This window comes from Pseudomonas fluorescens group sp. PF-1 (genome assembly GCF_054481335.1).
The window spans coordinates 2,592,327-2,705,120 of sequence record NZ_JBTMNG010000002.1 but is presented as its reverse complement, the minus strand read 5'-3'; the positions used below and the strand labels follow the sequence as shown (position 1 = coordinate 2,705,120).

Annotated in this window: 108 protein-coding genes and 3 pseudogenes (2 of these 111 running past the window's edge); 71 read left to right on the top strand and 40 right to left on the bottom strand. The window is 59.5% G+C overall.

The window, feature by feature from the left end:
• From ACX3YD_RS27350 to ACX3YD_RS27335, 4 genes are all read right to left on the bottom strand, one after another.
• Positions 1-229: the beginning of a GNAT family N-acetyltransferase gene (locus ACX3YD_RS27350; RefSeq protein WP_458961516.1), read on the bottom strand. 494 nt of this gene lie to the left of the window's left edge; only the first 229 of its 723 coding nucleotides appear in the window; the start codon lies at positions 227-229; its stop codon lies off the left edge, out of view.
• Between the two features lie 175 nt (positions 230-404).
• Positions 405-1,457 (bottom strand): DUF2235 domain-containing protein, encoded by a 1,053-nt coding sequence (locus ACX3YD_RS27345; protein ID WP_458961515.1) that lies wholly within the window; start codon positions 1,455-1,457, stop codon positions 405-407.
• Between the two features lie 2 nt (positions 1,458-1,459).
• Complete coding sequence (locus ACX3YD_RS27340) at positions 1,460-2,062, bottom strand: YceI family protein (protein WP_458961514.1); 603 nt, start codon at positions 2,060-2,062, stop codon at positions 1,460-1,462.
• Between the two features lie 165 nt (positions 2,063-2,227).
• Positions 2,228-3,589, bottom strand: coding sequence for an MATE family efflux transporter (locus tag ACX3YD_RS27335; RefSeq protein ID WP_458961513.1), 1,362 nt, complete (start codon positions 3,587-3,589; stop codon positions 2,228-2,230).
• A 470-nt stretch (positions 3,590-4,059) separates the two neighbouring features.
• Here ACX3YD_RS27335 and ACX3YD_RS27330 point away from each other — a divergent pair, with 470 nt between their 5' ends.
• From ACX3YD_RS27330 to ACX3YD_RS27315, 4 genes are all read left to right on the top strand, one after another.
• The gene (locus ACX3YD_RS27330; protein ID WP_103406839.1) at positions 4,060-4,872 is read left to right on the top strand and encodes a substrate-binding periplasmic protein; all 813 of its coding nucleotides are present in this window, start codon (positions 4,060-4,062) and stop codon (positions 4,870-4,872) included.
• A gap of 720 nt (positions 4,873-5,592) precedes the next feature.
• The gene (locus ACX3YD_RS27325) at positions 5,593-5,781 is read left to right on the top strand and encodes a DUF3606 domain-containing protein (protein WP_458961512.1); all 189 of its coding nucleotides are present in this window, start codon (positions 5,593-5,595) and stop codon (positions 5,779-5,781) included.
• A 324-nt stretch (positions 5,782-6,105) separates the two neighbouring features.
• The gene (locus tag ACX3YD_RS27320; RefSeq protein ID WP_458962087.1) at positions 6,106-6,846 is read left to right on the top strand and encodes a COG4705 family protein; all 741 of its coding nucleotides are present in this window, start codon (positions 6,106-6,108) and stop codon (positions 6,844-6,846) included.
• Positions 6,847-7,249: 403 nt separating this feature from the next.
• Complete coding sequence (locus tag ACX3YD_RS27315) at positions 7,250-7,909, top strand: carbonic anhydrase (protein ID WP_103406840.1); 660 nt, start codon at positions 7,250-7,252, stop codon at positions 7,907-7,909.
• Between the two features lie 151 nt (positions 7,910-8,060).
• On the opposite strand, the gene ACX3YD_RS27310 is transcribed toward ACX3YD_RS27315, so the two are convergent.
• Both ACX3YD_RS27310 and ACX3YD_RS27305 read right to left on the bottom strand, forming a co-directional pair.
• Entirely contained in the window at positions 8,061-9,542 is a 1,482-nt protein-coding gene (locus tag ACX3YD_RS27310) for a DUF1254 domain-containing protein (protein WP_458961511.1), read from the bottom strand.
• A gap of 354 nt (positions 9,543-9,896) precedes the next feature.
• On the bottom strand, positions 9,897-10,439 hold the full coding sequence (locus ACX3YD_RS27305) for a DinB family protein (protein ID WP_458961510.1): 543 nt from the start codon (positions 10,437-10,439) through the stop codon (positions 9,897-9,899).
• Between the two features lie 381 nt (positions 10,440-10,820).
• On the opposite strand from ACX3YD_RS27305, the gene ACX3YD_RS27300 reads away from it, so the two are divergent.
• From ACX3YD_RS27300 to ACX3YD_RS27290, 3 genes and pseudogenes are all read left to right on the top strand, one after another.
• The gene (locus ACX3YD_RS27300) at positions 10,821-11,039 is read left to right on the top strand and encodes a hypothetical protein (RefSeq protein WP_458961509.1); all 219 of its coding nucleotides are present in this window, start codon (positions 10,821-10,823) and stop codon (positions 11,037-11,039) included.
• 135 nt (positions 11,040-11,174) lie between these two features.
• Complete coding sequence (locus ACX3YD_RS27295; protein WP_458960030.1) at positions 11,175-12,188, top strand: IS110 family RNA-guided transposase; 1,014 nt, start codon at positions 11,175-11,177, stop codon at positions 12,186-12,188.
• A gap of 615 nt (positions 12,189-12,803) precedes the next feature.
• Positions 12,804-12,995, top strand: a pseudogene (locus tag ACX3YD_RS27290) (LysE family translocator); the annotation flags it as partial.
• A gap of 55 nt (positions 12,996-13,050) precedes the next feature.
• On the opposite strand, the pseudogene ACX3YD_RS27285 reads toward ACX3YD_RS27290, so the two are convergent.
• The 4 genes and pseudogenes from ACX3YD_RS27285 to ACX3YD_RS27270 form a co-directional block, all read right to left on the bottom strand.
• Positions 13,051-13,146, bottom strand: a pseudogene (locus ACX3YD_RS27285) (metallophosphoesterase family protein); the annotation flags it as partial.
• Between the two features lie 161 nt (positions 13,147-13,307).
• Positions 13,308-14,309: an NAD(P)H-quinone oxidoreductase gene (locus ACX3YD_RS27280; RefSeq protein WP_458961508.1), complete on the bottom strand. Its 1,002-nt coding sequence runs from the start codon at positions 14,307-14,309 to the stop codon at positions 13,308-13,310.
• The gene (locus tag ACX3YD_RS27275) at positions 14,306-14,644 is read right to left on the bottom strand and encodes a carboxymuconolactone decarboxylase family protein (protein ID WP_047527810.1); all 339 of its coding nucleotides are present in this window, start codon (positions 14,642-14,644) and stop codon (positions 14,306-14,308) included. Before ACX3YD_RS27275 ends, ACX3YD_RS27280 begins: the two co-directional genes overlap by 4 nt.
• 11 nt (positions 14,645-14,655) lie before the next feature.
• Positions 14,656-16,092 (bottom strand): NAD-dependent succinate-semialdehyde dehydrogenase, encoded by a 1,437-nt coding sequence (locus ACX3YD_RS27270; protein WP_103406906.1) that lies wholly within the window; start codon positions 16,090-16,092, stop codon positions 14,656-14,658.
• Between the two features lie 323 nt (positions 16,093-16,415).
• Between ACX3YD_RS27270 and ACX3YD_RS27265 the strand changes: the two genes are divergently transcribed.
• Both ACX3YD_RS27265 and ACX3YD_RS27260 read left to right on the top strand, forming a co-directional pair.
• The gene (locus ACX3YD_RS27265) at positions 16,416-17,345 is read left to right on the top strand and encodes a LysR family transcriptional regulator (protein WP_458961507.1); all 930 of its coding nucleotides are present in this window, start codon (positions 16,416-16,418) and stop codon (positions 17,343-17,345) included.
• An 84-nt stretch (positions 17,346-17,429) separates the two neighbouring features.
• A complete protein-coding gene (locus ACX3YD_RS27260; RefSeq protein WP_458961506.1) occupies positions 17,430-17,750 on the top strand; it encodes an isochorismate lyase in 321 nt (106 codons plus the stop codon).
• A 181-nt stretch (positions 17,751-17,931) separates the two neighbouring features.
• Here the strand turns inward: ACX3YD_RS27260 and ACX3YD_RS27255 are convergent, their stop codons facing one another.
• On the bottom strand, positions 17,932-18,426 hold the full coding sequence (locus ACX3YD_RS27255) for a cupin domain-containing protein (protein ID WP_103406909.1): 495 nt from the start codon (positions 18,424-18,426) through the stop codon (positions 17,932-17,934).
• Positions 18,427-18,704: 278 nt separating this feature from the next.
• Here ACX3YD_RS27255 and ACX3YD_RS27250 point away from each other — a divergent pair, with 278 nt between their 5' ends.
• Positions 18,705-19,262 (top strand): hypothetical protein, encoded by a 558-nt coding sequence (locus ACX3YD_RS27250; protein WP_458961505.1) that lies wholly within the window; start codon positions 18,705-18,707, stop codon positions 19,260-19,262.
• Positions 19,263-19,594: 332 nt separating this feature from the next.
• Here ACX3YD_RS27250 and ACX3YD_RS27245 read toward each other — a convergent pair whose 3' ends face one another.
• The 4 genes from ACX3YD_RS27245 to ACX3YD_RS27230 all read right to left on the bottom strand — a co-directional run bounded on the left by ACX3YD_RS27245 (position 19,595) and on the right by ACX3YD_RS27230 (position 25,657).
• A complete protein-coding gene (locus ACX3YD_RS27245; RefSeq protein WP_458961504.1) occupies positions 19,595-20,419 on the bottom strand; it encodes a DUF6708 domain-containing protein in 825 nt (274 codons plus the stop codon).
• A gap of 429 nt (positions 20,420-20,848) precedes the next feature.
• Positions 20,849-22,027: a hypothetical protein gene (locus tag ACX3YD_RS27240; RefSeq protein WP_458961503.1), complete on the bottom strand. Its 1,179-nt coding sequence runs from the start codon at positions 22,025-22,027 to the stop codon at positions 20,849-20,851.
• On the bottom strand, positions 22,020-25,448 hold the full coding sequence (locus ACX3YD_RS27235) for a toxin VasX (RefSeq protein WP_458961502.1): 3,429 nt from the start codon (positions 25,446-25,448) through the stop codon (positions 22,020-22,022). Before ACX3YD_RS27235 ends, ACX3YD_RS27240 begins: the two co-directional genes overlap by 8 nt.
• The gene (locus ACX3YD_RS27230) at positions 25,445-25,657 is read right to left on the bottom strand and encodes a hypothetical protein (RefSeq protein WP_458961501.1); all 213 of its coding nucleotides are present in this window, start codon (positions 25,655-25,657) and stop codon (positions 25,445-25,447) included. The genes ACX3YD_RS27235 and ACX3YD_RS27230 overlap by 4 nt, the downstream gene beginning before the upstream one ends.
• A 288-nt stretch (positions 25,658-25,945) precedes the next feature.
• On the opposite strand from ACX3YD_RS27230, the gene ACX3YD_RS27225 reads away from it, so the two are divergent.
• The 14 genes from ACX3YD_RS27225 (at position 25,946) to ACX3YD_RS27160 (ending at position 37,673) form a co-directional block, all read left to right on the top strand.
• On the top strand, positions 25,946-26,194 hold the full coding sequence (locus ACX3YD_RS27225) for a DUF4287 domain-containing protein (RefSeq protein WP_103406269.1): 249 nt from the start codon (positions 25,946-25,948) through the stop codon (positions 26,192-26,194).
• Between the two features lie 216 nt (positions 26,195-26,410).
• Positions 26,411-27,967: an ArnT family glycosyltransferase gene (locus ACX3YD_RS27220; RefSeq protein WP_458961500.1), complete on the top strand. Its 1,557-nt coding sequence runs from the start codon at positions 26,411-26,413 to the stop codon at positions 27,965-27,967.
• Positions 27,968-28,213: 246 nt separating this feature from the next.
• Positions 28,214-29,740 (top strand): DUF3300 domain-containing protein, encoded by a 1,527-nt coding sequence (locus ACX3YD_RS27215; RefSeq protein WP_458961499.1) that lies wholly within the window; start codon positions 28,214-28,216, stop codon positions 29,738-29,740.
• A gap of 80 nt (positions 29,741-29,820) precedes the next feature.
• Positions 29,821-30,663, top strand: coding sequence for a DUF2950 domain-containing protein (locus ACX3YD_RS27210; protein WP_458962086.1), 843 nt, complete (start codon positions 29,821-29,823; stop codon positions 30,661-30,663).
• A 230-nt stretch (positions 30,664-30,893) separates the two neighbouring features.
• Positions 30,894-31,178: a hypothetical protein gene (locus tag ACX3YD_RS27205; RefSeq protein WP_458961498.1), complete on the top strand. Its 285-nt coding sequence runs from the start codon at positions 30,894-30,896 to the stop codon at positions 31,176-31,178.
• Positions 31,179-31,314: 136 nt separating this feature from the next.
• Complete coding sequence (locus tag ACX3YD_RS27200) at positions 31,315-31,614, top strand: DUF7693 family protein (RefSeq protein ID WP_458961497.1); 300 nt, start codon at positions 31,315-31,317, stop codon at positions 31,612-31,614.
• A gap of 83 nt (positions 31,615-31,697) precedes the next feature.
• Positions 31,698-32,267 carry a chorismate mutase gene (locus ACX3YD_RS27195; RefSeq protein WP_458961496.1) on the top strand — a complete coding sequence of 190 codons (570 nt, stop codon included), beginning with the start codon at positions 31,698-31,700 and terminating at the stop codon, positions 32,265-32,267.
• 197 nt (positions 32,268-32,464) lie between these two features.
• On the top strand, positions 32,465-32,827 hold the full coding sequence (locus ACX3YD_RS27190) for a hypothetical protein (RefSeq protein ID WP_458961495.1): 363 nt from the start codon (positions 32,465-32,467) through the stop codon (positions 32,825-32,827).
• A 107-nt stretch (positions 32,828-32,934) separates the two neighbouring features.
• A complete protein-coding gene (locus ACX3YD_RS27185) occupies positions 32,935-33,666 on the top strand; it encodes an SGNH/GDSL hydrolase family protein (RefSeq protein WP_458961494.1) in 732 nt (243 codons plus the stop codon).
• A 26-nt stretch (positions 33,667-33,692) separates the two neighbouring features.
• Positions 33,693-34,121 (top strand): nuclear transport factor 2 family protein, encoded by a 429-nt coding sequence (locus tag ACX3YD_RS27180; protein ID WP_103406263.1) that lies wholly within the window; start codon positions 33,693-33,695, stop codon positions 34,119-34,121.
• A 198-nt stretch (positions 34,122-34,319) separates the two neighbouring features.
• The gene (locus ACX3YD_RS27175; protein ID WP_458962085.1) at positions 34,320-35,303 is read left to right on the top strand and encodes a FecCD family ABC transporter permease; all 984 of its coding nucleotides are present in this window, start codon (positions 34,320-34,322) and stop codon (positions 35,301-35,303) included.
• Positions 35,303-36,070 (top strand): heme ABC transporter ATP-binding protein, encoded by a 768-nt coding sequence (locus tag ACX3YD_RS27170; protein WP_458961493.1) that lies wholly within the window; start codon positions 35,303-35,305, stop codon positions 36,068-36,070. Before ACX3YD_RS27175 ends, ACX3YD_RS27170 begins: the two co-directional genes overlap by 1 nt.
• Positions 36,071-36,117: 47 nt before the next feature.
• Positions 36,118-37,002, top strand: a complete 885-nt coding sequence (locus ACX3YD_RS27165) for a ChaN family lipoprotein (RefSeq protein ID WP_458961492.1) — start codon at positions 36,118-36,120, stop codon at positions 37,000-37,002.
• 227 nt (positions 37,003-37,229) lie between these two features.
• Complete coding sequence (locus tag ACX3YD_RS27160; protein WP_103406259.1) at positions 37,230-37,673, top strand: potassium channel family protein; 444 nt, start codon at positions 37,230-37,232, stop codon at positions 37,671-37,673.
• An 89-nt stretch (positions 37,674-37,762) separates the two neighbouring features.
• On the opposite strand, the gene ACX3YD_RS27155 is transcribed toward ACX3YD_RS27160, so the two are convergent.
• The gene (locus ACX3YD_RS27155) at positions 37,763-39,223 is read right to left on the bottom strand and encodes a DUF2252 domain-containing protein (RefSeq protein WP_256590384.1); all 1,461 of its coding nucleotides are present in this window, start codon (positions 39,221-39,223) and stop codon (positions 37,763-37,765) included.
• 344 nt (positions 39,224-39,567) lie between these two features.
• On the opposite strand from ACX3YD_RS27155, the gene ACX3YD_RS27150 reads away from it, so the two are divergent.
• Positions 39,568-39,945, top strand: coding sequence for a c-type cytochrome (locus tag ACX3YD_RS27150; protein WP_458961491.1), 378 nt, complete (start codon positions 39,568-39,570; stop codon positions 39,943-39,945).
• 67 nt (positions 39,946-40,012) lie between these two features.
• Here the strand turns inward: ACX3YD_RS27150 and ACX3YD_RS27145 are convergent, their stop codons facing one another.
• The gene (locus ACX3YD_RS27145) at positions 40,013-40,171 is read right to left on the bottom strand and encodes a MerR family DNA-binding transcriptional regulator (protein ID WP_458962084.1); all 159 of its coding nucleotides are present in this window, start codon (positions 40,169-40,171) and stop codon (positions 40,013-40,015) included.
• A gap of 152 nt (positions 40,172-40,323) precedes the next feature.
• Here ACX3YD_RS27145 and ACX3YD_RS27140 point away from each other — a divergent pair, with 152 nt between their 5' ends.
• From ACX3YD_RS27140 to ACX3YD_RS27125, 4 genes and pseudogenes are all read left to right on the top strand, one after another.
• The gene (locus ACX3YD_RS27140) at positions 40,324-40,950 is read left to right on the top strand and encodes a formyltransferase family protein (protein ID WP_458961490.1); all 627 of its coding nucleotides are present in this window, start codon (positions 40,324-40,326) and stop codon (positions 40,948-40,950) included.
• Positions 40,947-41,996, top strand: coding sequence for a pseudaminic acid synthase (gene pseI / locus ACX3YD_RS27135; protein ID WP_458961489.1), 1,050 nt, complete (start codon positions 40,947-40,949; stop codon positions 41,994-41,996). Before ACX3YD_RS27140 ends, pseI begins: the two co-directional genes overlap by 4 nt.
• A 461-nt stretch (positions 41,997-42,457) precedes the next feature.
• Complete coding sequence (locus tag ACX3YD_RS27130; protein WP_458961488.1) at positions 42,458-42,892, top strand: DUF2721 domain-containing protein; 435 nt, start codon at positions 42,458-42,460, stop codon at positions 42,890-42,892.
• A 98-nt stretch (positions 42,893-42,990) separates the two neighbouring features.
• Positions 42,991-43,143: pseudogene (locus ACX3YD_RS27125) on the top strand (tyrosine-type recombinase/integrase); the annotation flags it as partial.
• Between the two features lie 73 nt (positions 43,144-43,216).
• On the opposite strand, the gene ACX3YD_RS27120 reads toward ACX3YD_RS27125, so the two are convergent.
• From ACX3YD_RS27120 to ACX3YD_RS27105, 4 genes are all read right to left on the bottom strand, one after another.
• Positions 43,217-44,911, bottom strand: coding sequence for a sensor domain-containing diguanylate cyclase (locus ACX3YD_RS27120; RefSeq protein ID WP_458961487.1), 1,695 nt, complete (start codon positions 44,909-44,911; stop codon positions 43,217-43,219).
• 430 nt (positions 44,912-45,341) lie between these two features.
• Positions 45,342-46,415: an NAD(P)/FAD-dependent oxidoreductase gene (locus tag ACX3YD_RS27115; RefSeq protein ID WP_458961486.1), complete on the bottom strand. Its 1,074-nt coding sequence runs from the start codon at positions 46,413-46,415 to the stop codon at positions 45,342-45,344.
• Positions 46,416-46,569: 154 nt separating this feature from the next.
• Positions 46,570-47,271 carry an alpha/beta fold hydrolase gene (locus ACX3YD_RS27110; RefSeq protein WP_458961485.1) on the bottom strand — a complete coding sequence of 234 codons (702 nt, stop codon included), beginning with the start codon at positions 47,269-47,271 and terminating at the stop codon, positions 46,570-46,572.
• A gap of 227 nt (positions 47,272-47,498) precedes the next feature.
• Complete coding sequence (locus tag ACX3YD_RS27105; protein ID WP_103406238.1) at positions 47,499-47,888, bottom strand: c-type cytochrome; 390 nt, start codon at positions 47,886-47,888, stop codon at positions 47,499-47,501.
• Positions 47,889-48,119: 231 nt separating this feature from the next.
• On the opposite strand from ACX3YD_RS27105, the gene ACX3YD_RS27100 reads away from it, so the two are divergent.
• Positions 48,120-48,425 (top strand): NIPSNAP family protein, encoded by a 306-nt coding sequence (locus ACX3YD_RS27100; protein WP_047527771.1) that lies wholly within the window; start codon positions 48,120-48,122, stop codon positions 48,423-48,425.
• A gap of 28 nt (positions 48,426-48,453) precedes the next feature.
• Here ACX3YD_RS27100 and ACX3YD_RS27095 read toward each other — a convergent pair whose 3' ends face one another.
• The 5 genes from ACX3YD_RS27095 to speB all read right to left on the bottom strand — a co-directional run bounded on the left by ACX3YD_RS27095 (position 48,454) and on the right by speB (position 55,080).
• Complete coding sequence (locus ACX3YD_RS27095) at positions 48,454-48,912, bottom strand: GNAT family N-acetyltransferase (protein ID WP_458961484.1); 459 nt, start codon at positions 48,910-48,912, stop codon at positions 48,454-48,456.
• Between the two features lie 196 nt (positions 48,913-49,108).
• Positions 49,109-50,797: a choline dehydrogenase gene (betA, locus tag ACX3YD_RS27090; RefSeq protein ID WP_458961483.1), complete on the bottom strand. Its 1,689-nt coding sequence runs from the start codon at positions 50,795-50,797 to the stop codon at positions 49,109-49,111.
• 3 nt (positions 50,798-50,800) lie between these two features.
• The gene (locus ACX3YD_RS27085; protein ID WP_458961482.1) at positions 50,801-52,369 is read right to left on the bottom strand and encodes a purine-cytosine permease family protein; all 1,569 of its coding nucleotides are present in this window, start codon (positions 52,367-52,369) and stop codon (positions 50,801-50,803) included.
• Positions 52,370-52,516: 147 nt separating this feature from the next.
• Positions 52,517-54,028 carry an aldehyde dehydrogenase family protein gene (locus ACX3YD_RS27080; protein WP_458961481.1) on the bottom strand — a complete coding sequence of 504 codons (1,512 nt, stop codon included), beginning with the start codon at positions 54,026-54,028 and terminating at the stop codon, positions 52,517-52,519.
• 53 nt (positions 54,029-54,081) lie between these two features.
• The gene (gene speB / locus ACX3YD_RS27075; RefSeq protein WP_090323432.1) at positions 54,082-55,080 is read right to left on the bottom strand and encodes an agmatinase; all 999 of its coding nucleotides are present in this window, start codon (positions 55,078-55,080) and stop codon (positions 54,082-54,084) included.
• Positions 55,081-55,230: 150 nt separating this feature from the next.
• On the opposite strand from speB, the gene ACX3YD_RS27070 reads away from it, so the two are divergent.
• The 7 genes from ACX3YD_RS27070 to ACX3YD_RS27040 all read left to right on the top strand — a co-directional run bounded on the left by ACX3YD_RS27070 (position 55,231) and on the right by ACX3YD_RS27040 (position 65,341).
• Entirely contained in the window at positions 55,231-56,154 is a 924-nt protein-coding gene (locus ACX3YD_RS27070) for a LysR family transcriptional regulator (RefSeq protein WP_458961480.1), read from the top strand.
• 76 nt (positions 56,155-56,230) lie between these two features.
• A complete protein-coding gene (locus ACX3YD_RS27065) occupies positions 56,231-57,739 on the top strand; it encodes a sigma-54-dependent transcriptional regulator (protein ID WP_458961479.1) in 1,509 nt (502 codons plus the stop codon).
• Between the two features lie 333 nt (positions 57,740-58,072).
• The gene (gene gcvH, locus ACX3YD_RS27060; RefSeq protein ID WP_047527756.1) at positions 58,073-58,456 is read left to right on the top strand and encodes a glycine cleavage system protein GcvH; all 384 of its coding nucleotides are present in this window, start codon (positions 58,073-58,075) and stop codon (positions 58,454-58,456) included.
• A 9-nt stretch (positions 58,457-58,465) separates the two neighbouring features.
• Complete coding sequence (gene gcvP / locus ACX3YD_RS27055; RefSeq protein WP_458961478.1) at positions 58,466-61,315, top strand: aminomethyl-transferring glycine dehydrogenase; 2,850 nt, start codon at positions 58,466-58,468, stop codon at positions 61,313-61,315.
• Between the two features lie 159 nt (positions 61,316-61,474).
• A complete protein-coding gene (gene glyA / locus ACX3YD_RS27050) occupies positions 61,475-62,731 on the top strand; it encodes a serine hydroxymethyltransferase (protein WP_458961477.1) in 1,257 nt (418 codons plus the stop codon).
• A 155-nt stretch (positions 62,732-62,886) separates the two neighbouring features.
• Positions 62,887-63,876, top strand: coding sequence for a lipoyl synthase (lipA, locus tag ACX3YD_RS27045; protein ID WP_458961476.1), 990 nt, complete (start codon positions 62,887-62,889; stop codon positions 63,874-63,876).
• Between the two features lie 37 nt (positions 63,877-63,913).
• Positions 63,914-65,341, top strand: coding sequence for a M15 family metallopeptidase (locus ACX3YD_RS27040; RefSeq protein ID WP_458961475.1), 1,428 nt, complete (start codon positions 63,914-63,916; stop codon positions 65,339-65,341).
• 131 nt (positions 65,342-65,472) lie between these two features.
• Here ACX3YD_RS27040 and ACX3YD_RS27035 read toward each other — a convergent pair whose 3' ends face one another.
• Together ACX3YD_RS27035 and ggt are read right to left on the bottom strand one after the other, a co-directional pair.
• On the bottom strand, positions 65,473-66,006 hold the full coding sequence (locus ACX3YD_RS27035) for a cysteine hydrolase family protein (protein WP_103405080.1): 534 nt from the start codon (positions 66,004-66,006) through the stop codon (positions 65,473-65,475).
• Positions 66,007-66,073: 67 nt separating this feature from the next.
• Positions 66,074-67,801, bottom strand: a complete 1,728-nt coding sequence (ggt, locus tag ACX3YD_RS27030) for a gamma-glutamyltransferase (RefSeq protein ID WP_458961474.1) — start codon at positions 67,799-67,801, stop codon at positions 66,074-66,076.
• 136 nt (positions 67,802-67,937) lie between these two features.
• On the opposite strand from ggt, the gene ACX3YD_RS27025 reads away from it, so the two are divergent.
• Entirely contained in the window at positions 67,938-68,456 is a 519-nt protein-coding gene (locus ACX3YD_RS27025; protein ID WP_458961473.1) for a methylated-DNA--[protein]-cysteine S-methyltransferase, read from the top strand.
• Positions 68,457-68,578: 122 nt separating this feature from the next.
• On the opposite strand, the gene ACX3YD_RS27020 is transcribed toward ACX3YD_RS27025, so the two are convergent.
• Positions 68,579-69,169, bottom strand: coding sequence for an NUDIX domain-containing protein (locus ACX3YD_RS27020; RefSeq protein ID WP_103405077.1), 591 nt, complete (start codon positions 69,167-69,169; stop codon positions 68,579-68,581).
• A 63-nt stretch (positions 69,170-69,232) separates the two neighbouring features.
• The gene (locus tag ACX3YD_RS27015) at positions 69,233-69,670 is read right to left on the bottom strand and encodes a hemerythrin domain-containing protein (protein ID WP_103405076.1); all 438 of its coding nucleotides are present in this window, start codon (positions 69,668-69,670) and stop codon (positions 69,233-69,235) included.
• A 144-nt stretch (positions 69,671-69,814) separates the two neighbouring features.
• Here ACX3YD_RS27015 and ACX3YD_RS27010 point away from each other — a divergent pair, with 144 nt between their 5' ends.
• Entirely contained in the window at positions 69,815-70,240 is a 426-nt protein-coding gene (locus tag ACX3YD_RS27010; protein WP_103405075.1) for a GNAT family N-acetyltransferase, read from the top strand.
• Between the two features lie 146 nt (positions 70,241-70,386).
• Here the strand turns inward: ACX3YD_RS27010 and ACX3YD_RS27005 are convergent, their stop codons facing one another.
• Positions 70,387-70,737: a hypothetical protein gene (locus ACX3YD_RS27005; RefSeq protein WP_090468442.1), complete on the bottom strand. Its 351-nt coding sequence runs from the start codon at positions 70,735-70,737 to the stop codon at positions 70,387-70,389.
• Positions 70,738-70,885: 148 nt separating this feature from the next.
• Between ACX3YD_RS27005 and ACX3YD_RS27000 the strand changes: the two genes are divergently transcribed.
• The 9 genes from ACX3YD_RS27000 (at position 70,886) to ACX3YD_RS26960 (ending at position 75,878) form a co-directional block, all read left to right on the top strand.
• Complete coding sequence (locus tag ACX3YD_RS27000; protein WP_047527719.1) at positions 70,886-71,152, top strand: hypothetical protein; 267 nt, start codon at positions 70,886-70,888, stop codon at positions 71,150-71,152.
• Positions 71,153-71,154: 2 nt separating this feature from the next.
• Positions 71,155-71,484: a DUF6388 family protein gene (locus ACX3YD_RS26995; RefSeq protein ID WP_047527717.1), complete on the top strand. Its 330-nt coding sequence runs from the start codon at positions 71,155-71,157 to the stop codon at positions 71,482-71,484.
• Positions 71,485-71,510: 26 nt separating this feature from the next.
• The gene (locus tag ACX3YD_RS26990) at positions 71,511-72,215 is read left to right on the top strand and encodes a YoaK family protein (protein ID WP_103405086.1); all 705 of its coding nucleotides are present in this window, start codon (positions 71,511-71,513) and stop codon (positions 72,213-72,215) included.
• Between the two features lie 192 nt (positions 72,216-72,407).
• The gene (tusD, locus tag ACX3YD_RS26985; protein WP_458961472.1) at positions 72,408-72,800 is read left to right on the top strand and encodes a sulfurtransferase complex subunit TusD; all 393 of its coding nucleotides are present in this window, start codon (positions 72,408-72,410) and stop codon (positions 72,798-72,800) included.
• A gap of 1 nt (position 72,801) precedes the next feature.
• Entirely contained in the window at positions 72,802-73,164 is a 363-nt protein-coding gene (gene tusC / locus ACX3YD_RS26980; protein WP_090468439.1) for a sulfurtransferase complex subunit TusC, read from the top strand.
• On the top strand, positions 73,164-73,457 hold the full coding sequence (tusB, locus tag ACX3YD_RS26975) for a sulfurtransferase complex subunit TusB (protein WP_103405072.1): 294 nt from the start codon (positions 73,164-73,166) through the stop codon (positions 73,455-73,457). Before tusC ends, tusB begins: the two co-directional genes overlap by 1 nt.
• Complete coding sequence (locus ACX3YD_RS26970) at positions 73,454-73,789, top strand: TusE/DsrC/DsvC family sulfur relay protein (RefSeq protein WP_103405071.1); 336 nt, start codon at positions 73,454-73,456, stop codon at positions 73,787-73,789. Before tusB ends, ACX3YD_RS26970 begins: the two co-directional genes overlap by 4 nt.
• The gene (locus ACX3YD_RS26965) at positions 73,786-74,787 is read left to right on the top strand and encodes a glycosyl transferase family protein (RefSeq protein ID WP_458961471.1); all 1,002 of its coding nucleotides are present in this window, start codon (positions 73,786-73,788) and stop codon (positions 74,785-74,787) included. Before ACX3YD_RS26970 ends, ACX3YD_RS26965 begins: the two co-directional genes overlap by 4 nt.
• A gap of 89 nt (positions 74,788-74,876) precedes the next feature.
• On the top strand, positions 74,877-75,878 hold the full coding sequence (locus ACX3YD_RS26960; RefSeq protein ID WP_458961470.1) for a glutathione S-transferase family protein: 1,002 nt from the start codon (positions 74,877-74,879) through the stop codon (positions 75,876-75,878).
• Positions 75,879-75,993: 115 nt separating this feature from the next.
• On the opposite strand, the gene cysG is transcribed toward ACX3YD_RS26960, so the two are convergent.
• From cysG to ACX3YD_RS26930, 6 genes are all read right to left on the bottom strand, one after another.
• Complete coding sequence (gene cysG / locus ACX3YD_RS26955; RefSeq protein ID WP_458961469.1) at positions 75,994-77,388, bottom strand: siroheme synthase CysG; 1,395 nt, start codon at positions 77,386-77,388, stop codon at positions 75,994-75,996.
• Positions 77,389-78,669 (bottom strand): serine--tRNA ligase, encoded by a 1,281-nt coding sequence (gene serS, locus ACX3YD_RS26950; RefSeq protein ID WP_458961468.1) that lies wholly within the window; start codon positions 78,667-78,669, stop codon positions 77,389-77,391. It abuts the gene before it with no gap.
• 15 nt (positions 78,670-78,684) lie between these two features.
• On the bottom strand, positions 78,685-79,059 hold the full coding sequence (crcB, locus tag ACX3YD_RS26945) for a fluoride efflux transporter CrcB (RefSeq protein ID WP_047527706.1): 375 nt from the start codon (positions 79,057-79,059) through the stop codon (positions 78,685-78,687).
• Complete coding sequence (locus tag ACX3YD_RS26940; protein ID WP_458961467.1) at positions 79,059-80,381, bottom strand: replication-associated recombination protein A; 1,323 nt, start codon at positions 80,379-80,381, stop codon at positions 79,059-79,061. Before ACX3YD_RS26940 ends, crcB begins: the two co-directional genes overlap by 1 nt.
• A 150-nt stretch (positions 80,382-80,531) precedes the next feature.
• Complete coding sequence (gene lolA / locus ACX3YD_RS26935; RefSeq protein WP_047527704.1) at positions 80,532-81,152, bottom strand: outer membrane lipoprotein chaperone LolA; 621 nt, start codon at positions 81,150-81,152, stop codon at positions 80,532-80,534.
• 66 nt (positions 81,153-81,218) lie between these two features.
• Positions 81,219-83,630 carry a DNA translocase FtsK gene (locus ACX3YD_RS26930; protein WP_081997843.1) on the bottom strand — a complete coding sequence of 804 codons (2,412 nt, stop codon included), beginning with the start codon at positions 83,628-83,630 and terminating at the stop codon, positions 81,219-81,221.
• Positions 83,631-83,948: 318 nt separating this feature from the next.
• On the opposite strand from ACX3YD_RS26930, the gene trxB reads away from it, so the two are divergent.
• The 4 genes from trxB to infA all read left to right on the top strand — a co-directional run bounded on the left by trxB (position 83,949) and on the right by infA (position 86,759).
• A complete protein-coding gene (gene trxB / locus ACX3YD_RS26925; RefSeq protein ID WP_458961466.1) occupies positions 83,949-84,908 on the top strand; it encodes a thioredoxin-disulfide reductase in 960 nt (319 codons plus the stop codon).
• A gap of 63 nt (positions 84,909-84,971) precedes the next feature.
• Entirely contained in the window at positions 84,972-85,652 is a 681-nt protein-coding gene (aat, locus tag ACX3YD_RS26920) for a leucyl/phenylalanyl-tRNA--protein transferase (protein ID WP_458961465.1), read from the top strand.
• Between the two features lie 69 nt (positions 85,653-85,721).
• Positions 85,722-86,429 (top strand): arginyltransferase, encoded by a 708-nt coding sequence (locus ACX3YD_RS26915; RefSeq protein WP_047527699.1) that lies wholly within the window; start codon positions 85,722-85,724, stop codon positions 86,427-86,429.
• 111 nt (positions 86,430-86,540) lie between these two features.
• Positions 86,541-86,759, top strand: a complete 219-nt coding sequence (gene infA / locus ACX3YD_RS26910) for a translation initiation factor IF-1 (RefSeq protein ID WP_002553999.1) — start codon at positions 86,541-86,543, stop codon at positions 86,757-86,759.
• 235 nt (positions 86,760-86,994) lie between these two features.
• Here infA and clpA read toward each other — a convergent pair whose 3' ends face one another.
• Both clpA and clpS read right to left on the bottom strand, forming a co-directional pair.
• Positions 86,995-89,265 (bottom strand): ATP-dependent Clp protease ATP-binding subunit ClpA, encoded by a 2,271-nt coding sequence (gene clpA / locus ACX3YD_RS26905; protein WP_047527693.1) that lies wholly within the window; start codon positions 89,263-89,265, stop codon positions 86,995-86,997.
• Between the two features lie 30 nt (positions 89,266-89,295).
• The gene (gene clpS, locus ACX3YD_RS26900; RefSeq protein WP_015094394.1) at positions 89,296-89,658 is read right to left on the bottom strand and encodes an ATP-dependent Clp protease adapter ClpS; all 363 of its coding nucleotides are present in this window, start codon (positions 89,656-89,658) and stop codon (positions 89,296-89,298) included.
• A 224-nt stretch (positions 89,659-89,882) separates the two neighbouring features.
• Here clpS and cspD point away from each other — a divergent pair, with 224 nt between their 5' ends.
• Complete coding sequence (cspD, locus tag ACX3YD_RS26895) at positions 89,883-90,152, top strand: cold shock domain-containing protein CspD (RefSeq protein WP_103405064.1); 270 nt, start codon at positions 89,883-89,885, stop codon at positions 90,150-90,152.
• Positions 90,153-90,220: 68 nt separating this feature from the next.
• Here the strand turns inward: cspD and icd are convergent, their stop codons facing one another.
• Complete coding sequence (gene icd / locus ACX3YD_RS26890) at positions 90,221-91,477, bottom strand: NADP-dependent isocitrate dehydrogenase (protein WP_047527687.1); 1,257 nt, start codon at positions 91,475-91,477, stop codon at positions 90,221-90,223.
• A 493-nt stretch (positions 91,478-91,970) separates the two neighbouring features.
• Here icd and ACX3YD_RS26885 point away from each other — a divergent pair, with 493 nt between their 5' ends.
• The 18 genes from ACX3YD_RS26885 to nuoJ all read left to right on the top strand — a co-directional run.
• Positions 91,971-94,196, top strand: coding sequence for an NADP-dependent isocitrate dehydrogenase (locus tag ACX3YD_RS26885; RefSeq protein WP_458961464.1), 2,226 nt, complete (start codon positions 91,971-91,973; stop codon positions 94,194-94,196).
• 142 nt (positions 94,197-94,338) lie between these two features.
• Complete coding sequence (locus ACX3YD_RS26880) at positions 94,339-94,785, top strand: NUDIX hydrolase (protein WP_090468419.1); 447 nt, start codon at positions 94,339-94,341, stop codon at positions 94,783-94,785.
• Positions 94,786-94,844: 59 nt separating this feature from the next.
• Positions 94,845-95,990, top strand: coding sequence for a tRNA 2-thiouridine(34) synthase MnmA (gene mnmA / locus ACX3YD_RS26875; protein WP_458961463.1), 1,146 nt, complete (start codon positions 94,845-94,847; stop codon positions 95,988-95,990).
• On the top strand, positions 95,987-96,610 hold the full coding sequence (hflD, locus tag ACX3YD_RS26870) for a high frequency lysogenization protein HflD (protein ID WP_103405061.1): 624 nt from the start codon (positions 95,987-95,989) through the stop codon (positions 96,608-96,610). Before mnmA ends, hflD begins: the two co-directional genes overlap by 4 nt.
• Positions 96,611-96,737: 127 nt before the next feature.
• A complete protein-coding gene (purB, locus tag ACX3YD_RS26865) occupies positions 96,738-98,108 on the top strand; it encodes an adenylosuccinate lyase (protein ID WP_458961462.1) in 1,371 nt (456 codons plus the stop codon).
• A gap of 86 nt (positions 98,109-98,194) precedes the next feature.
• Positions 98,195-99,364, top strand: a complete 1,170-nt coding sequence (locus ACX3YD_RS26860) for a ribosomal protein uL16 3-hydroxylase (protein ID WP_458961461.1) — start codon at positions 98,195-98,197, stop codon at positions 99,362-99,364.
• Positions 99,357-99,782 (top strand): GNAT family N-acetyltransferase, encoded by a 426-nt coding sequence (locus ACX3YD_RS26855; protein WP_047527672.1) that lies wholly within the window; start codon positions 99,357-99,359, stop codon positions 99,780-99,782. The genes ACX3YD_RS26860 and ACX3YD_RS26855 overlap by 8 nt, the downstream gene beginning before the upstream one ends.
• 168 nt (positions 99,783-99,950) lie before the next feature.
• On the top strand, positions 99,951-100,712 hold the full coding sequence (locus tag ACX3YD_RS26850) for a secretin N-terminal domain-containing protein (RefSeq protein WP_047527670.1): 762 nt from the start codon (positions 99,951-99,953) through the stop codon (positions 100,710-100,712).
• A 503-nt stretch (positions 100,713-101,215) separates the two neighbouring features.
• Positions 101,216-102,541 (top strand): isocitrate lyase, encoded by a 1,326-nt coding sequence (gene aceA, locus ACX3YD_RS26845; RefSeq protein ID WP_103405058.1) that lies wholly within the window; start codon positions 101,216-101,218, stop codon positions 102,539-102,541.
• A gap of 647 nt (positions 102,542-103,188) precedes the next feature.
• Entirely contained in the window at positions 103,189-103,602 is a 414-nt protein-coding gene (locus ACX3YD_RS26840) for an NADH-quinone oxidoreductase subunit A (RefSeq protein WP_003223812.1), read from the top strand.
• A gap of 10 nt (positions 103,603-103,612) precedes the next feature.
• The gene (locus ACX3YD_RS26835) at positions 103,613-104,287 is read left to right on the top strand and encodes a NuoB/complex I 20 kDa subunit family protein (RefSeq protein WP_047527662.1); all 675 of its coding nucleotides are present in this window, start codon (positions 103,613-103,615) and stop codon (positions 104,285-104,287) included.
• Positions 104,288-104,360: 73 nt separating this feature from the next.
• Positions 104,361-106,145: an NADH-quinone oxidoreductase subunit C/D gene (nuoC, locus tag ACX3YD_RS26830; protein ID WP_047538433.1), complete on the top strand. Its 1,785-nt coding sequence runs from the start codon at positions 104,361-104,363 to the stop codon at positions 106,143-106,145.
• Positions 106,146-106,147: 2 nt separating this feature from the next.
• Positions 106,148-106,645 carry an NADH-quinone oxidoreductase subunit NuoE gene (gene nuoE / locus ACX3YD_RS26825; RefSeq protein ID WP_007970445.1) on the top strand — a complete coding sequence of 166 codons (498 nt, stop codon included), beginning with the start codon at positions 106,148-106,150 and terminating at the stop codon, positions 106,643-106,645.
• A complete protein-coding gene (nuoF, locus tag ACX3YD_RS26820) occupies positions 106,642-107,997 on the top strand; it encodes an NADH-quinone oxidoreductase subunit NuoF (protein WP_103405057.1) in 1,356 nt (451 codons plus the stop codon). The genes nuoE and nuoF overlap by 4 nt, the downstream gene beginning before the upstream one ends.
• A 137-nt stretch (positions 107,998-108,134) precedes the next feature.
• Positions 108,135-110,849 (top strand): NADH-quinone oxidoreductase subunit NuoG, encoded by a 2,715-nt coding sequence (gene nuoG / locus ACX3YD_RS26815; RefSeq protein ID WP_458961460.1) that lies wholly within the window; start codon positions 108,135-108,137, stop codon positions 110,847-110,849.
• Positions 110,846-111,853, top strand: a complete 1,008-nt coding sequence (nuoH, locus tag ACX3YD_RS26810; RefSeq protein ID WP_047527655.1) for an NADH-quinone oxidoreductase subunit NuoH — start codon at positions 110,846-110,848, stop codon at positions 111,851-111,853. The genes nuoG and nuoH overlap by 4 nt, the downstream gene beginning before the upstream one ends.
• 12 nt (positions 111,854-111,865) lie before the next feature.
• Positions 111,866-112,411, top strand: a complete 546-nt coding sequence (gene nuoI, locus ACX3YD_RS26805; protein ID WP_178132024.1) for an NADH-quinone oxidoreductase subunit NuoI — start codon at positions 111,866-111,868, stop codon at positions 112,409-112,411.
• 9 nt (positions 112,412-112,420) lie between these two features.
• A protein-coding gene (gene nuoJ / locus ACX3YD_RS26800; RefSeq protein ID WP_047527652.1) for an NADH-quinone oxidoreductase subunit J crosses the window boundary here: on the top strand, positions 112,421-112,794 show its 5' portion. 130 nt of this gene lie beyond the right edge of the window; 374 of the gene's 504 nt are visible here — the first part of the coding sequence; the start codon lies at positions 112,421-112,423; the stop codon falls past the right edge of the window.

Below are 112,794 nucleotides of genomic sequence, written 5' to 3'. Positions count from 1 at the left end.
CCAGATCGGTGGCGACCAGCAACTCCACATCAATCCCTTTCGCCCCGTTCAATGCTTCGAGATACAAGTGCACCTCATAGCCGATCGCATACTGGTAGACGTTGTACAACAGGTTGCTGGGCGGGATCGCAACCATGCTGATGTCGGTCAGGTTATCGACCACCATCTGCAGGATCTGGCTGTTGATGTGCTCGGGGCACGGGGTTTTGAAGTGGCTGATCTGGGGCATTGCGCGGGCTGACTCCGGGGGCTGGGGTGAAGCGTTGATCGCGGGGCTGCCTATCATAACGTGCCCGGGCGCCTTACTGGCCTGCGTTGATCGATCGGCTGGAGGCGTTGCGGTATCGGGGCTGACATGCTCAATCAGCCGCACGCCGCCCCCCCGCTTCCATTGCCACCCTGAATCAACTGATCTTGTTCACAGGCCGGTAATCACCCGATAAAAACACTCCTACCGGATTCTTGGGCCGATACGTGGCCACGGTCGTTACGCGCTGCTGCACGCTGTCATCGATGCATTCCTCGCCGAACGTTTTAGTGCCGACGGGCCGAAAATACCGGGCATTGAGCAAGCGGTAGGTTCCACCGAGGAAATCACTGTAGGAGTCGGTGATATCAGGCAGGGTTTTGGGTTGCCGGGGAATTTTCATCGGGTCCAGCTCCAACCCGCAGTCCATGGCCTTGTTGGCCATCCAGCGCAGCGGTATATCCGACAGGTTGTTATCGGCATAACCGCCTCCGACGTTGGCGTGGGCCCCACAGAACCACAGCTGCTCCATGACCTGATTGGGCTTGGCGATCGGGTCCCACAACGTGCACTCGTAATTTTCCCGATGTTCATCGATGGCCACGGCATGAAAGGCATTGCGCACAATCCCGCTGAGCTCCGTGTCGTGAAATTCGTAATATTTGTGGTTGAACCACTCGGCCGATTTGAACGGAACACCCAACGCCCCGACCGTGTCCCAGACGCCCAGGAAGTGGATTTCGATTTCCCGCGAGTAACTTTGTCGAAAGTACTGGGCGTTTTCGGTGTCGGCACTGGAGTCACGGGTGCGGTACAGGCTGTAGGCCTCATCGATACGATTGACGTGTCTTTTGGTCAGCAACCCGACGTTTCGAATCAGCCCCACCAGGCTACGCGCAGAATAGGCGCCACGACTGAAGCCGATGATGTACACCTGATCACCGTCTTCGTAGCTCTTGGCCAGGGCCAGGTAACCTTCCTTGATCTTCTTCGACAGGCCCACTCCGAAGGCGCCGCCTTCAAGTTTGTCGTACCAATCGGTGCCCACACCGGGGATATACACCGCCAGTTGGACCGTGCCGTCCTTGTGCGCGGGCAGGATCGCATCATGTAACTTAACGACGTTGGTGCTGGAGTCGCCGTCGATTTCCGGTGCCTGATCCGGCAGGTTCCAGGTGCCATCAAAGGCGATGATGATTTTTTTTGGCATGACTATCTCCCTTCAGTAACGGGCATTGCTTGATCGCTGCGTTGCGGCGCGACCATGCGAAACCGGATGTTGATGTCGTCGGAAACCACACCGCTGGCGAACTCCCCTTCGCCGATGTTGAAGTCACTGCGTTTAAGCGTTAACTGACCGTCGAAAATGCCGATGGCGTTCTCCGCCTTCAGCAGAACCGGCACCGCCACCTCCCGTGTTTGCCCCCGGAGCGTGAGGTGGCCGGTGATCTGATAGCGGTTGTTGCCCAGGTCTTTGGCGCCGATCGACTCAAAAATCGCCTGCGGATAAACCGCCGTATCGAACCAGGCGGTTTTCTTCAATTCGCTGTTGGCGTCGCTGCTGCCGGCATCGATGCTGTCGAGCTCGATGATCAACCTGGCATGGGCCGATTCGGGCCTGACCGTGTCGAAATAGAGGCTGCCTTCGAACCTGGAAAAGGTGCCATACACGCTCGCCCCCATCTGGTCATAGGTAAAGCTGATGGTACTGGCCGTGGTGTTGACATCGGCGTACTCCGCCGCCTCGGCGACGGGCTGGGCGCCCGCCGCGAAGAGGGCCGCCACGAGGGTGAAACGAGGGAATCGAAAGTTCATGGAACGCTCCGGGCCAGCGCCTCCTCAGGGGTTGAGGTGGCCAGCGCACGCCAGCCGGCAACAGATGGACTAAAGCAAAGAACGGCGCTTTATTCCACCTCACACCCGCTGTGGCGGATCGCCAGCATTCGCGATGCGCCAGACGTCAGGCGTATTCCGACATACCTACACCAACCGCTCAATCTTCCGGTGCTTCCACACCTGTTTGTAGTACAGCGTCTGCAACGCCAGCATCCCCAGGTACGCCAGCGGAAACGCCATCCACACCCCCGGCAGCCCGAACCGCGCATCCAGCAGGTACGCCGACGGCAACTGCACGCCGACTACGCACACAATGGAAATCCCCACCGGCACCATCACCGTGCCACTGGCGCGCATGATGCCGCCGATGACCGCCTGGAAGCCGAACACCAGCAAGCTCCAGAGCATGATGTGCAACAGGTGTTCGGCCATGCTTCGCGTCGCCTCTTCGGTGAGGAACAGGCCCAGCAACCAGTGCGACAGCACATAGCTCAACACCACCAGGCCGCCGGTCAGGCACAGGCTGATCATCAGCCCCGTGCGCAAAATCGAGCCGATGCGTTCAATGCGCCCTGCCCCAATCGCCTGCGCGCCGAGGATCGACGCCGCGATCGCAATCGACAGCGCCGGGAACTGCACGTAATTGACGATCTGCGTCACCGCGCCATACGCCGCCGTCGCCTGGGAACCGTGCTGGTTCACCAGCGCCAGGATCACCAGCTCCGACAGCGACAACACCACCATCTGCAACCCGGTAGGCAAGCCGATGCGCAGCACCTTGCCAAGGATCGCCCAGTCCAGCTTCATCGCCGCGAATAACTCCCGGTCGGGCGCCAACGGATGCCCCCTGCGAATCAGGCGCCACGCCAGCCAGCCCATCGCCGCCAGGTTACTGACCAACCCGGCAAACGCCGCACTCTGAATCCCCATCGGCGGCAACCCCACCCAGCCGCGAATCAACGCCGGCGTCAGCGCCAACCCGATACAGGTCGAGACCACCAGCGCCAGCAGCGGCGACAAGGTATCGCTCACCCCGCGCAGCAACTGGGTGAACAGCACGAACACCAGCAGCGTCGGCATGAACCACAACATCACATGGGCATACGCCACCGCATCGTCCAGCACATCCGCTGGCGTCCCCAACCCCACCAGCGACGCCCGCGCAAACACACTCCCCACCACTGCCGCGACCAGACCGATCAACAAGCCCAACAACAAGGTCGACCCGGCGATGGCCTTCACCAAATGCTTCTCCCGTGCGCCCCAGGCCTGCCCGATCAACACCCCCGCCCCCGCGCCGAGGCCGATGATCAGGGCGATGAAGAAAAACACGATGGGGAACATGCCGGACACGGCGGCCAGGGCCTGAGTGCCGAGCATTTGGCCGATGTAAATGCTGTTGACGGTGCCGGACATGGCCTGAAGGAAATTCGACAGGACCATGGGGGCGAGAAACAGGAGGTAGGTTTTCCAGAGGGGGCGTTGGGGTTGGGCGGGGGTTTGCATGGGGTGGAGGTCCATCTCGACGGCGTGAGGATTGATAGGGATAGCTTCGGTGAGTTACGAGCCAGGGGCAATGAACATTTGAGGGTTGGGTTTGGATTTCTGGCGTGGGGGGCGAAAGGTCTGAGGTTTCGTCGTCGTGGGTCCTACAAAAAGCTCGGAATGGCTCACCTACCGCGTGGATTCCATGCCGTTTGTAGTCTGCGCCGTCACCCAAATGGCGATTCGGGTTTGGCGACCAGACAACAGACGGACGTTGGTTTGGGCCAAAAAAGCAGGCCGTCGTTGCGGGTCGCCAGGGTGAAAATGGCTCCGGTTCTTGAACAAGGCCAAGTATCTGCATAGTCTGGCCGGGCGTTTCCATCAATAGCCATTGGCGCCTATTGATCGTCGACTGGGAAGTGGGGCTGCGATCGACCTGTGCTCGAGGTATCGACCTACTGTTATGAGGGACGACCGTTCAATGAGGAAACATGCATTCAGCAAAGATGAACTCAAGCAAGTGGCAGTCCAGACCGATGCTGCTGATGTGCCTTCTTTATCTGCTGGCTCCTAGCACCGTCGCTGCGCTGGAAACGCGTGAGACGATGACGATCCTGGCAGAGGATGCAGCCCCGCCATGGTCGGAGCATGACGGCACGGGTTACGCCAATGACGTAGTGGTCGCCGCCTTCAAGGAAATGGCGGTCGACGTTCAGCTCAAAGTCGTACCCTACGCCCGTTGCAAGTACATGGTGCTCAATGGCACGAACATGGCTTGCTTCAACATGAGTTGGTCGCCCGAATTCGAGGGCAAGGTCAAACTGGCCGCGCAACCCATCTATACGGTTAACAATGACATTTTCGAACAGGTGAACGCGCCCTTGCCCAAGCCAAGCAAAGGCACATGCACCTTGCCGCCCGGCACGGTAGTGGGCTCGGTCAGAGATTACGAGTACTCGACCCAAGCCACAGCGCTACGGTCCGCGGGAATAGTGTTCGAGAGCGCCGAATCTGATGGGCAGAACCTTCAGAAGCTCGCTGCTCGCCGCCTGTCTGCCGCCTTGATAGTGACCAGTGACCTGGAAGCAAAAGAGCAGAAGGCCAAACTGGCGGGCACAGAAGACGCTGTTCGGTTTGCCTTCAGCTGTGGAGTGGTAACCGCGACCATAGGCTTCAGCCTGAGCCACCCTGACGGATTGCGGGCGTTGAAGATCTATGAGGAAGGCTATCGGCGCATACAGGCAAACGGCGTGCTCAAGCAAATCCATATCCGCAGGTTCCCCTCGCAACCTGTCGTTGATTGATGACGGGAAAATGGGGGCGGATCTATTTCTTCACTGCACTAAATAAAGTCGTCACCATTTTTCCCCCTGATTCCCTAAACCTATCTGATTGACTGCATTTGACCGTTTGCTGCGCGTCGCGAGAATCGGAAACGCCCCTTATCTGCCGGTCAGCATTGGCTAAAATTGACTGTCTCTGCCAATCATGGTTACCAAGCGTGCCGGTCAAATGCAAACAGGCAGCCACGTGGATAACAACTTCGCAGTGTCCCTCAAAAGGCACCTTAGGCAGACACATCACTATCCCTCAGTCTCAGCTAAGTATTGCCTTGTATCTTTTCTTTCACGCAAGTACAGCCTCGCTTGTCCTGGTCAAAAATCGGGGGGGACAACGTTATCCGTTATACCGCCGCTGGCGGGCGAGTCGACTAGAGGGTCGGGTTGGCGCAGGGGAACCGGTGAAGCAAGGGCTTGGCTCGCGATGTGGATTATGTGTTTCGGCCTGGTTAAAAAGGCATGTTCTTTAAGTTTTGTTAATTTTTCATGAGTGGCCCTTAAACCATAGACTTCGACATTGGAAGTAAATCAATCTCGGCTGAGCGCATGGGCATCACCACGTCAAAACATTAATCAGGACTGGCATTGGCAGTGCGCGCAACTCATATGTACCTCATAAAAATCAACGGAATTTCTTGAGTGCAAACTCGTGTTTTGCATCATTAAAATGGCATAGCTAGCAAAATGAAAAAGAAAAGAACCAATCATGGTAATGACGCGATCATAGTTAATATTTTGGATGGAACTGAACTTAGGTATTGGACTGAAAAATTGGGATGTACAAGGGATGAGATTCGATCAGATGTCAAACAGTCGGGTGATTCGTTGACCGCAGTCCAGCAGCATCTTGCCTTGGCGCATAGCTTGCCCTGAAACTAAATATACGCTCCCGCAAACAATTTGTTTTCAAGGTTCATGGCGAAGTGACACGAAGAATAAATGGCCATGCGATGTTTTGCTCCAGTTCCAAATCAATGATCGAGTGTACTCAGCGCCAATAGCGATTCTTGTTAAATAGCGTTTTTATTTTGTTTTAACGGTTTTTTGACCTTTTCGCTGCGCAACCTGCGCCCGCCCATAACATCGCGGTACAGCTTGCTGGTTGTCTCCATGCACTCATGGCTGATTCCTCTGCGTGATACCCATATACCCTCACCTCATCAGGAGCGTGTTTTCTTAATGAGCACCCATATCAATCTGAACAAGCTGCCGGAAATAACCCTGGCTTTCTGGGTTATGAAAATCTGTGCCACCACCCTCGGCGAAACCGCCGGTGATCTGCTGTCAATGACCCTGAATGTAGGCTACGCCATGAGTTCGTTGATCCTGATCAGCGCCTTTCTGGTGACGCTTGGTTTGCAGCTGTTTTCCAAGAATCATAATCCGGTGCTGTACTGGATCGTGATTCTTTCCACCAGTACCGCGGGCACGACAATGTCGGACTTTATGGACCGCACCCTCGGCTTGGGCTATGCCTCGGGCTCGCTGATTCTGATCAGCCTGTTGATCACGATTTTCGCGGTTTGGCGCCTGAGCGAAAAAAGCCTGTCGGTAGACAGCATCCACACCACTAGGGGCGAGTTGTTCTACTGGGCCGCCATTCTGATTTCCAACACTCTGGGTACGGCGCTAGGTGACTATTTGGCGGATGACTCCGGCCTGGGCTTTGCCGGTGGCGCACTGCTGATTGGTTCGGCGATCATCGCCGTGGTGCTGGCCAGGTTTTACACCCGTATCTCCGGTGTACTGCTGTTCTGGATGGCATTTGTCCTCACCCGTCCGTTCGGTGCGACCCTCGGCGACTTCCTGACCAAGCCCCATGAAAAAGGCGGCCTGGACTTTGGCACCGTAGGTTCCTCGTTGGTACTTGCCGCGGTCTTGGTAGTCCTGGTGGCCTTCGCCGCAAAAGCCCGCCGAGTGGAAGAAGTGTACGGTTAACGCCCAGTATGCGTAGACCGTTACCGGGTGAGAGGCTATAGCGATAACTTTACCTTGGTAACTGACCAGAGAGCCCGCAAACGCGGGCTTTCTGCTTTCTGCGTCAATTGGCGCAGCACATGTCTGCAAGTTGTACGGGTGCCCCTCATGACACTGGCAGCGTCTGAACGAACCCTCATTTTTAGGACATTGAATGACTGCATTTGGCCGGTTTCGGGCCGGCGAAAGATCAATGGCGGCTGCCAGCAGGCATCGGACACCCGCTGCGCTGGTCGTGTCTCGAAGTGCATCGTTGATCGAGTAAAGCCAACGCGCATGAGGTCTGCGATAATGACGACCACTGCGGCGCGATGGCATATCGATTGCTCGTGCCACCATCCGCTATTCGGGTTTGGAGGATTCCATGCGTGACATTATTGACGGCTTTCTGCGCTTTCAGCGCGAGGTTTATCCGCAACGCGTCGAGCTTTTCAAGCAGCTCGCGACGACACAAAATCCGAAGGCGTTATTCGTCACCTGCTCAGACAGTCGTGTTGTGCCCGAACTCCTTACACAGCGCGAACCGGGCGAATTGTTCGTGATTCGCAACGCCGGCAACATTGTGCCGTCGTATGGTCCAGAACCCGGCGGCGTCTCGGCCACCGTCGAATATGCGGTCGCAGTACTCGGCGTACAGGACATCGTGATCTGCGGTCACTCAGACTGCGGAGCGATGGGCGCGATTTCACGCTGCACGTGTCTGGATCATCTTCCGGCGGTTGCTAACTGGCTACGTCACTCGGACGCCGCGAAAGCGATTAACGCGGCGCATGAGTTCGACACGCCCCGCGCGAAACTCGATGGCCTCGTGCGCGAGAACGTGATCGCGCAACTGGCGAATCTGCGTACGCATCCATCGGTGGCTCTCGCGCTCGAGCAGGGGCGCATGAATCTGCACGGCTGGGTCTACGACATCGAGGCGGGGTGCATCGATGCGCTGGATGGCGCGACACGACAGTTCGTTTCACTTGCTGACTCGCCGACCACCGTGGCGATCGCTGCGCGCAACGGCAGACAGATGTAATGGCGACAGACAAGTGAGGGTGGCCGCATGACTGCCGGTCCTTCGTGAATGTCTGTTTTAAACCAATAGCTGCCCTTCATGATCGGCAGCTATTGGCGACAAGCAGCACCTGCCGACACCAACCTGCAGCGAGTGTCGGCAATAGGTCGCACTACTTCGAAACCACCAGCGCCGGTGGCTGCCAGCTGCCTTCGCCAGCGGGAAGAATCGAAGGCGGTGCGGTCTTCGGCCAGTAGAGACGCATCACCAGATAGACCGTATCGTCAGGCGCCGGCAGCCAGTTGCTTTCCTTTGCCTTGCCGGGGGAGTTCTTCTGGATGTACAGCGTCAGTGAGCCATCCGCGTTTTTCTTCATGGCCGACAGCATCGGCGAATTGATCAGGTAACGGTTGAGCGGGTTGTTGATCAGCAACTGGCTCTTGCCGTCGTACAGGGTCACCGACCAAAAGGCATTCACTGGCGGCAGCTTGCCCGCCGGGAAGGTCAGCGTGTAATTGCGCTTGCTGGTATCCAGCGTCTGGCCTTTACCGTCGGTGCGGGTATAGGGGTACATCGCCTCAACGGCGTCATTGCCGTAAAGGCCGCCCTTCGCGGCGCCGGCACGCATCAGCCAGTCGCCCTTGTAGAACGCCTGGTCGCCAAAGAACGCGCCGACGTTCCAGCCGTTGATGTTTTTCATGCCGCTGGAGAGAAACTTGTCGACCTTCTCATCGCCAGCTTTCATCCCCAACAAGACCACCGCCTTGTGTTCGAGCGAGAGGTCTTTGAATTCGAAGCGCCGGCCGGGGCCTACGCCGATGCTGGCCAGCTTCGACCGAATCGCCTTGTCGTCGGCCGATGGCGGCACATACTCCAACGCGGCCGACAGGTACTCGAAGAAATTGTCCTTGATACCAGCCGTGGTGGCCGGTACGAAATCAATCTTCGGGGCCGCGAGCGGCGCTGGTTGATGGAGGAAGGCTGAAAGCGGCTGGACCTTGTAACCCGCCTGAACCTTCTCGACATTGGGCATGTCGGCTGGATTGAACAACTGGGTCCGGATCAGCGTCAGTGAGAAGGGAGTCGTGGAGTTGAACACTTTATCGATGCCAGGCGGTGTCGCCCCTTTCCAATCGGGGCCTGCAATCAGATAGCTCCCGGGGGCACTTGCAGTTGCCCGGCTGCCGATGTAGCCGTAGTTATAGGTGTTGCCGTCGATTAGCTGCACCGAGTAGTAGCGCTTTTTGGAGACTGCCGGCACGGTGATCACGAGAGGCTCTGCGCGCAGGTCGGCCCAGAGTATCGAGTAGGGGGTGTCACTGTTTGGCGTGATGACGGCGGTATCAGCGGGTGTCGCGACCCGATGCTCGTTATGCAGTTGATTGAAGGGGGCCTTGAACTGGCTGGATTTGGTGTCCACCGCGAACTCGTTCATCACGGCGTAGTTCATGACCAGCGGCAAGCCGTAAATAAAGCCTTCCTCGGCGATCGCCTTGGTTTGCTCGAGGCTCGGCGCGGGTACGCCCTTGGCCACGTCCGCCTTGTCTGCCTGTGCGATGGGGTCGTTCTTGCTCGCACACCCCATGAAAAACGTTGAACCCACCACGACGAGTGCCGCAGCTATTGTCCAGCCCCGGTTAGACTTCCTGTTCATTTTCACCTCGTTTGTTCTGAGCAACGTTTTGCTGTCGACTGGCATGCACCACCCAGACCGCGCCCCAACTGAAACTCTGGCTGTCTCTTTACCTGGCGACTGAGTAACTCCTGCGGCGAAGCGCCAACTCACCCGCCCCGGGAGTGTAGATCACAATAAGCCAGCATCCCCTTGCACAGCCAAGATCGTGCCCGTTATCTGTACGCCTTGTCGCCAGGCCCCATACGAGAGGATGTTCAAATTCCGTTAGGTCACACGCACTACATAAATCCGCCCCCATTTCAGTCATTTGAGATGGCCACGCTGGTTGACCGGCATGACATGAAAATCCCGGTCTAGTGCTTGGATATTAGATTATGCGCGGGACTCGTAAGGAATGAGGGCTACCAGATCAGTATCGCCGACGTCGACACCACCTTGTGACAGCAAAGTCGTAGCTTGGCCTCGGTGATGAGTCTGGTGGTTGAAGAAATGCATGACCAAGCCATAAAAGCACTTGTCAGCGGGAGCTCCTTTCATGCTTGTGTAATTGAGGGTGTAATCTAAATCTGACTCGGTAATGGAGCGAGACCACTCGACAATTAACTGATCGAGCCAAACGCGATATGTCGAAAGTTCTCGGATATTTGAGAGCAGTAACTGGTCGAGGCTTTGGGGGTCAGGAAGCTGTCGAATCGGCTCCAGAGCCAAGTAATTCGCTGGGTGCTGGGCAAATCGCTTCAGCCAGATTGTGTCCCCGACCACCAGGTGGTTTAACGTCCCGAGAATAGAACCAAAGTATGCTTTCCTGTCCACTGACAGCTCTTCATCTGTCAGACTTCTGGCCGCTTCATAAACCTTTGCGTTCATCCAGTCGTTATAGATCGCCATCAGGCAGATATGGTCGATGCGGCCCATCGTGTTCATCCTTTGAATGAGTACTTGACAAGCGATCCACGCTCATTTGGGGGCCATTCTAGAGCAGGGCTTTTTAAATCGCCCCTGATTTCGCAGGCACATTGAGTGTGCGAACTGCCGGGCGGGCCCCTGCAGAATATTGGATTTATCGGTTTTTTTTCGGCATATCGGTAGTTACGACCCTGACATCTGCTCAGGACTCCCGGCCATTCTGACGGCAAGGCTTTTATCGACTGCGCACTCCGCCGGGTGATGACACACCTCTCTGTATTACTCAACGGAATCATTAAGTTATTGAGTAGTCATACCCTGGGTTAAACGCTGTCCGAATGAAATTTTCGGGCAGCCACCGTCTCATCCCCTGACCTTTAGGACATGCAAATGAATCGCGCAGTAATGATGATCCTGGCCATTTCCAGCTCGCTCTTGCTGGCAGGCTGCGGCCCTCACTGGGATGATGGAGAAAGGTATGGCCGATATCATGATCATCGCCACGGATATGACCAAAGGGATGACTATGATCAGGGTTATGACCATCGCGACCATGACCGCGATGGCCGTCATTATCGTTATCGCGATCGTGACGACAGAGACGACTGATACATCCATCGAAAATGGGAACGGATCTATTTTTTCCTATATAAATCTGAGAATCATCTGGCCGGCCTCCCCATCTCACGGAGGTGGCGCAAAATTCAAGGTGCGAACTTAGACTTTTGCTGTGAGGAGGCCGTGATGAAATTCTGTGGCATAGACCTGCATTCGAACAACAGCGTTGTTGTGGTTACCGACGAAACGGACCGAGTTTTGATCAGCCGACGCTGCCCCAATGAGCTGACGCAAATCCTCCCGTTACTCGAACCACATCGTAGAGAATTGCTCGGCGTCGTGGTCGAGTCTACGTACAACTGGTATTGGCTGGTCGACGGCCTGAAGGCGGCAGGCTTCGAGGTAAAACTGGCCAACCCGGTGGCGATGCAACGCTACAACGGTTTAAAGCATTCCGACGATAAGGATGATGCAGCGTTCCTGGCGCATTTACTGAGGCTGGGGATATTGCCCACTGGCTATATCCATCCGCCACAAGAGCGAGCGCTGCGCGATCTGGCACGTAAACGGATTCAATTGGTACGCAACAGGACACAGCACATTCTGGCCGCTGAAAACATCATGGCGCGTCAGTCTGGCCACCGCCTGACCTGTAATGAAGTCAAAAGCCTGTCAGCCACCTCCGTGGACAGGCTGGGCCTGTCCACGGAGGTGGCTTTGGCGATGAAAGCCAATGTCGCCATTGTCCAGGCATTACAGACTCAAATTGATGTTCTCGAGGAGCGATTGCTGCATGAAGTCAGCCTGCGCCCCGAGTTCTGTTTATTGAAAACAATGCCTGGAGTTGGCGAAGTCTTGGCCACGGTCATCATGTTGGAAACCGGCGATATCGAGCGCTTTGCCGATGTCGGCAACTTCGCCTCTTATGCCCGCTGCGTAAAGAGTGCGCATTACTCCAACGGCAAGAAAAAGGGCGAAGGTAACACCAAGAACGGGAACGCTTACTTGATCTGGGCCTTTATCGAAGCGGCCAATTTTGCGCGACGCTTCAGTGCGGACGCCAAACGCTTTTTTGAGAAAAAGAAAGCCAAGACCAACGCCGTGGTCGCTACCAAAGCACTGGCGCACAAACTGGCGCGGGCGAGTTACCACATTTTGAAGGAGAAACAGCCTTTTGATGCCAAGCGCTGTTTCGCCTGAAGGGCGAGTTAAGGTGATGGCCGATCAACCAAAAAGGGACTGGCGTAAGCCATAAAATCTGAGTGGCGGCCGGCTGTCACCGCCTGAGTGTGTTGTAACCGGGTCGTCTGCCAAATGAGCCCGTCGAGACTGGACGTGCTTTTGCACGAACCACAGATCTGTGACATCTTTTTGGACATTTGGCGGCACCAACGTTTCTCTGGGGCAGTTGACTGCCAGGGCGGTGCTGGGTGTATCGCTACCGCTTGATCCACATGGGTGTCAGGCACGACTCGGTCGTAGCCAGCGATGAGGAAACGGATACGACGGGTTCAACCAGTCGGGTTTAGTGATAGGAGAAAACCCCGCAGCAAGAGCTGCAGGGCAAGTTGGCTTTTAGCCTTGACTCGAGACCGGCTAATGGGCGTCCCCATTATTCTGAGCTTAGTTAACCTGTCTGGCATCGGGAAACTTCCACGCGTCACTGAGAACCTCCGCTTTTGGCCGATACAATCGCACGGTGCAAATCCAGCCTTTCATGGTCGACAAGCAATTGGCGGTCTTCAAGTCACAGCCACCGAACTGAATGGTGATCGAACCTCCATTCGATTTTTTCGCCGTCAGATTGTTCAGCGTAAATTCATGATCCTGACCGCGATTTTCATGGCGCTTTCAGTGTCGTCGTTGAGCCTGTATGCCGCGCTGGCCTCACGCGCCAAGGGCCTGCTGGTAGGACCCGAGTTGTCCCGCTGGGTTAGCCGGGTGGTGGAGGTCACATTCATCGGGTTTGGCGCTGCGCCTCTCGCTATACGCCGGCAGACGGCCTGAGACTTGAGTATCGGCAGAGGCTTCCAGATGCAGATTTACCGAACCTGCCGCCCCCTCATTCCAACAACGAAACCCATCGCGGCTCAATCGCGCCCTTTTCCACTTCCAGCAACGCCAACGTCACCGGCAACTTGAACCGTCGCGGCCCTGCAACGTCCACAATAGAACGGCAAGCGCGGGACGTCAGCAAACCGGATCTGCGTCTGATTCGGCAGGAAAAGCCAGACCCGACAATAGAAACACTTCACAAGTGAATGCCTGCCTGGATTACGCAAGGTAACTTTGGCAGGCACTTCTCGCAGAAGACCAGACTTAGAGCAAGTCCGCAGGCTGCATTGTGAGAATGATCTTCCCGACGTTTTCGGACGACTCCATCCTGCGATGGGCATCTGCGGCGCGTGACAGGGGGAAGGTACTGTCGACTACCGGCTCCAGGCATCCTCCCCCTTCGAACCGTTCAAGCCAATGCTCGCGGAATCGCTTGATCATGTCGTGCTTCTCCGGCGGGGTACGGGATTTCATGACCGTGCCGATGATTTGCAAGTGACGGTAGAGAATATGCTCCAGCTCCAGGGCGACCTTCCCGCCACCGCCAAGGATGCCAACCTGGATCAGCCGCCCGCCGTTAGCGAGTGACGCCAGGTTGCGGGCGAAGTAAGGTTCGCCGACGAAATCGATGATGACATCGACACCCCGGCCATCGGTTTTGCTGGCGATGACTTCGGCGAAATCACTGTTCTTGTAGTCGATGGCAACATCGGCACCCAAATGCTCGACGCGGGATAACTTGCTGCCATCGGTTGTCGCATAAACCGTCGCACCTGTGGCGTAAGCGAGCTGCACCGCAGCGGAGCCAACACCACCCGCGGCGGCATGAATCAAGACCGAGTCACCTGGCTTGAGTCGAGCCAGATGCATCAGCGCCTCATGAGCGGTGACAAACACCTCGGGAATCGCCGCCGCGTGCACGTAATCCAGTTGAGCAGGAATTGGCATGGCCATGCGGTAGTCAATGCGTGCCAGCTCGGCATACGCCCCGCCACCCACCACGCCCATCACCCGATCCCCCACTTCGAAACCAACGACGGCATTGCCTTTTTCGATGACCTCGCCTGCGATCTCAAGCCCGATGATGGGCGAATCTCCGAAATCAGGACGCCCGTAGCCACCGGTGCGATGCGTCAGATCCGCGCGATTGACACCGGCCGCATAGACCCGCACCAGCAAGTCGGCAGGGCGTACTAGCGGGTCGGGAACATCGCTCAACTTCAGTACGTCGGGGTTGCCGAATTCTTCAATGGTGATGGCTTTCATGGTTGCTTCGCCTGCGATTGAGTGAATGTGGCATTGGCAATGGCGGACGCGGTGATGGCGGCCGGGAAACCTGCATAGAACGCCAGGTGGGTGATCGCTGCGGATATTTCGTCATGGGTGACCCCATTGCTGACCGCGCGCCGCAGGTGCGCAGGCAGCTCTTCGGAGTGACCACCGGCAATCAATGCAGCCACCGTTATCAGGCTGCGGTCACGTGGAGACAGTGCCGGATCGCTCCAGATTTGCGGATAGAGCGTAGCGTCGACGAACTGCGCCAGCTTTGGGGTGAACGCTCTGGCCGCTTCACGAGGGCTGCTGAAATTGATGTTCGACATTTCGGGCGTCCTTAAATCTGGCTGATGAATTTGTTGGTCAGATAGTGTTCGATGCCTTCAATGCCGCCCTCTGAGCCATGACCGCTCTCCTTCATGCCGCCAAAGGGAAGCTCAGTAGCAACAATTCGGTATTGATTGATCCCGATCATTCCGGCCTCGAGGCCATCTGCGACGTCAATGGCGGTCCGGGCGTTGGCGGTAAAGGCGTAGGCAGACAACCCGTAGGGAAGGCGGTTGGCCTCTTCCAGGCCGTCGGCCAACGTATCGAAGGGCATCAAAATCGCGATCGGGCCGAAGGGTTCTTCATGCATGACCCGAGCGTCCATGGGCACATCAGCCAAAACGGTGGGCTGGAAGAAAAAGCCTTGTCCTGGCAGGCATTCGCCACCGGCAAGCACCCGCGCGCCTTTCTCGACGGCGTCAGCCACCAGTTCTTCCATCTTTGACAATTGCCTTGGGTTGGCGAGTGGCCCGACCTGAGTATCGGGATGCAGGCCGTTGCCGATTCTCAGGGCGTTGGTTGCCGCAACAAAGTGATCAGTGAACGCCTGATAAGCACCACGCTGGATCAGGAAGCGTGTTGACGAGATACAGACTTGCCCTGTCCCCCGGAACCGATTCGCCACGCCTTCCACTGCCGCCCTTTCAATGTCGGCGTCTTCAAACACCAGCACAGGGCCGTGGCCACCCAGTTCCAAAGTGATTGGCTTGACGCCTGCGGCTGCCCTGGTCGACAGCAGTCGCCCAATTGGTACGGAACCGGTAAAGGTCACCTTGCGAATGATCGGCGAGGCAATCAGGTGGCTGGAGACTTGATCGGGCACACCGAAAACGACTTGCAAAACGCCTTTGGGCAAGCCCGCATCATCAAGGGCGCGAGCAAGGGCCAGCGCCGTGGAAGGGCTCTCTTCACCGGGTTTGAGAATGACGCTGCAACCTGCCGCCAAAGCAGCTGACAACTTGCGAGCCGGAGTAATGGCCGGAAAGTTCCAGGGCGTGAAGGCTGCGACCGGGCCGATAGGCTGGCGCTTCACCAGTTGCAACACGCCTGGGCGGTTGGCCGGCACGACGCGGCCATCGATGCGGCGGGCGCTTTCGGCGAACCATTCAAAATACTCTGCTGCACGCGTGACCTCGTCCATGCTTTCGCCAAGGGGTTTGCCCTCCTCCAGCGTCATCTGGGATGCGATGTGCGGCGCTCGCTCCAGGATAAGATCAGCGGCACGTTTGAGAATTTTTGCGCGTTGATCCGGCACCGTCTGGCGCCACGTCTGGAAGCTGAGCCGGGCGACTTCAAGGGCGTGGTCAAGGTCGGCTGAAGTGGCCAGCGGCACACGTCCGATTTCACTTGCTGTAGCTGGGTTTATGACGGCTGCGGTGTCGCGCCCTTCAGCGCTGATCCACTCACCCCCAATGAAAAGATAGAGCGCGTCGTATGGCGTATTCATCGATGTGGCCTTCACTTGATTGTCAGGAATCGGGCCGAAGCGCGTTGCGTAAATCCTCGCTTCGGTGGTTTACGACAGAGCCGGTTCAGGCGGCCCGTGCAATCAAGTCTATGGAGGGCGACAGGTTTGATTTAGATAGCCACGAGGGAATCATTGTTGTGTGCAGAGGGAAGATCACGCGCCGTCGTCGAGTTGTGTCCTCAACATTCAACGTCCATGATGCGGGGTCGGTGGGTGGTGGCGTTGCGCTCACGAGCACTGAACAGCCTCAGTGGATTTTCTCTGTAATTTGAGCGTTAAACCGGTAGAAAAGGACGGTAGGGATGGACAAATTTTCAAATATGTCTGTGTTCGTAAAAGTCGTTGAGATGGGCACCTTCACTGCAGTGGCCAACCATCTGGACTCGACGGTCGGCAATGTGTCCCGTGCCGTCTCTGCGCTCGAAACAATGCTCGATGCCCGCCTGCTGCAAAGGTCCACTCGCCGCCTTTCCGTGACTGACGCCGGTCGACGATTTTACGAGCGCTGTACGGCAATCCTGGCCGACCTCGAAAACGCTGAAGCCGAAGCAAGTGATTCGATCCTGGAACCCATGGGCACGCTACGGGTGCATAGCGTGCCCGGCCTTGCGCGTCATCTGGTGACCAGCGCCGTCCTTGAGTACCGCAAGGAGTTTCCGGCAGTCACAGTAGATTTGCTGCTATCCCAACGGATGCCGAACCTGCTGGAAGACCAACTGGATGTTTCAATTCTGATTGCCAGAACGCTGCCGGATTCAGCGTACGTCAGTCAAAAGATTGGGGTCAGTCATTGCGTGCTGGTCGCGTCCCCTGCCTACCTGGCACAACATGCACCGCCGGCGACGCCTGAAGACCTCAACGATCATCAGTGCCTGTTGCTGGGAACCGTTGATTACGCACGGGATGAATGGCAACTGAGAAGCAAATCCGGCACCGCCACTTTCGTACCCACCGGGCCGAGCTTTAGCGTAAATGATATGGATGCAATGGCAGTCGCCGTTCGATCCGGAGCGGGGATTGGCTTATTGGCCGGATTCTCGGCCATCGACGATCTGCGCTCGGGAAAACTCGTGCGTGTTTTGCCGGAGTACCATACCTACGAGCGCAATGTTTATGCCGTTTACACGTCCCGACAGTTTGTCGATGCGAAGATAACCCGCTTCATAGAAACGCTAAAAGCACGGGTAGGTAGCCAATTGGCAGACACTGCAAGAGAGCTTATCGGTAGGTAACCGGCTCGAGACACTCGGGAAAGGCAGACCCTGAATAACACATCAGCCGTTTCACAATTTATTTCAGCAAAGGGAGTGACTCACATGGACGTTTCCAATCAATTGCAACCCTCAGAATGCGCCGGAATGGAGGACATCAGACGCGAGATCGATGCCCTCGACCGGGCCGTCATCAAGCTGTTGGGCAAGCGTTTCCAGTACGTGCTTGCGGCTTCGAAATTCAAGACCTCGGCGGCCTCGGTGCGGGCCCAGGAGCGATTCAATGCCATGCTCGCGACCCGCCGCGAATGGGCAGAGGCCGAAGGCCTGAGCCCGGATGCGATCGAAAAGTTGTATAGCGACTTGGTTAACCATTTCATTGCCGAAGAGATGAAACACTGGTCGGCGCAATTGCCCACTACGTAATCCCGGATTATCGAATACCCAGCCTAGCGCACCGGGCGTGTCTCCGTGGTGCACCAGGTTGTGTGAAAACGCGGGCTGCCTGATGGCGCCCGCTTCGTTGGCAATCGGGCACCTGCGACGCCCTCGGGTTTTTCGCGAGCAGGCTCGCTCCTACAGGGGTATTGACCTGGGCGCGGCGTTGTCACTTCGACGCGTTGCGCGGATCATCATGGCTATCGATGTATTCAAGCCCCAGCGGCCCCGTTCCGTAGACTTGCGAGATGTACTCCCCTGATTTCGCCCAATGAAAGTGCGGCGTATTGGCCGGGAGTATCACCACACTCCCCGGACCATAGGCCACCAGTTTGTCTGGATCGAAAACAGTGCCAAAGCCGATGTAGAACACACCGGACATGACGGTGTAGATACGATCTTCCGGATGGGTATGGGGCATTAATTTGATGCCATTGGGCACTTTGACTCGCACTACATAAGGTGCAGGTTTACTGGGGTCGCCGGCGATTACAGCGAGTTTCACTTCTTTCGGGAAAGCCGGAAAGTTGCGCCATTCCACGTCTTCATTATGCAAGGCACCGACTTTATCGAGTGGCAAGGGTTGGGCCTGGGCGAGTGGCATTGCCGCGCTTGCGACAAGCAGGGCCGCCAGCCCCGCCGTTTTGATCATGCTCTGAATCATGAGAGGCACCTTAACTGCGCAGAAGACAACATCGTCAGGCGGACTCTATTTCTGATTGGCTTTACTGATAACGGCATGATCGCGAATTACAGTTGATACCCAATGTAATCAATGTGCCGCTGCATAGGCTTCGCCTCTTCATCACGCTCACCAGCGGTGTTCTGCTCGCCCTATCAATCCCGTCGATGTTCACAATCACCTCAATGAAGTTCTCTTAAAAATACCGCGGCGTAACATGGGCTCCATACCAAACAAACAACACCCCGGAGCACACGATCATGAAACGCCAAACCATCCTCAGCATCGCATTCTCGATCTTCGCCGTTAACGCTTTTGCCGCGACCTCTGTACAGCCTGTTGTCGCTGAAGGTGGCTCGGATCGCCTGATCGAAAACCGCGTCGCCGCCGATGGTTCGGACCGCCTGCAAGGCAACACCGTCGCCGCTGATGGCTCCGACCGCCTGCAAGGCAACACCGTCGCTGCCGATGGCTCCGACCGCCTGCAAGGCAACACTGTCGCTGCCGATGGCTCCGACCGCCTGCAAGGCAACACCGTCGCTGCCGATGGCTCCGACCGTCTGCAAGGCAACACCGTCGCTGCCGATGGTTCCGACCGCCTGCAAGGCAACACCGTCGCTGCCGATGGCTCCGACCGCCTGCAAGGCAACACCGTCGCTGCCGATGGCTCCGACCGCCTGCAAGGCAACACCGTCGCTGCCGATGGCTCCGACCGCCTGCAAGGCAACACCGTCGCTGCCGATGGCTCCGACCGCCTGCAAGGCAACACCGTCGCTGCCGATGGCTCCGACCGCCTGCAAGGCAACACCGTCGCCTGAAAACATCGTCTCACCGCAATATCCGCAAAAAACCCGGCCTGATCAGCCGGGCTTTTTCGTGTTCGTTGGTTCTCCAGACAGCAGCACATGGCGCAAACACATAGTCGCTGATCACTTCAAAATCCCGGTTCGATCTCATACTTCCCGACGCGCTGCCACCGTCTACCATTGCCCTCGCGGATGCGTTACCCAGAAAGACGTCCTTTCTTGCCGGACGCTTACCGCCTCAAACCGCCGCACGCCTTGACCGTCTTTTGCAAATCACGAATACGTACTATTCGAATCTCATCGAAAGGCAGTACACCGAGCCTGCCTCGTTTGCAACGGCGCGCTCAATGCAGCCCCGCCGCTTTGCAGGCATCGATGAAGTTCGCCCCTTTTTTGTCCATCGCGGTTTTCACCAGTGCGTTGGCTTTTTGCAGCGCCGGGCTGGGCTTGGTCCATTGCTCGGGCGGCAGTGGTCGGGACCAGGTTTGCACGCTTTGCGGCAGGGTCGGGCGGCCCTTGCGGTGGGCCCACTCGGCGATCAGGTAAGGCATTTTCCAGAAGGTCAGGACGCGGCGGACGTACCACCAGCGCAGGGGCCATGGCGTGCGCTTGCCATAACCGTAACGGTGACGCTGTTCGGCGCTCAGGTGCTCGGCGCCATCGTCTAATGAGCCCATGAAACGTGCCCCTTTACGCTCTATCTCAAACGTATGCAGGCCTTCATAAGGCTTGAGCTCGTCCTCGGTTGGCGTCAGGCCCAGAACAACGAGCATGGGGTTGGGCGTATCGACCAACTCCCCTTCTTCCATGTAGTTGCGTATGGCCGTCCACATGCCCAGTGCATGGGCATCGCTGGGCTGGGACGACAGGATGAATTGCACGGTGTCGCGCGCTTCGTCCTCCAGGCCCATGCCGAAGGTGTAATCGCGCATCGCGCCGTAGCTGGTGACGCCCTGGCTGCGAGCGACCCAGGCCACCACGTTTTCCCAGGGCACGATCAGCACGCGGTGGGTGGTGTCGTCGATGTAGCAGACTTCGCGGCGCTGGCGGTTGAAGCGGACCGGGTAGCTTTTGGCCAGGGTGCGGACGTTGGAGAGCATGCCGTAGATGAAGGCGCCGATAGGGAAAATCGCCCCCAGAGAAACCAGCGTCGAAACCTTCAAAAACATGAGTAGATCTTGGAGCGGGTTCGTGAAGTTTTCTGGATAAAAAAGCACTCCATGAATAATTACGAGACTCGGAAAAACAAAGGCTGTAAACAAAACAAGCCAAATACCAAACGCAAGGATCTTCCCCTGCTCGACAATCCCCCGGTTACTCCCTCCCAACTCCAGATAAGTCTCATTCATCGCCGAAAAGTTACGCCGAGAGACCGGCACCTGCCCGGTGTACACCGGCAACGGCGCCAGAAACAGCGTTTCATTCAAGCCCCGAACCCGCAGCTCCCCGGCGCTGGGCCGCTGACTGCGAATGTCCGGTGCCGGCTTGGTGGTTTCCGGTTTGTTTTTGCGTTTGAACAGTTGGCTAAACATCGCCTGTCGCCATCTCGTCTCGGGTGAACCACCAGTGAGTCCACTTTCTCGTTTGCCACAGCGCGCTCAATGCAGCCCCGCCGCTTTGCAGGCATCGATGAAGTTCGCCCCTTTTTTGTCCATCGCGGTTTTCACCAGTGCGTTGGCTTTTTGCAGCGCCGGGCTGGGTTGGGCCCATTGCTCGGGGGGCAGTGGTCGGGACCAGGTTTGCACACTTTTCGGCAGGGTCGGGCGGCCCTTACGGTGGGCCCACTCGGCGATCAGGTAGGGCATTTTCCAAAAGGTCAGGACGCGGCGGACGTACCACCAGCGCAGGGGCCATCTCGTCGGTTGGGGATACCCATAACGCTTTCGGTAGGCGTCATCCATGCCGTCATCGAGGTCGCCCATGAACCGGGCGTCAAGCCGCTCGATTTCAAACGTGTGCAACCCTTCATAGGGTTTGAGCTCGTCTTCGCTCAAGGTGATGCTTAACGCAGCGAGCATGGGGTTGGGCGTATCGACCAACTCCCCTTCTTCCATGTAGTTGCGTATGGCCGTCCACATGCCCAGTGCATGGGCATCGCTGGGCTGGGCCGACAGGATGAATTGCACGGTGTCGTGCGCTTCGTCCTCCAGGCCCATGCCGAAGGTGTAATCGCGCATCACGCCGTAGCTGGTGACGCCCTGGCTGCGAGCGACCCAGGCCACCACGCTTTCCCAGGGCACGATCAGCACGCGGTGGGTGGTGTCGTCGATGTAGCAGACTTCGCGACGCTGGCGGTTGAAGCGCACCGGGTAGCTTTTGGCCAGGGTGCGGACGTTGGAGAGTATGCCGTAGACCATTGCTCCGATTGGTAATACGGACAAAAGCGCATAACTGGAAAACACCTTGATTGCGTTAATAAGTTCGTTTAACGGCTCACGAATGTTTTCTGGATAAAAAAGCACCCAATACAAAACCACTAAACAGGGAGCTAGAAAAGCCATAAACAAGATCATCAGAATAAACACTGCCAATCTCTTTCCCTGTTCAACCATCCCGTAGTTGCTCCCCCCCAACTCCAGATAGGTCTCATTCATCGCCGAAAAATTACGCCGAGAGACTGGCGTCTGCCCGGTGTACACCGGCAACGGCGCCAGAAACAGCGTTTCATTCAAGCCCCGAACCCGCAGCTCCCCGGCGCTGGGCCGTTGGCTGCGAATGTCCGGTGCCGGCTTGGTGGTTTCCGGTTTGTTTTTGCGTTTGAACAGTTGGCTAAACATCGACCGTCGCCATTTCGTCTCGGGTGAACCCCCAGTAAGGGGCATCGCCCGTACCACGGGGCAAGCTGTCCACGGCCTCAAGCTTGAATCGGCCCTCAGTCGGCAAACGTACCCCCCGCACTGTGGCGATGCGCAGGTCGCTCAGGACGAAGCAGGTGCGGTGAAGCAAGTCGCGCCCGGGCTCCAGTTGGTAACCGATGTTGATCGCCAGGGCGAAATCCCATTTTTGTATACCTTTGCCGATGGGCAGGTGTAGGGTCAGGGCCTCCTCTTCCTGGCTGGCGACCACGGCAACCGCCGCCCATGCCGCGCTGCATTCCTGCCAGCGGGCCGGTGGTAACTGCCGACTGTGGGGCCGAGGGCGATTCAGATCGCGGGTTTGACGATAGGCCTGCAAATGCAGCTGACGACTGTCCATTTCCCGGGTGCGCACGCCGGGCAGTCGCAGTTGCACATAGGTGCGTTCACCCTCGCGCACCAGTTCGCAGGTGGGCTGTTGCACCACCCGGGCCAACGCGCTCCAGTCCTCGGCCAGACTGCGTTGCAGATTGGCCTTGCCCCAGGCGCTGGCTTGCAGCCATTTTTGCAGTTCGTCCAGGTTGAAGTAGTTGTACAAACCTTCGCCCACCAGTTGCAGGGCCGTGCCGATCAGCCCCACCAGGTTGGCCCTGGCAGCGATGCTCAGCAGCCGTGGACTGGCTTCGGCCCAGGCCAGCGCCCGCAGTTCGGTGGGGTTTTTGAGGATCTGGTTGATGATCGACGTCGTGTGTTTGGCGCCCCAGGTGTTGGTGCCCACGAGGATGCCGTCGCCGGCGATTTGCAGGGTCGTGGCCGCCAGGGCCTGGTGATTGCCCTGGGCCAGAGCTTTAGCCCATTGCTGCGTATGTTTTCCCAGATCAATGGCGGCAGCCAAGACACCAAATCCAAATGCCCCAACTCCTGCGATACCACTCCAGCGACCTAAACGGCTCATGGTATTGAGTTTGCCGGCAGCGCTGTCCATTTGCGCGATATGTGCTTGCAAGATCGTCACGGACAGGCCTTGTACTGCGGCAAAGCCAGCAGCTGACATTACAATGAACGCCTCAACAAGTGCTCCCAGGCTTGATAACGAGCGATAAGTATCCTTACCAAGCGCACTCAACACCTCTACAAACTTCTGCCCCTGATAAACAAACAGCAACAACGCAATCCCGTCGCCCCCGGACTTCAACGCACTCATCAGAGGCTGGCCAAACGTCCCCGTGGCGCGAAAATCACGCACGGTGCGCACCATTTCGTCACGCAGCGCCGGGGCCATGCCATCGATCACGGTGCCGATTTGCCAGGGCCCACCCGCGCCGACGGTCAGGGCCCGGCTCAGCTGGTCTTCCAGCGGGACCAACGCGGTCTTGAGACTGATGATCCGCTGGTTAAGCCTCTGCTCGCCACCGGGCTCGGTCAGGCCATAGATTTGCCGCGCCAGCTCGCGATGGCGCTGTTTGTAGGTGTCCTTGAGCTGGCGGCGCAGGTCGAGCGCGGCATCGCGGGTCTGGTTGAACGCCTGGATTTCGGCCGTCGACGCCGCCCGCAGGGTCAAGCCGCTGCGGGAAAATTCGCGTAAAAGTTGCAAACGTGCCGGTACGCCTAGGTCACGAATGAAGCTGTTGGGGTCAATTGAAGCTCCCTGGCGGAAATCTCGAAGCGCTAGATCGAGCCTGTCCGCAATCTTCAATTGCCTCGCCGGGTTATACGCCCCATCCAACAAACTCTGCAGCCCCCTGAATCGCGTATTCAGGTCCTCAAAATTCGGCAACCGCTCGTTCATCAGGCTTCTGAACTGATTGCTCAGCACCTGCACGTTGGCAAGGTTTTCCGGCGCCGTGCCGAGGGTGATCGAGAAACTGCTCAGGTCCATGAGTTTCTTGCTCACGTCGAGCTGATCGACCTGGGTCAAGGTGTCCAGCCCCGGCACGACGGTGAGCAGGTTGCTTTGTAGGTAGGCGGCCAGTTTTTCGGTGGCTTCGCGGTTCCCGCACAGGGCCGCCACGCAGACGAATTCGGTTTCCAGGCGATGGCGGATCTGGGCATCGTTGCGGAAGTCGTAATACCAGGCGGCACGGTGAAAATGGCCGGCGACGATCATGTTCAAGCGGTCTTCGCGAATGACCTGCAGACGCTTGTGCCAGTGGCTGAGCAGCGTTTGCTGCCGGCGGACGGATGCTTCCATCTCCGCCCGATTGACCAGATGATCAATGCCACGCTGGCCGATAGCCTCGCCGTGCAATGCTTCCCAGGTTTGCCCGTGGAGTCTGGCAATGGTGCTCTGATGTTTTTGCCACAGCACTGCGCCCAAGGCGTCCTGCAGGTTGACGGTGGCTCGCGCATAGGGATCGCTTGTCGCGGCCTTGCGCCAATGGGCCTCATCGCCATGGATCGGCGGCCCGTCATGGTCACGCCGGATGCGCAGATACTCTTCAAGGGCGGCCTGCTGCGCAGCGTCGGTGTCTTCTATCAAGGCTTTGACATCGGCATCGCGGGTGGCCAGCGCCTCAAGGCGCGCCGGTGTCACCTCGTACAAGGACTGGATGTAGGCGCCGGTGAGGTACTGGCGCTGGGCCGCGTCGTCGGCGCTCCACTGCTCGATCCAGTCCGCGACGTTCAGTTGGGCGCTGGCCAGATCGCGCATCACGCCAAAGTCATCGCGCAAGACCAGGAACAGGCAGTCGTTCTGATAACTCCCCAGTACCTGACTGGTGAGTGCTTCGATCACCGTGGCCTTGAACAGCGGCCTGTCTTCCCAAACGTAAGGCTGGCGCTCTTGCGGATGGGCGCCCTCAGGCAATGACTCGTGGCCCTGGGCGGGCGCGTCCGCTTCCGCAACCTCGGCCAGCCAGGTTTGGGCCTGGCGCCGGCTCAGCAAATCGGCGCCGCCCCGGTCCGGACAGGCTTTGGCCAGCTCGATGCGTTGCATCAAGCGCTCACGCTCGGCGGCGTCCTTGAGCACTTGCGAACACTTGAAGGCCGTCCACTGGATTTCCGAATAGCTGGCAAACAAGGTGTGTTGCCGGGCGAAGACCAAATGAGGCTCGCCAACCGACGTGGTGCGCGTATCGCCCGCCACTTCCGGGCCCTGCCACAACAGCTTGCTGATCTGCCCCTGCTCAACGCGGTATTCATGCAGGTAGCCGGTGCCGTTGTCGATGATGTACAGGTAACCGTCGCGCAGCAGGCGTATGCCCAGGGGCTGGCTGTTCAGCTTGAACGGCAGGGTCAGTTCGGATGAGGGGTCAAGGTGCTCGACCAGTCCATAGCGCAGCGGCAGCAACTGCACTTTTTCGCTCATCAAGGGGCACAGGCCGATGGGCGAACGGATGTCTTGGGCGCTCTTGGCCATGGCGGCAATGTTGGCCGCGCCTCGGAGCGGTGGTTGGGCTGTCACGGCACGTCTCCCGGTAGCTGGGTCGAGCGCTCATGTGCCAGCTCCGCTGCACGTTGCACGCGGCTCAACGGTGATTGTTGGGTCGACACCGTCAGCAGTTCGACGATGTCAGGATGGTCGGTTAACGGTTGGTCGGCCAGATAGTCGAGGTCGTGACAAATAGCAGGAGTCGGCAGCACGAAATGCGCCGCATTGGTCGACCGGAACATACGCTTATCCTTAAGCAGGAGGAAAAGAAGCGCGATGTCCAAACCGTCCCTGGTTCGTGCTCGCGAAAATTGGCACGCACGCTACCAAGGCAAAAAGCAGATAGATGTAGGAAGAGTCTTTAAAGTCGGAAGGAATTGTCCTTTACGAGAGAGTACCCTGCAGAAAAGTCCGGCCTGGTCCGCCGGTTATTTCTTGTTCGCTGCATTTCAGCCTTCGTTGCCTAACTTCGCTCGAATTCGGCCAGTCGCAGGGTTTGCCATCACCCAAGCCAAAAAAGAGTTTGCCTCATGACCGAAGACTCAAAGATCAAAGGGCCGGCGTCTTACTTCCCCTCCATTGAAAAAAGGTACGGGCACCCCATCACTCACTGGCTGAATCTGCTCGAATCAGTCAGCAGCAAGAAGCACATGGAGTTGGTGGCCTTACTCAAATCCGAACATGGCATGGGCCATGGTCATGCCAACGCGTTAGTTGCCTACTATTTTGCTTCAGCCCCATCGCAGCACACTCGATGCCGTGATGGGTCAATCAAGTGAAACACGCCACCACCCTCCCCCGTTCCACCGCTCTTACATGAACAATTGTTCATGCCGTTGTTCACAGCCCTGCATTAATGCATGTGTTAACTGGACTTGAATCGCAACGAATGATTTGTTCGCGATCTACTGACAATTTCATCACATTTCAACCGATAGCCTTGACGATTCAGCCGCTTCGCCGACGTCACGGTGAGCGCAACGTGCGAACCACTCATGAAAAAATCGTTAGTCAGCTTTCTGAAAAGTGATCAGGGTGCGCTGTACCTTTTGCTGGGCGTGTCCGCGCTCTTGTTGCTTTTCGGGCTGGGCGCCAGAGAGCTTTGGGGCCCGGAAACCCGCTGGGCCAACATCGCCCTGCAAATGTTGCAAACTGGCGATTATTTCGACCCTTATCTCAAGGGCATGCCCTATTACGACAAGCCACTGCCCTCCTATTGGTTGATCACGGCCACGGCCCATTTGATGGGCGGCCTCGGGCACTGGTCCCTACGCCTGCCCTCGGTCTTGTCGGCGTGGCTGAGTGTCTGGCTGGTCTACCTGATCGGCGAACAGTTGTATCGCAAAGGTACGGGCCTGATCGCTGGCTGGTTTCTGGCAACGACGTTCTTTTTCGTGTTCTGGGCTCGGGTCGCCACGGCGGACATCCTCACGGTTTGCGGTGTCCTGGGCGCGGTCTGGTGGTATTGGCGCGGCCCCAACGACACGCGCCTGAGTCGCTATCTCGTATTTTTTCTGATACTGGCGCTGACATCGCTGTTCAAGGGTTTGATCGGGTTCATTCTTCCCGGGCTGATCCTGCTGCCGCACCTGCTGGGCGAAGGGCGCTGGAAAAACCACCTCAATCCACGTCTGTGCCTGGCGATACTGATTGCGGGCGCGTTCTACATGTTGCCGTTCCTGCTGTCGCATCGTTACGGCACACCTAGCTACGGACAGAGCGGGCTGGATCTGGTCTTTCGGGAAAACGTGGTCCGGTTCTTTCAGCCTTTCGACCAATTTGGCCCGATCTACACCTATCTGCTTTATCTGCCGGTCTACACCCTGCCCTGGGCGCCCTGCTGGATACTCGGTCTGTGGGTGGCCGTGCGCAGCTGGAAGCACACCGAGCCCAACGTTCGCTGGCTGATCGGCGGCCTGGGGTTGTTGTTCCTGTTCTTCACCGCCAGTGGCAGCCGGCGCAGTTATTACGTATTGCCGCTGGTGCCGTTTGCCCAATTGCTGGCGGCCTGGTGGGTCACCCGGCGCATGGCCGAACGCGAGGCTGCCGGTAAAGTCAGCGGCCCCGGCTGGACCAAGGGCATTGCCGGTGCGGCGGTTTTTTTATGGTTGATTCTGGGTGTCGTCTACCCCTGGACCAACGGCGGAGACGGCGGCGTCATGCAGTTCACCAGGGATGTGCGTGCCGAAGCCAGCAAAACGGCGCCGTGGAACGAATGGCGCCTGGTGCTGGTAGACGTCGACAACAAGTTGCCCATGTACCTGCAAAACCACGGCTCACCGTTCTACTACGTACTGCCGGACTCGGACCTGCCAAAAACCGGTGACAGCACAGCGCTCATGGCGTGGCTGGAGAAGAAAAGTGGCGAGCGCTGGAATCCCGAACGCACGATCATTTTCGAACAGTACGAAGACATCAATCGGTTGCCGCTGGGTTATCTGACTGCCGATCATCAGTTGATCACCACCAGGCCCAACAACGGCGCCCGCCTGTTTCACGCCCATGAATCCGGCAGTGCCGCGTACATTCCCAAGGTGAAAACGGACGGCTGAGGCGCCATTTTTCCGCGTGAATAACCTTCGTGGATTTTCGGGGGTAGTCGGCCGACTGCCCCATCTGGCGCCCACCTGCTTACCGCGCAGGCAATCGCCCCCTGGCTGCGCGCCGATCTCAGTGGCAGATATTTTTTGTTTGCTACTATTACTGAACGGCATCGAGGTCTGTGGCTTGCAAAGTCAGCTGTCACCTCCCTGGCATTGATCCACTCCTTTCCAATTGCCAGATCACAGGGGGCTGCGATGCGCCTTCCAATTCTTTATGCGTTGTCAGCGCTGCTGTTTTTGAGCGGCGCGCCCTGCATTGCACAGACCGCAGAGACCGCCACCACCACCGCCAACCCTGCCCCCGGCACGCCGATCCCGGCGCCCGCGAAAGATGCCGTGTTTACCCAGGAGCAACTGGATCAGATGCTGGCGCCCATCGCGCTTTACCCGGACCCACTGCTGGCACAGGTGTTGATGGCTACTACCTACCCTGGGGAAGTCGCCGAAGCGGTCACCTGGTCGAAAGCCAGTCCGGACGCCAAGGGCGATGACGCGGTCAAGCAAGTGGCAAACCAGCCGTGGGACCCCAGTGTGCAGGCGCTGGTCGCCTTCCCCCAGGTCCTGGCGACGCTGGGACAGGACCCGGTGTGGGTTCAGCGCTTGGGTGATGCCTTCCTGGCACAACCGGACGATGTCATGGAGGGGGTGCAACGCTTGCGTCGTCAGGCACAAGCCGCCGGCAACCTGCAGAGCAACCAGTATCAGAACGTGACCATCCAGAACGTGGCCGCACCCGCCCCGGCAGCGGCCCCCACGACCACAGCGTCCGCTCCGCCCCCTGCCAGCAGCAGCTCCACCATCATCATTCAGCCCGCTGATCCGCAGGTGGTGTACGTACCCACCTATAACCCGACCACCACCTACGGCACCTGGCCTTATCCAGCGTCGCCGCCAGCCTACTATCCACCGCCACCGGCCTATTACCCCGGTCAGGCGTTGATGGCCGGGCTGGCGTTCGGGACCGGTGTGGCGATCATTGGCGCGTTATGGGGGGAATGCGACTGGGGCAATAACGACGTCGACATCAACGTCAATCGCTACAACAACATCAATGGCAACAACCGAATCACCAATAACAGCTGGCAGCACAACCCCGTGCATCGCAATGGCGTGCCCTATCGAGACACCAGGAGCCGCGAACAGTACGGCCGTCAACTGGACGGTGCCAATCAACGTGAGGCTTATCGGGGGGACAATGCCCAGCGTGCCCAGGCGCGTGACAGGGCCCGTAGTTCGATGGACAAACACGGCATCGAACGACCGGCCACCAGCAACCTCGAAGCCCGGGATCGGGCCCGCGAAGCCCAGGCGCGAGACTCGGGCAATCGGTTGCAAGCCGGGGCAGACCGGCCCAAGGCAGCCGACAGGTCCAGGGCCACAGATCGACCGCAAGCAGCTGACAGAGGCCAGGGCGCGGCCAGGAATACTCGGGAGAATCAGACGTCCAGGAGAGAGACGGCGCAGGTCAATCAACGCGCACAGGGCAATGCACAGGCACGCCAGACCACGCAAAACCGGCCGGCCGCGAAGCCCGCCAGCCGGGGCAGTGCCCGCGACAACGCCTTCGCCGGCGCGCGCTCGCCGTCCCAGGCCAACCTGCAAGCCAGTCGTGGCCGGGCCAGTCAGGCATCCGTCCAGCGTCCCAGCGCTTCGCGTTCAGCCGGTCAACAAATCAGTCGGCCGTCCACTCCACCCGCGCGTCAAAGGGGGGGCCGCCGTTGAATAACCATCCTCGAGTACCGACTCTCAAGGGCTTGCTTGGCAGTGCCCTGGCGATCACGGCCGGCTTGGCCTGGTCATGCATGGCCATGGCGCAGCAGGCATTTCCAACTCCGGAAAAGGCTGCCCAGGCGTTCGTCGAAGCACTGGGCACAAAACACGCCGATCAGAAACGCCTGACCGAGCTGCTGGGCAACGAATGGCGCACCTACATCCCGCGCGCAGGCGCGGAGCGCAAGGACGTGGATGCGTTTTTGAAGCAATACCGCGAGCAACACCGCATTGAAAAAACCAGCGACGGCAAGGCGATTCTGTCGGTAGGACGTGACCACTGGACATTGCCTATTCCCCTGGTCAAAAGCGCGCAAGGTTGGCGCTTCGACATCAAGGCTGGCAACGCCGAAATCCGCGCTCGTCAGATTGGTCGCAACGAACTCGCCGCCGTGCAATCGGCGCTGGCTTATCACGACGCGCAGATGGACTACGCATCGGTGGACCGTGACGGTGACGGCGCACTTGAATACGCGCAGAAAATCTTCAGCACCCCGGGCCAGCACGACGGGCTCTACTGGGCGGACGACAACAGTGGTCAGATCAGCCCGCTGGGCCCCGAGTTCGGCAAGACCATTGCCGGCCAGGACTGGCATGGCTACCGATTCCGCATCCTCGATGGCCAGGGTCCTTCGGCACCCGGCGGTGCCTATAGCTACCTGATCGGCGACAAGATGAGCCGGGGCTTTGCACTGATCGCCTGGCCGGCGAAGTACGGCGAGAGCGGCGTGATGAGTTTCATGATCAGCCATGACGGTCAGGTATTCGAGAAAGACCTGGGGCCGGAAGGTGAAAAGCTGGCGCAGTCGATGAAGCTGTTTGATCCGGATGACAGTTGGAAGTTGGTGCCTGCGGATGACGAGCAGCCGGATTGATTCAGGTGTCATGCGCGGCAGGTTGTTGACGGACACTCGTAGTTGGCGATTGCGCGGTGATATCTGTACCGGGGGCGCTTGATAAAACGAACCGGCGCCTGCCTAAAGCGCCGCCGTACAGTCATTGACTGCGTCGATAGTCATCATTGACTCAATGAAGTTCTCTTAAAAAATCCGCGGCGTAACATGGGCTCCATACCCAACAAACAACACCCCTGGAGCACACGATCATGAAACGCCAAACCATCCTCAGCATCGCATTCTCGATCTTCGCCGTTAACGCTTTTGCCGCGACCTCTGTTCAGCCTGTTGTCGCTGAAGGTGGCTCGGACCGCCTGATCGAAAACCGCGTCGCAGCCGATGGTTCGGACCGCCTGCAAGGCAACACTGTCGCCGCTGATGGCTCCGACCGCCTGCAAGGCAACACTGTCGCCGCTGATGGCTCCGACCGCCTGCAAGGCAACACTGTCGCTGCCGATGGCTCCGACCGTCTGCAAGGCAACACTGTCGCCTGAACACATCGCCTCACCGCCATACCCGCAAAAAGCCCGGCCTGATCAGCCGGGCTTTTTCATGGGCACCTGTTTTGTGCTTGATCGATTATCCTGTGCCACCCCATTCCCCCCTGCCCTGTATCTGTCGGAGACACTTGTGCCCCCCTTGACCGCTCGCGAGGTTTATCAGCAATTGCGTGACGTCGCCCAAGGCATTCGTACGTTAACGCGCCTGGACGAACAAGCCGTGGCCGGCCAGGTGCAGGTCGACATCGAGGGTTGGCACCTGACGCTGGAGGTCGAGGCGCATCAACTGCGCCACTGCCTGCATTGCCTCAGCTCGGACGGTCGTACGCTCGCCGGTTGGCAGCGTTACGGCACCGACCCGGTGAGTCTGCTCAGCACCTGGGAGCTGGCGCAGATTGAGCGGCGGCTGGCCGAGCCTCAGTGCGCTTGATTGCGCCGTGACCACTCGTCCGTTCGTCGCGCCTGTGCTACATAAGACCTCTGTATGAACTCCGCTCCCGATGAGGTCTGCTTATGCTCCACTTTTCGCGCCTTTCACCGCTGCTGACGGGAGCCCTGCTTGGCGCTCTCGCCAGTGGCACCCAGGCCGCTGCTCCCACCCCGGCACCCGATGCGTTGCAACCGCTGCTGGCCACGATCAACGAGCGCTTGAATCTTGCTGATCAGGTGGCACTGACCAAATGGGACAGTGGCAAGCCGATCCAGGATACCGCCCGGGAGACGCTGGTCATCGCCAATGCCCGCCGGCAGGCGATCGAACACAAAGTGGACCCGGAGGACGCGTCCGAGTTGATCGCCGCCCAGATCGAAGCCAACAAACTGGTGCAGTACGGCTTGCTGGCGCAGTGGCAAGCGGCGAGCAAGGCGCCTGACGTGCCACGGCCGGACCTCAATAAAATCAGGCCACAACTGGACGAATTGCAAAACCGACTGCTGCAGCAATACGCCGATTTCGCGCCTTATCGCGTGGACCCGGACTGCCCGGCCTGGTTGGCCGCCCAGCGTTCCGGCCTGATCAAGGATGCGCTGCATGGCCAGGCACTGATACGCGCCACCGGGGAGCTTTGTATCACTGAGCAATGAAGCCAGCGGTATCCAGCGGGAGGGCGATGGTGCCCTTGAGATGACCATCGCCGGCAAGCCGGTGCCTGCACAAAGTGCCTTGGCCCATTCATTGACTGCGTCGATAGTCACCATTGACTCAATGAAGTTCTCTTAAAAAATCCGCGGCGTAACATGGGCTCCATACCCAACAAACAACACCCCTGGAGCACACGATCATGAAACGCCAAACCATCCTCAGCATCGCTTTTTCGATCTTCGCCGTTAACGCTTTTGCCGCGACCTCTGTTCAGCCTGTTGTCGCTGAAGGTGGCTCGGATCGTCTGATTGAAAGCCGTGTGGCTGAAGGTGGCTCGGACCGCCTGATCGAAAACCGCGTCGCCGCCGATGGTTCGGACCGCCTGCAAGGCAACACTGTCGCTGCCGATGGCTCCGACCGCCTGCAAGGCAACACCGTCGCTGCCGATGGCTCTGATCGCCTGCAAGGCAACACTGTCGCCGCTGATGGCTCTGATCGCCTGCAAGGCAACACCGTCGCTGCCGATGGCTCTGATCGCCTGCAAGGCAACACTGTCGCCTGAACACATCGCCTCACTGCAATATCCGCAAAAAGCCCGGCCTGATCAGCCGGGCTTTTTCGTGGGCGATTTTTAAGCGAATCTATGGCTCTTCTCTCAGGAGCCTCGGTATGAGCAAGATTGAAACGCTGGCCAACATCCTGCTCGGCCCCTTGTTGCTCATGCAGGGTGCACACACCCGTCGGGTCACGCCAAAGCTTCCGGAAGCCGAGGGCGAGCGCGAAGGTGTGGCGGGCTCCGGCAAAGACCTTCGTGTGCTGATTGTGGGTGATAGCGCCGCTGCCGGTGTCGGCGCATCGACTCAGACTGAAGCCCTGAGCGGTCAAGTGGTCAGCCGTCTGGCCAACGATCATCGGGTGCTCTGGAAGCTCTGGGCGCGCTCCGGCCTGGACTCGCGGGCGCTGCTGGATCTGCTCGAACAGCACCCGCCGCAACCCTTCGATGTGGTGCTGCTGTCCATTGGCGTCAACGATGTCACCAGCACGTTGTCGGTCGATCAGTGGATCACCTTGCAACAGCAGTTGATCGATGTGCTGCGCGATAAATTCGCGGCGACGCAGATCGTCATGTCCCCTCTTCCACCCATGCACCTGTTTCCCGCATTGCCGCAGCCGCTGCGCTGGTACCTGGGCAATCGGGCGGAGCGTTTCAATACACGGCTCGCCGGGCTGGCGACTGGCAACGATCACTGTACGATGCTGACCACCCGCCTGGCGCCCGTGGCCGGTTCGATGGCACGGGATGGTTTTCATCCCGGCCCGGCGATCTACAGTGTGTGGGCGGACGATGCCGTCGAGGCCATTACCCGGCGCCGTCGAGAAACCGCATCAGGCAAGGTTTGAACAACAACAAAAAACAGGAGTTGAAAATGTCTGGACTGAAACTGCAAGCCGACGCCGCCGCGTCCCTGGACCAGTGGCACGCGATGATCCGCAGCGGCGACTTGAGTGCCCTGCCCGGGTTGCTCGACCCGAATGCGATCTTCCGCTCGCCAATGGCCCATACGCCATACCCGGGCGCACCGGTGGTCTCGATGATTCTCAACACGGTGTTCAACGTCTTTCAGGACTTTGCCTACCACCGCGAATTGGCCACCGCCGACGGCTTGAATGTGGTGCTGGAATTCAGCGCCAGGGTCGGCGAGAAACAGCTCAAAGGCATCGACCTGATCCGCTTCAACGAACAGGGAAAAATTGTCGAGTTCGAGGTCATGGTTCGTCCGCTCAGTGGCTTGCAGGCCCTGGGCGAGGAAATGGGGCGGCGTTTGGGTGCTTACCTGGCCGCCAGTAAAGTCTGATCTTTTCAGCAATCAGTCACCGGTGGTGCCTGACCTTGCCGCCACCGTCTACGTCTTTGATCGACCAAGGAAGTCCCTGATGCCTGTGAAACCCCTTCTGCTCTGCGCCGATGCGTGCCTGGCCCGGACTGCCGGGGCCCGACGATGACGGCGATTATCCGGCCGCGTCCGTTGCTGACAGGCCTGGCCCTGTTGCTGCTGTTGGTGTTCTGGCTGTCCCTGGCCCTCGGGCCCGTCAGCCTGCCGCTGGGCGAAACCTGGCTGGCGGGTTTTAGGCTACTCGGGCTGCCCCTGGACGGCGCCGATACCCAGCAGGCGCAGCTGATTCTCGGTCAAATCCGTCTGCCGCGCAGTTTGCTCGGCATCGCGGTCGGTTCGGTGCTGGCATTGTCCGGCGTGGCCATGCAGGGGCTGTTTCGCAACCCGCTGGCTGATCCGGGGCTGGTCGGCGTGTCCGGCGGTGCGGCGCTGGGCGCGGCCCTCGCCATTGTCGGCGGCAGCCTGATCGGTGGACTGCCGCCAGCCATCGAACCTTATCTGCTGTCGGTCAGTGCGTTCGTCGGTGGCCTGATCGTCACGGCGGTGGTGTATCGCTTCGGGCGCCGCAATGGCCAGACCGACGTCGCGACCCTGCTGTTGGCAGGCGTGGCCATGACGGCGATGGCCGGCGCCGGGGTCGGGCTGTTCACCTACCTGGCGGATGACGCCACGCTGCGCACCCTGACCTTCTGGAACCTGGGCAGCCTCAACGGTGCCAGTTACTCACGCTTGTGGCCGTTGCTGATCGTGGCCGTGGGCGTGGCGTTGTGGTTGCCCCGTCGCGCTGCGGCACTCAATGCGATGCTGCTGGGCGAATCGGAAGCGCGTCACCTGGGGTTCAACGTTGAGCGGATCAAACTGGAACTGGTGTTGTGCACGGCGCTGGGCGTCGGTGCCGCCGTGGCCGCCGCGGGGTTGATCGGCTTTATCGGCCTGGTGGTTCCGCACCTGATGCGCCTGCTGGTCGGTCCGGATCATCGGGTGTTGTTGCCGGCGTCATTGCTCGCCGGTGCCAGCCTGTTGCTGCTGGCCGATCTGGTCGCCCGTTTGCTGTTGGCGCCGGCCGAATTGCCGATCGGCATCGTCACGGCACTCATCGGTGCGCCCTTCTTCCTGTACTTGCTGGTGCGGGGGCGTTCCTGATGTTGCGCGCAAACAACCTGGCAGTACGGCGCGGCAGTCGCACCGTGTTGGCGGGCATCGATGTTCAGTTGCATCCGGGCCGGGTCCTCGGCGTCCTGGGACCGAACGGCGCCGGCAAAAGCACCCTGCTCGCGGCCTTGTGCGATGAGCTTGCGGCCAGCGAGGGCACGGTCAGCCTTGACGGGCAAAAGCTGAGCGACTGGCCAGGTCAGGAGCGGGCCAGACGACTGGCGGTGTTGCCCCAGAGTTCGAGCCTGAACTTCGCCTTTTCGGTCAATGAAGTCGTGGCCATGGGCCGTTTGCCCCATGCCAGTGGCCGGGTGCGCGATGCGCAAATCGTCGCCGAGGCGCTCAGCGCCGCCGACGCCTTGCACCTGGCCGGACGCAGTTATCTGGCCCTGTCCGGGGGTGAGCGCCAGCGCGTGCACCTGGCGCGGGTGCTCGCGCAATTGTGGCCGGGCGCCGAGGGGCAGACCCTGTTGCTCGATGAACCGACGTCAATGCTCGACCCGCTGCACCAGCACACCACCCTGCAAGCGGTGCGCGATTTCGCCGGGCGCGGCGCGGCGGTGCTGGTGATCCTGCACGACCTCAATCTTGCCGCGCGCTATTGCGATCATCTGCTGCTGTTGCAGGACGGTCGCCCCCACGCCTACGGCCCCCCGGACGAAGTCCTGACCGCCGAAGCGCTGGAAGCGGTCTATGGCTTGCAGGTCCTGATTCAGCGCCACCCGGAACGTGGCCATCCTTTGATTATCGCGCGCTGATCACCCATCCTCAGGTGGTGAATCAAGGGCCCTGATAAGGAAAACCGATGCGCATTCTGTTGCTTTGCCTGTTCAGCCTGCTGGCTGCCTGCCAATCCCATCACGCCGCAGCACCACCGGCACCGATTGCTCCGCAAGGCCGGGATCACGCCGATTTCGGGGTGATCCGCGAACTGGCCACCGGTCGCGCCCTGACCCCGCAGGAACTGGTCGAGCACCTGGCTGGCGCGCCCCGGGTGCTGGTGGGTGAACAACACGACAACCCCGATCACCACGCGCTGCAACTCTGGCTGCTGCGCGAACTGGCGGCGCAACGTCCCCAGGGCAGTCTGCTGATGGAAATGCTCAACCCGGACCAACAAGCCAGGGTCGATGCGGCGCAGGCCGCCAGCCGTGCCGGTCACCCGCCGGCCGATCCTTATCAGGCGCTGGCCTGGCAAGCCAATTGGGATTGGGGGGTTTACGGGGCAGTGGTCAACTACGCGTTGCGTCAACCCTACCCGCTGCTGGCGGCCAACCTCGACCGGTCGCAGATCCTGCAGATCTACCAACAGCGCCCGACGCTGAGTGGCGACGCCTCCACCAGGCCGCAGGTTCAAGCCACGCTGCTGGACGACATCCGAGGGTCCCATTGCGGGTTGCTACCTGAAGCGCTGCTGCCGGCCATGCTCGCTGTGCAACAGCAGCGCGACCGGCGCATGGCCGAACGCCTGCTGGCCGCGCCAACCCCTGCCCTGTTGCTGGCCGGGGCGTTCCATGTGCGCAAGGACCTGGGGGTGCCGTTGCACCTCAAAGACCTCGGCGCCGCCCAGGGCAACGTGGTGTTGGTGTTGGCCGAAGCGGGCAAGACCGTGAGCGCCGAGAACGCTGATTACGTGTGGTACACGGCGGCGCAACCTGAACAGGATCATTGCGCGCCGTTGCGTCAGTGAGCGCAAATGCAAAAGAGTCGGCTGTGTGTAATTGCATGGGCTTGACGGCGCTGTCAGGTGCATGGGTCACCGAGGAAACTGCCGGGATTCTCAGTGCACTATGCTCAAGAGCGTCAGCCCAACAACGGGTCAAGGTCCTTTGCGTTGACCCGCCGATGGGATGCTTTTCGCCAGAGCCTCTGCGAGGCGGCAATCGATCCCTGTCACAGCCTCCATGAGGAACACCGATGCCTTCAATTATCGTCTTCGCATGGGGGCTGGCGGCCATTACCGTGGTGGTGCATGCAATCGGCCTGGCTTTGTTACTGAAGGCTCTGGCTCGGTTGGAAACGCTGCATCTACATCACCTCTGGGCCATTATTGGCAGACTGGTGTGGGTGGCCTCCTACCTGATTCTGCTCCATATGCTAGAGATCTCGATCTGGGGGATGTTCTATCTGTGGCAAAAATGTCTGCCCGATATTGAAACGGCCTTCTACTTCTCCGGGGTGACTTACGCAACGATTGGTTACGGAGACGTGACGCTCGCGAAACCGTGGCGGTTGTTCGGGCCGACCGAGGGCTTGATCGGCATACTCATGTGCGGCTTATCCACGGGCTTCTTCTTCGCGGTTGTTAATCATATTTATCAGATAGCTCACTTGAAAGCTGACAACGATCACAAGTCCTGAAGCGCTCTCAGCGTGCAGGTCAACGTCCCAGGCAGCGCATCTACTGCTCGCGTTCTCTCCAGCAAGCGGGTTTCATTGACCAGAGCGGGCTACTCGTTGATCTGCGCGTGTATCCGCCCGGCGCGTACAGCTTCCACCAGGGCCGCATGATCGCGCTCGGTCTCATCCGCATAGGATTGGGCAAACGCCGCCAGAGCCAGGTCAAAGGTATCGCTCCCACCCAGATAACCGCTGATGCTCGCTGCGTCTCCGGACTTGGCATGTGCCCTGGCCAGTGTCCATCCGCACACCTGCGCATAGCGTTTAAGCTGCACAGCCGAGAATTTTTCCACCGGAGCGGTGTACTTCATGTCGCGCAACTGGCGAACGAAAAAATCATGCTGATGCCGACCGCGCACCCACCCCAGAAAGATGTCGCTGGCGGACTGCATCAGCCGCTGGCCGACGACGATTCTCTGGCCCTGTCGTTGATATTGGCTCTTGCCACAATAGGGTTCCAGGACGGAGCGGCAGGCTTGCTTGAATTGCAGCAACAGCGGATGTCCGTCCTTGTCGACAAGCAGCACGACATAGCACCGGGTTCCGACGCTGCCAATGCCTGCCACCTTCATGGCGAAGTCTTCCAGGCGGTAACGATCCAACAGCACCCGACGCTCATCGGGCAGCGATTGTCGGTAGTCGGAAAGCCGATCATGAACGTGCGCTTCGAATTCCGCTTCAGCGACATGAAAAAGGGTCGGCCGATGTTCAATGAAGCGATAGTGACCGCTTTCCTCGCAGACAATTTTCGGAAACAGATGCTCTGCTACATGTGCGTGGGCCCTTTCGGCGATCTCCTCGCGATTCTTTCTGATGGGTCCTTTTTGAGCCATGGCCGTGATGCTGTCCACCTCCTGACGCGCGTACCAGACCTCCATAGGACTCATTCGGGAGTATTCGCGCAGGCGTTGCCGATAGGCACAAACGCATTCGAGAACGCAGTCCCTGGCCTCGGCGGCGGACAGTTGAATATCGCGTGCAGCCAAGACAAAGCTGACCGCCAGACGTTTGCAATCCCACTCCCAGGGCCCGGGCAAGGTTTCGTCGAAGTCGTTGATGTCAAAGACCAGGTTGCGCTCGGGGGTGGCGAACAAACCGAAGTTCAGCAGATGACAGTCGCCACAGGCCTGGACCCGGATGCCGGTGCTGGGCGTGGTCGCGAGGTCGTGGGCCATGAGTGCCGCCGAGCCCCTCATAAAGGTAAACGGACTGTGCAGCATGCGGCCATAGCGAATGGGCAGGAGCTCTGGCAAGCGGCCCTTGCTCGACTGTTCGAGTATCGCGACGGGGTCGCGGCGGTTGGCGGGTTGCAGCCAGGTGGCATGACTGCTTCGCGGCACACGCTCACGCAGCGATTGACCTTCTGCAACTCGCTCGGCCCGTGATCGAAGTTCGCAAAGCATGCCGACATCGGTGTCGCTCGACTTGGCTGTCGAAGGTTTCTTAGTCAGCGCCACCATAATTTTCACCCTGTTTTCGCGATGCCTGAGGAGGGAGAAAAACGCCAGCAAGCTGCAGGAGGTGCCCGGCCCGGTAGCACAGCGCTTACAGCGAAAGTGAATACAGAATCAACTCAATGCAATGCAATGCAATGCTCCGATCAGCATAGTTGGACTATCGGCGTGTCCTGGGCAATTCAGCTTGATTCGGATCAAACAACCCTCAGCCTCCGGTCGGTTTCAGCAGGTCGTAACAGGCAGAAATTGGCCAAGAATGGTCACCGGGATGCGCCGGGAAAACGTGCTGGTTTAATGGGCATCAGAAATGACGGTGTAGGCCGACGCGATGGCTGATATCTTTCCCGCGCCCCAAATCTCGTCCAATCGACGCGGATCCCATCAAGGAAGATAAAACTATGAAAAGATTATTCATCGCTGCGCTAGGAATTTTATCGCTGACTCAAACATCGCCATCCTTCGCGGATAATGCTAATGGAAAAAATCTCTATCTACAGCGATGCAGCATGTGCCACGGAATGGATCTCAAAGCAACAGGACCGCTGGCTAATAAAAGCAATCCGCCTACACCTGATCTAACAACCTCCGCTTTCAAAAAGCGATTACATGATTATCCGGGCGTGATTGTATCTTCGATAATACTTCGCCCAAATGGCGATTTAATTCCAAGAACCTTGCGTGAGAATGGAGTAAAGCTATCGCCGCACTCATGGAGCGTTAAGGATTTTCGCGATTTAAATCAATACATGGGTGGTGTGATTTCACAAAACCGATGACCTTGGAAGTGCCTGCTCCTGTGCTGTCACCTTCGATTGACATGACGCCAGCGCTTGACTCTGTCCCTTAACTGCCAAGGCGCTGAGGGCTCAGCAGGCCCAGTTGCTCATACGAACGAAGGGCTTTGGCAGTGCACCCCGACAACCGGGCAAGTTCACCTATGTACAGATGACGCTCCTCCCTGATCCAGTGCTGGCTTTGGCCGGATGTTGTCCGGGTGCACATGGTGTACATGCAGAGTTGGTCAGCGGCACCGCGACAGGCAGAAAGCGGCCATAAGCGGCCCGTGGAGAGGAGTAGGGTTTTGTTATGGTGTAGCATATTACAATTATCAATTTCGTTGAAAAATCACAGCCGGGCAACAACAGGGGAAAAGCATGAAGGGAAGTGTAGAGTTGGTCAGCCAGGTGGCTTCTCCTCGGTTGAAGATTTTATTTTTAGGGTACGCTCCAGATCAAACCTCATTGATAAGTGAATTGGCCGAAGCCAATTGTGAAGTATGGCATACTGACAAGATAATTGAATCAACCGAAGGATTTGAACTGGTAGTCAGCTATGGGTACAGGCACATCCTAAAAAAATACGTCATAAATAGTTCTTCCGCCCCTATAATTAATCTTCATATTTCATACTTGCCATGGAATCGCGGGGCGCATCCAAATTTTTGGTCTTTCTTTGACTCTACTCCAAGCGGGGTTTCTATACACCTTATAGATGAAGGTGTGGATACGGGGCCGATAATTTATCAGCGGTATGTTAATTTCACCAAGAATGAATCCTCTTTCTCGAAAACCTATAAGAGACTAGTTTCCGAGATTGAACTGCTTTTCAAGGAAAATATAGAAGAAATAATTTCTTTGGGGTTTACGGCTGTACCGCAACGACGGAGAGGCACTTATCACCGTGTTTCCGATCTTCCCATTGATTTCGCCGGATGGGATTCTGAGATACAAACAGAAGTCGTTCGGCTTGATAGGCGCCTCGGTGTGAGTGAAAAACTATGACGTTTGAGATTAATGGAAGAGAAATCGGCAATTCAATGCAGCCTTACGTGATTGCCGAACTGTCAGCCAATCATAATGGATCTCTGGCACGAGCAAAGGAGTCAATAAAGGCCGCCCGGGATTCCGGAGCCCATGCAATAAAGCTCCAAACGTATACTGCGGACACGATGACGATTGACTGCGTTGCCCCCGGCTTTGTTGTAAGTGGTGGCTTATGGGATGGTTATAAGCTTTATGATTTGTATGCCGAGGCGCATACACCATTTGAGTGGCATCGAGAGCTTTTTGACTACGCCCGGGCATTAGAAATAACGTGTTTCTCAAGCCCTTTCGATGAAACTGCAGTTGACCTACTAGAGAGTTTGAATGCGCCCGCCTATAAAATTGCATCATTCGAACTTACTGATCTACCGCTTATCAAGCGGGTTGCAAAAGCTGGAAAACCAGTCTTGATGTCCACTGGTATGGCAACGGAAGATGAGATTCTTGAGGCAATTACTACTGCTCGTTCCGCGGGTTGTGAAAACATATTGATTTTCCATTGTATTAGTAGCTATCCCGCTCCTATTGAGCAGGCAAATCTCCGTAAAATACTTAACCTTAAGGATAAGTTTGGAGTTGAAGTTGGGTTGTCGGACCATACGATAGGCAATGTGGCCGCTGTTACTTCTGTCGCGCTAGGTGCAACAGCTATCGAAAAGCATTTTACAATTAGTCGTGATGATAAGGGGCCGGATAGCGAGTTCTCGATTGAACCTCACGAGCTTCGGAAACTTGTTGATGATACAAAGAACGCATGGCTATCACTTGGCGTCGGTGATTTTTCGAGGCCTGAGACCGAAAGATCGAGTGCCATATTCCGGCGCTCACTCTATTTCGTTAAGGATGTAGTAGCAGGTCAGCGGATCTCGCGTGACGATATACGCCGCATTAGGCCTGGATATGGCCTGTCCCCAAAATACTTTGACGAGATAGTCGGGCGGACGGTTATGAGAAATGTTTACCGAGGACAGCCCGTAGCTTGGGACAACTTTACTGAGGATTGAGGTTGGTCGCGCGAGTGCATCAAAGAGTTTCTGTTGCGCCGACCGGTTGAATCCACAGTCGATTGCTGCCTGTCGCGAAGGGCAGTAGTCGACCCAAATCGATCATTCGCGATAGGCAAAAAACGGCTAATTTCTGCCGATTCGACCGACTGCAATGGGTCGTTTTGAGCCGATCACGACAGGCAGAAAACGGCCGATTGTGTTGAAAAAGTCGGTTCTTCCAGACTGTCCGCATACTCACTGTGGAAAGTCTCCTGAGCTGCTCTACGCTGTACGACAGGGCGCTCCGACCAACTTGCAGGCCTAGCCTGACGTTGGTGCCCTGTTGTCAGCAAAACTCGACCCCCAAGACTGTACTGAGTCCCCTACCTGATAACAGGGTGCACCCCACCTTTTGACCGCGAATATGTCAAATGGAGAATTGCAAATACTCAAACTATTACTATTGGGTGATCCCTAAATTGAACGAATTCATTCCTGACGCTGTGCGGTTGTCGCAGATCTTTTCACAAGCAACAGCCCCGACGTTTTTCCTCGGTGCAATAGCTGCGTTCGTTTCGTTAATGACTTCGAGATTATCAGCTGTCATCGACCGTACACGGGTACTCAATGCGATCCCCGAAGACGACCCGAGGCGTGCGCATCTCAGGGCTGATCTGGAGAGATTGAGGCGGCGGGCTAACTTATTGAACGCTGGAATCCTGTCTTCTCTGCGCGGCGGACTTTGCGCCACCCTGCTGCTCGCTATGATATTTTTAACTGAGTTCATGGGCTTCAAGTACGCCTATGGTGCCGGCCTTCTTTTTATAGTCGCCACATTCTTCCTAGGTGTAGGTCTGTTTCGCTTCGCCCAAGAAGCTAAAATCAGTGTCAGTGCGGCGGATGAACACCTTTGACCGATTCAAATTCTTGATGTCCGGAGCCCCCGAGGCACTACCTCCTGACACGACGAATTCCCCCTAACTTCGGGACATCTCTGATAGTCCGCCATGGGCGATTGCATGGCTCAGATCAACTCTCCACCAGGCAATACGCTCGAATAGTCAAAGCATGGGTAACAGCCATTGGACTTGATCCGACGATGTACGGTACCCACACGCTAAGGCGAAGCAAAGCATCTTTGATCTATCGCAGGACCAAGAATTTGGCCGATTTCTGCCTGTGGTGACGGGAAGCAATCGGCCAGAAGTGGGCGCCCAGATATCTCAACGAATCAGGCCTTATCCGCCTGCAATGCAAACGCGGTTGCGCCCACAGTGCTTGGCCTCATAGAGCGCAGCGTCGGCGCGCTTGAACCAGCGCTGCGAGTCGGTCTCGCCGGCATGGGCAGCGAGCCCCAGGCTGAGCGTGTGCGGAATGATCTGGCCTTCGAATTCGGTCGGCGTCGCCTCGAAGGCTTCACGCAGGTGATTGGTCATGCGTTCAGCGCCTTCGCGATCAATACGCTCAAGGACCAGGACGAACTCCTCTCCACCGAAACGGCCGACGATATCAGTCTGGCGCGAGTTGGCGCGTAAAATCTTGGCAAAGCTACGCAGTACAGCATCGCCGGCAGCATGGCCATAGGTGTCGTTGACCGTCTTGAAGAAGTCGATATCAACAATCCCGAGCCACAGTGTATCCGGTGTAGAAGGCTGTTTTATCAGCTCGTCCAGACGACGCTCGACGCATTTGCGGTTATTCAGCCCGGTAAGGCCATCAGTATTTGCCGAATGCTCAGCAGCGAGACGTTCCTGCTGCTGGGTACGTATCCACAGGGCGAGAGAGATGGCGAAGCATAGGACTTCGATCAGCGCGGCACTCTGAGTCATCGTCATCGGTGCGATCATGTTGATTTCCGGAAGCCCGCCCTTGATACCGTACCAGGCCCAGGTGACGCTGAGCGCACTGAGACCGAAGGTCGCCCAGCCAATCAGCAGCCAAATTGCATGCGGTGTACCACGCCTCCAACTGACAAAAGCAAAGTACGCATTGATAATCGCGGTGGCGTTGAAGAAGCGGTACATGAGAAAAAGTGTATCGAGAGGCAATGCGCGCAACGCACACAAGATCGCAACCACGGCATTCGCCAACGCAAACCCCAGGGCCACGCGGTCGAGTATCGGAGCAACGGAGTTCAGGCGCAGTGCCTTGCGGGTAAATAGGAAGGACAAACACAGCGCGCCGCTGACCAGCAGGCCGAGGCCTTCGTTCGTCCAGAAACTTGTATCCGGTGCAAGATGCTGCGCGAGCAGGCCGCGCAAGTTGAACCACGCGAAGCCAGTACACGTGACGAAGGCGGCATAGGTGATAAAGGTCGGCTGACGCAGCACGATACCGAACAGCAGCCAGATGGCACCCAGCGTGATGTATACGCCCAAGTGTGTTGTGTAGATGGCGGTATAGGTCTGCAGGGCCGCCATGAACGCAGCAGGCTGGTACAGGCGCAAGGTCAATCGCATATCGTCGCCAGACACTGAGCGCAGCCGCACGAAAACCTGCTGTGTTTCGCCAGGGGCGATGCTGTGCATGATCGCAGGTAGGGGCGAAGGCAGAGCGCGGCTGGAAAATGGCAGGCGATCGCCGACTTCCTGCTGCCATGGGGTAGGGGCTGTCACGAAAACCGTCATGGAATCAATCCATGCCGTGTCATCAACAAGCACCCAAGGCTGTGCATCCGCGCCTGGATTGTGCAGCGTTAGCCGCAACCAGAACCCGTCGCGGGTGATGCCCTGATAAAGATCAGCTTGTGTCAGCGGCTTCCACGCGAAGGGATCGAGTTGCTGCAGCGACTCGTAATTGTGTGGATCGCGCTGAAATTCGGCGTGACCAACCAGCGACAGGCCATCGAGATTTGCATCAACGGCAACAGGCTCCAGCGCATATACATGTGAATGCGCCAGCAGCGCCAGAACAACCAGCAAAAACCGAAACACCGCCAAAGCTCCATGCCCTCTCATACATTCCCTGCTATTGCTCTTCGTGCAAGTTGGATTAAGTAACAATATCCCTATGAATAGGCCGCGCTACTCTAAAGCCTCCGAGCATAAATGAGGAGTCACGTCGCCAGCAGCCAACGACTGCTTCTGGCCGATTTCTTCCTGTCGCCACTGCCAGCTTTGGGTCGCAAGCTGCCCGTTGCTACAGGCAGCAATCGGCCGATTGTGTTGAAAAAGTCGGTTCTCCAGAGTGCCCGCGCACTGACTCCTGAAAATGCTTTTTTTGCGCGCAGCTACGCGAAATCTGAGCCCGGAATCCTCTGCTCAAAGTAAAGAATTCAATCTCAAGCGCGTACTTTTCTCCCGTGGAAACCATGGCCGACTTTTTCAACAGAATCGGCCGATTTCTGCCTCACAAGAGGATCCCCTACGCTTGCAAAAATCGATCGGGCCGGCATGGGCAAAGGGCACTGGACGCCTTGTCATCGATGATCTCCTCGCTGGCCAGGCGTCCCACTGTCGCCGCCAAAGTAATTCCAGGGTGCATTGCACAAACGTAGACGCCACCCACTTTGGGTAGATAACCGATGATGGGGAGGCCATCGGCAGGCATGGGCCTGAGTCCGACACAAGCCCGTTCCGGATCTATGGAAACAACACCATGGAGTTCGTTCTGGATTGTCTTGGAAGTTCGAAGCGCTATCGCTGCCGGCTGATTATCCATGGCGTCGTCCAGGTAATCTTCTGCCGCCAGTAACGCACCATCCGAACTTTGCCTCACTTCCATTTCAGGGCTGGAGATGAGGGTGTGCACGAGGTTGGGTTGCGACTTGTAACGAATGAAAATGGCAGGCGAGGCCTCTATTGGCAGGGACACTCCAAGCATGTCTGTCAGCTTCGTGATGCCTGTCCCGGCTGCCAGTACGACAATATCGGCATCGATGATGCCTATTGTTGTTTCGACTCCGGTCACCGTTGCACTCTGGGTTACAAAACCGAGCACTCGCGTCTGAGTGAGAATCTTCGCCCCATACGTCTGGGCACCTGCGATCAACGCATGCGTAGCTGCCACTGCGTCCAGCGCTCCTTCTTCAGCCGCATACAGAGCAGACTGGGGAGGGTTCTTTAGATTTGGTTCAAGGTCGAGAATCTGCGATCGAGACACCAGGTTTGCCGAAGCTTGGTGACCTGAGATCGGCAGCGCTCCAATCGCCATCACGCTGTAAGACAAGGCACCTGTCCATCTTATCTCCAGGCCTGGCAGCTGCGTTTCGAGTCGGCGGTACTCCTTGATGGCAGAACCGCGCAGTTGCGCAATTGGGTCAGGTTCGGGGTGTGAGGCATTGAGCCAAGCGAATGAGCTGCCAGTCACTCCCGAAGCTATATCTTCAGCTTCTACCAAGGTGACATTCGCGCCTTTACCTGCCAAGTGATACGCCAATGACGCGCCAACTATGCCTGCACCAATGACAACGACTCGTTTGTCCTGACCATTTCCCATATCAACCTCCGTTCTGTCGATGTGCCGATGGTACGACAGCTGGATGATTTCATGACATGAGAACCTGGTAGTTCAGGACGCTTTTTGAGTGTCCGCTCCTGGCCGGGGGCGGACAATCAATCCAAAGCGGTGGCAACCCGTGCTCGGCTCACCATCAGACCAGATGTCCCTCTATCAACCTGGCCACTTCGGCTGCGTGAGTAAAACCCAGATCGTGATCGGCGCCAGGGAAGACGTGTAGTTCCGCGCGGGGTAACAGTTGAGCAAGGCGCTGGCCGACGCGAACGGGGCTGATCGGATCAGAATCTCCCCAGAGGAGCAGGACTGGCATGCTCAACTCGGCCAACCGGAGCGTGAGGTCGGTCTGGTCGTCGAGAAACCAACTCGGCAGTGTCGGGTTGGCGGCAGCAAAATCCGGGCGCCAGTCATGCGCGCCCAGAGCAGACATGTCCACCCCGCCAGAGGTGACGGTCAGCGTCAGGTGCGTGATCAGTTCAGGGCGCTCAAGCGCTGCACGCACAGCGACTATACCGCCCATAGACTGCGCCACCAGCGCTGTGGGTCGGTCGATCTCGGCCAGCACGCGAGCCACCAGATCATCCATGCCGGTCACGCCAGCCAAGGGCGGAGTGTCTCCAAAGCCGGGCCAGCCGATATGGACCCGCTGCGCCGGGTGGACCAGGCGCTCAGCAACCGGAAGCCAAAACCGGGTGTTACCCGAGGCTCCGGGCAGGAAGAGGAGTTTGGCGGGGGATGCGATCACAGGGTTGGCGAGATTATGGGCCAGCAACGGGGTCAAAATGCCTGACCGCTCTTCTGCAGTCACGTTTTCCGATAGCTTGATTTCTACAGCCATGGCGCTCTCCCTGAGCAACGAGTAAATGACTCAACAAGGTAGCCCATTCAGTCACCCCATGGTGAATCACCATAAGCATCCGTCGTCCTTTTTTGATGGGCTGAATACCGGCTTTCGGCCGTTCCCTGTCGATCATGGTTACAAACCGTGCGGGGCAAATCCGATGCTATCGGTAGTCAGGTCGAATGCAAGCAGGTGTTCAAGTGGAGTGCAATTTCTCAGGCCGGTCACGGCGCTGGAAAGGTCTCCAGATACGCCAGCAGATCGTCGATTTTTTCCTGGTCGCTGATGCCCCAGAAAATCATCCGGGTGCCGGAAACCACTGCCTTTGGATCTTCGATATACGCAGCGAGTTTTTCCCGGGTCCAGACCACGCCCGATGACTTCATGGCGTCGGAGTACTGGTAGTCGGTGGTGCTTGCGGCCGCGCGTCCGACGATACCGTTGAGCTGCGGGCCAAAAAACGCCCGCGCCGATTCTCCGATCTGGTGGCAGCCGCCACACATACGCTTGAACAGTTTGCCCCCGGCCTCGGCATCGCCGGCCGCTTGGGCCTGCGCACCCGACAAACCTGCCTGAAGCAGCAAGAAGACGGTCAGCACCGCAGCTTTGTTCATGTACAGCTCCAGATCCGGAATGACGCACGGCGAAAAGGGGCGGCCATTTCACCATGTCCAACGCTTTTATCGAAGGGTTTGTTGCGGGTGCCTGCGGGAACCGGCATAAACGCCACCCTGCAGATGAGGGCGCATTCCTGGCCGCAAATCGCTGATGGCAGTCTGACGCAGGCCTTGGCAGACTGTTGCCCTTTGCATCCCGTCCCGCACTTTTACAAGGAAAGAAAACTGATGGTCACCTGCTACCTGAAATACGTACTCGACCCCTACAAGCTCGACGCGTTCGAGCACTACGGCAAGTTGTGGATTCCACTGGTGGAGAAATTCGGTGGTCAGCATCACGGCTACTTCCTGCCGTCCGAGGGTGCCAGCAATATTGCCCTGGCGATGTTCACCTTCCCCAGTCTGGCGGCCTATGAAACCTATCGCCAACAGTCGATGAACGACCCGGCGTGCATTGCCGCGTTCAAGTACGCCGAAGAAACCCGCTGCATCCTCAGCTATGAGCGCAGTTTCTTCCGGCCGGTGTTCGGTTAGGGCTCATCCGCGACTTGAAGCGCCGGGCTCAGCCCTGCTTCAAGTCCAGGCAGTAGGTGTAGTAACCCGGATCTCGTACATACCCCAAAGACTCATACAAGCGCTGCGCGGTGTGGTTGTCGGTGGCGGTTTCCAGGGTCATGCCCTTGGCGCCGCTCAACCGCGCATAGTCGCGGGCGGTGTTCATCAATAAGGTGGCGACGCCTTTGCCGCGAGCGGCGGGCGCGCTGAACAGGTCGCCGAGCAACCAGGTGCGGTGTGCGTTGATGGAGGAAAAGGTCGGGAACATCTGCACGAAACCCAGGGCTTCGCCGCTGGCGTCCTCGGCGTAGAAGATCACCGATTCGTCGCGGGCGATGCGCTCGGCAATGAAGTCACGGGATTGCGGCAGGTTCGATGACTGACCGTAGAAGCCGCGATAGGCGTCGAATAACGGGGCGATCTTGTCGATGTGGGAAGCGTCGGCGCGCAGGGCCTGAATAGCCATGAGGGTGCTCCTTTGCGGTCTCAAGGACTCTGGAGCCTAGCAAACAATTGCCCGCACGCGGCGTGAAGCTGCGCGAATGCTTCGATCCTGCTGGAGCTGGCTTGCTGGCGAAGGTTGTCAACGATAACGCGTGCGGGCTGGATAAACGCGGCGCTCTCGGGTCCATCGCCAGCAGGCTGGCTCCTACAGGGTTTTATTACACCCGCACATTACGCCCCGGCAGGGTCGACCGCTGGCTGTTTTCCCAGTTTTCGACCAGTCCCACCGGCACATCCGACGCTGGCAGCATCTTGCGTCCGCGCACCAGGTCCGACGCCCGTTCGGCGAGCATGATGGTCGGTGCGTTGAGGTTGCCGTTCGGTTCGGTCGGGAACACCGAGGAGTCGATCACCCGCAGCCCGGCAATGCCATGCACGCGCAACTCGGAATCCACCACGGCCATGTCGTCCTCGCCCATGCGGCACGAACCGCAAGGGTGATAGGTGCTCTCCAGGTTGTCACGCACGAACGCATCAAGGTCCTCATCGCTGGTCAGGTGCGCGCCGGGGGCAATCTCGCCATCGCGGAAGCGGTCCATGGCTTGCTGGCCGATGATCTCGCGGGTCAGGCGGATGCAGCGACGGAAGCCTTCGCGGTCCTCTTCGCGCTCCAGGTAGTTGAAGCGGATTTCCGGATGCTCATAAGGGTCGGCCGAACGCACGCGTACATAGCCGCGGCTCTTCGGTTTATTCGGCCCGGTCAGCACCATGAAACCATGGCCTTTGATCGGTTTGTTGCCGTCGTAACGCATGGCCGCCGGCAAAAAGTGGAACTGAATATCCGGCCAGCGCAAACCCTTGTCGGAGCGGATGAAGCCACCAGCCTCGAAGTGGTTGGTGGCGCCCAGGCCGTCCTTGAACAACAGCCAGCGCAAGCCAATCATCAATTTGCTCAGCGGGTCCATTTTGCTGTTGAGCGTCACCGGTTCCTTGCAGCCGAACTGGATGTACACCTCGGCGTGATCCTGCAGGTTCTCCCCTACCCCCGGCAGATCATGACGCACGGCGATCCCGGCCTTGCGCAGGACCTCGGCCGGGCCGATGCCCGAACGTTGCAGCAGGTGCGGCGAGCCGATCGGTCCGGACGAGATCAGCACTTCCTTGTTGCAATAGACCTGGTGGGTCTGGCCACCGTGGTCATAAATAATGCCCACGGCGCGCTTGCCCTCGAGGATGACCTGGCGGGTCATCGCATGGGTGATCACCGTCAGGTTCGGACGGTCCATGGCCGGGCGCAGGTAGGCGTTGGCGGTGGAACAGCGCACGCCGTTTTTCACGGTCATGTGCATCGCGCCGAATCCTTCCTGCATGTAGCCGTTGCAGTCATCGGTCTTGATGTAGCCCGCTTCCGCACCGGCTTCGACCCAGGCCCCGTACAGCGGGTTCTTCATATGGTTGCCGTTGGTGGTGTGCAGCGGTCCGGTTTGCCCGCGATAGTTGTCACCGCCGGACTCATAGCTCTCGGCGCGCTTGAAGTACGGCAGGCAGTTTTTATAGCCCCAACCCTGGGCGCCGAGGGACTCCCACTCGTCGAAGTCATAGGCATGACCACGGATGTACACCAGGCCGTTGATCGACGACGACCCCCCCAGCACCTTGCCCCGAGGGCAGTGGACGCGACGACCGTTGAGGTAGGTTTCCGGCTCGGTTTCGTAGCGCCAGTTGTACTTCTTGGTGTTCATCGGGATCGAGAATGCGCTGGGCATCTGGATCACTACGCTCTTGTCGCTGCCGCCAAATTCCAGGACCAGCACCGAGGTGGCCGGATCTTCGCTCAGGCGGTTGGCCAACACACAACCTGCCGAGCCTGCGCCGATGATGATGTAGTCGTATTTTTGCGTAGCCATGATTTATCTCCGGACCGTCGATTCGTTGAAAACGGGCTTCGACGGTTTGGTCAATGTGTCGCCGGTGGTGAATTGCGGGGAAATCTTCTCGATGTGCTGGATGACCGCTTCTTCGCGCTTGAGATCGATCGAGCGGCTGAGCACGTAATAGGCCACCCCCGATACGATCAGCCCGACCAGCCAGGCGATGTCGATGCTGCCCAGGGCTTTGGCGAGTGGGCCGACATACACTTCGCGCTGTTCGACGCCGTCGAAGATGTAGAAAAACGGGATCATCGAGATGAAGCCGATGGCGTACGCGGCGATGCCACGCAGGCCCCAGCTGCCGTAGATGTTGCCGTGGGGCATGAAGAAGTGCGGGATGGCGTAGCGGCCCTTGCGCACGAAGAAGTAGTCGGTGAGGTTGACCGAGGTCCAGGGCACCAGGAAGTACAGCATTACCACCAGGTAGATGCCGAGCACCGACAGGCCCTTGCCGGAACTCTGGATGCTCAGGGCCACACCCAATTGCAACAGGATCACGAAGGCGATAGCCAGGATCCGCGCTTTGCGGGTCGGTTCGATATGCTTGATCGAGTCGACGCAGGTCAGCGTGGTGAGCTTGGCGCTGTAGATGTTCATTGCGATCACCGGCAGGAACGCCAGGATAGTGATCACCACGACCGCCGTGCCCATCAGCGGCGACACGGTACTGCCGACTTGCCCGAGGGCCACCAGCACGTCAGTGGAGTGCAAGTGATCGGCCAGCCAGCCCCCCACGGAAATCATCCAGGCACCGGACAGCGAAGCGCCCAGGAACACCACCGCAATCAGCTTGCCGCTGGAGGTGTTCTTCGGCAGGTAACGCGAGTAGTCCGACACGTACGGGGCGTAGGCGATGTTGTAGCTCGCCGCGGCCGCGAATTGCGCGATGAAACCGGTCCAGTTGAATCCCAGTGGTGCCGGGGCCACTTCACCGGCGCCGAGCGCCGGCAACGCCGCATCCGGCACCCAGCCCATCAGCACCGCCAGGGTCACCAGACCGTAAAGCGGCAACGACAGGTACAGCGCCCATTTGAAGCTGCGGTGCATCCAGTCATGGCCGAGGATCGCCAGCACGGCTGCCGGTATCGTCACCGCCACTGCGATCACGGCGGGGTTGAAGCCGAATAGCGTGTGCAGTCCCTGCATCATCAGCACGAGGTTGACGATGTTGAAACCGGCGAACACAAACAGCGTCGCCAACAGCACCAGAATCACCCCGCGATAACCGAACTGCGCACGGGACTGGATCATCTGTGGCAGGCCCAGGTGCGGGCCTTGCGAGCCATGAAAGGCCATGAACAGCGTGCCGAACATGATGCCCAGCGTACCGGCCAGCGTGGTCCAGAGCGCGGTCAGGCCGACGCTCGGGCCGACGAAGCCGATGGTCATGGTGAAGAAGGTGAAGTTGCCGAGAAACCAGAACGGGCCCTGGCTCGACAGTTTGTCGGTGCGCTCGTGCTCGGGGATGAAATCGATCGAATGGCTTTCGACGACGATTTTGTCGTCGAGGACCGACACGCTCGGGGCGGACTTGGCGTTTGTGTTCATGATGGACTCTTATTGTTGGAAGATCATGACGAAAAAACCGCATTCTTTCGGGTGAACGACTCCCGGGGCGCGTCCTTGCCGTTCCCGAATTTCAAATGTGCAATTGCTTTCAACTTTGGCATTGTTCCTTGTCTTGCCTGATCAGCATCAGCCCGGCAGCGTGATCCACACCGCCTTGGTCTCGAGCAGGTAGTCCAACTGCTCGGCGCCCAGGTCCTTGCCGAACCCGGACTGCTTGTAGCCGCCGAACGGCATCGACGGGTCGAGGGTGCCGTGGGCGTTGACGTAGACCGAGCCTGCCTTCAGGCGCGGAATCAGGCTGTGCACCTTGCCCAGGTCATTGGAATACAGGGCCGCCGCCAGGCCATAGGGCGAGTCATTGGCCAGCGCCAGTACCTGTTCCTCATCGTCGAAGGGTGCGGTGACCAGCACCGGGCCGAAGATCTCCTCCTGGACGATGCGCATGTCGTTGCGGCAATGGGCGAAAATGGTCGGCTCGACGAAGAAGCCTGGGCCCTCGACCGTTTGGCCGCCGTAGACCAGTTGGGCGCCCTCCTGCTTGCCGGTCTCGATGTACTCGGTCACGCGCTGCTTTTGCAGGGCCGAGACCAGCGGGCCGATGAAGCAGTCCGGGTCCATCCCTGGCGCGATCTTCAGGGTGCGGGTGTAGGCGATCAGCTCGCGCAGGAATTGGTCATAGACACTGCTGTGAATATAGGCCCGTGTACCCGCGTCGCATACCTGTCCCGAGTTGAAAAACACCCCGTTGGCGACCGCCTGCGCCGCCGCCGGAATATCGGCGTCAGCGAACACGATGACCGGTGATTTGCCACCCAGTTCCAGGGTCAGGCGCTTCATGTCATCCAGAGCGGCGCGGCCCACGGTACGGCCGACCGGGGTCGATCCGGTGAAGGTCAGTTTGTCGATGCCAGGGTGGGTGGCCATGGCCGCGCCGACCACGCTTCCCCGCCCGGTGACGATGTTGATCACCCCGTCCGGGATACCCGCTTCCTGCACCAGTTCGGCAAAGCGCAGGGCCGACAGCGAAGTCAACTCGGCCGGTTTCACCACCACGGTGCAACCGGTGGCCAGGGCCGCGCCCAGTTTCCAGGCCATGGTTTGCAGCGGGAAGTTCCACGGCACGATGGCACCGACCACGCCCACCGCTTCCTTGCGGGTGTAGGCCAGGTAATTGCCCGGCAGCGACGGTTCGACGGTACGCCCGTGCAGCTTGGTGGCCCAACCGGCGAAGTAGCGCAAGGTATCGACGGTGCCCTGGATATCGACGTCCCTGGCGAAGGCGACCGACTTGCCCATGTCGATCGATTCGATTTCCGCCAGTTCGGCGGCGTTCTGTTCGATCAGGTCGGCCAGGCGTTGCATCATCCGCTCGCGTTCGGCCGGTTTGGCCTGGCGCCAGGCGCCGCCGTCGAACTGGGCGCGGGCGGCTTGCACGGCACGGTCCAGATCAGCGGTGGTGCCCATGGGAATGCGCGTGATCAGGCCTTCGGTGGACGGCTCGATGACTTCGGACGTCTGGCCATCGCTGGCCTCGACCCAGGCGCCGCCGATGAACATTTTCTGGACCTTGCCAAGGAAGGTCTGGGTGGCCTCGCTGACGCCGAACTTTTGCAGGTAACTTTTGACGATCGTGTCCATTTTTATTCTCTCCGCCCGGCAGTCAGGTCCTGCCGGGTTTGGTGGTTTCGATATCAGGCTGGAGTGGCTTCGCTCTGGGCCGCACGCACCTTGCCCCGCTCGTGGAAGATGAAACCGATGCTATTGAGCAGCAGTTGCGCGGCGAGGATCGAGGTCATGCCGGTCGGGTCGTACACCGGTGCCACTTCCACCAGGTCCATGCCGACGATGTTGCCTTTGCTGCGCTTGGCCAGGGCCTGGATGATTTCCAGCACTTCGTAGTAGAGGAAGCCGCCGTGGCTCGGGGTGCCAGTGCCAGGAGCGATGGACGGGTCGAAACCGTCGATGTCGATGGTGATGTAGTAGTTGATGTTCTGCGGGATCAGCGCCAGCACGCCTTCGACGCCCAGGCGGCGCACATCGCGTACCGAAAGGATTTTCGAGCCGGCTTCGTGGGCCGCTTCGTAGTCGTCGCGGTTGGACGAGGACACGTTGCGGATGCCCATCTGGGTCATGCCGACGATGTGGTTCATTTCCGAGGCGCGGCGCAGCGGGTTGCCATGGCCGTAGCGCACGCCGTGGCGCTCGTCGACGAAATCCAGGTGCGCATCGAAGTGGATGATGTGGATCGGGCCACGGCCTTCGAAAGCCTTGATCACCGGGGCGTGCACCGAGTGGTCGCCACCGAGCACCACCGGCATCACACCGGCATCGAGAATCTTGCGTACCGCGTATTCGGTGTTCTTGTTGCTGGTTTCCATATCGGTGTGGACGATGTCGGCATCCCCCACATCGACCATGCGCACGTCGGCGGCGGTCAGGTACATCACGTCGTCTTCGTGGTCGTAGGCGCCGGCATGGCCGAAGGAAAACAGCGTCGATGCTTCACGAATCCCGCGTGGTCCGAAGCGTGCGCCGGAACGCCACTGGGTACCCATGTCATTGGGCACGCCGAGCACCGCGACGTCGGCATCCAGGGCATCCCAGTCGGTGCACACCGGGGATTTGCCAAAGGTGCAATGACCCACGAATGGCAGGTTCAGGCGACCGGATTCATAACCATTGTTCGACATGTCTAGCCTCTCCACTTCTTGTTTTCGGCCTGGCGGACTGCAAGGCGACCGCCGTTGGAAAGACTATGGGCGCAGCTTTTCGTGGAAAAAATGCTAAACATCAGATACTCATATCGGCATTACCGATGCATCCACACGCGGGAGGTCCCAGTGATTCAACTGCATGATGTCGACCTGAAACTGCTCAGGGTGTTTGCCACCATTGTCCGCTGCGGCGGCTTCTCGGCCGCGCAGGCGGCGCTGAACGCCGGCCAGTCGACCATCAGCGAACAGATGACCCATCTGGAAACCCGGCTCGGGGTCAAGCTCTGCCAGCGCGGACGCAGCGGTTTTCGTCTGACCGAGCAAGGCGTGGCGATTCACGAAGCCACCCAGCGCCTGCTCTCGGCGGTGGAAAATTTCTGCATGGACGCCGACGTGCTCAAGCAGCACATCAGCGGCAAGCTCAACCTGGGGATCATCGACACCACCATCACCGACCCCGACTCGCCGATCCCGCGCACCACCCAGCGCTTCGTCTCCCGTGGGCACGATGTGCACCTCAACGTGTACGTCGGCACCCCCGCCGAACTGGAAGAGCGCGTGCTCGACGGGCGCTTGCACCTGGCCATCGGGCACTTCCCGATCCACGTGCCGGGGCTGCTGCATTCGCCCCTGTACCAGGAAGCGCTGGGGCTGTATTGCGGGCGGCGGCATCCGCTGTTCGGCAACCTGGCCGAAGGTGAGGAATTGCTCGAAGAGATCGCCGCGAGCCGCATTGTCGTGCGCGGCTACATGCAGCAATACGACCTGGAACACCTGGGCGTCAGCAAGGCGGCAGCGACCGTGGACAACATCGAAGCCCTGGCGATTCTGATCATCTCCGGCGCTTACCTGGGCTTTCTGCCGGCACATTTCGCCGCGCAGTGGATCAAGACCGGCGAGATGCACCAACTGGCCCCCGCCAGTTTGCAGCTGATGTCGCCGTTCGACGTAATCACCCGTCGCGGCGCGGCTCCACCGCCGATTTTGCAGGCGTTTCTCGAAGACCTGGCGGCCTGTTCCCGCAAAACGCCTGCAGCCGAGAAGCATTGACGGCTCGCCAAATTCAAACAGCGCCCGCCATACTCATCGACGCAACGTTTCGCTTCATCACCGCTCAAGGCCACCTATGCGCATCCACGTCACCTTCATCGACCGCGTCGGCATCACCCAGGAAGTCCTGGCCCTGCTGGGCGGACGCAGCTTCAACCTCGACGCCGTGGAGATGGTGCCGCCGAACGTCTACATCGATGCCCCGACCCTCGGCGCCGAAGTCCTGGAGGAGTTGCGCGAAGCCCTCTTCGGCGTGCGCGGCGTGCAAGCGGTGACCCTGGTCGACATCCTTCCGGGGCAACGCCGGCGCCTGCAACTGGATGCCTTGCTCGCCGCCAGTTCCGACCCGGTGCTGGCGGTGGATGAACGTGGTCATGTACTGCTGGCCAACCCGGCGCTGATTGCCCTGTGCGGCCGCGAGCCGGCCGGTGAAGCGCTGGTCGCGCTGTTCGATGATCCCGACTTGCAATCGACATTGATCGCCCAGGGCTTCCGCCTGCCCATGCGCGAAGTCAGCCTCGGCGGCCACACCTTGCTGCTCGACGCCATGCCGATCACCGACGCCGGCGCCCTGCTCACCCTCTATCAACCGAACCGCATCGGCGAACGCCTGTCGGCGCTGCATCACGATCACGCCGAAGGCTTCGATGCGCTGTTGGGCGAGTCGCCGCCGATCCGCGCGCTCAAGGCCCGGGCTCAGCGGGTGGCGGCCCTCGATGCGCCGCTGTTGATCCAGGGCGAAACCGGCACCGGCAAGGAACTGGTGGCCCGCGCCTGCCACGCCATCAGCGGCCGTTGCGACAAGCCGTTCCTGGCGCTCAATTGCGCGGCACTGCCGGAAAGCCTGGCCGAAAGCGAGCTGTTCGGCTACGCCCCCGGCGCCTTCACCGGCGCCCAGCGCGGCGGCAAACTCGGGCTGCTGGAACTGGCCGACCAGGGCACGGTATTCCTCGACGAAGTGGGGGAAATGTCGCCGTACCTGCAGGCCAAGTTGTTGCGCTTTTTGAGCGATGGTTGCTTCCGTCGCGTGGGCGGCGATCGCGAGGTCAAGGTCAACGTGCGGATCCTCAGCGCCACCCATCGCAACCTGGAAAAAATGGTCAGCGAAGGTCACTTTCGCGAAGACCTGTTTTACCGCCTCAACGTGCTCAACCTGCAAGTGCCGCCGCTGCGCGAGCGCGGCCATGACATCCTGCTGATGGCCCAGCACTTCATGCAGCAAGCGTGCGCACAGATCCAGCGACCGGTCTGCCGCCTGGCGCCGAGCACCTTTCCCGCCCTGCTCGGCAATCGCTGGCCGGGCAATGTGCGGCAACTGCAAAACGTGATCTTCCGCGCGGCGGCCATTTGCGAAAACCCGTTGGTCGACCTCGACGACCTCGACATTGCGCGCACGGCAGTGGAACGCCAGAACGATGGCGAAGTGGGTAGCCTGGAAGAGGCTGTCGAAGGTTTTGAAAAGAACCTGCTGGAGCAGCTGTATCGCAGCTATCCGTCCAGTCGATTGCTCGCGGCGCGCTTGCAGACCTCCCACAGCGCCATCGCCATTCGCTTGCGCAAGTACGGGATTCCCAACAAGGCCTGACCGCCGGTTTCAGCAACACTGAAAATCCCTGTGGGTTCGAGTGCTATTCAACAATGTATACAAATCGATACAACGTATCGAAATCAAGACAGAACGAGCTCAACCCGTCTCGCCCGGACTTCACCCCCTGTTCCTTGCCTGCCTGTATTGATTTCAATACACGAGACCTCCACGAAACTGCCATAAACCATATCAAGCCATTGATTTAAAACAATTAATTGGTTCTGGCACCGCCCTTGCTATGACTCCTTCAGCCACGCTCGCCACCCAAACGAGCCTGCCCATCGTCATTCGCCACCTGCAGCGAATGAGCCAGAACAATGAGGAGTAGACATGAGCGAATTGCGTTTTACCGTCGACCACGAATGGCTGCGCACCGAAGCTGACGGCACGGTCACCGTTGGCATTACCGCTTTTGCCCAACAAGCGCTGGGGGATGTGGTGTTTGTACAGGTGCCCGAACTGGGCGGCTTCGACGCCGGCACCGAAGTGTCGGTGCTGGAGTCGGTGAAGGCCGCCAGCAGCATCGGCATGCCGCTGGACGGTGAGGTGGTGGAAGTGAATTCGGCGCTCGACGCCAACCCTGAGTTGGTCAACGAAGATCCGCTGGGCGAAGGCTGGTTCTTCCGCTTCCAGCCTGCTGACGCTTCGGCGATCGCCCGCTTGCTCGATCAAGCCGCTTACGAACGCCTGATCCAAGACCAGACCGACGCGTGAGGATTCCGTATGACCACCCTCCTCGACACCCGTAACGAATTCATCGCCCGCCACATCGGCCCGCGCGCCGGCGACGAGCAAGCGATGCTCAACAGCCTCGGCTTCGATTCCCTCGAAGCCCTGAGCGCCAGCGTGATTCCCGACAGCATCAAAGGCACCAGCGTGCTCGGCCTGGAAGACGGCCTGAGCGAAGCCGACGCCCTGGCGATGATCAAATCCATCGCGGCCAAGAACCAGTTGTTCAAGACCTACATCGGCCAGGGTTACTACGGCACCCACACGCCGTCGCCGATCCTGCGCAACCTGCTGGAGAACCCAGCCTGGTACACCGCCTACACCCCGTACCAGCCGGAAATTTCCCAGGGTCGTCTCGAAGCGCTGCTGAACTTCCAGACCCTGATCAGCGACCTCACCGGCCTGCCGATCGCCAACGCCTCGCTGCTCGACGAAGCCACCGCCGCCGCCGAAGCCATGACTTTCTGCAAGCGCCTGAGCAAGAACAAGGGCAGCCACCAGTTCTTCGCCTCCGTGCATTGCCACCCGCAGACCCTCGACGTGCTGCGCACCCGTGCCGAACCGCTGGGCATCGAGGTGGTGGTCGGCGACGAGCGCGAACTGAGCGACGTGACGCCGTTCTTCGGCGCCCTGCTGCAATACCCGGCGAGCAACGGTGATGTGTTCGACTACCGCGCATTGACCGAGCGTTTCCACGCCGCCAACGCCCTGGTGGCCGTGGCCGCCGACCTGCTGGCCCTGACCCTGCTGGCCCCGCCGGGCGAATTCGGCGCCGACGTGGCCATCGGCAGCGCCCAACGTTTCGGCGTGCCGCTGGGCTTCGGTGGCCCGCACGCGGCGTACTTCTCCACCAAGGATGCGTTCAAGCGCGACATGCCGGGCCGTCTGGTCGGCGTCTCGGTGGACCGTTTCGGCAAGCCGGCCCTGCGCCTGGCGATGCAGACCCGCGAGCAGCACATCCGTCGCGAGAAGGCCACGTCCAACATCTGCACCGCGCAGGTGCTGCTGGCCAACATCGCCAGCATGTACGCCGTCTATCACGGCCCGAAAGGCCTGACGCAGATCGCCAACCGTGTGCATCAGCTGACCGCGATTCTGGCCAAGGGCTTGAGCGCTTTGGGCCTGAACGTTGAGCAGGAACACTTCTTCGACACGCTGACCCTGAGCACTGGCGCCAACACCGCCCAACTGCACGAACAGGCGCACGCCCGGCAGATCAACCTGCGCGTGGTCGATGCCGAGCGTCTGGGCCTGTCCCTCGACGAAACCAGCACCCAGGCCGACGTCGAAACCCTGTGGGCCTTGCTGTCCAGTGGCAAAACCCTGCCGGACTTCGCCGCCCTCGCCGCTTCGACTCAAGCGACCCTCCCGGCCGCGCTGGTGCGTCAGTCGCCGATCCTCAGCCATCCGGTATTCAACCGCTATCACTCGGAAACCGAGCTGATGCGTTACCTGCGCAAACTGGCGGACAAGGACCTGGCGCTCGATCGCACCATGATCCCGCTGGGCTCGTGCACCATGAAACTCAACGCCGCCAGCGAAATGATCCCGGTGACCTGGGCCGAGTTCGGTGCCCTGCACCCGTTCGCTCCGGCCGAGCAAAGCGCCGGCTACCAGCAACTGACCGACGAACTGGAAGCGATGCTCTGCGCCGCCACCGGTTACGACGCGATTTCCCTGCAGCCGAACGCCGGTTCCCAGGGTGAGTACGCTGGCCTGCTGGCCATTCGTGCCTACCATCAGAGCCGTGGCGAAGACCGTCGCGACATCTGCCTGATCCCGTCCTCGGCCCACGGCACCAACCCGGCCACCGCCAACATGGCCGGCATGCGCGTGGTCGTGACCGCCTGCGATGCCCGTGGCAACGTCGACATCGAAGACCTGCGCGCCAAGGCCATCGAGCACCGCGAACACCTCGCCGCGCTGATGATCACCTACCCGTCGACCCACGGCGTGTTCGAGGAAGGCATCCGCGAAATCTGCGGCATCATTCATGACAACGGCGGCCAGGTGTACATCGACGGCGCCAACATGAACGCCATGGTCGGCCTCTGCGCACCGGGCAAGTTCGGCGGCGACGTCTCGCACCTGAACCTGCACAAGACCTTCTGCATTCCCCACGGCGGTGGCGGCCCGGGCGTCGGCCCGATCGGTGTGAAGTCGCACCTGGCGCCGTTCCTGCCAGGCCACGCGCAGATGGCGCGCAAGCAAGGCGCGGTGTGCGCCGCGCCGTTCGGCAGCGCGAGCATCCTGCCGATCACCTGGATGTACATCCGCATGATGGGCGGCGCCGGCCTCAAGCGCGCCTCGCAGCTGGCGATCCTCAATGCCAACTACATCTCCCGTCGCCTCGAAGAGCACTACCCGGTGCTCTACACCGGCAGCAACGGCCTGGTGGCCCACGAGTGCATCCTCGACCTGCGTCCACTGAAAGACAGCAGCGGCATCAGCGTCGACGACGTGGCCAAGCGCCTGATCGACTTCGGCTTCCACGCCCCGACCATGTCCTTCCCGGTGGCCGGCACGCTGATGATCGAGCCGACCGAAAGCGAATCCAAGGAAGAACTGGACCGCTTCTGCGACGCCATGATCCGCATCCGCGAAGAAATCCGCGCGGTGGAAAACGGCACCCTGGACAAGGACGACAACCCGCTGAAAAACGCCCCGCACACGGCGGCGGAGTTGGTGGGCGAGTGGTCGCATCCGTATAGCCGGGAGCAGGCGGTTTATCCACTGGACACCTTGATCGACGCCAAGTACTGGCCGCCCGTAGGCCGGGTCGACAACGTCTTCGGCGACCGCAACCTGATCTGTGCCTGCCCGTCGATTGCCGAGTACGCCTGACCACAAAACATAACCCTGTAGGAGCGAGCCTGCTCGCGATGGACTCCAGAGCGCCGCTGGGCATCTGGTTCCCTGTGTCATCGTTAACGACCATCGCGAGCAGGCTCGCTCCTACAGAAGAGCAGTGCCCCTATTCAAGAACAACCAGAGGACTTCACCATGTTCAGCAAACACGACCAGATCAAAGGCTACGACGACGAACTGCTGGCGGCGATGAACGCCGAAGATGCGCGGCAGGAACACCACATCGAATTGATCGCTTCGGAAAACTACACCAGCCAACGGGTGATGGAAGCGCAAGGCAGCGGCCTGACCAACAAGTACGCCGAAGGTTATCCGGGCAAGCGTTACTACGGTGGCTGCGAGCACGTCGACGTGGTCGAACAACTGGCGATCGATCGCGCCAAACAACTGTTCGGCGCCGATTACGCCAACGTCCAGCCGCACTCCGGCAGCCAGGCCAACGCGGCGGTTTATCTGGCCTTGCTACAGCCCGGCGACACCGTGCTGGGCATGAGTCTGGCCCATGGCGGGCACCTGACCCACGGCGCCAAGGTCAGTTTTTCCGGCAAGCTGTACAACGCCGTGCAGTACGGCATCGACACCGCCACCGGCCTGATCGATTACGACGAAGTCGAGCGTCTGGCCGTCGAGCACCAGCCGAAGATGATCATTGCCGGGTTCTCCGCCTACTCCAAGACCCTGGACTTCCCGCGTTTCCGTGAGATCGCCGACAAGGTGGGTGCCTACCTGTTCGTCGACATGGCCCACGTCGCCGGGCTGGTGGCCACTGGTCTGTATCCGAACCCGATCCCGTTTGCCGACGTGGTGACGACCACCACCCACAAGACCCTGCGCGGCCCCCGTGGCGGTCTGATTCTGGCCAGGGCCAATGCGGAACTGGAGAAAAAATTCAACGCCGCCGTGTTCCCAGGTGGTCAGGGCGGGCCGTTGATGCATGTGATCGCCGCCAAGGCCGTGTGTTTCAAGGAAGCGCTGGAGCCCGCCTTCAAAACTTATCAGGCACAAGTGATCCGCAACGCCCAGGCCATGGCGAAAGTGTTTATCGAGCGTGGCTATGACGTGGTGTCCGGCGGGACTGACAACCACCTGTTCCTGGTCAGCCTGATCCGCCAGAGCCTGACCGGCAAAGACGCCGACGCCGCCCTCGGCCGTGCCGGCATCACCGTGAACAAGAACGCCGTGCCCAACGATCCGCAATCGCCGTTCGTGACGTCCGGATTGCGCATTGGCACCCCGGCCATCACCAGCCGTGGTTTCAAGGAAGCCCAGAGCATCGAGCTGGCGGGCTGGATCTGCGACATCCTCGACCACCTCGGCGATGCCGATGTCGAAGCCCAGGTGGCGCGGCAGGCGGCGGCGATGTGCAGCGATTTCCCGGTGTATCGCGACTGATCGCCCGACACAAAACCCTGTAGGAGCGAGCCTGCTCGCGATGGACGTAAAGCTGATGCGTTTTCGTCAGCAAGCCCGCGTTATCGTTAGCGACCATCGCGAGCAGGCTCGCTCCTACAGGTCCGGTTCTTGTCTGACAGACCTTGGAAAAATATATGAACACACCCGTGGAATCGCCCGGCAAAAGCCCGGCCAAGGTGGAAGTCGGTACCAAGTTGCGCGGTGCGGATAAAGTCGCGCGGATTCCGGTCAAGATCATCCCCACCGATGAATTCCCGCGTAAACCGGACTGGATACGTGTACGCATGCCGATCTCTCCCGAGGTCGAACGCATCAAGCAATTGCTGCGCAAACACAAGCTGCACAGTGTCTGTGAAGAAGCCTCGTGCCCGAACCTGGGCGAGTGTTTTTCCGGCGGCACCGCGACCTTCATGATCATGGGCGACATCTGTACCCGCCGCTGTCCGTTCTGCGACGTGGGCCACGGTCGGCCGAAACCGCTGGACGTCGATGAACCGACCAACCTCGCCGTGGCCATCGCCGAGTTGCGCCTCAAGTACGTGGTGATCACCTCGGTGGACCGCGATGACCTGCGCGACGGCGGCGCCCAACACTTTGTCGACTGCCTGCGCGAGATCCGTAAACGGACGCCGGGCATACAACTGGAAACCCTGGTGCCGGACTATCGCGGGCGCATGGACGTGGCCCTGGCGATCACCGCCAACGAGCCACCCGATGTCTTCAACCACAACCTGGAAACCGTTCCGCGTCTGTACAAAGCCACGCGGCCGGGTTCGGATTTCGAGTGGTCGCTGGACCTGCTGCAGAATTTCAAGCAGCGGGTGCCGCACGTACCGACCAAGTCCGGGCTGATGCTGGGCCTGGGTGAAACCGACGCCGAAGTCATGGAGGTGATGCAGCGCATGCGCGAGCACGATATCGACATGCTCACTCTTGGCCAGTACCTGCAACCCTCGCGCAGTCATTTGCCAGTGCAGCGCTTCGTTCACCCGGACACCTTCGCCTGGTTCGCCGAGGAAGGCGCGCGGATGGGCTTCAAGAACGTCGCTTCCGGGCCGCTGGTGCGCTCGTCCTATCATGCCGATCAACAACTGCATGGAGGTGCGGCGGGATTCACGCCATGATGGGCTGACTTGCCATGCATTTCGGAGGCCCAGCCCGATGCCCTTTGCCGTTCGAACGTTGCTCCTGCTTTTAAGCCTTGGCCTGCCACACATGGCCAGCGCCGGCGAGGCGGTGAGGCCCGAACACATGGTGTACCTGCGCACGATCGATCCGGGCATCGCGCAGGACATCCGCTACGCCAGCGCCCACAACTTCACCGGGCACCCGCTCGACGGTTATGCGGCGCCGGAGTGCCTGCTGTCGGTGAATGCCGCCAAGGCCCTGTCCCGGGTGCAAGCGGCCTTGCAGGCGCAAGGCTACGGCTTGAAGGTTTTCGACTGCTATCGACCCAGCCGCGCGGTCGCCGACATGGGGCGCTTCGCCACCGAGCCGGGCGACCCGCGTAAAGCCGAGTTCTACCCACGGGTGGACAAGCAGGACTTCTGGCGCCTGGGCTATGTGGCCCGGGTGTCCAATCACTCCCGAGGCAGCACCGTCGATCTGACCATGACCGGCCCGGACGCCCTGCCCGCCGACACCTGGACGCCCACTGCCACTGCGGTCGATTGCACGGCACCGTACGACCAGCGCTGGCACGACGGCGCCGTGGACATGGGCACCGGTTTCGACTGCTTCGATGAACGCGCGCACACCGACTCAACGCAGATCAGCGCTGCGGCCAAGGCCAATCGCCAGCGACTCACCCGTGCCATGGAGAAAGAAGGCTTCAGTGGCTACTCGGCCGAGTGGTGGCACTTCACCTACAGCGGCGATGCGACGCTGAAAGACGTCATGGATTTCCCCATTACGCCGCTTGCGCTGGGGGACGTTCTCAAGACCAGCAATCAACTGATTGTGGTCACCAGCCAAAAATGGACCGACACCCACGCGACCGCGCAGCGTTATGAGCGACAGGGCAACCGCTTTCGCAAATACCAGGCGGCGTTTGATGTGGTGCTGGGCAAAAACGGGTTGGCCTGGGGCAAGGGCCTGGGCCCTATTGATCAGCGCGACGGGCCCATCAAACAGGAAGGCGATGGAAAAGCGCCGGCCGGGATATTCAAACTGGGAACGGCGTTTGGCTATGACACCACGGCTGAAACCCGGCTGCCTTACCTCGCGCTGACCGCCACCACAGAATGCGTGGATGACAGCCACTCCCATCGCTACAACCAGATCGTCGACGGTGCGACCACACCGAAGGACTGGTCCAGCTCCGAGCACATGCGCAGCATGGATGAGCTGTACCGAAAAGGCATCGTCATCGAACACAACACACCGGCCGCCCCGGCTGCGGGTTCGTGCATTTTCTTCCACATCTGGCGCAGCCCCGCCTCGCCGACGCAGGGCTGCACTGCCATGGATCAAGCCGATATCTCTCGGCTGTTCAGTTGGCTCGACCCAAGCCAGGCGCCCCTGCTGATTCAAATGCCCGAGGAGCAATACGAGCAATTACGCGTCGGCTTGAACCTGCCCGGACGTTGAAGCGGGAACCGATTCAGGCGTTTGAACGCTGCTCGGTCGCGACAGCCAGGGCCGAGATGTCGTGGCGCGCTCAAAAGGGGGCCGGAGTTATTCGGCCAGTCAAGCTCGCTCCCAAAGAGAATGTGGTGGTTTCAGGGTCGGATATCGTTGGCCGGGACGACGTCGATCCGGGCAACGGCGCTGGTCAGGTGCGCCAGATCCTTGTTGTGTTCGGCGATGATGTCTTCAGCGGCCATATTGCCGTTGTCGACGGTGGAGTGGGCGTCGGCCGCGAGCACGACGTCGTAACCCAGTTTCAATGCCTGGCGCACGGTGGCGTTGACGCAATAATCGGTTTGCAGACCACAGATGATCAGGCGGCTGACGTCCAGCTCCTGCAACTGGTCATGCAAGTGGGTCTGGTAGAACGAATCCGGAGTGGTCTTGCGTACGCGCAGGTCCTGGGGCGCGGTTTGCAACCCTTCGGCGAGTTGCCAGCCTTCGGCGTTATGCGCCAGGGGGCTGCCCTTTTCTTCATGCTGGATCAACACCACGGGGAGCCCTTTGTTTCGGGCCTTGGCACTGAGGCCGTTGATGCTGTCGATGACTCGCTTGATCTGAAAGCACTCATACTCGCCGGAGCACAAGGCCTGCTGGACGTCGATGATTAACAATGCGGTAGTCATGGTTCCTTCCTTGAGAAGTCAGTGGAACAGGGATGAACATAAGTCCGTCCCCGTCCAAACACAAGACTCAATAACCCAGCGACAACCCGGTGTTACGCCGTGGATCGTTGGCGCCGTAGAAGCGGTTCTTGCCTACCGGTTTGCCGTCCAGGGACGGCGCGCCGACAAGAATCGCCGCCAGGTGGTTGGCGTCCTGTGGCCCGGCAAACTTGTGGCCCCAGCTTTCGAGGATCTTCACGGTGTCCGGGCTGGTGGTGAAGGCTTCGAGGTTGGTTTCCTCCGGCAGCCATTGCTGGTGGAAACGTGGTGCATCGACCGCTTCCTGGATGTTCATGCCGTAGTCGATGACGTTGAGCATGGTCAGCAGGGTTGCGGTGATGATGCGGCTGCCGCCGGGCGTGCCGACCACCATCACCACTTTGCCGTCCTTGGTGACGATGGTCGGGCTCATGGATGACAGCGGCGCCTTGCCAGGGGCGATGGCGTTGGCTTCACCCTGGACCAGGCCATACATGTTCGGCACACCGATCTTCGAGGTGAAGTCGTCCATTTCGTCGTTGAGAATGACCCCGGTTTTACTGGCCATGACCCCGGCACCGAACCAGTCGTTGAGGGTGTAGGTCACCGACACTGCGTTGCCCCATTTGTCGACGATGGAGTAATGGGTGGTGTTGTTGCCTTCATGGGGCGCGACCCCAGGCTTGAGCTCGCGGGACACACCGGCCTTTTGCGGATTGATGGCTTCACGCAGTTTGGTCGCATAGTGCTTGTCCAGCAGGTGGGCAATCGGGTTCTTCACGAAGTCCGGGTCGCCGAGGTAGCTGTTGCGGTCCACGTACGCGTGGCGCATCGCTTCGATCTGATAGTGCATACCCTGGGCCGAGTGATAGCCCAGATCCTTCATCGGATAACCTTCGAGGATGTTCATGATCTGGCAGATCACCACGCCACCGGAGCTCGGAGGCGGGGCCGAGACCACGTGGTAGCCACGGTAGTCGCACTCGATCGGCGCCAGTTCGCGGGTCTTGTATTTGTCCAGGTCGGCCTGGGTGATGATGCCCTTGTTGGCCTGGCTGGAGGTGACGATGGCGTCGGCGACCCAGCCCTTATAGAAGCCGTCGGCGCCCTTCTCGGAAATGGTCCGCAGGGTTTTGCCGAGGTCTTTCTGCACCAGCTTCTGTCCGACCTGCATCGGCTCGCCGTTGCTCAGGAAAATCGAACCGGAATCCTTCATGTCCTTCTTGAACATGTCGGTGGCGTAGTCCAGCAGATCGACGTCACCCTGTTCCAGCACGAAGCCGTCTTCGGCCAGTTTGATCGCCGGGGCAATCACTTCCTTGCGTGGCTTGGTGCCGTATTTGCTCAGGGCCAGTTCCATCCCGGACACGGTGCCGGGCACGCCGACGGCCAGATGGCCGCGGGTACTCAGGTCCGGGACAACGTTGCCCTCTTTGTCGAGGTACATATCGGCGGTGGCGGCCAGCGGGGCTTTTTCGCGGAAATCGAGGAAGGTCTTGCGACCGTCAGCCAGTTGGATGGTCATGAAACCGCCACCGCCCAGGTTACCGGCGGCGGGATAGACCACCGCCAGCGCGTACCCCACCGCCACGGCGGCGTCGACGGCATTGCCGCCGCTCTTGAGCACATCCACGCCCACATGGCTGGCCAGATGCTGGGCAGTGACCACCATGCCGTTTTCGGCCGCGACCGGGGCTACGGAGGCGGCGTGGGCCATCAGGCAGCTGAGTGCCAATGAGGTCGCTATCAGCGATTTGGCAAAAGGTTCGTACTTCATCAGTCGGTCTCTTCTTGTTATTGAACAGGGGAACGCTTCAGGAGCCGTAGGCAAGTATGGTCGCGATTGCGTATTGCGCCTCCCCGGCGAGACAGTATCCTTAACGCCCGTTCAACCACTCGGCGTGGCCCTCGGCATGACTTACACCTGCAGCACCCTGGCGTCCCCGGTCGGCGAGTTGAAGCTGGTTGCGAACGGCTCGCGACTGGTGGCCATCCTCTGGGAAAACGACAAGCCCGGCCGGGTGCGGCTCGGCCCGATGTGCGAAGCGCCGAACAATCCGATTCTGCTGCGCACGGCGCAACAACTGCGCGAATACTTCGCCGGCGGCCGCCATCATTTCGAGCTGGATCTGGAGTTTGTCGGCACGGAGTTCCAGAAAAAGGTCTGGGCAGCGCTGTTGACCATTCCGTTCGGCGAGACCCGTAGCTACAGCCAGATCGCCGAGCAGATCGGCAACCCGAGTGCGGTCCGGGCGGTGGGCGCGGCGAATGGCAAGAACCCGATTTCGATTGTCGCGCCGTGCCATCGGGTGATTGGTGCGTCGGGGAAGCTGACGGGATTTGCCGGGGGGCTTGAGGCGAAGGAGAAGCTGCTGACGCTGGAAGGTGCTCAATGGCTCGGAGCCGGAATGACCGCTGACCTGTTCGGGTAAACACTATGGATGGCGAGGGAGCTTGCTCCCGCTCCCGTGCGCAGCGCTGGCAAATATTCGCCAGGCCCCGAGATTTTTTTGGGGCCGCTTCGCAAGCTCGCTCGCCAAAGAAGGGTTAAGGCTTAAGCCGCGAAGATGTTTTTCATCGCCGCATACTGCAGCAGCATGATGGTCTTCGCATCGCAGATTTCGCCACGATAAAACGCCTCGAGCGCTTCATCGAAGGCCCATTCCAGCACTTCCAGTTCTTCCGTCTCTTCCTCCAGCCCGCCGCCTTCGCTGACCTTCGACGCCGCATCGTATTCGGCGATGAAAAAATGCAGTTTTTCCGTCACCGAGCCCGGGCTCATGAAGGCCTCGAACACCGGCTGCACGTGGTGCACGCGGTAACCGGTTTCTTCTTCCGCTTCGGCACGAATGCGTTCTTGCGGCGCAGCACCTTCCAGCAGCCCCGCCGCCACTTCGATCAACAGACCATCGTGGCCGTTGACGAACACCGGCAAGCGAAACTGCCGGGTCAGGACCACGGTTTTCTTCTCGCGGTTGTACAGGAGAATCGCCGCGCCATTGCCACGGTCATAGACCTCGCGGGTCTGGCGCTGCCACTCGCCATTGTTGCGTTGATAATCGAAGGTGATTTTGCGCAGCAGGTACCAGTCGTGGGACAACACCTGTGACTCAAGGATGTTGACCCGCTCCGCTGTGTTCGACATGACAACGCGTCCTGTTTTTTCGAGATGGTGCATCTTAGGTCAAAACGCGCGGCGTTTGATCCCTCAAACCAGCTGTGCCTTGTATTCCTTCACATAGGCACCGGCGAGTGTCTCTTTCTGTTTGTCGTCGAGCAACTTGCCGGCCATCTGGAAGAACTTCTGCTCTTCCTCTTCGAGGTGGTGATGGACCTTCTCGGACAGCTTCTTCGCGACTGCCAGCCAGGCCGGGCTGGACATCTCGGTCTCGTCCAGGGCTTCCATCATTTCATCCATCTCGTGGTGTTCGGCGATCGCATGGCGGCTGAGGTCGACGCCGTTGTCGAATTCCATCAACGGGATGTAGAAATGCCGCTCTTCGGCGGTTTCGTGGGCCTGCAGTTCGGACTTGAGCTGTTTATAGGCTTCGACCCGTTCAGGGGTGTCGCCGCTGGTGCGAATCAGCGCTTTGGCATAGGTGCGCTGGCGTTCGTGGCTTTCGCGCAAGGCTTCGAAAATATTCACGGAGTGTCCTCATGGGCGGCGTTCTGAAATGACGCTCTCTGAGGCTAGACATCTGCGCGCGGGCTACGGTTCCACGCGTGCCGGGGATGGATCAATCGCCACGACCCAGATAGTCTGCGACTTCACTGCCATAAGGACATAGCCATGACCCTGCGAATCGAGCTGTCGCCAAACCCCACGGAAGAAGAACGCCAGGCCATCCTGTTGCCACTGCGCGCCTACAACGCCTCGAAGGCCGAAGGTGCCGTACCCGAGCACATTGCATTGCTGGTGCGCGATGACAACGACGAAATCCTCGGCGGGCTCTATGCCCGGTTGTTCTACCAGTGGTTGTTCATCGACCTGTTGTCGGTGCCGGAGCAGGCGCGGGGTCAGGGCATGGGAACCCGGCTGATGCAGATGGCCGAAGACCTGGCGCGGGAGAGGAAATGCATCGGGCTGTGGCTCGACACCTTCGAGTTCCAGGCACCGGAGTTCTACAAGAAATGCGGCTACAGCGAGATCGGGCACATTGCCGACTACCCACCGGGGTATAAGCACTTCTTTTTTCAGAAGCGCCTGAACAACTGAATCAACACGCCTACTGTAGGAGCGAGCCGGCTCGCGATGGACGTTAACGATAACGCGGGCAGGCTGACTTAACGCGTTGCCCTTGAGTCCATCGTCGGAACGCCGCCCGGAGCCGGCTCGCTCCTATAGGGGAGGCGTGCATCAAGTCACAGGCAGGTCGCCAAGGCCGCCAACCGACGCTTGGCGACAAAGTCATCATGCTGCGCGTAGTAGCTCAACACGGTGCCCGAGGCATCGGTGGTCACGTCGACGAACGACTCCGCCGAACGCGTGTAGACGGTAGTCCCGCCCTTCTCGCCTGGCTGCAGGTAAGCCGCCGCATCGACACCGAACACCGCTTCGTCCTGCCAGGAAAACTGCACGCACTGGGCGACATCCCTGGCCGGCTTGTCCGAGTTGAGGGTTTTGTACGGAGGTTTGCTGCGGGCATCGCTCATCACCGAGCCCGCGCAACCGGCCAGCAACGTCACGGCCAGCGCTACCATCAGAATTCGCATTGCAGTCGCTCATCAGGAAAAAGCGGACTGTATCACCGTGGCACGGCGTTTCGTTCTGCTTTACTGCATTTATACCGCGACACCGCGCGACGAATCGCGCACCCTGTCGCGCCCTTCGCGTCGCATCGACCTCTATTGTGGAAGCCCAATGACACCCAACGCCGAGTTTTACAAACCCACCACTGAATACGCCGACAAGCTGATCAGTCAGATCGGTCAGACCCCCTCCTGGATCGCCAAGCGAATCGGCGTGACTGACAAGCGCATCCGTTACATCCTCGACGGCGAAAGAACCGTCAAGGGTGAAACCACACCGATCCAGATGACCTACACCGAGCAGTTTGCCCTGGAGTGCCTGGCGGCAGCGGCCAAGGCCAGCAAAAAACAGGCTTCGCAATCCCTACCCAAGGAGTGACCATGGCGGCATCCGGGCAGCAACACGAACAGGCACTGAAGCGGTTTCTCGAAGAACGCCCCGAGCTGCGTGTGGAGCTCGACAACCTGAATCCATTGCTCGCTCAGGTAAAGGGCGAGACCCTCGCGCAGTATCGCGACGAGCGTTTACACGAAGCCTTCGAGGCCGAAGCCGAGCGTCTCGGTCTGTTTGCCTGGGAATTGACGCTGCTGTTGACCGCCGCCACACCCGAGGACTATCAGGCCCAGCGGCTGGACGTGCACAGGGAAGTCGCGGAAATGGCCGGGCTAGACTGGCAGGAATATTGCGAGTTATATGGATTAACCCCCTAACGTCTCGCTCAAGGATGCCGCTGCCGATGCTGCCTTCGTCTTCAAGTACCCACGCCAGTTCCAGACATTTGCACACTCAGAAATGGCGCGGGCGCATCGGTCTGAGCCTGGTGGCGTTGCTCTCGGTGCTGGCCGGCATGACCGACGCCATCGGTTTCATGGCCAGCGGTGACTTCGTTTCGTTCATGAGCGGCAACACCACCCGGATGGCGGTAGCCATCAGCGCTGGCGATGCGGGATTGACCTTGCGCCTGGCGCTGCTTGTCGCCACCTTCATTGTCGGCAATGCGCTGGGCATCATCGTCAGCCGGCTGGGTGGGCGCCGGGCGCTGCCGCTGTTGCTGATCATCGCCGCGTTGCTTTGTGCTGCCGCCACCTGGCCTTTTGATTCACAGCTGCCAGCCCTGCTCGCGGCCATTATTGCCATGGGCATGCTCAACGCCGCCGTGGAAGAGGTCAATGGTTTGCCAGTGGGCCTGACTTATGTCACCGGCGCCCTGTCGCGCTTCGGACGCGGACTGGGTCGCTGGATGCTCGGTGAGCGCCGTAACGGCTGGCGTGTGCAACTGATTCCGTGGACCGGCATGTTCGCCGGTGCGGTACTGGGCGCCGTGCTCGAACATCATCTGGGGCTCAAGGCGCTGTTCGCCAGCGGCCTGCTCGCTGCGGGACTGGGGTTTCTGTCGCTGAAGATCCCGCGGCGTTGGCAGTTGGGGTATATGCCGCGTTGACTGCTGTCCGCTATCGCTGGCAAGCCAGCTCCCACAGTAGATCTGCGGCGAACGACGATTCTGTGATCGACGCATTACCTGTGGGAGCTGGCTTGCCAGCGATTGGCGGCAACCCGGTCCCCGCGAAAACGCCCTTCGCCGCCCCGCCGATAAAGCTTTATCATGGCCGCAGTTTCGCTGATCGAGTCCGTCATGAAGTTCGCCATCGCGCTGTTTTCCGCCGCCCATGCACCCTCCTCGCGCCGTGCCCTGCTGTTCGCCCAGGCCGCGCTGGCCGGCGGGCATGAAATTGTCCGGCTGTTTTTCTACCAGGACGGCGTGTATAACGCCTCCAGCAGCGTGGTCACGCCCCAGGACGAGCAGGACGTGCCCAAGCAATGGCGCACCTTTGTTTCCGAGCACCAGCTGGATGGAGTGGTGTGCATCGCCGCCGCCTTGCGCCGTGGTGTGCTGAACGAAGAAGAAGCCAGGCGCTATCAACGTGAAGCCGTCGCCGTCGACGCGCCATGGGAATTGTCCGGCCTGGGTCAGTTGCATGACGCCGTTCAGGACGCCGACCGCCTGATCTGTTTCGGAGGCGCTTGAGATGGCCAAATCCTTATTGATCATCAGTCGCCAATCGCCTTGGTCCGGCCCCGGCGCGCGCGAAGCGCTGGACATCGTGCTGGCCGGCGGTGCCTTCGACCTGCCCATCGGCCTGTTGTTTCTCGACGACGGCGTGTTCCAGCTCGCCGCCAGACAGGACGCCAAATCCCTGCAACAGAAAGACCTGAGCGCCAACCTGCAGGCCCTGCCGATGTTCGGCGTCGAAGCGCTGTTTTTCTGTGCCGACAGCGCCGCCGAACGTGGCCTGGACCCTGGCGCCCTGTCGCTGGAAGAAGCCGGACCGCTGACAGCCGGCGAAATCACCGCCCTCATTGACCGTTACGACCAGGTGATCACCCTCTGATGTCGACTTTGCATGTGTTGTCTCACTCCCCGTTCGGTGACTCGCGCCTGAGCAGTTGCCTGCGCATCATCGGCGCCACAGACGCGTTGCTGTTGTCCGGCGACGCAGCTTATGCCTTGCAGCCGGGCACAGTGCCTTTCGCCACGCTTCAAACCCGTGGCCTGAAACTCTACGTGCTGGCCGAAGATGCCCAGGCCCGGGCCATCGACGTTCCTGACTGGGCCAGGGCCATCGATTACCCGGCCTTCGTCGAGCTGTCGATCCAACACGACAAGGTCAACACGTGGCTATGAATTCCCTGACAGTCGGCGCCCGTACCATCGAGTTGGACAAGGACGGTTTTCTGGTCGAGTTGAGTGACTGGTCTGCCGACGTCGCCAGCGCCCTGGCGGCGGCCGAAGACATTGAGTTGAGCCCCGAGCACTGGGAAATTCTCGAACTGCTGCGCAGTTTCTACGCCGAATTCCAGTTGTCGCCGGCCACCCGTCCGCTGATCAAATACACCGCCTTGAAACTCGGCCCGACCAAGGGCAACAGCCTGCACCTGAACCGACTGTTCAAAGGCACCCCCGCCAAACTCGCCGCGAAACTGGCGGGCCTGCCCAAACCGACGAATTGCTTATGACCGACTACCCAGCGCTGACCCTCGAAACCCCCGCCGAACACCCGTTCGCCCAATTCGTGCGGATTCTCGGCAAAGGCAAGCGCGGTGCCCGCGACCTGACCCGCGAGGAAGCCCGCGAAGCCATGGGCATGGTGCTCGACGACAAGGTCGAAGACACCCAGCTCGGCGCGTTCCTGATGCTGCTGCGGCACAAGGAAGAAAGCGCCGAGGAAATGGCAGGCTTCACCGAAGCCTTGCGTGAGCGCTTGCAGCCACCCTCACTGGCGGTGGACCTGGACTGGCCGACCTATGCTGGCAAGAAGCGTCATTTGCCGTGGTATTTGCTGGCGGCCAAATGCCTGGCGCAGAACGGCGTACGCATCTTCATGCACGGCGCCGGCGCCCACACGGCCGGTCGCCTGTACAGCGAACAATTGCTGGGGGCTTTGCAGATCCCGCTGTGCCGCAACTGGCAGCAGGTCGGCGAGGCGCTCGACAACGCCGGCCTGGCGTTCATGCCATTGGTGGACTGGGCGCCGCAGCTGCAACGGATGATCGACTTGCGCAACACCATGGGCCTGCGCTCGCCAATCCATTCCCTGACGCGCATTCTCAACCCGCTGGGTGCACGCTGCGGCCTGCAAAGTATTTTCCATCCCGGTTATCAGGCGGTGCACCGCGATGCCAGCGGCCTGCTCGGCGACACCGCGATTGTGATCAAGGGCGATGGTGGCGAAATCGAGATCAACCCGGATGCCGACAGCCACCTGTATGGCACCACGGGCGGCGAGAGCTGGGACGAGGAATGGCCGCAGCTGTCGAGCCAGCGCCATGTCAAACCGGCCAGCCTCGACCCCGAGCACCTCAAAGCCGTCTGGCGAGGGGATGTGGTCGACAGCTATCCGCAGATGGCCCTGATTTCCACTATGGCCCTGGCGTTGCGCGGCCTCGGACAAAGTCGCGAGCAAGCGTTCGAAACCGCACAGCGTTACTGGGATGCCCGGGACAAATCGATTTAATCGATCATAACTGCCCAACCTTTGCGCTTTTTGTTCGAACTCATGGGAATAGACTCGACTCCAACGATTATTGGTTGAGGAGTCTGAGCATGGGTTTATTAGTCGAGGGCCGCTGGCAGGACAAGTGGTACGAAAGCAGCAAGGACGGCGCGTTTCAGCGTGAACAGGCGCAGCGCCGTCACTGGGTCACGGCCGACGGCCAGCCGGGACCGACGGGTGTCGGCGGCTTTACGGCCGAGGCCGGTCGTTATCACCTTTATGTCTCCCTGGCCTGTCCGTGGGCCCATCGCACGCTGATCCTGCGCAAACTCAAGGGTCTCGAAAAGCTGATCGACGTATCGGTGGTCAGCTACTTGATGCTGGAAAACGGCTGGACCTTCGACAAGTCCCACGGCTCAACCGGCGACAAACTCGATCACTTCGACTTCATGCACCAGCGCTATACCGCCGATACCGCCAACTACACCGGCCGCGTCACCGTACCGGTGCTGTGGGACAAACAACAGCAACGCATCGTCAACAATGAATCGGCGGAAATCATCCGCATGTTCAATGGCGCGTTCGACGCATTGACCGGCAACGACCTGGACTTCTACCCGGCACCACTACGCAGCGAGATCGATGCGCTGAACGAGCGGATTTATCCGGCGGTCAACAACGGCGTGTACCGTGCGGGGTTTACCACATCGCAACAGGCTTATGAAGAAGCGTTTGATGGATTGTTCGCCGAACTGGATCGACTGGAGCAATTGCTGGGGGCGAACCGTTACCTGACGGGGGAATACCTGACCGAAGCGGATATCCGTCTGTTCACCACAATCATTCGATTCGACGCGGTGTATTACGGGCACTTCAAGTGCAACCTGCGGCGGATTGCCGAGTATCCGAACCTGTCGAACTGGCTGCGGGAGATTTATCAGTGGCCAGGGATTGCCGAGACGGTGGATTTCACCCACATCAAGCATCACTACTACGGTAGCCACAAGACCATTAACCCGACCGGTATCGTGCCCAAAGGCCCGGAACAGGATTTCACCGCGCCCCATGATCGGGAGCGGTTGAGCGGTAAAGGGGTTTGGCGCAAGGCCTGAAGTTGTGCCGTTTTTCAGGCCCCCATCGCTAGCAGGCTGGGTCCCACACAGGATTTGTGTCGTTCACAACCCCCCTGTGGGACCCAGCCTGCTAGCGAAGGGCGCAACCCGGTTTTCAGACCTGCGCCTGAGCCCCTTCGAACCACGCCAGTTTCTCGCGCAGTTGCACCACCTCACCCACGATCACCAGCGTCGGCGCATGCACTTCATGCTCCGCCACCAGCCGTGGCAGATCGGACAGGGTGCCGGTAAATACCCGCTGATTGACCGTGGTGCCCTGCTGGATCAATGCCGCCGGGGTATCGGCGTCGCGACCATGCTTGATCAACTGCTCGCAGATGATCGGCAGGCCTACCAGACCCATGTAGAACACCAGGGTCTGCGCCGGCGCAACCAGATCGGCCCACGGCAGATCGGTGGAACCGTCCTTGAGATGCCCCGTGACGAACCGCACCGACTGCGCGTAATCACGATGAGTCAGCGGAATCCCGGCGTACGCCGCGCAACCGCTGGCCGCCGTGATGCCCGGCACGACCTGGAACGGGATGCCTTGGGCTGCCAGTTCCTCGATCTCTTCACCGCCACGGCCGAAGATGAACGGATCACCGCCTTTCAGCCGTACCACACGCTTGCCTTGCCTGGCCAGGTCCACCAGTTGCTGGTTGATCTGATCCTGCGGCACGGCGTGATCGGCGCGACGCTTGCCGACATAAACCCGCTCGGCATCACGCCGACACAGTTCGAGAATTGCCGGCGCCACCAGGCGGTCGTACAGCACCACATCGGCTTGCTGCATCAGGCGCAGGGCACGGAAGGTCAGCAAGTCGGGATCACCGGGGCCGGCGCCGACCAGATACACCTCACCGGTCGCCACGGGTGCTTCACCGTCAATTTTCGCTTGCAGTAAACGCTCGGCTTCGGCGCCCTGCCCGGCCAGCTGCCGGTCGGCAATCGGACCCTGGAACACGTCCTCCCAGAACGCCCGGCGCTGTTGCACATCCGGGAACAGGCCTTTGACCTGATTACGGAAGCGTGCCGCCAGACCGGCCAGTTGACCGTAGGTAGAGGGAATCCAGGTTTCAATCTTGGCGCGGATCAAACGCGCCAGGACTGGCGCATCGCCGCCGCTGGACACGGCAATCACCAGCGGCGAGCGGTCGACGATGGCCGGGAAGATCACGCTGCACAGGGCCGGCGCGTCCACCACATTGACCGGCACGCAACGCCGATGGGCATCGGAGGAGACTTGTGCGTTCAGCGATTCGTCATCGGTGGCGGCAATGATCAGCCCGCAACCGTCCAGGTCCGCCTCGACGTACCCACGCAGCACGCACTCGCCACCGCTGAGGGCGACCAGTTCGCTCAATTGGGTTTCGATTTCAGGTGCGACCACCCGCAGTAGCGCACCGGCATCGGCCAGCAGGCGGGATTTGCGCAAGGCAATCTCCCCCCCGCCGACGACCAACACACGACTGCCGCGAAGGTTATGGAACAGCGGCAGATAGTTCATTTAGCCGATGACCTCGAGGCCACCCATGTACGGTTTCAGCACTTCAGGCACACGGATCGAACCGTCGGCCTGCTGGTAATTCTCCAGCACCGCCACCAGGGTACGACCGACTGCCAGGCCGGAACCGTTCAGGGTGTGGACCAGTTCAGGCTTGCCGGTTTCCGGGTTGCGGAAACGTGCTTGCATGCGACGGGCCTGGAAATCGCCGCAGTTGGAGCACGACGAAATTTCACGGTACTTGTCCTGGCTCGGGATCCACACTTCCAGGTCGTAGGTCTTGACTGCACTGAAGCCCATGTCGCCGGTGCACAGCGCCAGGGTGCGGTATGGCAGCTCCAGCAACTGAAGGACTTTCTCGGCGTTTGCGGTCAGGCCTTCCAGGGCTTCCATCGAGGTCGATGGCTCCACGATCTGCACCATTTCGACCTTGTCGAACTGGTGCTGGCGGATCATGCCACGGGTGTCGCGGCCCGATGCACCGGCTTCACTGCGGAAGCATGGGGTGTGGGCAACGAACTTGATCGGCAGCAGTTTCGAATCAACGATTTCGCCGGCCACGATGTTGGTCAGGGACACTTCGGCGGTCGGGATCAGGTACAGATCGGCCTCACCTTCGCGGGCGATCTTGAACAGGTCTTCTTCGAACTTGGGCAACTGGCCAGTGCCTTGCAGCGCCGGGGCCTGGACCAGATAAGGTGTGTAAGCCTCTTCATAGCCGTGCTCGGTGACGTGCAAGTTGATCATAAACTGGGCCAGGGCGCGGTGCAGGCGGGCAATCGGGCCACGCAGCAAGGCGAAACGGGCGCCGGAGAGCTTGGCGGCGGTTTCGAAGTCCAGCCAGCCGAATTTTTCGCCCAGGGCCACGTGGTCCTGAACCGGGAAATCGAATGCGGTTGGCGTACCCCAGCGGCGCACTTCGACGTTGTCGTCTTCGTCTTTGCCGACTGGCACCGACTCGTGCGGCAGGTTTGGAATACCGAGCAGGATCGAGTCCAGTTCAGTCTGGATCGCGTCCAGCTCGACCTTGCCGGCACTCAACTCGCCTGCCATGCGCTCGACGTCGGCCATCAACGGCGCGATGTCTTCGCCGCGCTGCTTGGCCTGACCGATGGATTTGGAGCGCGCATTACGTTCAGCCTGCAGGGCTTCGGTGCGGGTCTGGACGGTCTTGCGCTGTTCTTCCAGCGCTTCGATGCGCGCAACATCCAGGGCAAAGCCACGGGATGCCAGGCGGTCCGCTACGTCCTGAAGGTTGCTACGTAACAGTTTGGAATCGAGCATGTCGGTCTCTCGTTATCAAAGTTTGGTCAAGGACAGGCCAGCCCAGGTGGCGAGCAGCCCGCCGAATACGCTGATGGCAGCATAGCCCAGGGCCAGCGGCACCTGCCCGCTTTCCAGCAGGCGCACCGTATCCAGTGAAAAGGATGAAAAAGTCGTCAGCCCTCCGAGGAAGCCGACGATTAGCCCGGCGCGCACCTCGAACGGCACCTCCGGGCGGATCAAAAACAGACCGTATAGAAAGCCGATCAGCAAACAGCCGACGATATTAACGGCCAGCGTCGCGGTATAGAAGTGCCGCGGCCAATTAGCGTTGATCCAGTTACCGGTGGCGAAGCGCAACAGCGTGCCGGCCATCCCGCCGACGGAAACCGCAATGATCAGGGGAACCACTATTCTCTCCGCTGCCGGGGGCTTAAACGATCCAGTTGTGCGAGGTGATTGAGCTTCTCGCCAATCTTCAATTCCAGGCCACGTGGTACGGGCTGATAGAAGCGTTGAGGCTCGAGTTCTTCCGGAAAATAGTCTTCGCCGGCGGCATAGGCATCCGGCTCATCGTGGGCATAACGGTATTCGTCGCCATAGCCCAGCTGTTTCATCAGTTTGGTCGGGGCATTGCGAAGGTGCAGTGGCACTTCCAGGGAACCGTGCTCGGTGGCGCTGCGCATCGCGGCCTTGAAGCCCATGTACACCGCGTTGCTTTTCGGCGCGCAGGCCAGGTAGGTGATGGCCTGGGCCACCGCCAGTTCGCCTTCGGGGCTGCCGAGGCGCTCCTGCACCTCCCACGCCGCCAGGCACAGGCTCAGCGCCCGCGGGTCGGCATTGCCGATGTCTTCGCTGGCCATGCGCACCACGCGCCGGGCCAGGTACAGCGGATCGCATCCACCGTCGATCATTCGCGCGAACCAGTACAACGCGCCATCGGGATTGGAGCCGCGTACGGATTTATGCAGCGCGGAAATCTGGTCGTAGAACGCTTCGCCGCCCTTGTCGAAACGCCGACGGGTATCGCCCAGCAGGCTTTGCAGCAGATCGACGCCGATCTCGCTGCTGTCTTCGGCGAGGTCCGAGGCGTTCTCCAGCAAATTGAGCAGGCGCCGGCCATCGCCATCGGCGGCCGACAACAGCATCTGGAAGCCTTCATCGCTCAAGGTCAGCTGGCGCTTGCCCAGGCCACGCTCTTCGGTCAACGCACGCCGCACCAGTTTGCGCAGCGCCGCTTCGTCGAGGCTCTTGAGCACGTAGACGCGGGCACGAGAGAGCAAGGCGTTATTGAGTTCGAAAGACGGGTTTTCCGTGGTCGCGCCGATGAAAATCAGCGTGCCGTCTTCGACGTACGGCAGGAACGCATCCTGCTGCGACTTGTTGAAGCGATGAACCTCATCGACGAAGAGGATGGTGCGCTTGCCGTATTGCCCGGCCTGTTGCTTGGCGATTTCCACGGCCTGGCGGATTTCCTTGACCCCGGCCAACACCGCCGACACCGTTTCGAAGTGCGCGTCCGAGACTTCCGCCAGCAGACGCGCCAGGGTGGTCTTGCCCACGCCCGGCGGCCCCCAGAAGATCATCGAATGCAGGGCACCCTGCTCCAGGGCTTCGCGCAATGGCTTGCCGCGAGCGAGCACGTGTTCCTGACCGACGTACTCGTCCAGATTGGTCGCGCGCAAACGGGCGGCCAATGGCTGGGCAATCGGGGCACTGCGAAACAGGTCCATCACTACCTCTGAAACCTCAATTGAACACCGTCCCCACTGTAGGAGCGAGCCTGCTCGCGATGGACTCAAGGGCACCGCTGGGTGTCAGGCCGCCAGCGTTATCGTTAACGCCCATCGCGAGCAGGCTCGCTCCTACAAGGGTGTTGTGTGTTATTCCTGGATCACGTCCGCACCCTTGGGGATGTCGAACTTGAATTTCGAAGCCGGGATCGGCTCGTTGGCCTTCACGCCAGTGAACAGGATATTGGTGCGCTGACCGACACTGTCAATCAATTGCATGTCATTGACCAGGCCATTGCGGAACGACAGACGCAGGCTGTCGAACAGGGTGTCCTTGGTTTTCGGCTTCAAGGTGAAGTCGATCACGCCGCCGGCTTCCTTGGCGCTGATGTCGAAGCTCTGGCTGATCTTGGACACGTCACCGGACAGCAGCAAGGCTGGGGTCTGGGTCAGGCGCTGGTCGAGATTCTTGATGGTGGCCTGCTCCAGATCGGGGTCCCACAGGGTCACTTTCTTGCCGTCGGAGACCATGGTCTGTTCGGCTGGCGCATTGGTGTGCCAGTAGAACAATCCCGGGCGTTGCAGGGACATTTCACCGGCCGTTTCCTGCAATTGGGTGCCTGTACCATCGAGGGTCAACTGGGAGAAACGTGCGGTCAGGGTCTGGGATTTTTCCAGCAGTTGGGTCAGACGCGCCACGTCCTTTTCATCGGCGTGGGCCGAGAGCGTGGTCAAGGCCAGTACCGGCAACAGCATGCGGATAAGACGCATGGGAGTCCTCATAATATTCGTGGGAGTGCGGACGGCGCCTCAAGACGCCGTCCTTCAAAAATCAGGTCAGTCGCGCACCGGGCCGGGGGCCAGGACTTCACGCGAGCCGTTGGTGTTCATGGACGTCACGACCCCGGCCATTTCCATGGCTTCGATCATGCGCGCAGCGCGGTTGTAGCCGATTTTCAGCTTGCGCTGAACCGCGGAAATGGACGCGCGACGGCTTTCCAGAACGAACTGCACCGCCTCGTCGTACAGCGCATCAGCTTCGGGATCATCGCCGTCGCCACCACCGCTGCTGCCTTCAAAGCCGCTACCGGCCTCTTCGACACCGTTGAGAATGTCGTCGTTGTACTCCGGCGCACCGCGCAGTTTCCAGGCTTCGACCACCCGGTGTACCTCGTCATCGGAAACGAACGCACCGTGGACGCGAATCGGCAGACTGGTGCCCGGCGGCATGTACAGCATGTCACCATGGCCCAGCAGCTGTTCGGCGCCGCCCTGGTCGATGATGGTGCGCGAGTCGATCTTGCTCGAAACCTGGAACGCCATGCGGGTCGGGATGTTGGCCTTGATCAGACCGGTGATCACGTCCACCGACGGACGCTGGGTCGCAAGAATCAAGTGAATACCGGCGGCACGCGCCTTCTGCGCGATACGGGCAATCAGTTCTTCAACCTTCTTGCCGACGATCATCATCATGTCGGCAAATTCGTCGACCACCACCACGATGGTCGGCAGCTTTTGCAGCAACGGCGCTTCGTCGTGGATGCTTTCGCGCTTGTACAGCGGATCGCTCAACGGCTCGCCGGCGTCCTGGGCTTCCTTGACCTTGGCGTTGAAGCCCGACAGGTTTCGCACGCCCATCTTCGCCATCAGCTTGTAGCGCCGCTCCATCTCGGCAACGCTCCAGCGCAGGGCGTTGGCGGCGTCCTTCATGTCGGTGACGACCGGGCAAAGCAGGTGCGGAATGCCCTCGTAGATCGACAGCTCGAGCATTTTCGGGTCGATCATGATCAGCTTGGCGTCTTCCGGGCCGGACTTGAACAGGATCGACAGGATCATCGCGTTCACGCCCACCGACTTACCGGAACCGGTGGTACCGGCCACCAGCAGGTGAGGCATTTTCGCCAGGTCGGTGATCACCGGCTTGCCGCCGATGTCATGGCCCAGGGCCAGGGTGACCGGCGATTTGAAATTGTCGTACTCGGGCGTCGAGAGCACTTCGGAGAAACGCACGATCTGGCGGTCTTCGTTGGGGATCTCGATACCGACCGTGGTCTTGCCGGGAATCACTTCCACGACCCGCACACTGGTCACGGCCAGGGAGCGCGCCAGGTCTTTGGCCAGGTTGGAGATACGGCTGACCTTGACCCCGGCCGCCGGCTGGATTTCGTAACGGGTGATCACCGGACCCGGATGGATCGAGTCCACGGTAACTTCGACGCCGAATTCCTTGAGTTTGATTTCCAGCAAGTGACCGACCGCCGCCAGGGACTCCGGTGAGTAATTGAGCTGTTTCTTTTCCGCAGGGTCGAGAATCGAGATCGGTGGCAAGGTGCCTTCCACGGCGCTGTCGACGAACAGCGGCGCCTGTTTCTCTTTCTGTACGCGCTTGCTTGGCTCGGGCGCCTTGACCGGGGCCGGCGCGATCACAGGCGGTACCTGCTTCTCGCGCTCGGACATGTGCTTGCTCAGCGCCTGCTCACGTTCGATCAGGCGCTCCTTGACCTTGGCCTGCTCGCGTTTGTCGGTGACGGTCGGCGCGACCACGTCATGCACGCGATCATCGACTTCACGCAACTGCGCGACCAGTTGCTTGCGCTCGGTACGGGCCGCCCACCAGCGATTGGCCGCGCCCTGGAACAGTTCGAAAAGGTCGAGGGTGATCTTGCCGGTGACGTCCATCACCTTGAACCAGGACAGGTCGGTGAACACCGTCAGGCCAAACAGGAACAGCGCAATGAACAGCAGCGTTCCGCCCTGGATGTTCAGGGCGTTCTTTGCCAGATCGCCGAGGCTTTCCCCCAGCGCGCCGCCAGCACCGGCCGGCAACCCGGTCGCGGCATGGAAATGGATGTGCGCCAACGCAGCGCCGGACAGCACCAGAAACACCAGGCCGATCAGCCGCCAGGAAAACAGCCAGCCGCTCCACTGCCATGGCTCGTGGCGTTGACGGAATATCTGGTAGGTCTTGATCGCCAGCAGCAGCGGGAAGACGTAGGCGAAATAACCGAGCACCATGAACAGGATATCGGCGCTATAGGAGCCCGCCGGCCCGCCGAAATTCTGTACGTCGTCGATCTTGCTGTTGTGGCTCCACCCCGGATCGTCCTTGCCATAGGTCAACAAGGCCATCATCAGGAACAGGCACAAGGCACCAATGGCGATCAATGCACCTTCCTTGAGTCGGTAGTGCAAATGCTGGCGCCAGAGCGGAACGACGGCTGGTTTAGGTGCTGCGGTGGATTTCTTCAAAACGCTTCTTTTCCTGCGCCTATGGCGCGTCCATCTGTTGAATGACTATAAAAACTGCCAAAAAAACTGCCCAATCCAGGCAGGTAAAAAGTTAACGGGCGTAACAAGTACTACTTTTAACATTGCGCCTCGGTTTTTATAAACACGAAACGCACTGCTTATTTTGTTACAAACACTGTGACAGCCACGCATTGTACGGGTTTGTTCGTCCGATGCCATGCTTGAAACCTTAGGTTGCAGCATAGTCAAAAGCACATCACGTGCGACTCAATTTGAGCACGCATTCTCTTTTGTGACAAAGGCTTATGAGGTGTTTTTATGAGCGAAGCGAAGCATCACCGCCTGATCATTCTGGGTTCCGGCCCCGCCGGTTACAGCGCAGCCGTGTATGCCGCCCGCGCCAACCTCAAACCCGTTGTCATTACCGGCATACAGGCAGGTGGCCAGCTCACCACCACCGTCGAAGTCGATAACTGGCCCGGCGATGTCGAAGGCCTCACAGGCCCTGCCCTGATGGAGCGCATGCAAAAACACGCCGAACGTTTTGACACAGAGATCGTCTACGACCACATCCACACGGCCAAGTTGCAACAGCGCCCGTTTGAACTCACGGGAGACAGCGGAACCTACACGTGCGATGCGCTGATTATTGCCACTGGAGCCTCCGCGCAATACCTGGGACTGCCCTCGGAAGAAACGTTTGCCGGCAAAGGGGTTTCGGCTTGCGCGACTTGCGACGGCTTCTTCTATCGCAATCAGGTCGTCGCCGTGATCGGTGGCGGCAATACGGCGGTTGAAGAAGCGTTGTACCTGTCCAACATTGCCAGGGAAGTGCATCTGATTCACCGTCGGGACAAGTTGCGCTCGGAGAAGATCCTTCAGGACAAACTCTTCGAGAAAGCCGCCAATGGCAATATCCGCCTGCACTGGAACCAGCATCTGGATGAAGTGTTGGGCGATGCCAGTGGCGTCACCGGTGCGCGTCTGCGTGACAGCCACACCGGAGACACCCAGGAGCTGCCGCTCGCCGGCGTGTTCATTGCCATCGGCCACAAGCCCAACACCGACCTTTTCACCGGCCAGCTGGAAATGCGTGACGGCTACCTGCTGGTCAAGGGTGGCAGCGAAGGCGATGCCACAGCGACGGCCATCGCCGGGGTATTTGCCGCCGGCGATGTGGCCGACCACGTCTATCGCCAGGCCGTCACTTCCGCCGGAGCAGGATGCATGGCGGCACTGGACGCGGAAAAATACCTCGACGACATTCCCGCCGCTTGACGGCACACTGGGTGGTGGGCCGACAATCGCCACTACCCTCCCCTCTCTGCAAGCCCGGACGCCATGCTGACTTGGTTACAACGCAATACCCTGACGTTCCCGCCGCTGGATAAAGCCATGCGCGACCCCAATGGTCTACTGGCCGCCGGCGGCGATCTGTCCGCCGACCGGCTGATCCGGGCGTACCGGCACGGTTGCTTTCCCTGGTTCTCGGAAGGCCAGCCGATTCTCTGGTGGTCGCCGGACCCGCGCACCGTACTTTTTCCCGACGAACTGCACGTCTCGCGCAGCCTGAACAAATTGCTGCGCCAACAACGCTATCAGGTGACCTTCGACCAGGATTTTGCCGCCGTCATCCGTGCTTGCGCAGCACCGCGCGACTACGCCGATGGCACCTGGATCACGCAAGCCATGCAGGACGCCTATCTTGAGCTGCACAAGCGCGGTTATGCGCATTCGGTGGAGGTCTGGGATCAGGGTGAACTGGTTGGCGGGCTGTACGGCCTGGCAATGGGGCAATTGTTTTTCGGCGAGTCCATGTTCAGCCGCGCCGACAACGCCTCCAAGTATGGCTTTGCCACCTTGGTGCAACACCTGAAAGAATGGGGTTTCGTGCTGATCGATTGCCAGATGCCGACCGACCATCTGCATAGCCTCGGTGCGCGAGCGATTCCCCGCAGCGCGTTTGCCGGCTATCTGTCGCAGTACCTGGGCCAGTCCAGCCGTGCGACCTGGGTTTGCTGAGCGACTTTCGCGCGCGTGGCTTACACTTAGAGACGCCCCCTAATTAAAAGTTTATCCCGAGGGTTGATCATGACCGAGTTGGCGCGTTTGAAGTTCTATGCCACTCAGCCCCACTCTTGCAGTTATCTGCCAGAGGAGCAGGCTACAACCCTGTTCCTCGATCCTAGCCAGCCCATGGATGTGCATGTCTATGCGGACCTGTCGGAAATGGGTTTTCGTCGCAGTGGCGATCACCTCTATCGGCCGCATTGTCAAAACTGCAATGCGTGCGTGCCTGCACGCATCCCCGTAGGACAATTCACCCCCAACCGTCAGCAGAAGCGCATTTTCAAACGCAATGCCGACTTGCAGGTACGCCCGGCAAAACCAGGCTTCAGCGAAGAGTATTTCGACCTTTACCAGCGCTACATCGAACAGCGTCATGCCGATGGCGACATGTATCCGCCGAGCCGCGATCAATTTTCGACATTCCTGGTACGTGACCTGCCTTTCTCGCGTTTCTATGAATTTCGCCTCGACGGGCGGCTGCTGGCCATCGCTGTCACCGACCTTCTGCCGAACGGTCTGTCGGCGGTCTACACCTTCTATGAGCCTGCAGAAGACCGCCGAAGCCTGGGGCGTTTCGCGATCCTGTGGCAGATTGGCGAGGCCCGGCGCCTGGGGCTGGACGCGGTCTACCTGGGTTACTGGATCAAGAACTGCAAAAAAATGAGCTACAAGACGCAATATCGACCCATTGAATTGCTGATTAACCAGCGTTGGGTTGCCCTGAACTAGAGCACGGCCTAAACCCCTTGGCTTGAACCCCACTTTTCGGGCACAATGCACGCCGCTTTTGCCTGGCGCAGTTGCACCGGGCCATTCATTGGACACCGAGGGCTTTACTGCATGTCGAAAGAAGACAGCTTCGAAATGGAAGGCACTGTCGTCGACACCCTGCCCAACACCATGTTTCGTGTGGAGTTGGAAAATGGGCACGTCGTAACCGCGCATATTTCCGGCAAGATGCGCAAGAACTACATTCGTATTCTTACCGGTGACAAAGTGCGCGTCGAGCTGACGCCCTATGACTTGAGCAAAGGGCGCATCACTTACCGCGCTCGCTAATCAAGTCAATACAAGACGCCCGGCTATGCCGGGCGTTTTTGTATGTCCGAAATATGAAGCCCACCGCAACCAATGTGGGAGCGAGCCTGCTCGCGAAAGCGTCGTGTCAGCCAGCATCTCTTTCACTGCTATAACGCATTCGCGAGCAGGCTCGCTCCCACAAGGGGCAGACGTAAATCTGACAGACCGCAAAAAGGCGCCAATCGGCGCCTTTTTGCTTTGCAGCGGTTTAACGTCAGGCCATTTCGGCCGTGGTCTCGAACTCGAAGGTCAGCTCGCCGTCCTTGATGTCGATGTGCACCACACCGCCATGTTCGGCCAGTTCGCCAAAGAGAATCTCCTCTGCCAGCGGACGCTTGATCTTGTCCTGGATCAGGCGAGCCATTGGTCGAGCACCCATTGCTGCGTCGTAACCACCGGCCGCCAGCCAGCTGCGGGCCGCATCGGAAACCTCCAACAGCACACGCTTGTCTTCCAGCTGCGCCTGAAGCTCGATGAGGAACTTGTCCACCACGCTCTTGATAACCTCGTGACTGAGGCGACCAAACTGAATGATGGTGTCCAGGCGGTTGCGGAATTCCGGCGTGAAGCTTTTCTTGATCACTTCCATCGCATCGGAAGAGTGATCCTGATAGGTGAAACCGATCGAGGCACGGGCTGCGGTCTCGGCACCGGCGTTGGTCGTCATGATGACGATCACGTTACGGAAATCCGCCTTGCGCCCGTTGTTATCGGTCAACGTACCGTGATCCATGACCTGCAGCAGCAGGTTGAAGACTTCCGGATGCGCTTTCTCGATTTCATCGAGCAACAGCACGCAGTGAGGCTGCTTGGTAATGGCTTCGGTCAGCAGACCGCCCTGATCGAACCCGACATAGCCCGGAGGCGCACCGATCAGACGCGATACGGTGTGGCGCTCCATGTACTCGGACATGTCGAAACGAACCAGCTCGACACCCAAGGCCTTGGCGAGCTGGCGCGCCGCTTCGGTTTTACCGACACCGGTAGGACCGGCGAACAGGAACGAACCGACAGGCTTGTCAGGCGACTTGAGTCCGGCACGGGACAGTTTGATCGCGGTCGCCAGGGAGTCGATCGCGGCATCCTGACCAAACACCGTCAATTTCAGGTCACGCTCAAGGTTACGCAGCAGCTCCTTGTCGGAACTGGTGACGTGTTTTGGCGGAATCCGCGCGATTTTCGCGACGATGTCCTCGACCTGAGCCACCTCGATGCGTTTTACGCGCTTCTCGATCGGCTGCAGGCGCTGGTAGGCACCCGCCTCGTCGATGACGTCGATGGCCTTGTCCGGCATGTGCCGGTCATTGATGTAGCGCGAGGCCAGTTCGGCAGCGGCGCGCAGGGCTTCATCACTGTATTCGATATTGTGATGGGTCTCGAAACGCCCTTTCAGGCCGCGCAGGATACCGATGGTGTCTTCCACCGAAGGCTCGGACACATCGACCTTCTGGAAGCGCCGAGCCAAGGCACGGTCCTTCTCGAAGATACCGCGGAACTCCTGGAAGGTCGTCGAACCGATGCAACGGATATCACCCGACGACAGCAGCGGCTTGAGCAGGTTCGAAGCATCCATGACGCCGCCGGACGCTGCACCCGCACCGATGATGGTGTGGATCTCATCGATGAACAGGATTGCCTGTGGACGTTTTTTCAGTTCATTGAGCAACGCCTTGAAGCGCTTCTCGAAATCACCGCGATATTTGGTCCCGGCCAGCAAGGCACCCAGATCGAGGGAGTAAACCACGCTGTTGGCCAGCAGGTCCGGTACCTGGTTGTCGACAATGCGCTTGGCCAGACCTTCGGCAATCGCGGTTTTACCCACGCCCGCCTCGCCTACCAGCAGCGGATTGTTTTTGCGACGACGCGCCAGGATCTGCGCAACGCGCTCGACTTCCAGCTCACGACCGACCAACGGATCGATACGACCCTGGCGCGCGAGTTCGTTGAGGTTACTGGCATAAGCATCCAGTGGGTTGCCTGAAGAAGAAGACTCACCGCCCTCGTCGTCCTGCATATCTTGCTCGCCCTCAGAGTGATCGCCGTGCCCCGGCACCTTGGAAATGCCATGGGCGATGTAGTTGACGACATCGATACGGGCAACGCTCTGCTGTTTCAGCAGGAACACTGCCTGACTCTCTTGCTCACTGAAGATCGCGACCAGCACGTTGGCGCCAGTCACTTCACGTTTGCCCGAGCTCTGTACATGAAACACAGCACGTTGCAGTACACGCTGGAAGCCCAGGGTTGGCTGGGTTTCGCGGTCCTCGTCATGCACGGGGATCAACGGCGTGGTGGAGTCAATGAACTCCTGCAGGTCGTGCTTGAGTTTGTCGAGGTTTGCGCCGCAGGCACGCAATACGGTGGCGGCAGCCTCATTGTCCAATAGGGCCAGCAGGAGATGCTCGACGGTCATGAATTCATGACGCTTCGAACGGGCCTCCTTGAAGGCAAGATTGAGGGTGACTTCGAGCTCGCGGTTTAACATAGCTTCACCTCATACCCAAGTGTCCGGCGATTAACCGTCCTTCTCGATTTCACAGAGTAGCGGATGCTGGCTTTCCCTGGCGTACTGGTTGACCTGCATGGCCTTGGTCTCGGCGATGTCGCGGGTAAACACTCCACATACTGCCCGCCCTTCTGTATGGACGGCCAGCATGACCTTGGTCGCCAGCTCGCGATTCAGGTTAAAAAACACCTCGAGCACTTCGACGACGAAATCCATCGGTGTGTAGTCATCATTGAACAAAACCACCTTGTACATCGGCGGCGCCTGTAGAGCAGGCTTGGCCTCCTGAACAGCAATGCCTGCGGAATCGTCGTCGTGTAAATCAGGGCGATCCTGATTGAATGTTAGTCGAATCTGGCTGATTGCATGCATGGAAAGAAAGGTTCGTCAGTTGTGCAAATACAGTGGTGGGGGCAGCTATGGCCAATTTCAACTCCGACTGCCGGGTCACCTTGACTATCAGCAAAACGGTGTTACAACCAATAGAGCCCACAGTGGGTAAAAAAGGTCCGCGGAGTCAACTTTTTTCTAAAAAGCGACTGCGGATGAACTGGATGATACTCCAGTGATGGAGTCTGTTGCAGAGGGATATGTGTATGGCAGTCGGCAAGGTCAAGTGGTTCAACAACGCCAAGGGTTACGGCTTCATCAACGAGGACGGCAAGACAGAAGATCTGTTTGCCCACTACTCGGCCATCAAAATGGATGGCTATAAAACCCTGAAGGCCGGACAGGCTGTGACCTTCAACATCATCCAGGGGCCCAAGGGGCTGCATGCGGTCGAGATCAACGACGCCCTGGCCAAAACCACCACCGCGACCGCCACTACCGCCTCCACCAGCACCCAAGGCACGGCTCTGAGCTGACCGCCCCGGCCATGAAAAACGCCCGGATCAATTGAGCCGGGCGTATTTTTTTTGCAACCTGGATTCGCTTACATGTGCGAGATCAGGGCATCGCCGAAGGCCGAAGACGAAAGCAGCGTGGCGCCGTCCATCAGGCGTTCGAAGTCGTAGGTCACGGTTTTGGCGGAAATCGCGCCGTTGGTGCCTTTGATGATCAGGTCAGCCGCTTCCGTCCAGCCCATGTGGCGCAACATCATTTCAGCGGACAGAATCAACGAACCCGGGTTGACCTGGTCCTTGCCGGCGTACTTCGGCGCAGTACCGTGGGTGGCTTCGAACATCGCCACGGTGTCGGACAGGTTGGCGCCTGGCGCGATACCGATACCGCCCACTTCCGCCGCCAGGGCGTCGGAGAGGTAGTCGCCGTTCAGGTTCAGGGTCGCGATGACATCGTACTCGGCCGGGCGCAGCAGGATCTGCTGGAGCATGGCATCGGCGATGGCATCCTTGACGATGACGTTCTTGCCGGTTTTAGGGTTCTTGAACTGCATCCACGGGCCACCATCGAGCAGGGTCGCGCCGAACTCTTCGGCGGCCACTTCGTAGGCCCATTCCTTGAAGGCACCTTCGGTGAACTTCATGATGTTGCCTTTGTGCACGATGGTCAGCGAATCGCGGTCATTATCGACCACATATTGCAGCGCCTTGCGCGCCAGACGCTTGGTGCCCTGCAGGGACACCGGCTTGATGCCGATACCGCAGTTTTCGTCGAAACGGATCTTGGTAACGCCCATTTCTTCTTTAAGGAATTTGATGACTTTGGTGGCCTCGGCCGAACCGGCCTTCCACTCGATACCGGCATAGATGTCTTCGGAGTTCTCGCGAAAGATCGTCATGTCGACGTCGCCAGGCTTCTTGACCGGGCTCGGCACGCCTTCGAACCAGCGCACCGGACGCAGGCAGACATAGAGATCGAGTTGTTGACGCAGCGCCACGTTCAGCGAACGAATGCCACCACCGACCGGGGTAGTCAGCGGACCCTTGATGGAAACCACGTAGTCCTTGACCGCGTCCAGGGTTTCCTGGGGCAGCCAGGTGTCCTGATCGTAAACCTGAGTCGCTTTTTCCCCGGCGTACACTTCCATCCAGGAAATCTTGCGCTCGCCACCGTAAGCCTTCTTCACGGCAGCATCGACAACCTTGATCATGACGGGGCTGATATCAACCCCAATGCCGTCGCCTTCGATGAAGGGAATGATCGGGTTATTAGGAACATTGAGAGAATGGTCTGCATTGACGGTGATTTTGTCGCCGACGGCTGGAACCTGAATCTTCTTGTAACCCATGCTGAACTCCATTGATTGGATTGAACATCTGGCTTCATTCGAGCGTAACCCAGTTAAATCTGCGCGCAAACCCTATGTTCCATCCACGTGCCGCAAAGCTGCACAACTGGCGGCCTACAAGCCTGAAAGCAAAGGGAAAAGCGCCAAACTACAGCACGACGAATGACTCTACGCCCGACACGCCCCTGCGACCTTTAGACCAATGGACGACAATCGTCGCGTATGAACCATCAACAGATTGCCAGCTACCTATGTATAATGCTGCCCGCTGACCACAGAGTCACGACGACTGAACTGCTCCATGATGAGCCTTTCCGCCGCATAAGCCGGTCTGTTACCGCAGCCCGCTTGCTTGTCGCTCTACTGATGCACCCAACATCACAGCAACGAAACCTCGATATTCGGCTCATGGATGACTTTGAACGAACGCGCTTACCCGGCGCCCTCGAGTTTCTGCGCACGCTTTAGCAAAGAAGAGAGAGTTAATCCGAATATGCCCACCCGCTCGAAGATCATCTATACCTTCACCGACGAAGCTCCCGCCCTCGCCACCTATTCACTGTTGCCTATCGTAGAGGCCTTCACCGCCTCGGCTGATATCGCCGTTGAAACCCGCGATATCTCTCTTGCAGGGCGTATCCTGGCCAGCTTCCCCGAGCAATTGGGCGACAAAGCCGTAGCCGACCACCTCGCCGAACTGGGCGCCCTGGCGATTACGCCTGAAGCGAACATCATCAAGCTGCCGAACATCAGCGCCTCGGTTCCGCAACTGCAGGCCGCGATCAAAGAGTTGCAGGCCCAGGGCTACGCTCTGCCGGACTACCCGGAAACCGTGACCACCGAAGCCGACAAAGAAGCCAAGGCCCGTTACGACAAGATCAAGGGCAGCGCCGTGAACCCGGTTCTGCGCGAAGGCAACTCCGACCGCCGCGCTCCGCTGTCAGTCAAGAACTATGCGCGCAAGCACCCGCACAAAATGGGTGTCTGGGCTGCTGACTCCAAATCCCATGTCGCGCACATGACCACCGGCGATTTCTACGGCAGCGAAAAAGCAGCCCTGATCGACGCCGCTGGCGCTGTGAAAATCGAACTGATCGCTCAAGACGGCACCACCACCGTCCTGAAAGAAAAAACCACCGTGCAAGCCGGTGAGATCATCGATTGCGCGGTCATGAGCAAAAACGCTCTGCGCAGCTTCATCGCTGCCGAGATCGAAGACGCCAAAGCCAAAGGCGTGCTGCTGTCGGTTCACCTGAAAGCGACCATGATGAAGGTTTCCGACCCGATCATGTTCGGCCAGATCGTTGCCGAGTTCTATAAAGACGCACTGGCCAAGCACGCTGACGTGCTGGCGCAGATCGGCTTTAACCTGAACAACGGCATCGGCGACCTGTACGCTCGCATCAAGGCCCTGCCCGCCGAGCAACAAGCCCAGATCGAAGCCGACATTCAAGCGGTCTACGCTGTTCGCCCATCGCTGGCGATGGTCAACTCCGACAAAGGCATCACCAACCTGCACGTGCCGAGCGACGTCATCGTCGACGCCTCGATGCCAGCCATGATCCGTGACTCCGGCAAAATGTGGGGCACCGACGGCCAGTTGCACGACACCAAGGCCGTGATTCCGGATCGCTGCTACGCCACCATCTACCAGGCAGTGATCGAAGACTGCAAGGCCAATGGCGCTTTCGATCCAACCACCATGGGCAGCGTGCCGAACGTTGGCCTGATGGCGCAAAAAGCCGAAGAGTACGGCTCCCACGACAAGACGTTCCAGATCAAGACCAACGGTGTTGTCCGTGTGACCGACACCAAAGGCACCCTGCTGCTGGAACAACCGGTTGAAGCCGGCGATATCTTCCGCATGTGCCAGGCCAAAGACGCGCCGATCCAGGACTGGGTCAAACTGGCCGTCAACCGTGCCCGCGCAAGCAAAACACCAGCGATCTTCTGGCTGGACCCGATGCGCGCTCACGACGGCGTAGTGATCGAGAAAGTTCAGGCTTACCTGAAGGATCACGACACGACCGGTCTGGACATCCAGATCATGGCGCCAGTCGACGCGATGAAGTACACCCTCAAGCGCACCCGCGAAGGCAAGGACACCATCTCGGTGACCGGCAACGTTTTGCGCGATTACCTGACCGACCTGTTCCCGATCATGGAACTGGGCACCAGCGCCAAGATGCTGTCGATCGTTCCGCTGATGAAGGGCGGCGGCCTGTTCGAAACCGGCGCTGGCGGTTCCGCACCGAAGCACGTTCAACAGCTGCTGGAAGAAAACTTCCTGCGCTGGGACTCGCTGGGTGAATTCCTGGCACTGGCTGCGTCCCTGGAACACCTGGGCGTGACCTACAACAATCCCAAGGCGCTGGTTCTGGCCAAGACCCTGGACCAGGCCACCGGCCAGTTCCTGGACAACAACAAGTCGCCATCGCGTAAAGTCGGCAACATCGACAACCGCGGCAGCCACTTCTACCTGGCGCTGTACTGGGCTCAAGCCCTGGCTGCCCAGACCGAAGACAAGGCCCTGCAAGCGCAGTTCGCGACCCTGGCCAAAACCCTGACCGAGAACGAAGCAACCATCGTTGCCGAGCTCAATGCCGTTCAGGGCAAACCAGTGGACATCGGCGGTTACTACCACGCCAATGCCGATCTGATCAGCAAGGCCATGCGTCCGAGCGCCACGTTCAACGCGGCGATTGCTGCGCTGGTTTAAGGCTGCAAGGAACATCACAAACCCCGGCCCCGTGCCGGGGTTTGTGTTTTTGGGGTTTATGATCGACTCAAAACCCTGTGGGAGCTGGCCTGCCAGCTCCCACAGGGATAGTGTTTCAACTTTTGAAAATTGAGGGCATTTCATGGACTGGCAACCCCACATCACCGTCGCCACCATCGTCGAAGACAACGGCCGCTTCCTGATGGTCGAGGAACTCAAGCACGGACGCGTGGTGCTCAACCAGCCCGCCGGCCACCTCGACCCGAACGAAACCCTGACCGAGGCCGCCGTGCGCGAAACCCTCGAGGAAACCGGCTGGGACGTCGAGCCGACCGGCGTGCTGGGCATTTATCTCTATACCGCACCCAGCAACGGCGTGACCTACCAACGGGTCTGCTTCATCGCCAAGCCGCTCAAACACCACCCGGACTACCAGCTGGACGACGGTATCGTCGGCGCCAAGTGGTTGACCCGCGACGAATTAATCGAGCAGAGGGACAGCTGGCGCAGCGAGCTGATTATCCGCTGTATCGACGACTATCTGGACGGCAAACACTTCGGTCTCGAATTGATCCGCCCTTCTCTTTAGCCTTGCGGGCTCCAGCCTGTTAGAATCGCGTCCTTTTTCAAGACACTCATTGAATCCCTATGCGTGATCCAGCCCCTTCTGACACACAAAAGAAGCGCGTCATTGTCGGCATGTCCGGCGGCGTGGACTCTTCCGTTTCCGCCCTCCTGCTGATCGAGCAGGGTTATGAGGTGGAAGGCCTGTTCATGAAGAACTGGGAAGAAGACGATGGAACGGAATACTGCACCGCCATGGATGATCTGGCGGATGCCCAGGCTGTGTGCGACAAGATCGGAATCAAGCTGCACACCGCCAACTTCGCCGCCGAGTACTGGGACAACGTCTTCGAGCACTTCCTGGCCGAATACAAGGCCGGCCGCACGCCGAACCCGGACATCCTGTGCAACCGCGAAATCAAGTTCAAGGCGTTCCTCGACTACGCCATGATGCTGGGCGCCGACCTGATCGCCACCGGCCACTACGTGCGCCGCCGTGACATCGACGGTCGCACCGAATTGCTCAAGGGCCTGGACGCGAACAAGGACCAGAGCTACTTCCTGCACGCCGTCGGCGGCGAACAGATCGCCAAGACCCTGTTCCCGGTCGGCGAGCTGGAAAAGCCGGAAGTACGCGCGATTGCCGAGAAATACGAACTGGCAACCGCGAAGAAGAAGGACTCCACCGGGATCTGCTTTATCGGCGAGCGTCGCTTCAGCGACTTCCTCAAGCAGTACCTGCCGGCACAACCGGGCGAGATCAAGACCACCGAAGGTGAAGTCATCGGCCGCCACCATGGCCTGATGTATCACACCATTGGCCAGCGCCAGGGCCTGGGCATCGGCGGCCTGAAAGACGCCAGCGACGAGCCGTGGTACGTGCTGATCAAAGACCTGGAACATAACGAACTGATCGTCGGCCAGGGCAATGACCACCCGTGGTTGTTCTCCCGCGCCCTGCTCGCTTCGGACATCTACTGGGTCAATCCGATCGACCTGAGCGAGCCGCGCAGACTGACCGCCAAGGTCCGCTATCGCCAGAGCGACCAGCCCTGCACCCTGGAAAAAACCGTCACCGGTTACCGAGCCACGTTTGACGACCCGCAACGCGCGGTCACTCCGGGCCAGTCCGTGGTGTTCTATGACGGTGAAATCTGCCTGGGTGGCGGAGTGATCGAAGTGGCGGAACCCTGGACCAGCAAGAGCACCGGCAAAGGGCAGCCCCAATGAGCCCGACCCAGGAGCAACTGACGGCACTGGGCGGCGTGTTTCTCGCCGCCGTGCTGGTCGATAAAATTGCCAAGACCGGCCAGACCAACGAGGCCGGCCTGACCTGCATGCTGGGTAGCCTGCTGATCCGCGACCCCAAGGACACCCTGGAAGTCTACGGCGGCGACGATATCAATCTGCGCGAAGGCTATCGCGCCTTGATCGGCGCCCTGGAACGCGATCCGAGCACCCTGCAGCGCGAACCACTGCGCTACGCGCTGGCCATGCTCGGCCTTGAGCGCCAACTGGCCAAGCGCAGCGACATGCTGGACATCATCGGCAAACGCCTGCCCCAGATTCAGTCCCAGGTTGAACACTTCGGCCCGGCCCATGAAAACGTGATCGCCGCATGTGGCGCGCTGTACCAGGACACCCTGAGCACCTTGCGCCAACGCATCCAGGTCCACGGCGACATGCGCAACCTGCAGCAACCGAGCAACGCGTCGAAAATTCGCGCGCTATTGCTGGCCGGCATTCGCTCGGCACGCCTGTGGCGGCAGTTGGGCGGCCATCGCTGGCAGTTGGTGATCAGCCGACGCAAATTGCTGAAAGAGCTTTATCCGTTGATGCGCGCTAGCTGAGGCGTATCCGCAACACCCCTTTGTAGTCAGTAACGCGTAATACGCTGGTCAGTTGGCAACGGACCGGCGGATTTTTTCATGTATGATACGCGCCCCATTTCGTTGCCCGACTGTCCGAGAACACCCCATGCAGCTCTCTTCGCTCACTGCGGTTTCCCCTGTTGACGGCCGCTACGCCGGCAAAACCCAGGCCCTGCGCCCAATTTTCAGCGAGTACGGCCTGATCCGTGCCCGCGTTCTGGTTGAAGTACGCTGGCTCCAGCGCCTGGCCGCTCACCCTGCCATCAGCGAAGTGCCGGCGTTCTCCGCCGAAGCCAACGCGGTGCTGAACACCCTGGCGGAAAACTTCTCTCTGGAGCACGCCGAGCGTGTCAAAGAGATCGAACGCACCACCAACCACGACGTAAAAGCCATCGAATACCTGCTCAAAGAGCAAGCGGCCAAGCTGCCGGAACTGGCCAAGGTCAGCGAGTTCATCCACTTTGCCTGCACCAGCGAGGACATCAACAACCTGTCCCACGCCCTGATGCTGCGCGAAGGCCGCGATGACGTGATGCTGCCGCTGATGCGCCAGACCGCCAAAGCCATCCGCGAACTGGCCATCCGTTTCGCTGACGTGCCAATGCTGTCACGCACCCACGGTCAACCGGCTTCGCCGACCACCCTGGGCAAAGAGCTGGCGAACGTGGTTTACCGCCTGGAGCGTCAAATCGCTCAAGTCGCTGCCGTTCCGCTGCTCGGCAAGATCAACGGCGCCGTCGGCAACTACAACGCACACCTGTCGGCCTACCCTGAGATCGACTGGGAAGCCAACGCCCGCGCCTTCATCGAAGACGAGCTGGGCCTGGGCTTCAACCCGTACACCACGCAAATCGAGCCGCACGACTACATCGCCGAGCTGTTCGATGCGATCGCCCGCTTCAACACCATCCTGATCGACTTCGACCGCGACATCTGGGGCTACATCTCCCTGGGCTACTTCAAGCAGCGCACCATCGCTGGCGAAATCGGTTCGTCGACCATGCCGCACAAGGTCAACCCGATCGACTTCGAAAACTCCGAAGGCAACCTGGGTATCGCCAACGCACTGTTCCAGCACCTGGCGAGCAAACTGCCAATCTCCCGCTGGCAGCGCGACCTGACCGACTCCACCGTTCTGCGTAATCTCGGCGTCGGCTTCGCCCACAGTGTGATCGCGTACGAAGCAAGCCTCAAAGGCATCAGCAAGCTGGAGCTCAACGAGCAGAAAATCGCCGCCGACCTGGACGCGTGCTGGGAAGTCCTGGCCGAGCCCATCCAGACCGTGATGCGCCGCTACAACATCGAAAACCCGTACGAGAAGCTGAAAGAATTGACCCGCGGCAAGGGCATCAGCCCTGAAGCGTTGCAGACTTTCATCGACGGCCTGGACATGCCAGCCACCGCCAAGGCCGAACTGAAATTGCTCACCCCGGCGAACTACATCGGTAACGCTGCAGAGCAAGCCAGACGCATCTGATCGACCGCTAGACCCTTTTAAGACGCCCGGCCGCGCCGGGCGTTTTTATTCCCGTATGAAAAGTGCATTTTTTCAATAGGTTACACATGAATCCTGACATTCCTCTTCAACTTTTGGGCGGCATCACGGCACGGGAGTTCCTGCGCGACTACTGGCAGAAAAAGCCGCTGTTGATCCGTCAGGCCATCCCGGACTTCGAAAGCCCGCTCGATGCCGACGAATTGGCCGGCCTGGCGCTGGAAGAAGAAGTCGAATCGCGCCTGATCATCGAGCACGGCGAGCGCCCCTGGGAACTGCGCCGCGGCCCGTTTGCCGAGGACGAATTCAGCAAGCTGCCGGAACGCGAGTGGACCCTGCTGGTACAAGCCGTGGACCAGTTCGTTCCGGAAGTCGGCGAACTGCTGGAGCACTTCCGCTTCCTGCCGAGCTGGCGCATTGACGATGTAATGATCAGCTACGCGGCACCAGGTGGCAGCGTCGGCCCGCATTTCGACAACTACGACGTGTTCCTGCTGCAAGGCCACGGCAAGCGCAACTGGAAGATCGGCCAGATGTGCGACTCCGAAAGCCCGCTGCTGCAGCACGCGGACTTGCGCATCCTCGCCGAATTCGAAGCGACCGATGAATGGGTCCTGGAACCGGGTGACATGCTCTACCTGCCACCACGCCTGGCCCACTGCGGCGTCGCGGTCGATGACTGCCTGACTTACTCCGTCGGCTTCCGCGCACCGAGCGCTGCTGAAGTGCTGACCCACTTCACTGACTTCCTCAGCCAGTTCCTGCCTGACGAAGAGCGCTACACCGACGCCGACGCCCAGCCTGCGGTCGATCCGCACCAGATCCAGCACGACGCCCTCGACCGCCTGAAAGGCCTGCTGGCCGAACACATGAGCGACGAGCGCCTGCTGCTGACCTGGTTCGGCCAATTCATGACCGAGCCACGCTATCCGGAATTGGTCGTCGGCCCGGAAGACGTCGAAGAGGAAGACGTCCTCAGCGCGCTCGAACAGGGCGCCGTACTGATCCGCAACCCAAGCGCGCGTCTGGCCTGGTCGGAAGTCGATGATGACTTGCTGCTGTTCGCCAGCGGCCAGAGCCGTTATCTGCCGGGCAAACTGCGCGAGCTGCTGAAGATGATCTGCGCCGCCGATGCGTTGCACAGCGACAACCTTGGTCAGTGGCTGAGCGATGAAGATGGCCGCAGCCTGCTGTGCGAGCTGGTCAAGCAAGGTAGCCTGGGGTTTGCCGATGAATAAGATTCACGTACGTGTCGCAGACTGGCAGAAGGACAACGCCGAGATCCGGCGCATTCGTGAGACGGTGTTCGTTGCCGAGCAATGCGTTCCACCTGAGCTTGAGTGGGATGCCGACGACGCGACTGCCGTGCACTTCCTGGCATTCGAAGGCGACTTTCCAATCGGTACAGCCCGCCTGCTGCCTGACGGTCATGTTGGCCGGGTGTCGGTACTCAAGGATTGGCGCGGCCTGAAAGTCGGCGATGCGTTGATGCAAGCGGTCATCGGCGAAGCCGAAAAGCGCGGGCTAAAACAACAGATGCTCAGCGCCCAGGTCCAAGCCACGGCGTTCTATGAGCGCCTGGGCTTCAGCATGGTCAGTGAGGAGTTCCTGGAAGCAGGGATTCCGCATGTCGACATGGTTCGCCATTCAGCTTGAGACCTGTAGTGAGGGGGCTTGCTCCCTCACCACAAAAGCAACACGCAAACACCAAAAACGCCTCGCCATGTTCGGATGCCGGGGCGTTTTGCTGTCTACGATTCAACTTGCCCCATTGCGGGCCGACAAAGTGGCACTATCAAGCCTTTGATTGCGGAGATAACGGATATGTCCCTACGCACCCTGCTCACCACGCTGTTGGTGACCTGCAGTTTTTCGGTCATGGCAGCCACCGAAATCGTGCCATTGAACTACCACACCAGCGCCGATATGTTGCCGGTCGCACAGGATTTCATCGGCAAGGACGGCCAGGTCAGCGCTTACGGGAATCAGCTTATAGTCAACGCTGATCAGCGCAAGATCGACGAACTTAAAGCCCTTCTTTCCCAGCTCGACACCGCGCCAAAACGCCTGCTGATCACTGTCGATACCAGTGACAACAACACCCAGGGCGACCAGGGATATTCAGTGAACGGCGCCAAGCCCAACCAGACCCGCATCATCAGTTACAACACCGCCAGCCGTAATGGCGGCATTCAGCAAGTCCAGACCAGCGAAGGCACGCCAGCACTGATCCAGGTCGGCCAGAGCGTACCGCTCACCAGCAGCCAGACCGACTCCTACGGCGACCTGCGCAGCCAGACCGAATACCGCAACGTCACTCAGGGGTTCTATGTCACCGCCAGCGTCACCGGTGACATCGTTCACCTGTCGATCAGCACCAACCATGACCGCATGAGTCAGGAACGTCCCGATGTAGTGAACGTACAAAGTACCGACACAACTGTCACCGGGCACTTGGGCGAATGGATCCTGCTGGCTGGCGTAAACGGCCAGACACAGGCCGACAAACAAGGCCTTACCCGCAGCTACTCGACTCAAGGCCGGGATGACATGACGTTACGGGTGAAAGTCGACACTTTGGACTAAGTCACCGAAAACTGACTGACAAGTCGTATTAGACCAAAGATGTAGTGCTTAAAAAAAAGCACTACAAAGTGTTTGACGAGCTAAAAAACCGAAGGCATGATGGCCTCGCTCCCGCTAATCAGAGGCCCCGGCAAGGGCCTTCGAGTCGCCGCTTGCAACTTACCCCACGCAAGCCGATTCGTGTCTGTACCGCCCACAAGGTGTGTTTGACGAGGTTGTCGACTGGAACGAAGTTGTCCCGAGGGACGGAAGCGTAATTAGGTAACCCGGCACCACACTGATGTTCGCACCAAGGCCCACGACGCCAGAATGCGCCCGCAGTTCGCCCGTACCTGCTCACTTCCCCTCGAGCCCATCGTTCATCCCGTCGCCTCCCCCGCCGAATCCGACTTGACCGCTTAAGCTTCTGGTCAGCGAGCAGCCTCTTACGCCAATTTCAGGATGCGTACGTGGCAGGAGCAGGAATTTTCCACCCCAAGACCTATGCGACGAGGTTTATCTCCATGGCACTGACACGCGAACAGCAAATTGCAGCCCTCGAAAAAGACTGGGCTGAAAACCCGCGCTGGAAAGGCGTGACACGCACTTACTCCGCTGCTGACGTCGTCCGCCTGCGTGGCTCGGTTCAACCTGAGCACACTTTTGCAAAAATGGGCGCCGAAAAGCTGTGGAACCTGGTTACCCAAGGTGCCAAGCCAGCCTTCCGTCCTGAGAAAGATTTCGTCAACTGCATGGGCGCCCTGACCGGCGGCCAGGCTGTGCAACAAGTCAAGGCCGGCATCCAGGCGATCTACCTGTCGGGCTGGCAAGTAGCTGCGGACAACAACTCCGCCGAATCGATGTACCCGGACCAGTCGCTGTACCCGGTGGATTCGGTTCCAACCGTGGTCAAGCGCATCAACAACTCGTTCCGTCGTGCTGACCAGATCCAGTGGAAAGCCGGCAAGAACCCGGGCGACGAAGGCTACATCGACTACTTCGCGCCAATCGTGGCTGACGCTGAAGCCGGTTTCGGCGGCGTACTGAACGCTTACGAACTGATGAAGAGCATGATCGAAGCGGGCGCCGCCGGCGTTCACTTCGAAGACCAACTGGCCTCCGTCAAGAAGTGCGGCCACATGGGCGGCAAGGTACTGGTTCCAACCCAGGAAGCCGTACAGAAGCTGATCGCTGCTCGCCTGGCCGCTGACGTTGCCGGTACTCCGACCATCATCCTGGCTCGTACCGACGCTAACGCTGCTGACCTGCTGACTTCCGATTGCGATCCGTACGACCAGCCATTCGTTACTGGCGAACGTACCCAGGAAGGCTTCTACAAAGTGCGCGCCGGTCTCGACCAGGCTATCGCTCGCGGCCTGGCATACGCGCCGTACGCCGACCTGATCTGGTGCGAAACCGCCAAGCCTGATCTGGAAGAAGCTCGTCGCTTCGCCGAAGCGATCAAGAAGGAATACCCGGACCAACTGCTGTCGTACAACTGCTCGCCTTCCTTCAACTGGAAGAAAAACCTGGACGACGCGACCATCGCCAAGTTCCAGCGCGAACTGTCCGCCATGGGCTACAAGCACCAATTCATCACCCTGGCCGGCATTCACAACATGTGGCACAGCATGTTCAACCTGGCGCACGACTACGCCCGCAACGACATGACTGCCTACGTGAAACTGCAGGAGCAGGAATTCGCCGACGCCGCCAAGGGTTACACCTTCGTGGCTCACCAGCAGGAAGTGGGCACCGGCTACTTCGACGACATGACCACCGTGATCCAGGGTGGCTCGTCTTCGGTAACCGCGCTGACCGGCTCGACCGAAGAAGAACAGTTCCACTGATCTGCTTCACCTGAAATACCAGCCGCTGCGGAACGCATAGAAAGCAAACCGCAGCGCTGCACATCTGACGCCCCGACTGGTTCGGGGCGTTTTTTTTGCCTGCGTTTCAATGAACGCCCCCTTCTGTAGGAGCGAGCCTGCTCGCGATGACCCTGAGGGCGCCGCGGGGTGTCAGGCCCCCCAGCGTCATCGCTGACCACCATCGCGAGCAAGCTCGCTCCTACAGGGGCTGGTGGCGATCTGGAAAAATACTGATCCAGAGCGGCATCAACATCGGAAAAATCCGCTAAAAAGATCACCGCCGCTACTTCAAGTAACGTACATATAAGACAACTTAACGAACACTGACCCGTTAAACAGATTAAAAACCATCTCAAACAATATTGATTATCATTCATCCAAGGCTGTGTTCGTTACACTCCCTACAAAACATAATTGACGAAATGCCACCTAATGCCCGCAACGCAAGGGCTACAGCGCTTTTGCCGCTCGCCATGTCCTTATTCCTATAAATAATTTCGCTATAGGAATTTTACTTGCTGGGTGTTTAGCCATAAAATCAGCGGGATTGATTGCTGCGACATATCGTCACTGCGTTGTTTCTTTTCAAGCTCAGAGACCTTTGCTCTCTGTTAAGGATTACCAGCATGCCCGAAGCGACAGGACTCATGGCCCACAACTGGGGCTTTGCCATTTTCCTTCTGGGCGTAGTCGGCCTCTGTGCCTTCATGCTCGGCGTCTCCAGCCTCCTCGGGTCAAAAGCCTGGGGCCGCAGCAAAAACGAACCGTTCGAGTCCGGCATGCTACCTACAGGTGGCGCCCGCTTGCGGCTCTCTGCCAAATTCTATCTGGTCGCGATGCTCTTCGTGATCTTCGATATCGAAGCCCTCTTTCTCTTTGCATGGTCTGTGTCCGTCCGCGAAAGCGGCTGGACCGGATTCGTCGAAGCTCTCGTTTTCATAGCAATTCTGTTGGCAGGTCTTGTCTACCTATTCCGAGTGGGCGCCCTTGACTGGGCTCCGGAAGCTCGGCGCAAGCGGCAAGCGAAGCTGAAACAATGAGGCTTTGGCAATGCAATACAATCTCACCAGGATCGACCCCGATGCTCCTAACGAGCAGTATCCGATTGGCGAACGGGAAACCGTTTCCGATCCGTTAGAAGATCAAGTCCACAAAAACATTTTCATGGGCAAGCTCGAAGACGTGCTTAACGGCACGATCAACTGGGGGCGCAAGAACTCCCTGTGGCCGTATAACTTCGGCCTTTCGTGCTGCTATGTGGAAATGACCACCGCCTTCACGGCGCCCCACGACATCGCGCGCTTTGGCGCCGAGGTTATCCGGGCATCACCGCGTCAGGCGGATTTCATGGTTATCGCCGGTACCTGCTTCATCAAGATGGCGCCGATCATTCAGCGTCTGTACGAGCAAATGCTCGAACCTAAATGGGTCATCTCCATGGGTTCGTGCGCCAACTCCGGTGGCATGTACGACATCTACTCTGTCGTTCAAGGGGTGGACAAGTTCCTGCCCGTGGACGTCTACGTGCCTGGCTGCCCGCCCCGCCCTGAAGCTTTCCTGCAAGGCTTGATGCTGTTGCAGGAGTCGATTGGCCAGGAGCGTCGCCCTCTTTCCTGGGTCGTTGGCGATCAAGGCGTTTACCGCGCCGAGATGCCTTCCGAGAAGGAAAAGCGCCGCGAACAGCGTATTCAGGTAACCAACCTGCGCAGCCCCGACGAAGTCTGATCCAGATCTGCTGTTTCAAAGAAACGAGAAGCTGGCTTCATTCTTTACGTTGACCGAAAGCGATAAAAAAATCATGACTACAGGCAGTGCTCTGTACATCCCGCCTTATAAGGCAGACGACCAGGATGTGGTCGTCGAACTGAACAACCGTTTTGGCCCCGAGGCGTTCACCGCCCAGCCTACGCGCACCGGCATGCCGGTGCTTTGGGTTGCCCGTGCCAAACTCGTCGAAGTCCTGACTTTCCTGCGCAACCTGCCCAAGCCGTACGTCATGCTCTATGACCTGCACGGCGTGGATGAGCGTCTGCGCACCAAGCGTCAAGGGCTGCCGAGCGGCGCCGACTTCTCTGTGTTCTATCACTTGATGTCGATCGAACGTAACAGCGACGTCATGATCAAGGTTGCCCTCTCCGAGAGCGACCTCAGCCTGCCGACCGTCACCAGCATCTGGCCGAACGCCAACTGGTACGAGCGTGAAGTCTGGGACATGTACGGTATCGACTTCAAAGGCCACCCTCACCTGTCGCGCATCATGATGCCGCCGACCTGGGAAGGTCACCCGCTGCGCAAGGACTTCCCTGCGCGCGCCACCGAATTCGATCCGTACAGCCTGACCCTGGCCAAGCAACAGCTTGAGGAAGAAGCCGCGCGCTTCAAGCCTGAAGACTGGGGCATGAAGCGTTCCGGCCCGAACGAGGACTACATGTTCCTCAACCTCGGCCCGAACCACCCTTCGGCGCACGGTGCGTTCCGCATCATCCTGCAGCTGGACGGCGAAGAGATCGTCGACTGCGTACCGGACATCGGTTACCACCACCGTGGCGCCGAGAAGATGGCCGAGCGTCAGTCCTGGCACAGCTTCATTCCGTACACCGACCGTATCGACTACCTCGGCGGCGTGATGAACAACCTGCCGTACGTGCTCTCGGTCGAGAAGCTGGCCGGCATCAAGGTACCCGAGAAGGTCGATGTCATCCGCATCATGATGGCCGAGTTCTTCCGGATCACCAGCCACCTGCTGTTCCTGGGTACCTACATCCAGGACGTCGGCGCCATGACCCCGGTGTTTTTCACCTTCACCGACCGCCAGAAGGCGTACACGGTGATCGAAGCCATTACCGGTTTCCGTCTGCACCCGGCCTGGTACCGCATCGGTGGCGTCGCCCACGACCTGCCACGCGGCTGGGAAAAGCTGGTGAAGGATTTCGTCGAGTGGATGCCAAAGCGTCTGGACGAATACCAGAAAGCCGCCCTCGATAACAGCATCCTGCGTGGCCGTACCATCGGCGTCGCGGCCTACAACACCAAGGAAGCCCTGGAATGGGGTGTCACCGGTGCCGGCCTGCGTTCGACCGGTTGCGACTTCGACCTGCGCAAGGCGCGTCCTTACTCGGGCTACGAGAACTTCGAATTCGAAGTGCCGCTGGCCGCCAACGGCGATGCCTATGACCGCTGCATCGTGCGCGTCGAGGAGATGCGCCAGAGCATCAAGATCATCGAGCAGTGCATGCGCAACATGCCGGAAGGCCCGTACAAGGCGGATCACCCGCTGACCACGCCGCCACCCAAAGAGCGCACCCTGCAGCACATCGAGACCTTGATCACGCACTTCCTGCAAGTTTCGTGGGGCCCGGTGATGCCGGCCAACGAATCCTTCCAGATGATCGAAGCGACCAAGGGCATCAACAGTTATTACCTGACGAGCGATGGCGGCACCATGAGCTACCGCACCCGGATTCGCACCCCAAGCTTCCCGCACCTGCAGCAGATCCCTTCGGTGATCAAAGGCAGCATGGTCGCGGACTTGATCGCGTACCTGGGTAGTATCGATTTCGTTATGGCCGACGTGGACCGCTAAGCATGAACAGCACGCTTATCCAGACAGACCGTTTCGCCCTGAGCGAAACCGAGCGCTCGGCCATCGAGCACGAGCTGCATCACTACGAAGACCCGCGCGCGGCGTCGATCGAAGCCCTGAAGATTGTCCAGAAGGAACGTGGCTGGGTGCCAGATGGCGCCCTGTACGCCATCGGCGAGATCCTCGGCATTCCGGCCAGCGACGTTGAAGGCGTGGCGACGTTCTACAGCCAGATCTTCCGTCAACCGGTTGGCCGCCACATCATTCGCGTCTGCGACAGCATGGTCTGCTACATCGGCGGCCACGAGTCCGTGGTCAGCGAAATCCAGAGCAAGCTCGGCATCGGCCTGGGTCAGACCACCGCCGATGGTCGTTTCACCCTGCTGCCGGTCTGCTGCCTCGGCAACTGCGACAAGGCACCGGCGTTGATGATCGACGACGACACATTCGGTGATGTGCAGCCAGCAGGCGTCGCCAAATTGCTCGAGGGCTACGTATGACCCTGACTTCCTTCGGCCCGGCCAACCGCATCAAGCGTTCGGCCGAGACTCACCCGCTCACCTGGCGTCTGCGTGACGACGGCGAAGCCGTCTGGCTCGACGAGTACCAGGCCAAGAACGGTTACGCCGCTGCCCGCAAGGCCTTCGCTGACATGGCCCAGGACGACATCGTCCAGACCGTGAAGGACGCCGGCCTCAAGGGTCGTGGCGGTGCAGGCTTCCCCACTGGCGTGAAGTGGGGCCTGATGCCCAAAGACGAATCCATCAACATCCGCTACCTGCTGTGCAACGCGGACGAGATGGAGCCGAACACCTGGAAAGACCGCATGCTGATGGAGCAACTGCCCCATCTGCTGATCGAAGGCATGCTGATCAGTGCCCGCGCACTGAAAACCTACCGTGGCTACATCTTCCTGCGTGGCGAATACACCACCGCCGCCAAGCACCTCAACCGTGCCGTGGAAGAAGCCAAGGCCGCGGGCCTGCTGGGTAAAAACATTCTGGGCAGCGGCTTCGATTTCGAGCTGTTCGTCCACACCGGCGCCGGGCGTTACATCTGCGGTGAAGAAACCGCACTGATCAACTCCCTCGAAGGCCGCCGCGCCAACCCGCGCTCCAAGCCGCCCTTCCCGGCCGCCGTTGGCGTGTGGGGCAAACCGACCTGCGTGAACAACGTCGAGACCCTGTGCAACGTACCGGCGATCATTGCCGACGGCGTGGACTGGTACAAATCGCTGGCCCGCGAAGGCAGCGAAGACATGGGCACCAAGCTCATGGGCTTCTCCGGCAAGGTCAAGAACCCTGGCCTGTGGGAACTGCCATTCGGCGTGACCGCGCGCGAGCTGTTCGAAGACTACGCCGGCGGCATGCGCGACGGTTACAAACTCAAGGCCTGGCAGCCGGGCGGCGCCGGTACCGGCTTCCTGTTGCCGGAGCACCTGGATGCACAAATGTACGCTGGCGGCATCGCCAAGGTGGGCACCCGTATGGGTACCGGCCTGGCCATGGCGGTCGACGACAGCGTCAACATGGTGTCCCTGCTGCGCAACATGGAGCAGTTCTTCGCTCGCGAATCCTGTGGTTTCTGCACCCCTTGCCGCGATGGCCTGCCATGGAGCGTCAAGCTCTTGATGGCTATCGAGAAAGGTCAGGGTCAGCCAGGCGACATCGAGACCCTGCTGGGTCTGGTCGGTTTCCTCGGCCCAGGCAAGACCTTCTGTGCTCACGCACCGGGCGCCGTGGAGCCGTTGGGCAGCGCAATCAAATACTTCCGTCCAGAGTTCGAAGCCGGCATCGCGCCCACCAGCGCCGCCGTCCCGCCTCTGGCAAGGCCGATCGTAGTCGGCGCGTAAATGCTTAAAAAGGCGAAGGGTCCGTGCCCTTCGTCTTTCGTTCGATGACGCCTTTCAAGGGCTGTTTGGATTCGGACGAACAACAAGATTCCATTAGCCACGCCCGCTGACACCGGGCCAACGAAGAACTTTGAACCATGGCCACTATCCACGTAGACGGCAAAGAGCTCGAAGTCGATGGGGCAGACAACCTGTTACAGGCATGTCTGTCGCTAGGCCTCGATATCCCTTATTTCTGCTGGCACCCTGCCCTGGGCAGCGTTGGCGCTTGCCGCCAGTGCGCGGTCAAGCAGTACACCGACGAGAACGACACCCGTGGTCGCATCGTCATGTCCTGCATGACCCCTGCCACCGACAACACCTGGATCTCCATCGAAGATGAAGAATCCAAGGCCTTCCGCGCCAGTGTTGTCGAATGGCTGATGACCAACCACCCTCACGACTGCCCGGTCTGTGAAGAAGGCGGTCACTGCCACCTGCAAGACATGACGGTAATGACCGGCCACAACGAGCGCCGTTACCGCTTCACCAAGCGTACCCACCAGAACCAGCAACTGGGCCCGTTCATTTCCCACGAAATGAACCGCTGCATCGCTTGCTATCGCTGTGTGCGCTTCTACAAGGACTACGCCGGCGGCACCGACCTCGGTGTATTCGGCGCCCACGACAACGTGTACTTCGGTCGCGTTGAAGACGGCACCCTGGAAAGCGAGTTCTCCGGCAACCTCACCGAGGTCTGCCCGACCGGTGTGTTCACCGACAAGACTCACTCCGAGCGCTACAACCGCAAGTGGGACATGCAGTTCTCGCCGAGCATCTGCCATGGCTGCTCCAGCGGTTGCAACATCTCCCCGGGCGAACGCTACGGTGAGCTGCGTCGTATCGAAAACCGTTTCAACGGTTCGGTAAACCAGTACTTCCTGTGCGACCGTGGCCGTTTCGGCTATGGCTACGTCAACCGCGAGGACCGTCCGCGTCAGCCACTGCTGGCCAACGGCACCAAGCTAGGCCTCGACGAAGCCCTGGATAAAGCCGCCGACCTGCTGCGCGGCCGCAACATCGTCGGTATCGGTTCGCCCCGCGCCAGCCTCGAAAGCAACTACGCGTTGCGCGAACTGGTCGGTGCCGAGCACTTCTACTCCGGTATCGAATCCTCCGAACTGGAGCGCATCCGCCTGGTCCTGCAAGTGCTGAAAGACAGCCCGCTGCCAGTACCGAACATGCGCGATATCGAAGACCACGACGCCGTGTTCGTCCTCGGTGAAGACCTGACCCAGACCGCTGCACGCATGGCCCTGGCCCTGCGCCAATCGGTCAAGGGCAAGGCCGAAGACATGGCCGAAGCCATGCGCGTACAGCCTTGGCTCGACGCCGCGGTGAAGAACATCGGTCAGCACGCGCTGAACCCGCTGTTCATCGCCAGCCTGGCTGAAACCAAGCTCGACGACGTGGCCGAAGAGTGCGTTCACGCCGCGCCGGACGACCTGGCTCGCATCGGTTTCGCCGTGGCTCACGCCCTCGACGCCAGCGCGCCTGCCGTTGAAGGCCTGGACGCCGAAGCCCTTGAGCTGGCCAAGCGTATCGCCGACGCCCTGCTCGCGGCCAAGCGCCCACTGATCATCGCCGGTACTTCCCTGGGCTCCAAAGCCTTGATCGAAGCCGCCGCGAACATCGCCAAGGCCCTGAAACTGCGCGAGAAGAACGGTTCCATCAGCCTGATCGTGCCAGAGGCCAACAGCCTCGGCCTGGCCATGCTCGGTGGCGAATCGGTCGATGCAGCCCTGCAAGCGGTGATCGACGGCAAGGCCGACGCCATCGTCGTGCTGGAAAACGATCTGTACACCCGTACCGACAAAGCCAAGGTCGATGCCGCCCTGACCGCCGCGAAAGTGGTGATCGTGGCCGACCATCAGAAGACCGCCACCAGCGATCGTGCGCACCTGATCCTGCCGGCTGCGAGCTTCGCCGAAGGCGACGGTACCCTGGTCAGCCAGGAAGGCCGTGCCCAGCGCTTCTTCCAGGTTTTCGACCCGCAATACATGGACGCCAGCATCCTGGTTCACGAAGGCTGGCGCTGGCTGCATGCCTTGCGTTCGACCCTGCTGAACCAGCCAATCGACTGGACGCAGCTGGACCACGTCACCGCTGCGGTCGCCTCGAGCACCCCGCAACTGGCGGCCATCGTCGACGCGGCACCGTCCGCCGCGTTCCGCATCAAAGGCCTGAAACTGGCGCGCGAACCGCTGCGTTACTCCGGTCGTACCGCCATGCGCGCCGACATCAGCGTGCACGAGCCCCGTACACCGCAGGACAAAGACACCGCGTTCGCCTTCTCGATGGAAGGTTACTCGGGCTCGGTCGAACCCCGTCAGCAAGTGCCATTCGCCTGGTCTCCGGGCTGGAACTCGCCGCAAGCCTGGAACAAGTTCCAGGATGAAGTCGGTGGTCACATCCGCGCTGGCGACCCGGGCACCCGCCTGATCGAAAGCACCGGTGATTCGCTGAAATGGTTCGCCAACGTTCCGCGCGCGTTCAACCCGGCCCAGGGCACCTGGCAGGTTGTGCCGTTCTTCCACCTGTTCGGCAGCGAAGAAACCTCTTCGAAAGCCGCGCCGGTTCAGGAACGCATCCCGGCAGCCTACGTCGCCCTGGCCAAGTCCGAAGCCGACCGCCTGGGTGTCAACGACGGCGCACTGATGAGCCTGAACGTGGCTGGCCAGACCCTGCGTCTGCCACTGCGCATCAATGAAGAACTGGGCGCCGGCCTGGTGGCATTGCCAGCGGGCATCGCCGGCATTCCGCCAGCGATCTTTGGCAAATCCGTTGACGGTCTGCAGGAGGCAGCTCAATGACCTTGTTCACTCCTGAAGTGATCGACATCATCATCGCGGTCCTCAAGGCCGTGGTGATTCTGCTGGCCGTGGTGGTCTGCGGTGCACTGCTGAGCTGGGTCGAGCGTCGTTTGCTCGCCCTCTGGCAGGATCGTTACGGTCCGAACCGCGTGGGTCCGTTCGGTGCGTTCCAGATCGCCGCCGACATGATCAAGATGTTCTTCAAGGAAGACTGGACGCCACCGTTCGCCGACAAGATGATCTTCACCCTGGCACCGGTCGTGGCCATGAGCGCCCTGCTGATTGCCTTCGCGATCATCCCGATCACCCCGACCTGGGGCGTGGCGGACCTGAACATCGGCATCCTGTTCTTCTTCGCCATGGCCGGTCTGTCGGTCTACGCGGTGCTGTTCGCCGGCTGGTCGAGCAACAACAAGTTCGCCCTGCTGGGCAGCTTGCGGGCTTCGGCGCAAACCGTGTCGTACGAAGTGTTCATGGGCCTGTCGCTGATGGGCATCGTGATTCAGGTCGGCTCGTTCAACATGCGCGACATCGTTGATTACCAGGCCCAGCACCTGTGGTTCATCATTCCGCAGATCTTCGGTTTCCTGACCTTCTTCATCGCTGGCGTGGCCGTGACTCACCGTCACCCGTTCGACCAGCCGGAAGCGGAACAGGAACTGGCCGACGGTTACCACATTGAATACGCCGGCATGAAATGGGGCATGTTCTTCGTCGGCGAGTACATCGGCATCGTGCTGATCTCGGCGCTGCTGGTGACCTTGTTCTTCGGTGGCTGGCACGGTCCGTTCGGCATCCTGCCGCAGATCCCGTTCATCTGGTTCGCACTGAAAACCGCGTTCTTCATCATGATGTTCATCCTGTTGCGCGCGTCGATTCCGCGCCCACGGTATGACCAAGTGATGGATTTCAGCTGGAAGTTCTGCCTGCCGCTGACCCTCGTCAACATGCTGGTGACCGCTGCGATCGTGTTGCTCAACACGCCCGCCGTCGCGGCTCAGTGAGGATAGAGAATCATGAAGTACATATTTGACATCGTGCATGGCCTCTACACCCAGCTTCGCAGCCTGGTGATGATTTTCGGCCACGCCTTCCGCAAGCGCGACACGCTGCAGTACCCGGAAGAACCGGTCTACCTGCCACCGCGCTACCGTGGGCGTATCGTCCTGACCCGCGACCCCGACGGCGAAGAGCGTTGTGTAGCGTGCAACCTGTGCGCCGTGGCTTGCCCGGTCGGTTGCATTTCGCTGCAGAAAGCTGAAACCGAAGACGGTCGCTGGTACCCGGACTTCTTCCGCATCAACTTCTCGCGCTGCATTTTCTGCGGCCTCTGCGAGGAAGCCTGCCCGACCACCGCGATCCAGCTCACGCCGGATTTCGAAATGGCCGAGTTCAAACGTCAGGACCTGGTTTACGAGAAAGAAGATCTGCTGATCTCCGGCCCCGGCAAAAACCCTGATTACAACTTCTATCGTGTTGCAGGTATGGCAATTGCCGGTAAGCCAAAAGGCTCCGCGCAGAATGAAGCCGAACCGATCAACGTGAAGAGCTTGCTGCCTTAAGGAAGAAAGATGGAATTCGCTTTCTATTTCGCATCGGGTATCGCTGTGGTGTCCACGCTTCGCGTGGTCACCAACACCAACCCTGTGCACGCCCTGCTCTACCTGATCATTTCGCTGATCTCCGTGGCGATGACGTTCTTCGCCCTCGGCGCGCCGTTTGCCGGTGTGCTGGAAGTGATCGCCTACGCTGGCGCCATCATGGTGCTGTTCGTGTTCGTGGTGATGATGCTGAACCTGGGCCCGGCCTCGGTTCAGCAAGAGCGCGTCTGGCTCAAGCCCGGCATATGGGGCGGCCCGGTCGCCCTCGCCGCCTTGCTACTGGTGGAACTGCTGTATGTGCTGTTCTCCCACCAGAGCGGTCAGGCCATCGGCCACACCACCGT

What these genes read in the sequence shown, in the direction of transcription:
- ACX3YD_RS26840 (WP_003223812.1), top strand. Translation starts at nt 103,189, where the DNA reads ATGCCCGAAGCGACAGGACTCATGGCCCACAACTGGGGCTTTGCCATT.
- gcvP (WP_458961478.1), top strand. Translation starts at nt 58,466, where the DNA reads ATGACCACCCTCCTCGACACCCGTAACGAATTCATCGCCCGCCACATC.
- purB (WP_458961462.1), top strand. Translation starts at nt 96,738, where the DNA reads ATGCAGCTCTCTTCGCTCACTGCGGTTTCCCCTGTTGACGGCCGCTAC.
- ACX3YD_RS27165 (WP_458961492.1), top strand. Translation starts at nt 36,118, where the DNA reads ATGCGCATTCTGTTGCTTTGCCTGTTCAGCCTGCTGGCTGCCTGCCAA.
- ACX3YD_RS27035 (WP_103405080.1), bottom strand. Translation starts at nt 66,006, where the DNA reads ATGACTACCGCATTGTTAATCATCGACGTCCAGCAGGCCTTGTGCTCC.
- ACX3YD_RS27195 (WP_458961496.1), top strand. Translation starts at nt 31,698, where the DNA reads ATGCTCCACTTTTCGCGCCTTTCACCGCTGCTGACGGGAGCCCTGCTT.
- ACX3YD_RS26940 (WP_458961467.1), bottom strand. Translation starts at nt 80,381, where the DNA reads ATGGACCTGTTTCGCAGTGCCCCGATTGCCCAGCCATTGGCCGCCCGT.
- ACX3YD_RS26880 (WP_090468419.1), top strand. Translation starts at nt 94,339, where the DNA reads ATGGACTGGCAACCCCACATCACCGTCGCCACCATCGTCGAAGACAAC.
- ACX3YD_RS27105 (WP_103406238.1), bottom strand. Translation starts at nt 47,888, where the DNA reads ATGAACAAAGCTGCGGTGCTGACCGTCTTCTTGCTGCTTCAGGCAGGT.
- ACX3YD_RS27190 (WP_458961495.1), top strand. Translation starts at nt 32,465, where the DNA reads ATGAAACGCCAAACCATCCTCAGCATCGCTTTTTCGATCTTCGCCGTT.
- nuoE (WP_007970445.1), top strand. Translation starts at nt 106,148, where the DNA reads ATGAACAGCACGCTTATCCAGACAGACCGTTTCGCCCTGAGCGAAACC.
- ACX3YD_RS27115 (WP_458961486.1), bottom strand. Translation starts at nt 46,415, where the DNA reads ATGGGAAATGGTCAGGACAAACGAGTCGTTGTCATTGGTGCAGGCATA.
- ACX3YD_RS27005 (WP_090468442.1), bottom strand. Translation starts at nt 70,737, where the DNA reads ATGCGAATTCTGATGGTAGCGCTGGCCGTGACGTTGCTGGCCGGTTGC.
- ACX3YD_RS26970 (WP_103405071.1), top strand. Translation starts at nt 73,454, where the DNA reads ATGAATTCCCTGACAGTCGGCGCCCGTACCATCGAGTTGGACAAGGAC.
- tusB (WP_103405072.1), top strand. Translation starts at nt 73,164, where the DNA reads ATGTCGACTTTGCATGTGTTGTCTCACTCCCCGTTCGGTGACTCGCGC.
- ACX3YD_RS27265 (WP_458961507.1), top strand. Translation starts at nt 16,416, where the DNA reads ATGGACAAATTTTCAAATATGTCTGTGTTCGTAAAAGTCGTTGAGATG.
- ACX3YD_RS27240 (WP_458961503.1), bottom strand. Translation starts at nt 22,027, where the DNA reads ATGTTTAGCCAACTGTTCAAACGCAAAAACAAACCGGAAACCACCAAG.
- ACX3YD_RS27160 (WP_103406259.1), top strand. Translation starts at nt 37,230, where the DNA reads ATGCCTTCAATTATCGTCTTCGCATGGGGGCTGGCGGCCATTACCGTG.
- ACX3YD_RS27010 (WP_103405075.1), top strand. Translation starts at nt 69,815, where the DNA reads ATGACCCTGCGAATCGAGCTGTCGCCAAACCCCACGGAAGAAGAACGC.
- ACX3YD_RS26990 (WP_103405086.1), top strand. Translation starts at nt 71,511, where the DNA reads ATGCTGCCTTCGTCTTCAAGTACCCACGCCAGTTCCAGACATTTGCAC.
- ACX3YD_RS27220 (WP_458961500.1), top strand. Translation starts at nt 26,411, where the DNA reads ATGAAAAAATCGTTAGTCAGCTTTCTGAAAAGTGATCAGGGTGCGCTG.
- glyA (WP_458961477.1), top strand. Translation starts at nt 61,475, where the DNA reads ATGTTCAGCAAACACGACCAGATCAAAGGCTACGACGACGAACTGCTG.
- ACX3YD_RS27225 (WP_103406269.1), top strand. Translation starts at nt 25,946, where the DNA reads ATGACCGAAGACTCAAAGATCAAAGGGCCGGCGTCTTACTTCCCCTCC.
- nuoH (WP_047527655.1), top strand. Translation starts at nt 110,846, where the DNA reads ATGACCTTGTTCACTCCTGAAGTGATCGACATCATCATCGCGGTCCTC.
- gcvH (WP_047527756.1), top strand. Translation starts at nt 58,073, where the DNA reads ATGAGCGAATTGCGTTTTACCGTCGACCACGAATGGCTGCGCACCGAA.
- ACX3YD_RS27340 (WP_458961514.1), bottom strand. Translation starts at nt 2,062, where the DNA reads ATGAACTTTCGATTCCCTCGTTTCACCCTCGTGGCGGCCCTCTTCGCG.
- ACX3YD_RS27345 (WP_458961515.1), bottom strand. Translation starts at nt 1,457, where the DNA reads ATGCCAAAAAAAATCATCATCGCCTTTGATGGCACCTGGAACCTGCCG.
- ACX3YD_RS27295 (WP_458960030.1), top strand. Translation starts at nt 11,175, where the DNA reads ATGAAATTCTGTGGCATAGACCTGCATTCGAACAACAGCGTTGTTGTG.
- ggt (WP_458961474.1), bottom strand. Translation starts at nt 67,801, where the DNA reads ATGAAGTACGAACCTTTTGCCAAATCGCTGATAGCGACCTCATTGGCA.
- ACX3YD_RS27085 (WP_458961482.1), bottom strand. Translation starts at nt 52,369, where the DNA reads ATGAACACAAACGCCAAGTCCGCCCCGAGCGTGTCGGTCCTCGACGAC.
- icd (WP_047527687.1), bottom strand. Translation starts at nt 91,477, where the DNA reads ATGGGTTACAAGAAGATTCAGGTTCCAGCCGTCGGCGACAAAATCACC.
- ACX3YD_RS27270 (WP_103406906.1), bottom strand. Translation starts at nt 16,092, where the DNA reads ATGAATACGCCATACGACGCGCTCTATCTTTTCATTGGGGGTGAGTGG.
- ACX3YD_RS27205 (WP_458961498.1), top strand. Translation starts at nt 30,894, where the DNA reads ATGAAACGCCAAACCATCCTCAGCATCGCATTCTCGATCTTCGCCGTT.
- ACX3YD_RS27080 (WP_458961481.1), bottom strand. Translation starts at nt 54,028, where the DNA reads ATGGACACGATCGTCAAAAGTTACCTGCAAAAGTTCGGCGTCAGCGAG.
- ACX3YD_RS27325 (WP_458961512.1), top strand. Translation starts at nt 5,593, where the DNA reads ATGAAAAAGAAAAGAACCAATCATGGTAATGACGCGATCATAGTTAAT.
- ACX3YD_RS27110 (WP_458961485.1), bottom strand. Translation starts at nt 47,271, where the DNA reads ATGGCTGTAGAAATCAAGCTATCGGAAAACGTGACTGCAGAAGAGCGG.
- ACX3YD_RS27020 (WP_103405077.1), bottom strand. Translation starts at nt 69,169, where the DNA reads ATGTCGAACACAGCGGAGCGGGTCAACATCCTTGAGTCACAGGTGTTG.
- ACX3YD_RS27310 (WP_458961511.1), bottom strand. Translation starts at nt 9,542, where the DNA reads ATGAACAGGAAGTCTAACCGGGGCTGGACAATAGCTGCGGCACTCGTC.
- tusC (WP_090468439.1), top strand. Translation starts at nt 72,802, where the DNA reads ATGGCCAAATCCTTATTGATCATCAGTCGCCAATCGCCTTGGTCCGGC.
- ACX3YD_RS27275 (WP_047527810.1), bottom strand. Translation starts at nt 14,644, where the DNA reads ATGTCGAACATCAATTTCAGCAGCCCTCGTGAAGCGGCCAGAGCGTTC.
- ACX3YD_RS27305 (WP_458961510.1), bottom strand. Translation starts at nt 10,439, where the DNA reads ATGGGCCGCATCGACCATATCTGCCTGATGGCGATCTATAACGACTGG.
- ACX3YD_RS27210 (WP_458962086.1), top strand. Translation starts at nt 29,821, where the DNA reads ATGGCCATGGCGCAGCAGGCATTTCCAACTCCGGAAAAGGCTGCCCAG.
- cysG (WP_458961469.1), bottom strand. Translation starts at nt 77,388, where the DNA reads ATGAACTATCTGCCGCTGTTCCATAACCTTCGCGGCAGTCGTGTGTTG.
- pseI (WP_458961489.1), top strand. Translation starts at nt 40,947, where the DNA reads ATGACGTTTGAGATTAATGGAAGAGAAATCGGCAATTCAATGCAGCCT.
- lolA (WP_047527704.1), bottom strand. Translation starts at nt 81,152, where the DNA reads ATGCGTCTTATCCGCATGCTGTTGCCGGTACTGGCCTTGACCACGCTC.
- ACX3YD_RS27330 (WP_103406839.1), top strand. Translation starts at nt 4,060, where the DNA reads ATGCATTCAGCAAAGATGAACTCAAGCAAGTGGCAGTCCAGACCGATG.
- ACX3YD_RS26995 (WP_047527717.1), top strand. Translation starts at nt 71,155, where the DNA reads ATGGCGGCATCCGGGCAGCAACACGAACAGGCACTGAAGCGGTTTCTC.
- betA (WP_458961483.1), bottom strand. Translation starts at nt 50,797, where the DNA reads ATGGCTACGCAAAAATACGACTACATCATCATCGGCGCAGGCTCGGCA.
- ACX3YD_RS27180 (WP_103406263.1), top strand. Translation starts at nt 33,693, where the DNA reads ATGTCTGGACTGAAACTGCAAGCCGACGCCGCCGCGTCCCTGGACCAG.
- ACX3YD_RS27000 (WP_047527719.1), top strand. Translation starts at nt 70,886, where the DNA reads ATGACACCCAACGCCGAGTTTTACAAACCCACCACTGAATACGCCGAC.
- ACX3YD_RS26835 (WP_047527662.1), top strand. Translation starts at nt 103,613, where the DNA reads ATGCAATACAATCTCACCAGGATCGACCCCGATGCTCCTAACGAGCAG.
- nuoI (WP_178132024.1), top strand. Translation starts at nt 111,866, where the DNA reads ATGAAGTACATATTTGACATCGTGCATGGCCTCTACACCCAGCTTCGC.
- ACX3YD_RS27215 (WP_458961499.1), top strand. Translation starts at nt 28,214, where the DNA reads ATGCGCCTTCCAATTCTTTATGCGTTGTCAGCGCTGCTGTTTTTGAGC.
- trxB (WP_458961466.1), top strand. Translation starts at nt 83,949, where the DNA reads ATGAGCGAAGCGAAGCATCACCGCCTGATCATTCTGGGTTCCGGCCCC.
- clpA (WP_047527693.1), bottom strand. Translation starts at nt 89,265, where the DNA reads ATGTTAAACCGCGAGCTCGAAGTCACCCTCAATCTTGCCTTCAAGGAG.
- tusD (WP_458961472.1), top strand. Translation starts at nt 72,408, where the DNA reads ATGAAGTTCGCCATCGCGCTGTTTTCCGCCGCCCATGCACCCTCCTCG.
- ACX3YD_RS27185 (WP_458961494.1), top strand. Translation starts at nt 32,935, where the DNA reads ATGAGCAAGATTGAAACGCTGGCCAACATCCTGCTCGGCCCCTTGTTG.
- nuoC (WP_047538433.1), top strand. Translation starts at nt 104,361, where the DNA reads ATGACTACAGGCAGTGCTCTGTACATCCCGCCTTATAAGGCAGACGAC.
- serS (WP_458961468.1), bottom strand. Translation starts at nt 78,669, where the DNA reads ATGCTCGATTCCAAACTGTTACGTAGCAACCTTCAGGACGTAGCGGAC.
- infA (WP_002553999.1), top strand. Translation starts at nt 86,541, where the DNA reads ATGTCGAAAGAAGACAGCTTCGAAATGGAAGGCACTGTCGTCGACACC.
- ACX3YD_RS27335 (WP_458961513.1), bottom strand. Translation starts at nt 3,589, where the DNA reads ATGCAAACCCCCGCCCAACCCCAACGCCCCCTCTGGAAAACCTACCTC.
- ACX3YD_RS27040 (WP_458961475.1), top strand. Translation starts at nt 63,914, where the DNA reads ATGCCCTTTGCCGTTCGAACGTTGCTCCTGCTTTTAAGCCTTGGCCTG.
- ACX3YD_RS27150 (WP_458961491.1), top strand. Translation starts at nt 39,568, where the DNA reads ATGAAAAGATTATTCATCGCTGCGCTAGGAATTTTATCGCTGACTCAA.
- nuoG (WP_458961460.1), top strand. Translation starts at nt 108,135, where the DNA reads ATGGCCACTATCCACGTAGACGGCAAAGAGCTCGAAGTCGATGGGGCA.
- speB (WP_090323432.1), bottom strand. Translation starts at nt 55,080, where the DNA reads ATGTCGAACAATGGTTATGAATCCGGTCGCCTGAACCTGCCATTCGTG.
- ACX3YD_RS26860 (WP_458961461.1), top strand. Translation starts at nt 98,195, where the DNA reads ATGAATCCTGACATTCCTCTTCAACTTTTGGGCGGCATCACGGCACGG.
- ACX3YD_RS27315 (WP_103406840.1), top strand. Translation starts at nt 7,250, where the DNA reads ATGCGTGACATTATTGACGGCTTTCTGCGCTTTCAGCGCGAGGTTTAT.
- ACX3YD_RS26960 (WP_458961470.1), top strand. Translation starts at nt 74,877, where the DNA reads ATGGGTTTATTAGTCGAGGGCCGCTGGCAGGACAAGTGGTACGAAAGC.
- cspD (WP_103405064.1), top strand. Translation starts at nt 89,883, where the DNA reads ATGGCAGTCGGCAAGGTCAAGTGGTTCAACAACGCCAAGGGTTACGGC.
- ACX3YD_RS27140 (WP_458961490.1), top strand. Translation starts at nt 40,324, where the DNA reads ATGAAGGGAAGTGTAGAGTTGGTCAGCCAGGTGGCTTCTCCTCGGTTG.
- ACX3YD_RS27100 (WP_047527771.1), top strand. Translation starts at nt 48,120, where the DNA reads ATGGTCACCTGCTACCTGAAATACGTACTCGACCCCTACAAGCTCGAC.
- clpS (WP_015094394.1), bottom strand. Translation starts at nt 89,658, where the DNA reads ATGCATGCAATCAGCCAGATTCGACTAACATTCAATCAGGATCGCCCT.
- ACX3YD_RS27280 (WP_458961508.1), bottom strand. Translation starts at nt 14,309, where the DNA reads ATGAAAGCCATCACCATTGAAGAATTCGGCAACCCCGACGTACTGAAG.
- ACX3YD_RS27230 (WP_458961501.1), bottom strand. Translation starts at nt 25,657, where the DNA reads ATGTTCCGGTCGACCAATGCGGCGCATTTCGTGCTGCCGACTCCTGCT.
- hflD (WP_103405061.1), top strand. Translation starts at nt 95,987, where the DNA reads ATGAGCCCGACCCAGGAGCAACTGACGGCACTGGGCGGCGTGTTTCTC.
- ACX3YD_RS27065 (WP_458961479.1), top strand. Translation starts at nt 56,231, where the DNA reads ATGCGCATCCACGTCACCTTCATCGACCGCGTCGGCATCACCCAGGAA.
- aceA (WP_103405058.1), top strand. Translation starts at nt 101,216, where the DNA reads ATGGCACTGACACGCGAACAGCAAATTGCAGCCCTCGAAAAAGACTGG.
- ACX3YD_RS26850 (WP_047527670.1), top strand. Translation starts at nt 99,951, where the DNA reads ATGTCCCTACGCACCCTGCTCACCACGCTGTTGGTGACCTGCAGTTTT.
- ACX3YD_RS27250 (WP_458961505.1), top strand. Translation starts at nt 18,705, where the DNA reads ATGAAACGCCAAACCATCCTCAGCATCGCATTCTCGATCTTCGCCGTT.
- ACX3YD_RS27260 (WP_458961506.1), top strand. Translation starts at nt 17,430, where the DNA reads ATGGACGTTTCCAATCAATTGCAACCCTCAGAATGCGCCGGAATGGAG.
- ACX3YD_RS27095 (WP_458961484.1), bottom strand. Translation starts at nt 48,912, where the DNA reads ATGGCTATTCAGGCCCTGCGCGCCGACGCTTCCCACATCGACAAGATC.
- nuoF (WP_103405057.1), top strand. Translation starts at nt 106,642, where the DNA reads ATGACCCTGACTTCCTTCGGCCCGGCCAACCGCATCAAGCGTTCGGCC.
- lipA (WP_458961476.1), top strand. Translation starts at nt 62,887, where the DNA reads ATGAACACACCCGTGGAATCGCCCGGCAAAAGCCCGGCCAAGGTGGAA.
- ACX3YD_RS27025 (WP_458961473.1), top strand. Translation starts at nt 67,938, where the DNA reads ATGACTTACACCTGCAGCACCCTGGCGTCCCCGGTCGGCGAGTTGAAG.
- ACX3YD_RS27170 (WP_458961493.1), top strand. Translation starts at nt 35,303, where the DNA reads ATGTTGCGCGCAAACAACCTGGCAGTACGGCGCGGCAGTCGCACCGTG.
- ACX3YD_RS27255 (WP_103406909.1), bottom strand. Translation starts at nt 18,426, where the DNA reads ATGATTCAGAGCATGATCAAAACGGCGGGGCTGGCGGCCCTGCTTGTC.
- ACX3YD_RS26885 (WP_458961464.1), top strand. Translation starts at nt 91,971, where the DNA reads ATGCCCACCCGCTCGAAGATCATCTATACCTTCACCGACGAAGCTCCC.
- ACX3YD_RS26915 (WP_047527699.1), top strand. Translation starts at nt 85,722, where the DNA reads ATGACCGAGTTGGCGCGTTTGAAGTTCTATGCCACTCAGCCCCACTCT.
- aat (WP_458961465.1), top strand. Translation starts at nt 84,972, where the DNA reads ATGCTGACTTGGTTACAACGCAATACCCTGACGTTCCCGCCGCTGGAT.
- ACX3YD_RS27300 (WP_458961509.1), top strand. Translation starts at nt 10,821, where the DNA reads ATGAATCGCGCAGTAATGATGATCCTGGCCATTTCCAGCTCGCTCTTG.
- ACX3YD_RS26965 (WP_458961471.1), top strand. Translation starts at nt 73,786, where the DNA reads ATGACCGACTACCCAGCGCTGACCCTCGAAACCCCCGCCGAACACCCG.
- ACX3YD_RS26855 (WP_047527672.1), top strand. Translation starts at nt 99,357, where the DNA reads ATGAATAAGATTCACGTACGTGTCGCAGACTGGCAGAAGGACAACGCC.
- ACX3YD_RS27145 (WP_458962084.1), bottom strand. Translation starts at nt 40,171, where the DNA reads ATGTGCACCCGGACAACATCCGGCCAAAGCCAGCACTGGATCAGGGAG.
- mnmA (WP_458961463.1), top strand. Translation starts at nt 94,845, where the DNA reads ATGCGTGATCCAGCCCCTTCTGACACACAAAAGAAGCGCGTCATTGTC.
- ACX3YD_RS27245 (WP_458961504.1), bottom strand. Translation starts at nt 20,419, where the DNA reads ATGTTTTTGAAGGTTTCGACGCTGGTTTCTCTGGGGGCGATTTTCCCT.